This window comes from Streptomyces sp. SAJ15, from assembly GCF_007595705.1.
In the GTDB taxonomy this organism is placed as follows: Bacteria; Actinomycetota; Actinomycetes; order Streptomycetales; family Streptomycetaceae; genus Streptomyces.
The window spans coordinates 114,961-211,052 of record NZ_NISY01000011.1; the positions used below are offsets into that span (position 1 = coordinate 114,961).

The 96,092-nt window shown below is 73.5% G+C and carries 86 protein-coding genes, 1 tRNA gene, 1 other RNA gene and 1 pseudogene (1 of these 89 running past the window's edge); 40 read left to right on the plus strand and 49 right to left on the minus strand.

Annotated features, from left to right (window positions below; all coding sequences use genetic code 11):
* Positions 1–484, minus strand: partial view of a TetR/AcrR family transcriptional regulator gene (locus CD790_RS24740; protein WP_144385541.1) — the 5' portion only. 128 nt of this gene lie to the left of the window's left edge; 484 of the gene's 612 nt are visible here — the first part of the coding sequence; it begins with the start codon at positions 482–484; its stop codon lies off the left edge, out of view.
* Positions 485–620: 136 nt separating this feature from the next.
* Between CD790_RS24740 and CD790_RS24745 the strand changes: the two genes are divergently transcribed.
* On the plus strand, positions 621–812 hold the full coding sequence (locus CD790_RS24745; protein ID WP_144385542.1) for a DUF6243 family protein: 192 nt from the start codon (positions 621–623) through the stop codon (positions 810–812).
* Positions 813–916: 104 nt separating this feature from the next.
* Positions 917–1,744 (plus strand): dimethylargininase, encoded by an 828-nt coding sequence (ddaH, locus tag CD790_RS24750; protein ID WP_399218192.1) that lies wholly within the window; start codon positions 917–919, stop codon positions 1,742–1,744.
* Here ddaH and CD790_RS24755 read toward each other — a convergent pair.
* From CD790_RS24755 to CD790_RS24770, 4 genes are all read right to left on the minus strand, one after another.
* On the minus strand, positions 1,741–2,748 hold the full coding sequence (locus CD790_RS24755) for a small ribosomal subunit Rsm22 family protein (RefSeq protein WP_144385543.1): 1,008 nt from the start codon (positions 2,746–2,748) through the stop codon (positions 1,741–1,743). The genes ddaH and CD790_RS24755 overlap by 4 nt on opposite strands.
* Positions 2,749–2,871: 123 nt before the next feature.
* Positions 2,872–3,948 (minus strand): serine hydrolase, encoded by a 1,077-nt coding sequence (locus CD790_RS24760; protein WP_144385544.1) that lies wholly within the window; start codon positions 3,946–3,948, stop codon positions 2,872–2,874.
* Between the two features lie 116 nt (positions 3,949–4,064).
* The gene (locus CD790_RS24765) at positions 4,065–5,468 is read right to left on the minus strand and encodes a multidrug effflux MFS transporter (RefSeq protein WP_186319213.1); all 1,404 of its coding nucleotides are present in this window, start codon (positions 5,466–5,468) and stop codon (positions 4,065–4,067) included.
* A gap of 138 nt (positions 5,469–5,606) precedes the next feature.
* Positions 5,607–7,247 (minus strand): alkaline phosphatase, encoded by a 1,641-nt coding sequence (locus CD790_RS24770; RefSeq protein WP_144385545.1) that lies wholly within the window; start codon positions 7,245–7,247, stop codon positions 5,607–5,609.
* Positions 7,248–7,599: 352 nt separating this feature from the next.
* Between CD790_RS24770 and CD790_RS24775 the strand changes: the two genes are divergently transcribed.
* The 3 genes from CD790_RS24775 to CD790_RS24785 all read left to right on the plus strand — a co-directional run bounded on the left by CD790_RS24775 (position 7,600) and on the right by CD790_RS24785 (position 11,451).
* Positions 7,600–8,238 carry a hypothetical protein gene (locus CD790_RS24775; protein ID WP_144385546.1) on the plus strand — a complete coding sequence of 213 codons (639 nt, stop codon included), beginning with the start codon at positions 7,600–7,602 and terminating at the stop codon, positions 8,236–8,238.
* 235 nt (positions 8,239–8,473) lie between these two features.
* Positions 8,474–9,844, plus strand: coding sequence for a phosphatase PAP2 family protein (locus CD790_RS24780; RefSeq protein ID WP_186319214.1), 1,371 nt, complete (start codon positions 8,474–8,476; stop codon positions 9,842–9,844).
* 260 nt (positions 9,845–10,104) lie between these two features.
* Complete coding sequence (locus CD790_RS24785) at positions 10,105–11,451, plus strand: phosphatase PAP2 family protein (RefSeq protein ID WP_260867855.1); 1,347 nt, start codon at positions 10,105–10,107, stop codon at positions 11,449–11,451.
* Positions 11,452–11,647: 196 nt separating this feature from the next.
* Here the strand turns inward: CD790_RS24785 and tgmC are convergent, their stop codons facing one another.
* The 5 genes from tgmC to CD790_RS24810 form a co-directional block, all read right to left on the minus strand.
* The gene (gene tgmC, locus CD790_RS24790; RefSeq protein WP_144385548.1) at positions 11,648–12,814 is read right to left on the minus strand and encodes an ATP-grasp peptide maturase system methyltransferase; all 1,167 of its coding nucleotides are present in this window, start codon (positions 12,812–12,814) and stop codon (positions 11,648–11,650) included.
* Positions 12,811–13,776 (minus strand): ATP-grasp ribosomal peptide maturase, encoded by a 966-nt coding sequence (tgmB, locus tag CD790_RS24795; protein WP_186319215.1) that lies wholly within the window; start codon positions 13,774–13,776, stop codon positions 12,811–12,813. Before tgmB ends, tgmC begins: the two co-directional genes overlap by 4 nt.
* Complete coding sequence (gene tgmA, locus CD790_RS24800; protein ID WP_144385625.1) at positions 13,776–14,033, minus strand: putative ATP-grasp-modified RiPP; 258 nt, start codon at positions 14,031–14,033, stop codon at positions 13,776–13,778. Before tgmA ends, tgmB begins: the two co-directional genes overlap by 1 nt.
* Before the next feature lie 370 nt (positions 14,034–14,403).
* Positions 14,404–15,042: a hypothetical protein gene (locus tag CD790_RS34825; RefSeq protein WP_186319216.1), complete on the minus strand. Its 639-nt coding sequence runs from the start codon at positions 15,040–15,042 to the stop codon at positions 14,404–14,406.
* Positions 15,039–15,302 carry a hypothetical protein gene (locus CD790_RS24810; protein WP_144385550.1) on the minus strand — a complete coding sequence of 88 codons (264 nt, stop codon included), beginning with the start codon at positions 15,300–15,302 and terminating at the stop codon, positions 15,039–15,041. Before CD790_RS24810 ends, CD790_RS34825 begins: the two co-directional genes overlap by 4 nt.
* Positions 15,303–15,585: 283 nt before the next feature.
* Between CD790_RS24810 and CD790_RS24815 the strand changes: the two genes are divergently transcribed.
* Both CD790_RS24815 and CD790_RS24820 read left to right on the plus strand, forming a co-directional pair.
* A complete protein-coding gene (locus tag CD790_RS24815) occupies positions 15,586–16,434 on the plus strand; it encodes a helix-turn-helix transcriptional regulator (RefSeq protein ID WP_186319217.1) in 849 nt (282 codons plus the stop codon).
* Positions 16,404–16,610, plus strand: coding sequence for a DUF397 domain-containing protein (locus CD790_RS24820; RefSeq protein WP_144385552.1), 207 nt, complete (start codon positions 16,404–16,406; stop codon positions 16,608–16,610). Before CD790_RS24815 ends, CD790_RS24820 begins: the two co-directional genes overlap by 31 nt.
* 209 nt (positions 16,611–16,819) lie before the next feature.
* Here the strand turns inward: CD790_RS24820 and rnpB are convergent.
* Positions 16,820–17,221: RNase P RNA component class A (gene rnpB, locus CD790_RS24825), an RNA gene on the minus strand.
* Between the two features lie 90 nt (positions 17,222–17,311).
* Between rnpB and CD790_RS24830 the strand changes: the two genes are divergently transcribed.
* Entirely contained in the window at positions 17,312–18,112 is an 801-nt protein-coding gene (locus CD790_RS24830; protein WP_144385553.1) for a MerR family transcriptional regulator, read from the plus strand.
* Positions 18,109–18,795 (plus strand): hypothetical protein, encoded by a 687-nt coding sequence (locus CD790_RS24835; protein WP_144385554.1) that lies wholly within the window; start codon positions 18,109–18,111, stop codon positions 18,793–18,795. The genes CD790_RS24830 and CD790_RS24835 overlap by 4 nt, the downstream gene beginning before the upstream one ends.
* Here CD790_RS24835 and CD790_RS24840 read toward each other — a convergent pair.
* Positions 18,740–20,326, minus strand: a complete 1,587-nt coding sequence (locus CD790_RS24840) for an RNB domain-containing ribonuclease (protein WP_144385555.1) — start codon at positions 20,324–20,326, stop codon at positions 18,740–18,742. The genes CD790_RS24835 and CD790_RS24840 overlap by 56 nt on opposite strands.
* Before the next feature lie 178 nt (positions 20,327–20,504).
* Here CD790_RS24840 and yaaA point away from each other — a divergent pair, with 178 nt between their 5' ends.
* Positions 20,505–21,302 carry a peroxide stress protein YaaA gene (yaaA, locus tag CD790_RS24845; protein ID WP_144385556.1) on the plus strand — a complete coding sequence of 266 codons (798 nt, stop codon included), beginning with the start codon at positions 20,505–20,507 and terminating at the stop codon, positions 21,300–21,302.
* A 386-nt stretch (positions 21,303–21,688) separates the two neighbouring features.
* Here yaaA and CD790_RS24850 read toward each other — a convergent pair whose 3' ends face one another.
* From CD790_RS24850 to CD790_RS24860, 3 genes are read right to left on the minus strand one after another with little or no spacing between them, the layout of a single operon-like run.
* Positions 21,689–22,930: a bifunctional RNase H/acid phosphatase gene (locus CD790_RS24850; RefSeq protein ID WP_144385557.1), complete on the minus strand. Its 1,242-nt coding sequence runs from the start codon at positions 22,928–22,930 to the stop codon at positions 21,689–21,691.
* 14 nt (positions 22,931–22,944) lie between these two features.
* Positions 22,945–23,688: a zinc ribbon domain-containing protein gene (locus CD790_RS24855; protein WP_144385626.1), complete on the minus strand. Its 744-nt coding sequence runs from the start codon at positions 23,686–23,688 to the stop codon at positions 22,945–22,947.
* Positions 23,689–23,704: 16 nt separating this feature from the next.
* On the minus strand, positions 23,705–24,553 hold the full coding sequence (locus CD790_RS24860; protein ID WP_144385558.1) for a Nif3-like dinuclear metal center hexameric protein: 849 nt from the start codon (positions 24,551–24,553) through the stop codon (positions 23,705–23,707).
* 617 nt (positions 24,554–25,170) lie between these two features.
* On the opposite strand from CD790_RS24860, the gene CD790_RS36970 reads away from it, so the two are divergent.
* Together CD790_RS36970 and CD790_RS24870 are read left to right on the plus strand one after the other, a co-directional pair.
* On the plus strand, positions 25,171–27,600 hold the full coding sequence (locus CD790_RS36970; protein ID WP_399218175.1) for a hypothetical protein: 2,430 nt from the start codon (positions 25,171–25,173) through the stop codon (positions 27,598–27,600).
* Between the two features lie 226 nt (positions 27,601–27,826).
* Complete coding sequence (locus tag CD790_RS24870; RefSeq protein ID WP_144385559.1) at positions 27,827–28,051, plus strand: hypothetical protein; 225 nt, start codon at positions 27,827–27,829, stop codon at positions 28,049–28,051.
* Positions 28,052–28,093: 42 nt separating this feature from the next.
* Here CD790_RS24870 and CD790_RS24875 read toward each other — a convergent pair whose 3' ends face one another.
* From CD790_RS24875 to CD790_RS24895, 5 genes are all read right to left on the minus strand, one after another.
* Positions 28,094–29,053, minus strand: coding sequence for a 3-oxoacyl-ACP reductase (locus CD790_RS24875; RefSeq protein WP_260867857.1), 960 nt, complete (start codon positions 29,051–29,053; stop codon positions 28,094–28,096).
* Between the two features lie 63 nt (positions 29,054–29,116).
* Positions 29,117–30,193: a Zn-dependent alcohol dehydrogenase gene (locus CD790_RS24880; protein ID WP_144385560.1), complete on the minus strand. Its 1,077-nt coding sequence runs from the start codon at positions 30,191–30,193 to the stop codon at positions 29,117–29,119.
* A 42-nt stretch (positions 30,194–30,235) separates the two neighbouring features.
* A complete protein-coding gene (locus CD790_RS24885) occupies positions 30,236–31,090 on the minus strand; it encodes a MaoC/PaaZ C-terminal domain-containing protein (protein WP_144385561.1) in 855 nt (284 codons plus the stop codon).
* A 283-nt stretch (positions 31,091–31,373) separates the two neighbouring features.
* On the minus strand, positions 31,374–32,252 hold the full coding sequence (locus CD790_RS24890; protein ID WP_144385562.1) for an SDR family NAD(P)-dependent oxidoreductase: 879 nt from the start codon (positions 32,250–32,252) through the stop codon (positions 31,374–31,376).
* Positions 32,249–33,739, minus strand: a complete 1,491-nt coding sequence (locus CD790_RS24895) for an MFS transporter (RefSeq protein WP_144385563.1) — start codon at positions 33,737–33,739, stop codon at positions 32,249–32,251. The genes CD790_RS24890 and CD790_RS24895 overlap by 4 nt, the downstream gene beginning before the upstream one ends.
* A gap of 252 nt (positions 33,740–33,991) precedes the next feature.
* Between CD790_RS24895 and CD790_RS24900 the strand changes: the two genes are divergently transcribed.
* The 4 genes from CD790_RS24900 to CD790_RS24915 all read left to right on the plus strand — a co-directional run bounded on the left by CD790_RS24900 (position 33,992) and on the right by CD790_RS24915 (position 37,830).
* Positions 33,992–34,672: a class I SAM-dependent methyltransferase gene (locus CD790_RS24900; RefSeq protein ID WP_144385564.1), complete on the plus strand. Its 681-nt coding sequence runs from the start codon at positions 33,992–33,994 to the stop codon at positions 34,670–34,672.
* 37 nt (positions 34,673–34,709) lie between these two features.
* A complete protein-coding gene (locus CD790_RS24905) occupies positions 34,710–35,657 on the plus strand; it encodes an N-acetylmuramoyl-L-alanine amidase (protein WP_144385565.1) in 948 nt (315 codons plus the stop codon).
* 179 nt (positions 35,658–35,836) lie between these two features.
* Positions 35,837–36,655: a DUF5336 domain-containing protein gene (locus CD790_RS24910; RefSeq protein WP_144385566.1), complete on the plus strand. Its 819-nt coding sequence runs from the start codon at positions 35,837–35,839 to the stop codon at positions 36,653–36,655.
* Positions 36,656–36,819: 164 nt separating this feature from the next.
* Positions 36,820–37,830 carry an LLM class F420-dependent oxidoreductase gene (locus tag CD790_RS24915; protein ID WP_144385567.1) on the plus strand — a complete coding sequence of 337 codons (1,011 nt, stop codon included), beginning with the start codon at positions 36,820–36,822 and terminating at the stop codon, positions 37,828–37,830.
* A gap of 21 nt (positions 37,831–37,851) precedes the next feature.
* Here the strand turns inward: CD790_RS24915 and CD790_RS24920 are convergent, their stop codons facing one another.
* The 4 genes from CD790_RS24920 to CD790_RS24935 form a co-directional block, all read right to left on the minus strand.
* The gene (locus CD790_RS24920) at positions 37,852–38,664 is read right to left on the minus strand and encodes a maleylpyruvate isomerase family mycothiol-dependent enzyme (RefSeq protein WP_144385568.1); all 813 of its coding nucleotides are present in this window, start codon (positions 38,662–38,664) and stop codon (positions 37,852–37,854) included.
* Between the two features lie 73 nt (positions 38,665–38,737).
* Positions 38,738–39,832, minus strand: coding sequence for a prenyltransferase (locus tag CD790_RS24925; protein ID WP_144385569.1), 1,095 nt, complete (start codon positions 39,830–39,832; stop codon positions 38,738–38,740).
* A complete protein-coding gene (locus CD790_RS24930; protein ID WP_144385570.1) occupies positions 39,829–40,629 on the minus strand; it encodes a class I SAM-dependent methyltransferase in 801 nt (266 codons plus the stop codon). Before CD790_RS24930 ends, CD790_RS24925 begins: the two co-directional genes overlap by 4 nt.
* Positions 40,630–40,752: 123 nt before the next feature.
* Positions 40,753–42,075, minus strand: coding sequence for a glycosyltransferase family 4 protein (locus tag CD790_RS24935; protein ID WP_144385571.1), 1,323 nt, complete (start codon positions 42,073–42,075; stop codon positions 40,753–40,755).
* A gap of 220 nt (positions 42,076–42,295) precedes the next feature.
* On the opposite strand from CD790_RS24935, the gene CD790_RS24940 reads away from it, so the two are divergent.
* Together CD790_RS24940 and CD790_RS36975 are read left to right on the plus strand one after the other, a co-directional pair.
* The gene (locus CD790_RS24940) at positions 42,296–42,901 is read left to right on the plus strand and encodes a TetR family transcriptional regulator (protein WP_144385572.1); all 606 of its coding nucleotides are present in this window, start codon (positions 42,296–42,298) and stop codon (positions 42,899–42,901) included.
* Between the two features lie 176 nt (positions 42,902–43,077).
* Positions 43,078–43,704 carry a response regulator transcription factor gene (locus tag CD790_RS36975; protein ID WP_144385573.1) on the plus strand — a complete coding sequence of 209 codons (627 nt, stop codon included), beginning with the start codon at positions 43,078–43,080 and terminating at the stop codon, positions 43,702–43,704.
* A gap of 321 nt (positions 43,705–44,025) precedes the next feature.
* Here CD790_RS36975 and CD790_RS36655 read toward each other — a convergent pair.
* From CD790_RS36655 to CD790_RS24980, 6 genes and pseudogenes are all read right to left on the minus strand, one after another.
* Positions 44,026–45,627 (minus strand): annotated as a pseudogene (locus CD790_RS36655) (ATP-binding cassette domain-containing protein); the annotation flags it as partial.
* Positions 45,620–47,701, minus strand: a complete 2,082-nt coding sequence (locus CD790_RS36170) for an ABC transporter ATP-binding protein (protein ID WP_260867859.1) — start codon at positions 47,699–47,701, stop codon at positions 45,620–45,622. The gene CD790_RS36170 and the pseudogene CD790_RS36655, both read right to left, overlap by 8 nt.
* Positions 47,702–47,859: 158 nt before the next feature.
* Complete coding sequence (locus tag CD790_RS24965) at positions 47,860–47,985, minus strand: SapB/AmfS family lanthipeptide (RefSeq protein ID WP_144385574.1); 126 nt, start codon at positions 47,983–47,985, stop codon at positions 47,860–47,862.
* 65 nt (positions 47,986–48,050) lie between these two features.
* Positions 48,051–50,930, minus strand: coding sequence for a class III lanthionine synthetase LanKC (gene lanKC, locus CD790_RS24970; RefSeq protein ID WP_144385575.1), 2,880 nt, complete (start codon positions 50,928–50,930; stop codon positions 48,051–48,053).
* A 212-nt stretch (positions 50,931–51,142) separates the two neighbouring features.
* Complete coding sequence (locus tag CD790_RS24975) at positions 51,143–51,379, minus strand: ferredoxin (RefSeq protein ID WP_144385576.1); 237 nt, start codon at positions 51,377–51,379, stop codon at positions 51,143–51,145.
* A 3-nt stretch (positions 51,380–51,382) separates the two neighbouring features.
* A complete protein-coding gene (locus tag CD790_RS24980; protein ID WP_144385577.1) occupies positions 51,383–53,026 on the minus strand; it encodes an aldehyde dehydrogenase in 1,644 nt (547 codons plus the stop codon).
* A gap of 399 nt (positions 53,027–53,425) precedes the next feature.
* On the opposite strand from CD790_RS24980, the gene CD790_RS24985 reads away from it, so the two are divergent.
* The 5 genes from CD790_RS24985 to CD790_RS25005 all read left to right on the plus strand — a co-directional run bounded on the left by CD790_RS24985 (position 53,426) and on the right by CD790_RS25005 (position 59,553).
* Entirely contained in the window at positions 53,426–54,727 is a 1,302-nt protein-coding gene (locus tag CD790_RS24985) for a prenyltransferase/squalene oxidase repeat-containing protein (protein ID WP_144385578.1), read from the plus strand.
* Entirely contained in the window at positions 54,727–55,527 is an 801-nt protein-coding gene (locus CD790_RS24990) for an SCO2322 family protein (protein ID WP_260867860.1), read from the plus strand. Before CD790_RS24985 ends, CD790_RS24990 begins: the two co-directional genes overlap by 1 nt.
* On the plus strand, positions 55,524–56,813 hold the full coding sequence (locus tag CD790_RS24995) for a CbiQ family ECF transporter T component (protein WP_144385579.1): 1,290 nt from the start codon (positions 55,524–55,526) through the stop codon (positions 56,811–56,813). Before CD790_RS24990 ends, CD790_RS24995 begins: the two co-directional genes overlap by 4 nt.
* Positions 56,810–58,438 carry an ABC transporter ATP-binding protein gene (locus CD790_RS25000; protein ID WP_144385580.1) on the plus strand — a complete coding sequence of 543 codons (1,629 nt, stop codon included), beginning with the start codon at positions 56,810–56,812 and terminating at the stop codon, positions 58,436–58,438. The genes CD790_RS24995 and CD790_RS25000 overlap by 4 nt, the downstream gene beginning before the upstream one ends.
* A 161-nt stretch (positions 58,439–58,599) precedes the next feature.
* The gene (locus CD790_RS25005; protein WP_144385581.1) at positions 58,600–59,553 is read left to right on the plus strand and encodes an ECF transporter S component; all 954 of its coding nucleotides are present in this window, start codon (positions 58,600–58,602) and stop codon (positions 59,551–59,553) included.
* A 16-nt stretch (positions 59,554–59,569) separates the two neighbouring features.
* On the opposite strand, the gene CD790_RS25010 is transcribed toward CD790_RS25005, so the two are convergent.
* Positions 59,570–60,739: a steroid 3-ketoacyl-CoA thiolase gene (locus CD790_RS25010; protein ID WP_144385582.1), complete on the minus strand. Its 1,170-nt coding sequence runs from the start codon at positions 60,737–60,739 to the stop codon at positions 59,570–59,572.
* Between the two features lie 246 nt (positions 60,740–60,985).
* On the opposite strand from CD790_RS25010, the gene CD790_RS25015 reads away from it, so the two are divergent.
* Complete coding sequence (locus CD790_RS25015; RefSeq protein WP_144385583.1) at positions 60,986–62,266, plus strand: cytochrome P450; 1,281 nt, start codon at positions 60,986–60,988, stop codon at positions 62,264–62,266.
* A 58-nt stretch (positions 62,267–62,324) separates the two neighbouring features.
* On the opposite strand, the gene CD790_RS25020 is transcribed toward CD790_RS25015, so the two are convergent.
* Together CD790_RS25020 and CD790_RS25025 are read right to left on the minus strand one after the other, a co-directional pair.
* A complete protein-coding gene (locus tag CD790_RS25020) occupies positions 62,325–64,316 on the minus strand; it encodes a bifunctional glycosyltransferase 87/phosphatase PAP2 family protein (protein ID WP_144385584.1) in 1,992 nt (663 codons plus the stop codon).
* Positions 64,317–64,583: 267 nt separating this feature from the next.
* Positions 64,584–65,471, minus strand: coding sequence for an AraC family ligand binding domain-containing protein (locus CD790_RS25025; RefSeq protein WP_144385585.1), 888 nt, complete (start codon positions 65,469–65,471; stop codon positions 64,584–64,586).
* A 115-nt stretch (positions 65,472–65,586) separates the two neighbouring features.
* Between CD790_RS25025 and CD790_RS25030 the strand changes: the two genes are divergently transcribed.
* From CD790_RS25030 to CD790_RS25040, 3 genes are all read left to right on the plus strand, one after another.
* The gene (locus CD790_RS25030; RefSeq protein WP_144385586.1) at positions 65,587–65,913 is read left to right on the plus strand and encodes an antibiotic biosynthesis monooxygenase; all 327 of its coding nucleotides are present in this window, start codon (positions 65,587–65,589) and stop codon (positions 65,911–65,913) included.
* A 106-nt stretch (positions 65,914–66,019) separates the two neighbouring features.
* Positions 66,020–66,244, plus strand: coding sequence for an antitoxin (locus CD790_RS25035; protein WP_144385587.1), 225 nt, complete (start codon positions 66,020–66,022; stop codon positions 66,242–66,244).
* 134 nt (positions 66,245–66,378) lie between these two features.
* Entirely contained in the window at positions 66,379–66,930 is a 552-nt protein-coding gene (locus CD790_RS25040) for a GNAT family N-acetyltransferase (RefSeq protein WP_144385588.1), read from the plus strand.
* Positions 66,931–67,061: 131 nt separating this feature from the next.
* Here the strand turns inward: CD790_RS25040 and CD790_RS25045 are convergent, their stop codons facing one another.
* Positions 67,062–69,197: an MFS transporter gene (locus CD790_RS25045; protein WP_144385589.1), complete on the minus strand. Its 2,136-nt coding sequence runs from the start codon at positions 69,195–69,197 to the stop codon at positions 67,062–67,064.
* A gap of 267 nt (positions 69,198–69,464) precedes the next feature.
* On the opposite strand from CD790_RS25045, the gene CD790_RS25050 reads away from it, so the two are divergent.
* Positions 69,465–70,133: an HAD-IA family hydrolase gene (locus tag CD790_RS25050; RefSeq protein ID WP_144385590.1), complete on the plus strand. Its 669-nt coding sequence runs from the start codon at positions 69,465–69,467 to the stop codon at positions 70,131–70,133.
* 150 nt (positions 70,134–70,283) lie between these two features.
* On the opposite strand, the gene CD790_RS25055 is transcribed toward CD790_RS25050, so the two are convergent.
* Entirely contained in the window at positions 70,284–70,865 is a 582-nt protein-coding gene (locus CD790_RS25055; RefSeq protein WP_144385591.1) for a TMEM165/GDT1 family protein, read from the minus strand.
* 715 nt (positions 70,866–71,580) lie between these two features.
* On the opposite strand from CD790_RS25055, the gene CD790_RS25060 reads away from it, so the two are divergent.
* The 5 genes from CD790_RS25060 (at position 71,581) to CD790_RS25085 (ending at position 77,299) form a co-directional block, all read left to right on the plus strand.
* On the plus strand, positions 71,581–72,249 hold the full coding sequence (locus tag CD790_RS25060) for an HNH endonuclease family protein (protein ID WP_144385592.1): 669 nt from the start codon (positions 71,581–71,583) through the stop codon (positions 72,247–72,249).
* A 430-nt stretch (positions 72,250–72,679) separates the two neighbouring features.
* The gene (locus CD790_RS25065; protein ID WP_260867861.1) at positions 72,680–74,803 is read left to right on the plus strand and encodes an FAD/NAD(P)-binding domain-containing protein; all 2,124 of its coding nucleotides are present in this window, start codon (positions 72,680–72,682) and stop codon (positions 74,801–74,803) included.
* A 244-nt stretch (positions 74,804–75,047) separates the two neighbouring features.
* Entirely contained in the window at positions 75,048–75,530 is a 483-nt protein-coding gene (locus tag CD790_RS25075) for a DoxX family protein (RefSeq protein ID WP_144385593.1), read from the plus strand.
* A gap of 211 nt (positions 75,531–75,741) precedes the next feature.
* Positions 75,742–76,407, plus strand: a complete 666-nt coding sequence (locus tag CD790_RS25080) for a DedA family protein (protein ID WP_144385594.1) — start codon at positions 75,742–75,744, stop codon at positions 76,405–76,407.
* A 142-nt stretch (positions 76,408–76,549) separates the two neighbouring features.
* Positions 76,550–77,299, plus strand: a complete 750-nt coding sequence (locus tag CD790_RS25085; RefSeq protein ID WP_260867862.1) for a lytic transglycosylase domain-containing protein — start codon at positions 76,550–76,552, stop codon at positions 77,297–77,299.
* Here the strand turns inward: CD790_RS25085 and CD790_RS25090 are convergent.
* The 4 genes from CD790_RS25090 to CD790_RS25105 form a co-directional block, all read right to left on the minus strand.
* Positions 77,296–78,195, minus strand: coding sequence for an alpha/beta fold hydrolase (locus CD790_RS25090; RefSeq protein WP_144385595.1), 900 nt, complete (start codon positions 78,193–78,195; stop codon positions 77,296–77,298). The genes CD790_RS25085 and CD790_RS25090 overlap by 4 nt on opposite strands.
* 265 nt (positions 78,196–78,460) lie before the next feature.
* A complete protein-coding gene (locus CD790_RS25095; RefSeq protein WP_260867863.1) occupies positions 78,461–78,673 on the minus strand; it encodes a hypothetical protein in 213 nt (70 codons plus the stop codon).
* 418 nt (positions 78,674–79,091) lie between these two features.
* Positions 79,092–79,715: a dihydrofolate reductase family protein gene (locus CD790_RS25100; protein ID WP_144385596.1), complete on the minus strand. Its 624-nt coding sequence runs from the start codon at positions 79,713–79,715 to the stop codon at positions 79,092–79,094.
* 181 nt (positions 79,716–79,896) lie between these two features.
* A complete protein-coding gene (locus tag CD790_RS25105) occupies positions 79,897–80,715 on the minus strand; it encodes a putative protein N(5)-glutamine methyltransferase (protein ID WP_260867864.1) in 819 nt (272 codons plus the stop codon).
* Positions 80,716–81,066: 351 nt separating this feature from the next.
* On the opposite strand from CD790_RS25105, the gene CD790_RS25110 reads away from it, so the two are divergent.
* From CD790_RS25110 to CD790_RS25125, 4 genes are all read left to right on the plus strand, one after another.
* Entirely contained in the window at positions 81,067–81,300 is a 234-nt protein-coding gene (locus CD790_RS25110) for a hypothetical protein (RefSeq protein WP_144385598.1), read from the plus strand.
* 196 nt (positions 81,301–81,496) lie between these two features.
* Positions 81,497–82,744, plus strand: coding sequence for a sensor histidine kinase (locus CD790_RS25115; protein ID WP_144385599.1), 1,248 nt, complete (start codon positions 81,497–81,499; stop codon positions 82,742–82,744).
* The gene (locus tag CD790_RS25120; RefSeq protein ID WP_186319218.1) at positions 82,741–83,388 is read left to right on the plus strand and encodes a response regulator transcription factor; all 648 of its coding nucleotides are present in this window, start codon (positions 82,741–82,743) and stop codon (positions 83,386–83,388) included. The genes CD790_RS25115 and CD790_RS25120 overlap by 4 nt, the downstream gene beginning before the upstream one ends.
* Before the next feature lie 30 nt (positions 83,389–83,418).
* Positions 83,419–84,078: an O-methyltransferase gene (locus tag CD790_RS25125; protein ID WP_144385600.1), complete on the plus strand. Its 660-nt coding sequence runs from the start codon at positions 83,419–83,421 to the stop codon at positions 84,076–84,078.
* A 129-nt stretch (positions 84,079–84,207) separates the two neighbouring features.
* Here CD790_RS25125 and CD790_RS25135 read toward each other — a convergent pair whose 3' ends face one another.
* The 3 genes from CD790_RS25135 to CD790_RS25145 form a co-directional block, all read right to left on the minus strand.
* Positions 84,208–84,894: a DUF4383 domain-containing protein gene (locus tag CD790_RS25135; protein ID WP_144385602.1), complete on the minus strand. Its 687-nt coding sequence runs from the start codon at positions 84,892–84,894 to the stop codon at positions 84,208–84,210.
* A 195-nt stretch (positions 84,895–85,089) separates the two neighbouring features.
* Positions 85,090–85,305, minus strand: a complete 216-nt coding sequence (locus CD790_RS25140) for a zinc ribbon domain-containing protein (RefSeq protein WP_144385603.1) — start codon at positions 85,303–85,305, stop codon at positions 85,090–85,092.
* Positions 85,306–85,446: 141 nt separating this feature from the next.
* Positions 85,447–86,784 carry a hypothetical protein gene (locus CD790_RS25145; protein ID WP_399218194.1) on the minus strand — a complete coding sequence of 446 codons (1,338 nt, stop codon included), beginning with the start codon at positions 86,782–86,784 and terminating at the stop codon, positions 85,447–85,449.
* A 293-nt stretch (positions 86,785–87,077) separates the two neighbouring features.
* Here CD790_RS25145 and CD790_RS25150 point away from each other — a divergent pair.
* Together CD790_RS25150 and CD790_RS25155 are read left to right on the plus strand one after the other, a co-directional pair.
* A tRNA-Val gene (locus CD790_RS25150) sits at positions 87,078–87,149 on the plus strand.
* 194 nt (positions 87,150–87,343) lie between these two features.
* Positions 87,344–87,565, plus strand: a complete 222-nt coding sequence (locus CD790_RS25155) for a hypothetical protein (protein WP_144385604.1) — start codon at positions 87,344–87,346, stop codon at positions 87,563–87,565.
* A gap of 563 nt (positions 87,566–88,128) precedes the next feature.
* Here CD790_RS25155 and CD790_RS25160 read toward each other — a convergent pair.
* The 6 genes from CD790_RS25160 to CD790_RS25180 all read right to left on the minus strand — a co-directional run bounded on the left by CD790_RS25160 (position 88,129) and on the right by CD790_RS25180 (position 94,425).
* Entirely contained in the window at positions 88,129–88,449 is a 321-nt protein-coding gene (locus CD790_RS25160) for a MazG-like family protein (protein ID WP_144385605.1), read from the minus strand.
* 132 nt (positions 88,450–88,581) lie between these two features.
* Entirely contained in the window at positions 88,582–89,364 is a 783-nt protein-coding gene (locus tag CD790_RS25165; protein WP_260867865.1) for a phosphotransferase, read from the minus strand.
* Positions 89,365–89,727: 363 nt separating this feature from the next.
* A complete protein-coding gene (locus CD790_RS25170; protein ID WP_144385606.1) occupies positions 89,728–90,591 on the minus strand; it encodes an HAD family hydrolase in 864 nt (287 codons plus the stop codon).
* On the minus strand, positions 90,588–91,775 hold the full coding sequence (locus CD790_RS36980; protein WP_399218189.1) for a cysteine protease StiP family protein: 1,188 nt from the start codon (positions 91,773–91,775) through the stop codon (positions 90,588–90,590). The genes CD790_RS25170 and CD790_RS36980 overlap by 4 nt, the downstream gene beginning before the upstream one ends.
* The gene (locus CD790_RS36985; RefSeq protein ID WP_399218190.1) at positions 91,775–93,196 is read right to left on the minus strand and encodes a phosphoribosyltransferase family protein; all 1,422 of its coding nucleotides are present in this window, start codon (positions 93,194–93,196) and stop codon (positions 91,775–91,777) included. The genes CD790_RS36980 and CD790_RS36985 overlap by 1 nt, the downstream gene beginning before the upstream one ends.
* 41 nt (positions 93,197–93,237) lie before the next feature.
* A complete protein-coding gene (locus CD790_RS25180; protein ID WP_144385607.1) occupies positions 93,238–94,425 on the minus strand; it encodes an HpcH/HpaI aldolase/citrate lyase family protein in 1,188 nt (395 codons plus the stop codon).
* 338 nt (positions 94,426–94,763) lie between these two features.
* On the opposite strand from CD790_RS25180, the gene CD790_RS25185 reads away from it, so the two are divergent.
* The gene (locus CD790_RS25185; RefSeq protein WP_144385608.1) at positions 94,764–95,900 is read left to right on the plus strand and encodes a TerD family protein; all 1,137 of its coding nucleotides are present in this window, start codon (positions 94,764–94,766) and stop codon (positions 95,898–95,900) included.
* Here the strand turns inward: CD790_RS25185 and CD790_RS25190 are convergent.
* Positions 95,897–96,092, minus strand: a 196-nt coding sequence (locus CD790_RS25190) for an integrase core domain-containing protein (protein WP_144385609.1), incomplete at its 5' end; no start/stop codon positions are given. The two genes, CD790_RS25185 and CD790_RS25190, sit on opposite strands and share 4 nt — an antisense overlap.

Genomic DNA, 96,092 nt, shown 5'->3' on the forward strand with positions numbered 1-96,092 from the left:
GGTCGAACGAGGGCTCCGCCTGTCCGGCCTCCTGGGCGGCGCGCAGCCGCTTCACATAGAGCTGGAGCTGCGGCTCCAGGATCCGCTCCACGAACTGGACGGCCAGCTCGGCGTTGATCACGCCCTCGGCGGCCAGCGCGCGGGAGGCCCGCTCGTAGCGGGGGTCGCTCATCTCGTCGACGGTGGCCCGCAGGACCATCTTGAGGTCCGCTTCCAGGTCCCCGGTGTCGGGGATCTCGTAGCTGACGTCCGGGCCGCCCGCGGCCTCCTCGGTGAGCGCGACGAAGGCGTCGAGGAGCACGGCGGCCTTCGAGGGCCACCAGCGGTAGATGGTCTGCTTGCCGACGCCCGCGCGGGCGGCGATCGCCTCGATGGTGAGCTTCGGGTAGCCGACCTCGCCGACGAGTTCGAGGGAGGCGTCGAGGATCGCGCGCCGGGAGCGTTCGCTGCGACGGCTGGCGTCGGGGGCTGTCTTGTTGGCCATGGGTTCAATGTACCAAGCACGAGGCGAGACGTATCGTCTTGACAAGACGATACGTCTCGCTTCACACTCGTCTCGTCGGACGTCGCAAGACGGACCGTCTCATGTGATGACGCACGACCCCGAGGAGATGAGCGGTATGAGCAAGGGCAAAGGAAGCGCGATGCTCGGCGTCGGCGGACCCCGCGCCAACGTCCCCCGTTCGGCGATGCGCGGCGGCCGCCGCGACAGCGTGGGCGGACGGGGCGGCATGGACCCCCTGGCGCAGAAAAGGGAGCTGCTGCGCAAGCTTCAACAAGGCCGGGACGGGGGATCTTTGAGGGAAAGTTAGACCACCCGTACGGTCCATGCGTAGCGGGGCGCGAGGGTGGACGATCTGAGCGCGCACGCAGCCACGTGCGCGCTCGACACCCTCGTGAGGAGCCTCCCTTGTCCTTGCGTACCACCGTGCGCCGCGCCACCGCGCGCCGCTATCTGATGTGCCCGCCCACCTACTTCAAGGTGACCTACTCCATCAACCCCTGGATGGACCCGGCCAAGCCGGTGGACCTCCGCCTCGCCCTCGCCCAGTGGGAGGACCTGCGGGACCGGTACCGGGCCCTGGGCCACACCGTCGAGGAGCTCGAACCCCGCCGCGACCTGCCCGACATGGTTTACGCGGCCAACGGCGCCACCGTCGTCGAGGGCCGGATCCTCGGCGCCCGGTTCGCCCACGCCGAGCGCACCGGCGAGGCCGTGGCGCACCGCGAGTGGTTCCACACCCACGGGTACACGGACGTCCGCGAGCCGGAGCACATCAACGAGGGCGAGGGGGATTTCGCCGTCACCTCCTCCTGGCTGCTGGCCGGCCGGGGCTTCCGCTCCAGCCCGCTCTCCCACCCCGAGGCCCAGGAGTTCTTCGGCCGCCCGGTCATCGGCCTGGACCTGGTCGACCCGCGCTACTACCACCTGGACACGGCGCTCTGCGTGCTCGACGACTCCACCGACACCGAGGTCATGTACTACCCGGGAGCGTTCTCCCCCGGCAGCCGGGCCGTGCTGGAGCGACTCTTCCCCGACGCGCTCATCGCCACCGAGGCGGACGCGGCGGCCCTGGGGCTCAACGCCGTGAGCGACGGCCGGCACGTGCTGCTGCCGCAGGCCGCGGTGGGTCTCTTCGAGCCGCTGCGGCAGCGGGGCTACGAGCCGATCGGCATGGACCTGAGCGAGCTCCTCAAGGGCGGCGGCAGCGTCAAGTGCTGCACCCAGGAGCTCCGCACCTAGTCGCGCGGCTCCGAGGGCGGCCAGGCGTCGCCCCAGTCGGCGTCACGGGCGGCGCGGTACAGCGGACCGTGCCGCTTGGTGACGTTCTCCCGGCGCAGCCCCTCCTCCGCCGTGCACAGCTCCAACAGCACCTGTCCCTTGCGGATCTGGGGCTTGCGCACCACGCGGGACGGCGCCGGCGCCACCGGGAAGCGGGTGGCGGCGACGTAGCTGAACTTCTCGTCCTCGTACGACAGCGAGCCGCCCTTCACCTGCCGGTGCAGCGAGGAGCGGCTCACCCGCGCCGCGAAGTGGCACCAGTCCGAGCCGGGCACGATCGGGCAGGCGGCGCTGTGCGGACAGGGCGCGGCGATGTGGAAGCCGGCGGCGACCAGCCGGTCGCGGGCCTCGATGACGCGGGCGTAGCCGTCGGGGGTGCCCGGCTCGATGATCACCACGGCCTGCGCGGCGGCCGCGACGGCGGCCACCAGGGAGCCGCGATCGGCCTCGGTGAGCTCGTTGAGCACGTAGGAGACCGTGACCAGGTCCGCGGCGTCGACGGCGAGTTGCGCCCCGATGCGGGCGCGGCGCCACTCGACGGACGTCAGCGCCGGGTTCGCCGCGGCGATCTCCCGTCCCAGGGCGAGGGCCGGCTCCGCCCAGTCGAGCACGGTCACCGGCCGTTCGCCGCCCCAGGTCGCGGCCACGGCCCAGGTGGCGGCCCCGGTCCCGCCGCCGACGTCGACATGGCTGCCCGGCGCCCAGTCCGGCACCGCGTCCGCGAACGCGGCCAGCGCCGCGCACACCGCCTCGTACGTCGCCGGCATCCGGTACGCGGCGTACGCGGCCACGTCCGAGCGGTCCCGCAGCACCGGGGCGTCCGTCGGGATCCGCCCCCGGTAGTTCGCGATCAGCCGCTCCACCGCCTGGGCCGCCTGCCGGGGCGGCAGGCCGTCGAGCAGGTGCGCCAGGGTGGCGCGGAGGGTGTCGCCGGTGTGGGCGGCCTCGGAAGCGGATGCGTGCATTCGCACGAGTTTACCCGTCGGGGGGGCCCGACCGAGGGGTCGCCCCCTCACCCCTTCCGGCCCTTCCGGCCCGCACCCGACCCGCTGCTTCCGTGGAGGGGTCGGGCCGTCCGACACGCGACCTCAGCGCCCGTCCGGGCCCGCTCCCGCCCCCACGGCCCGCGCCAGGGCCGTGGCCACCGCCGCGCGCGGCGTGTTCACCGGGGGCCGCCGCCGTGGGTGGACGGTGTTGGCGAGCAACACCACGAACGAGTCGGTCGCCCGGTCCACGACCAGGCTCGTCCCCGTGAAACCCGTGTGGCCCGCCGCGCCCCGGCCCGCCAGCTCTCCCATGAACCACGGCTGGTCGACCTCGAAGCCCAGCCCCGGCGCGGTCAGCATCAGCTCCACGGAGGACGCCGCCAGCACCCGGCGGCCCTCGTACGCCCCGCCGCCCAGCAGCGCCCGGCACAGCCGCGCCAGATCACCGGCGGTGGAGAACAGCCCCGCGTGCCCGGCCACGCCGCCCATCGCATGGGCGTTCTCGTCGTGCACCACCCCGCGCAGCATCCCCCGGTCGAGCTTGGCCCAGGGCCGTCGCTGGTCCTCGGTGGCGGCGATGCGCGGGAGGAGGTCGGCCGGCGGGTTGAAGCGGGTGTCGTCCATGCCCAGCGGTCCGGTGACCAGGTCCCGCACCAGCGCGTCCAGCGGTCGGCCCGTGACGCGCTCCAGCACCCGCTGCAGGATCAGCAGGTTCAGGTCGGAGTAGCCGCGCGCCGCCCCCACCTCGCCCACGGGCTCCTCCGTACGCAGCATCGCCTCCCGCTCCGCCTCGCCCGCGCACGCGTACAGCGGCAGTTCGGGCCGTAGCCCGGAGGTGTGGGTGAGCAACTGCCGCAGGGTGATCCCGTGCCGGGCGGCGGCCGTGAACTCGGGGGCGTACGAGGCGACGCGGCCGTCCAGGTCGAGCGCGCCCCGCTCCACGCACCGCACGGCGACGACCGCGGTGAACAGCTTGGTCAGCGAGGCGAGGTCGAAGAGGGTGTCGGGCCGGGCGGGCACCCGGGCGGCCGGGGGCAGCTCCACGCCCCGGTCGGTCCCCGCGTCGTAGGAGGCGTAGCGCACCGCCCAGCCGAAGCCCTCGTGGGCGAGGGTGGTCCGGGACCGCCCGGCGTAGACGACGGCTCCGGCACACCAGGGCCGCGCTTCGAGGGGCGTCACCTCCTCGGGCGGCGCCCCCTCGGAAGACGCCGCCGCGGGAGGCACCGCCGTGGAAGGCACCCCCACGGGGAGGCTCGCCACCTCGCGGACCAGGTCGTCCAGCGCTGTCGCGCGTGCTAGCCCTGCCGCTCGTAGTCGCTCTGCTGCTGCCACGGGCGGCACAGTGCCACGAAGCACAGCGCGGCCGCGAGTGCGGAGCCCAGCTGGACGGCGGCCATGGGCACGGCGGTGTGCTCGCCGGCGATCCCGACCAGCGGCGAGGCGATCGCGCCGACCAGAAAGGAGGCCGTGCCCAGCAGCGCGGAGGCGGAGCCGGCGGCGTGCCCGGCGCGCTGGAGGGCCTGGGCGTTGGTGTTGGGCAGCACCAGACCCATGGCGGACATGAGCACGAAGAGCGCGCCCGCCACGAGGGCCAGCCCCGGCCGACCGAAGACCCCCGAGACCATCACCAGCAGCGCGCCGGCGGCGAGGGTGATGATGGCGAGTCCGGCCGTCACCACCCGGTCGAGGTTGACCCGGCCGACCAGCACCTTGCCGTTGAGCTGGCCGAAGGCGACGAGGCCGACCGAGTTGAGCCCGAAGAGCAGGCTGAAGGTCTGCGGGGAGGCGCCGTAGATCTCCTGGATGACGAAGGAGGAGCCGGAGATGTACGCGAAGAGCGCGGCGAAGGCGAAGCCGCCCGCGAGCATGTAGCCGGCGAAGACGCGGTCGGCGAGCAGCCCGCGCATGGTGTGCAGGGCCTGGCGGAGCCCGCCGCTGTGCCGCCGCTCGGGCGGAAGCGTCTCGTCCAGCCAGCGCCAGACGACGAAGGAGAGCACGGCGCCGACGACGGTGAGCACGATGAAGATGCCGCGCCAGTCGGTGAAGCGCAGCACCTGACCGCCGATGAGGGGCGCGATGATCGGCGCGGTGCCGGAGATCAGCATCAGGGTGGAGAAGAATCGGGCCATGGCGACGCCGTCGTACAGGTCGCGGACCACGGCGCGGGCGATCACGATCCCGGAGGCCCCGGCGAGCCCCTGCACCAGGCGGAAGCCGACGAGCAGCGGGGCGTTGGTGGCGAAGGCGCAGACGGCGGTGGCCAGGACGTAGATGACCATGCCGATGAGCAGCGGCCGGCGGCGGCCCCACTTGTCGCTCATCGGCCCGACCACCAGCTGGCCGAGCGCCATGCCGGCCAGGCAGGCGGTGAGGGTGAGCTGCACGGTGGCGGCGGGGCTGTGCAGCGCGTCGGTGACCTCGGGCAGTGCCGGGAGGTACATGTCCATGGAGAGCGGAGGGAGCGCGGTGAGGCCGCCGAGCACGAGGGTGGTGAGCAGCCCGGTGCGGCGCTGCGCGAGCGTGTGCGCGGCACCGGCCGGATCGGACGGGGCCGCGGCGCCGCAACGGGGCATGGTGCCGGAGGGAGCCGCGGCGTCGGAGGGGGCCGGGCCTGCGGGCCGGGCCCCCTCCGGAGCGGAGGTCGCATCGGGTGTGTCGGGTATGCCGTCGGGCGTGGTGGAGCGTCCGGTGTCCGCCATGCAGCAGCTCTCCAAGGGTCGTTGAAGCGGACACTATGTTCTCATCCGGTGCCGTCGTATTTACGGATCTTCGCCACGGATCGGACGACTCCGCTCCGGCCGGCCAACGGTGCTGCGGAGCCGCGGGCCCGACGGGGGTCACACGGCTTGGAGCCCCGGGTTGCCCGACTCGGTGATGAAGGAGGCGGCGGTGGTGACCACGCCGCCAGGGGTGGTCACAGGGGAGACCGTCCGGTAGTCGGCGCGGGCCTGGTCCTCGTCGAGGGTGAGGAGGACGTAGCCGCGGCGGCCGTTGTAGAACTTCATGTGCGGGTTGGCGGCCATGAAGGTGGCCCAGTTGGACGGCTTGTCGGCGCCGTTCCTGCCGCTGCTGACGGAGGTGCCGACGATCTCGACGCCGAGGGTGCGGGAGGACGGGTCGCCGAAGTCGCGCTTGATGTCCATGGCGTACGAGACGTGGACGTCGCCGGTGAGGACGATCAGGTTGTCGATGCCGGCCTGCTCGACGCCGTCGAGGATCCGCTGCCGGGATGCCGGGTAGCCGTCCCAGGCGTCCATGCTGAGCTTGGAGCGGGCGGCGGTGGTGTCCTTGCGGCGGCAGAAGGTGACCTGCTGCGGCAGCACGTTCCAGGTGGCGGTGGAGCGCCGGAAGCCGTGCAGCAGCCAGCGCTCCTGGGCGGCGCCGATCATGGTGCGGCTCGGGTCCTCGGACTCGGGGCCCGGGTACTGCCAGCCGTCGCCGTACGCCTGGTCGGACCGGTACTGCCGGGTGTCGAGGATGTCGAACTGGGCGAGCCGCCCGTGGTGGAAGCGGCGGTAGAGCCGCATGTCGGGACCGTCGGGCCGGTGCGGCCGGCGCAGCGGCATGTTCTCCCAGTACGCGCGGTAGGCGGCGGCCCGGCGTAGCAGGAACTCCTCCGGCGGGTTGCCGTTCTCGTCCGTGTCGCCGGCGTAGTTGTTCTCGGTCTCGTGGTCGTCCCAGGTGACGAACCAGGGGAAGGCGGCGTGCGCGGCCTGGAGCTCCGGGTCGGTCTTGTAGAGCGCGTAGCGCAGCCGGTAGTCCTCCAGGGTGAGGGTCTCGCGGTTGAAGATGTCCGGAAGTGTGCGGTCGGTGTACTTGCGGGCGCCGCCGACCGCGTTGACCGCGTACTCGTAGAGGTAGTCGCCGACGTGGAAGACGGCGTCGAGGTCCTCGTCCGCGAGGTGTCCGAGGGCCGTGTAGTAGCCGTCGTGGTACGCCTGGCAGGAGATCAGCCCGAAGCGGCCCTGGTCGACGTGGGCGCGGCGGGCCGGGGCGGTGCGGGTGCGGCCGGCCGGGCTGGTCCAGGAGCCGACGCGGAAGCGGTACCAGTAGTCCCGGCCGGGGGCGAGGCCGTCCGCCTCCACGTGCACGGCGTAGTCGAACGCGGCGTGCGCGGCGGCGGTGCCGCGCCGGGCCACGCGTCTGAACCGGTCGTCGCGGCAGATCTCCCACTCCACCCGCACCACGCCCTCGGCGGGCAGCCCGCCGCGCGGCTCGTACGGGCGCGGGGCCAGCCGCGTCCACAGCAGCACGGAGTCCGGCAGCGGGTCGCCGGAGGCCACCCCGAGGGTGAACGGGTCCTCCGGGAGGCTGTGCGGCGTCAGCTCCGCCGCGTGCGCGCTCGGCAGGTTGGTGCTGAAGGCGAGGGCCGCGGCGGCCGAGGTGACGGTGAGGAACCGGCGGCGTCCCAGACGTGCGGCGGCGGCCCGAAGCTCCGGCTGGTGCGTGGCGCGTGCTGAGCGTGCTGCGTGTGCCATGTGTCCCATGGGGCATTCCTCCGACCTGAGAGGTGTCAGAGGAAATTGGAAGCGTTACGGGCGGCGATGTCCTGACCCGTTCACGACATATATATGTCGTACGAGTGAGATCCACCTCCGCTTCAGGCATTCGGCGTAATTCGCGGGCGGGGTGTTCTCGGCGGGGTTCGTGTGGCAAGGTCATCTTCCCGCCGCCGCAGGAGCGGTGTCGGGATGAGGAAACCTCCTGCCGACGCGCCCGTAGGACGCGCCCGCGGGACGCGCCCGGACGCGCGCCTTACGGTCGAACGTCCGGCGAAACCCCTCCACCCCACGCCCCGCCGAAACACCCTGCCGACCGAAGAGAGCCGACGTGCGTTCTCTCCCCATCACCCTGGGCGCCCGCCTGCTGCCCGTCGCCGCGCTGACCGCCGCCGGCCTGGCCATGACCGCCACCGGCCCCTCGGACGCACACCCCAAACCCGCCGCCGGGTCGGACCCCTCCCCCACCCCGAGCGCCAGCGCACCGGCCCCACGCCACACCGCGCCCCCGCGCGACGCCTGCGCGACGCTCCCCGTCGCCACCGTGAAGGCCCTGGTCCCCGGCGCCAACCCCGCCGGCTCCCTGCTCACCTCCAGCGACACCACCCGCCGCACCGGCTGCTCCTGGCACGCCCTCCACGGCTACGACTACCGCTGGCTCGACGTCACCTACGACATCGCCCCCACCCGCCGTCCCCCCACTCCCGCGACCGAGATCCCCGGCACCCCCGTCCCCGACCTCGGCGACCACGCCACCCTCACCGAACGCGTCACCACCGAAGACGGCCAGCGGACCCGCGAGGCGGTGGTCGTCCTCCACCAGGACAACGCGATGATCACCGTCACCTACAACGGCGGCGACTTCGAAACCGGCGAGGCCGCCGACGCCGACACGATCCGCAAGGGGGCGCTGACGGCGGCCAGGGCGGCGCTGGAGGCGTTGGCGGAGCCGGGATCCGGGGAGGAGTGAGCTGTCCACGGGACGTGGCGCCCCGCCGTCGCACGGGGCGGGGACTGCCTGGACCGCTCCGATAACATGACCCGAACTCATGATGACCGCCCCGATCGCCCACCCTTCGTCAGAAAACCATGCCATCCAGCACGATGAGTGACATATTCCGCCAAAACCTAGCAAATCGGCCAGGCAATTGATATCGCGAATAAACGGCAGAAATACATTCGCCGCGTGGCGTCAACCGCGGGCGATGCTGTGGGCCACGGCCGGCGTGGTAACCCTTGGATTCCTCATCGCGCTGGAGATCGCCGCACGCCACTACGGCCTACCGGGGCCGATGGCCAACCAGGCGAAAGAGGTGATATTCGCCCCCAAATCGGGGCCGTTGCTGTACGCCAGCATGGCGCTGATGATGGTGGTGCTCACCTGGCGGGAACGGTTCATCGCCTTGGGTGTCGCGATCGGCATCGACATCGCCTTCTTCCTGGTGCGGTGGGCGGTCGACGCCAAGATGATGTTCGGCAACGGCGCGCTGTGGGTGATGTTGGGCTGCGCGGTCATCGCCGTCACGCGCCGCACCGGCCGGGAACGCGCCCTGCTGCTGAAGGGCGTCGGGCTGGGCCTGCTGCTGGTGGCCGGCCGCAAGACCGGCGACACCTGGCTGCTCATCACCTCGAAGACCCGCCCGATGGTGCTCGACCAGTACGTGGCGACCGCCGATCAGGCGCTGGGCAACCCGTCGTGGGTGGTGGGCCGAATCGTCCAGGCCACCGATCCGATCGGCACCCACCTTCTCGACTGGGTCTACATTCAGCTCGCGGTGGCCGCGGTCGTCGTCACGATGTACCAACTGCGCCACGTGGCGGTCGAGCGTCGCTTCCCGAGCCATCACCTGGTGCGCACCTTCCTGGTGATCGGCCTCGTCGGGCCGGCCATCTACATGATCTTCCCGGTGGTCGGACCGATCTTCGCCTACGGCACCGGCGCCTTCGGCACCGGTGGCGAACCCTGGGCGATAGCCAACCTGTGGCCGGACACGCTGCCGACGATCGACACCCCGCAGCCGATGCCGTACGACGAGATCACCCCGCGCAACTGCATGCCCAGCCTGCACACGGCGTGGGCTACCGCGATCTTCATCCACTCCCGCAAGGGCCCACGCGCTCTGCGCTTCGCGGGCACGTTCTGGCTGATCGCCACGCTCGGCGCGACGCTGGGCTTCGGCTACCACTACGGCGTGGATCTCATCGCCGGCGTGGTGTTCACGCTCACGATCGAGGCGGCTCTGCGCTCGATCACCCGCGGCTGGGACCGGTCGGGAATCCAACTGGTCGCCTACGGCACCGCGGTCTTCGCCGCACTCCTGACGTCCTACCGCTATCTGCCGACGCAGATGGCCGACTACCCGTGGCTGTCCGGCCCCCTTCTCCTTCTGGCGATGGCCTCGGTGATCTACGGCTACGTACGGACCGCCAAGAAGTGGGAGCCGAAGGCCGCCGTACCGGCACCGCGGAACGGCGTGGCCCGCGGCGCGAGTGGGTTGCCTCGGGAGACGACCGAGGACCTCTGCCTCACCAAGGCGGCCGGTTCCTCCGAAGGCGCTTCGAACCCGATCGACTGATCACCGGTTCGCGCCTCTTGCGCTGCGCCGCGCGCGGCGGGGCGGGCCGGGGCGAGAACCGGGTCCGCCCGGACCGGGGAGAACCGGGTCTACCCGGACCGGGCTTGGCCGATATCCCGCTCAGGCCGCCCGTTTCGGCTCCGATAGCATGGTCCGACTTTTTGACGATCGCCCTCATCGCCCACCCTTCACCGGAAAATCATGCCATCTAGCACGATCAGCAGAATATCCGACCAAAATCGAGCAAATCGGCTAAAGCATTGATATCGCGAACAGACCGCAGAACCGCGTTCGCCGCGTGGCGTCAACCGCGGGCGATCCTGTGGGCCACGGCCGGTGTGGTAGCCCTCGGATTCCTCATCGCGCTGGAGATCGCCGCGCGCCACTACGGCCAGCAGGGGCCGATCACCAACCAGGCAAAAGAGGTGATATTCACCCCCAAATCAGGGCCGCTGTTGTACGGCAGCATGGCGCTGATGATGGTGGTGCTCACCTGGCGGGAACGGCTCATCGCGACCGGTGTCGCGGTCGGCATCGACATCGTCTTCTCTCTGGTGCGGTGGGCGGTCGACGCCGAGACGCCCGCCGGCTACGGCTACCCCTTCGGCAACGGCGCGCTGTGGGTGATGCTGGGCTGTGCGGTCATCGCCGTCACACGCCGCACCGGCCGGGAACGCGCCCTGCTTCTGAAGGGCGTCGGGCTGGGCCTGCTGCTGGTGGCCGGCCGCAAGACCGGCGACACCTGGCTGCTCATCACGGCGAAGACCCGCCCCACGGTGCTCGACCAGTACGTGGCGACCGCCGATCACGCGCTGGGCAACCCCTCGTGGCTGGCAGGCCGGATCGTCCAGGCCACCGGCCTGCTCGGCGCCCATCTCCTCCACTGGGTCTACATCCAGCTCGCGGTGGCCGCGGTCGTCGTCAGCCTGTACCAACTGCGCCACGTGGCGGTCGAGCGCCGCTTCCCGAGCCATCACCTGGTACGCACCTTCCTGGTGATCGGCCTCCTCGGGCCGGCCATCTACATGATCTTCCCGGTGGTCGGGCCGATCTTCGTCTACGGCTCCGACGGCGGCCAGTGGGCGGTGGCCGACCTGTGGCCGGACACACCTCCGCCGCTCGACGCGCCGCACCACATGCCCTTCAACGAGGTCACCCCACGCAACTGCATGCCCAGCCTGCACACGGCGTGGGCTACCGCGATCTTCATCCACTCCCGCAAGGGCCCACGGATTCTGCGATTCTTCGGCGTGTTCTGGCTGATCACCACGCTCGGCGCGACACTGGGATTCGGCTACCACTACGGCGCGGACATCATCGCCGGTGTGGTCTTCACGCTCACGATCGAGGCGGCTCTGCGCTCGCAAGCACGTGGCTGGGATCGGTCGGGAATCCAGCTGGTCGCTCACGGAGCGACGGTCTTCGTCGCGTTCTTGCTGTCCTATCGCTATATTCCGATGCAGATGGCCGAACTTCCGTGGGTATTCGGACCGCTTCTCATTCTGGCGATGCTTTCGGTGATCTACGCCTACATGCGGACCACCAAGCGGTGGGAGCCGAAGGCCACACCGGCGCCGCAGCCGGAGCCGCAGCCCGAACTGGTGTGAATCGTGTCGCGTCGGGTGGCGGGCTGAGCGCATCCCGAATGCGACCCTCGGCGGGTTCGTGCCCGGTGCCCGACTGACGGCAGGTGGCCGGCCGGACCCGCCGCTCACTACGTCATGTAAAAGGAGGCTCAGGCACCCATCTGGTGCCCGAGCCTCCCCGAATCTCAGCCGCTACCGGTCACCGGCCTCTAGGCACCTAGCTGAGGTGGTGTTCCCATCGCAGTGCCGGGTTGTCGCCGATCCAATACGTATGGGTCCTGGCAGTGATGTGGAGCTTCACGGCGGTGATGTCGGGACTTCCCTCACCCTGCCAAGCGGTGAGAGCCTGCTCGATGTCGTCCCACAGGGCCACGGGCCCACCCTGGCGGACGGTCCAACCGTCTCCGTCAGCGATGAATTCGGCAAAGGACTCGCGCTGCGGGTCGAAGAGGTACAAGAGCCGTGTGCCGTCGCCGCGGACGGCGCGGACGAACTGAGCGCCGGGTGCGGCAAGCTGAGCGAGGAAGGCAGGCATCCACTCCTCAAGCATGAGGGGAGATACCTTTGAGCTTCGCTCACTGTCTGCGTATGCAGTGCGGGCGGAGAGGTCGCCGGCCAGTGGGGCCATAGCTTGAGAACGAGCGTGCATAAAGGAGGAGCGGCCAACGATCCCGCCTTCGGCGGTGCCGTCGTCGCCAACGGTGACCTTCGCAAGGCCGGTGCCATAGGGCCATGCGCCGATTGTGGAGAGCACGACCCCACCAGGTTTGGTCTGACGGATCCAGGTGTGAGGAATCCGGCGGACGGCACAGGTAGCGATCACCCGGTCATACGGAGCGCGGCGCGGATGGCCAAGGAGCCCGTCTCCCGTCACCGTCCACGTCGAGAAACCGGCCGCTTCCAGCGCGGCATCCGCGCGGGCCGCCACATCCTGGTCGACTTCAACCGTCGTCACGTTGTCTTCGCCTAGGCGGTGGCACATCAGGGCCGAGGAATAGCCGGTACCCGTGCCGATCTCCAGCACCTGATGCCCGTCTTCCAAATCCAGTTCCTCGATCATGCCGACCACCATGACCGGGGTGGTTGAGCTCGACGTTGGTACACCGGTCACGAGGTCGGCGGCCCGGTCCGCCGTAAGGTGTCCGTCGAGCTGAGTGGTCAGAGACTGATCGCTGTAGGCGATCGTCGCCCACTCCGCCCGGTCTGCCCCGGCCGCTGTCACCGGCCGCCAGCGCCCGCCGTCCATGGGAAGAAAGACGCCAGGTTCTAGGAACAGCTCACGCGCCACGGACTCGACCGCGGTCCGCCACTTGGGTGACTTGAGGACGCCAGCCGTCTCCAGCCGATCAGCGAGGGCAGATCGTTCGGACGCGGTATCGGTCATGAGTTGTCTCCTTGTAGGAGGTCAGCGAATGCAGCGGACATCTCCAGTCCGGTCTTGTCCTCCAGCCACCCCCACTGGCCGTTGGGGTTCAGCTCCAGCCACCAGTAGTCGCCCGCCCGATCCACGGCAAGGTCGAAGCTTCCGGAGACCAATCCGAGGTGGTCCAGGAAGCCGAGGAGCGCCTTGTTCACGTTGTCGGGCAGGTCTACCACGGTGTAGGAGAGGGCGGAGTAGTCCTTGCGCCAGTCCAACAGGTCGGAGTCGATCCTTACGGCGAACGCTCGCCGGCCGACCACCAGCACTCGTACGTCTGCGGCCTTATCCACGCGGACCTGAAAGAGGTGCGGTGCCACGCGCACACTGTCATCAATCTCGTCGGCGGTGACCGGCTCCGCCCACCCGGTCACCGGGACTCCGTCTCGCTCGTACGGGGTCCACCGCAGCGTCTTGTAGATCACCTGACCGTGGGCAGTGATGAACTCCCGCGCTGCGACAGGATCGTTGGTGACGAGTGTTGGTGGCACCGCGAGGCCGAGCCGCTGCGCGAGGGCGAGTTGAGTGGGCTTGTAGTCGGCGGCGGTGATGCGAAGGGGGTGGTTGACCCACAGCGGCCCCTCAAGGGCATAGAGAGTGCCTCCGAGCCCATAGCGGACCTGCGCCGCAGCGAACCGCGCATCGTCCTCGGCTAAGTGCTGGAACGTGGGCCAGACGGGGCGGCGCCAGTACACCGCCCGCACCTGGGCCAAGTCGGCAGTTCTCGACACGGTACGCACCTGCCCGACCACTGGGGCCGGGCAGGTACCAAACCGAGCCGAGACCGTCAGGCCGCCCTCCCCGATGTCGGCAGGGTTGAACCTGACTACTGGAACGTGGCGCCGGTTGAGTTCGGTGATCACCATGTCAGCAGTGAAGTCATCCGCCTCGGTAGCCACCAGGACTGGCCTGTGCTCGGTCACGGGCATCAGTCCTGCTGACTGTCCTGATCGTGGCCCTGGTCCGGCTGAGAGTCCAGGTTCGTGGTCGTGGGGGTCTCCGTGCCGGCGCTGGTGCCGTGCTTGCCCATCTCAATTACCTGGCCGCCGCGGTCGCGGAACACGCCAAGCTGCGTGTCCGGGTCAACCTCGACTGTGGCGTGCGGCCGGCAAACCGTGGTGGGGTACGGCGCAAGTCGGCTAGCCCCCCACGGTCGGGTGGCGGTGAGCCCAGTAGCAGTGGTGATCACAGTTGACTCCTCAGGATGAGTTCTGCGGATCTGGGTGCCTGCACTACGAGCCGAGTGGCTCGGTTATACCTCGCCTCCCTTCCTTCATGAGACGTGAACTGGTCGATCCCTTGCTAACCCGCCCGGCGGACACGCTCCCCAGCGAGTATCCGCCGGGCGGGGGACTGGTGCGGATGGGCAGGGCGACCGGCTGTGATGGGCTGGTCTTCATGTCGGTCGCTCCTCCCCAACTCGCCAACTGGACAGGTGGTGTGAGGTCCCGCCCCTACCGGTGTCGCCTTCGGGGGATTGACTGGCACACGGTAGGGGCGGGCGCGGGACCTGGTCCCCGCTGAGGTAACCGAGAACAGCGGGGACCAGGAGTCTTCTACGGCCCGAAGATCGAAGCAGGTGGAGACGCCAGGGCAGCCATGTTCAGCCCACCGCGGTGCCCGTTCTGCCCTTCCTCCACGATCGACTGTTCCAAGGGCCTCGCCGACATTGGAGCACTGCGCGGATAGTCCGGAGGAGTTGGCCGGAGCGCCGGTGTGGGCCGCGGCGGGGCCTCAACGGGCCACTCCTCTTTCGTGGGCTGACGGAAGCCGGCGGTGTCCCAGGACGTGCCCTTGCCATTCGGCGGATACAGCGTCACCCGAGCACGTTGCGGACCCGTCCAACCCATCATCAGCCCCACCTTGCCGGTCACCGTGTCCATCACCGGATCACCGACCATGGGCATGGGGGTGATCGGCGCCGAACGGGAGTCTCGGCTCTCAGCCACGTTGATGGCCATGAGCAGCCCCTCAACGAGCCGTTCAGCGAGGAACCGCAGTTCTTCCACGGTCGCCTTCGGCTGCTTGATCAAGTGACGGGCGTGCCCCAGAAGCTGGCTGCACATGAACACGCTCTCGTCTTCCGCTGCGCTGTCGATCGCGTCGGTTATGCGGCTGAGTAGGCCGTCCGGGTCGTCGGTAATCACAATGCCCGTACGGCCGTGTTCGTCGGGGGGAAGCTGTCGGAGAGTCACCACGACACCTCCGTGGACTGGCAGCCCGCGCACTCGTTGACCCCGAGCCTGCCCCGGCCGTCCACGTGCTCACTGGACAGCACGTAGGCGCGGGCCAAGGCAACGTCCGCTCCCTTGACCTTCAACGGCCGCCACACCACGCGCGGCAAGGCGGCCGCACTGGCCGGAGCCTGGGCGACCGGGGCGGGACCGCGCCGTCGCACCGATGTGCGCAGCCTCCCCAGCACCGATTCGAAGATCAGCACGGTACGTTTGTTCACGTCATCAACTCCCAAGCGGTTGGTGGCCACGCCCCCGGACGTTCGCCCGTCGCGGGGGTCTTTACGTATGTGGCCTGAGCTGCGGACGCCCCACCTTGGCCTAAACCTGCCGCCGCCCCTCGTGTGGAGCACCACAGGATGGGCATCACGACACCGAGAATCGAACATGGCGTCAGCTTCGGTTACGGCCTGGGATGTTCCGATGACTAGTATCTGCCCGTAGCTCTACGCTCGACCCCGCCAGGGACTTGATGGATCACAGAGTCAAATGGGGGATACAAACATGCCAGCCCCGAAACCGCTTGACCCACACCAGTCCCGCGCGGCCGAGCTCGGAGCAGCTATCCGCAAGTATCGGACTGCGAAGAGGTGGACTCAGGCCGAGCTCGGCAAAGCGGTGGCGTTATCGAACACGGCCATCTCAAAGTTCGAAAGCGCCGTCAACATCCCCTGCCGTGACACCGCTCGACGCATAGACGACGCCCTTGGCGCGAACGGACATGTTCGCAGGCTCCGAGACCACCTCGATGACAACCCTGACGCAAAGTGGGTCCAGAAGTTCCTTCACGAGCACCTGAACGCTGCGGAGACCCGGCAAATCAGCGGGTTCACGCCCCTTCTGCTTGAGACAGAGGAACACACTCGGCTCGCACTCCAGGCAGGACTACCGCTGTACGGCGGAAACCTAGATGACAAGGTCATCTATCGAGCGAAGTTGCGCCAGGCCCTGCTTCGCCCCAATCCTCCAATGTTCCGCGTGGTGCTGGAAGAAGCTGCGTTACACATTGCAACTGGCAGTAAAAGGGTCATGCGGGACCAGTTGCTCCACCTGATCGAGCGTTCACGTGAACCGAACGTCGACCTTAGGGTGTTGCCGTTCGAAGGTCACGGCGTCTTCAACGAGGTCGGCGACGTGACCATCTGGGATCGACCGAACAGGCCCCCCGTAGCATTCCGACCATCCGGGCGTTCTGGAAAATTCATCACGAAGCGGGAAGCTGTTGCGGATCTCGTGGGCCTCTATGATCACCTCTACCGCATAGCGCTAGACCAAGAGGCATCAAGAACCCTTATCCAGAAGGCTGCTGAGGAGTTGTACCCGTGCGCACGACCCGAATCGACCTGTCCATAGCTGACTGGCGCAAGAGCACCTACAGCACGGGAGGGAATGGCTGCATTGAGATCACTGAGCAGTTTCCCGGCGTCGTGCCTGTCCGTGACAGCAAGAACCCCGAGGGCCCTGCCCTGGTCTTCTCCTCCGACGGCTGGTCGTCCTTCGTCGACGCTGTGAAGCGCGGCGAGCTCTAGACACCTGACCGAGCCTGAACGCGTCAAGTTAGGGCACTGACCTGGACCGGCTCAGCGGCCCAGGCACCGCCACAGGATCGCCACACAGCACCGAGAAACACCCGGAAACGGTCACAAAGAGTGAGCAGTGATTACTCGGCTCCAGGGAGATGAAAGTGGCCCCTGACCAGGCAAAAGACCTGATCAGGGGCCTGCCCCCGAAGGGGCGGCAGACGAGTCGGGCTGTACGCCGGGTTCTGTCATCGGCGGGCCTCGCGGCCCGTCGAGAGACGGCCATCCATCTAGGACCGGTGTTGCCACCGGCCTCGTGCGGTCTACCCGCGGACTCGGGCGAGCAGCCCTCGAACATCCGCGCAGAGCCGCCGCGAAGCGGCTCCTCTTGACCTTGCTCCGGGTGGGGTTTACCGAGCCGCCTGAGTCACCTCAGGCGCTGGTGGTCTCTTACACCACCGTTTCACCCTTACCGAGGACCGAGGTCCCCGGCGGTCTGTTTTCTGTGGCACTGTCCCGCGGGTCACCCCGGGTGGGCGTTACCCACCACCCTGCTCTGTGGAGCCCGGACGTTCCTCGGCGGGACCCGTGGGTCCCGACGCGGCCGTCCGCCCGGCTCGTCTGCCGTGGTGACCATGGTAGACGAGCCGGGGGCGGGGGCCGTACCCGGCGGTTGACCTTGTCGTCGCGTCAATGTGTTCACTGACGGTATGAGGATCGGAGAGCTCGCGGCGCTGGCCGGGGTGAGTACCCGGACCGTGCGCCACTACCACCACCTGGGGCTGCTGCCCGAGCCGCGGCGGCTGGCGAACGGGTATCGGGTCTACGGGTTGCGGGACGCGGTGGCGTTGGCGCGGGTGCGGCGGCTGACCGAGTTGGGGCTGGGCCTGGACGAGGTGCGGGACGTGCTGGCGGACGACGCCGGCCGGGAGCTGCCCGAGGTCCTGGCGGAGCTGGACGCGGACCTGGCGCGGCAGGAGGAGGCGCTCCGGGCCCGCCGGGCGCGGCTGGGCGTGCTGCTGCGGCAGGCCGAGGAGGCGGGCGGGCTGCCCGCCGAGGGGCCGGTCTCGGAGGAGCTGGCCGCGCTGTTCGGCGAGATGGCGCGGGCCTCCGCGGCGCGGCCCGGGCCGGAGCCGGCCATGGCCGCCCAGGAGCGGGAGCTGCTCGCGCTGATCGACTCCACGGCCCCGCCCGAGGCGCGGGCGCGGCTGCACGCGATGCTGGGCGAGGCCGCCGCCGCGCCCGGGGCGATCGAGCGGGCCTACGAGGTGTACGCGCTGCTTGAGGAGCTCGCCGACGCGGAGCCGGATGACCCGCGGGTCGCGGTGGCGGCGCGGGCCGTGTCCGCGTGGATGCCGGACGAGGTGGTGGCCCAGATCAGCGCGAGCTCCGTGACGGCCGCCTCCGCCGGGGAGGACGCCTTCGCTCGCGCGTACTTCGCCGAGTTCGCCCCGGCCCAGGCAGAGGCCATCCGTCAGGCGATGGCGCTCATCGCGGAGCGTGCTCGATGACCTCGGCGAGCACCGTGGCGCGGCGGTTGCTCGCGCACGAGGCCCGGGTGCTGGTGAGCCTCGCGCTGTGGCCCGCACGGCGGCGGCCGGGGGTGCGGGCCCAGGACGCCCCGCTCCCCTACGCCCGCGAGCAGGCCGCCACCCTCTACGCCTTCGTCTTCGTGTGCGTCCTGGAGACGGCCGGCATGTCCGTGCTGCTGGCGCCCTGGCCGGCGGTCCACGGCGTGGTCCTCTTCCTCGACGTCTACACCGTGCTGCTGATACTCGGGGCGCACGCCGCCTGCGTCGTACGGCCGCACGTGGTCGCCCCCGAGGGGCTGCGGCTGCGCCACGGCGCCCGCTTCGACCTGTGGGTGCCGGCCGCGCTGATCACCTCGGTGCGGTACGACAGCCGGTTCCCCCAGGGCCCGTCGGTGCGGGCCGAGGACGGGGTGCTCGATCTGTCGGTGGCCTCACGGACCACGGTCACCGTCGAGCTGAGCGCCCCCGTCACCGCCGTACGGCCGCTCGGGGCGCGGATCGCCGTACGGACACTGCGGTTCCACGCCGAGGATCCCCGAGCGGCGGTGGCCGCCGTACGGAACCTCGTCGCGGCCGGTGTCGGCGCGCCCGCCGGCGAGGCCGCCGCTACGCGGGGACGAAGCGCGCCTTCGCCCGTCCTGGATCGGCTTCCACCAGCCTGACCCGCAGCCGCCGGCCCAGCGGCAGCTCCGGTCCGGCCGGGTCGCCGTCCAGCCGGCCGACGACGGCCGGGTCGTGGAGCTGGACCGTGCCGCGGGTGGGGTCCCGCTCCGCCACGTCGATCACACAGCCGTCGAAGACCTCGCCGACCCGGTCGCGGAGCACCGCCGCCTCGATGAGGTCCACGCACTCGCGCTCGGCCCTGTTGGCACGCGACGCGCCGGCGGCCATCTCGGCGGGGAGGTCGTCGAGGGCGGCGCGGACCCAGTCCGGCACGCTGATGCCGGTCGCGGCCGCCAGGCAGAGTTCGCCGGTGTAGCGGTCGACCAGACGGCGCAGCGGGGCGGTGCAGTGGGCGTAGTCGTCGGCCAGGGCGGCGTGCCGGGCGCGGGCCGGATCGGGCGGGTCGCCGTCGAAGGGGGTGTAGCCGGCGCCGCGCAGCAGGGCCGTGCACGCGTGCAGGAAGGCGGCGTGGTGGGCGGGGACGTCGCGCGGCGCGGGGCGCGCCCCGTTGAGCGGGGACGGCGGGTGGGAGGGGTCCAGGGAGCGGATGACCTGCGCGTACGAGGTGCCGTGCGGCCACTCCACATCCAGCGCGTGCGCCACGCGGCGCAGCCGGCCGACAGCGCCGTCGGGAGCGGCGGGCAGCGTGCGCAGGATGCCGGTCCCGGCGGCCAGCATCAGGTCGGCGGCGGCCATGCCGGTCATGAGGGAGATCTGCGCGTTCCAGCCCTCGACGGGGAGTGGGGAGCGGTAGGCCAGCGTGTAGCCGCCCACCGCGCCGCCGTGCCCCTCGTTGCCCTCCGTCCCGCTTCCGCGCCCGTCGCCGCGCGCGCCCTCGCCGCCGTCCCCGTCCCCGACCGGGACGACCTCCTGCTCCGGGACGGTGAGCGAGATACCGCCGCGGGCCCGTTCCAGCTCCTCCCGCAGCAGCCCCACGTCGCGCAGGAGCGACAGCGGTTCCTCGGCCGCGCCGGCGTCCAGCTCGCGCTGCACCGCCGCGTAGTCCAGCCGGGCCCGGCTGCGCACCAGCGCCCGGCGTACGTCGGTGAAGACCACCTCGCCGAACTCGTCGAGGTCCAGCTGCCAGAGCAGGGCGGGGCGGTCCTGGTCGGGCAGCAGGCTCGCGGCCCCCTCGCTCAGCACCTCGGGGTGGAGCGGGATCCGTCCGTCCGGCAGGTAGACGGTCAGCGCCCGGCGGTGGGCCTCGGTGTCGAGCGCGCCGCCCGGCACGACGAAGGCCGCGACGTCCGCGATCGCGTAGTACACCCGGAAGCCGCCCGTCTGGCGCACCGACAGGTACATCGCCTGGTCCAGGTCGTGCGCGCCGGGCGGGTCGAGGGTGAACAGCGGGACGTCGGTGGCGTCCTCCCGGTCCGGCAGCGGCCGCGGGTGCACCGCCGCGTCCTCGGCCTCGGCGAGCACATGCGGCGGAAAGCCCGCCGGCAGCCCCAGTTCACCGCGCAACGCGCGCAGCGCGGCACGCAGCGGCGCACCGGCCGGCTCGGCCACATGCATGGGTCGGCGGGGCATGGCTCCGAGCGTAGGCGTGGGACCACGCCGCCGCCTCCCGGCGACGCCGGCACCGCCCCGGGTCCCGGCCCCGGGTCCCGGACCCGGGCCCGCCCGCGCCCCCGCAGCGCACTCCGCGACGTCCGCGACCCCGTAGGGTTCCTGGGGGCCGACTTCACCGACACCGAGGAGACACACCGTGCTCGTGCTGCTGCCGCCGTCCGAGGGGAAGGCCGGGGAGGGGTCCGGCAAGCCGCTGGCGCTGGACGCGCTGGCGCTGCCGGGGCTGGCCGAGGCGCGGGCCAGGGTGCTCGACGAGCTGGTGGCGCTGTGCGAGGGCGACGAGGACAAGGCCGCCGAGGTGCTCGGGCTGAGCCGGGGGCTGCGTGGCGAGATCGCCAAGAACGCCGGGTTGCGCACCGCGGGCACCCGCCCGGCCGGGGAGATCTACACGGGGGTGCTCTACGACGCCCTCAGCCTGGCGACGCTGGACGCGGCCGCCCGGCGGCGGGCGGAGCGCTCGCTGCTGGTCTTCTCCGGGCTGTGGGGCGCGGTGCGGATCGGCGACCCCATCCCCTCCTATCGCTGCTCGATGGGGGTCAAACTGCCCGGTCTCGGCGCGCTCGGCGCCTACTGGCGCACCCCGCTGGCCGACGTGCTGCCCGAGGCCGCGGGCGGCGGGCTGGTGCTCGATCTGCGCTCGGCCGCGTACGCGACGGCCTGGCGGCCGAAGGGGGAGGTCGCGGGGCGTACGGCGACGGTGCGGGTCCTCCAGTCGAAGATCGTGGCGGGGGTCGAGAAGCGGTCGGTGGTCAGCCACTTCAACAAGGCGACGAAGGGGCGACTGGTCCGCGAACTGCTGACGTCGGGCACGGCGCCGGCCGGGCCCGCGGAGCTGGTGACCGCGCTGCGCGACCTCGGGTACGCGGTGGAGGCCACCGCCCCGGCGAAGGCCGGCACCGCCTGGTCGCTGGACGTGATCGTGACCGAGCTCTAGCCCCGCGCCCCGCCTCCCGCGTCTCCGTTCTCCGTTCCCGTCCTCCACTCCGTGGTGTGGCCCACCGGTGGGATCACGGCGAGCTCCGCCCCCGGGCTACCTCGCCTGCCGAACGAGGACCGCAGGGGCGGCGGCTGGACGGTGTCGGCGCCACGGCCGGCCTGTACCCGGCGCCGCCCGGTATCCCGCGCCGCGCGCGGGACCTGGCTTACGAGCGGTCGCCACGCCCGCGCGGGAACGAGGCGACCGCGCGGGGCTGAGTCCCGCGCGGCCACCGCGTGCGCGCGCGGCGACCGCGGTCGCATGTGGGCCCGTTCTCGCGCGGTCGCCCGTTCTCGCGCGACCACCGCGCCTCCGCGCGGCCGACGCCGCGCGCGCGTGCGCGGCTAGCGCAGGTGCGAGGTGTCGTTCAACAGTCGCACGCTGGCGTTGCCGTCCGCGTAGTACGCCACCGCCGACAGCGACGCGGCCGACAGCTCCATGCGGAAGAGCGACTCCGGCGGCGCGCCGAGGGCGAGCCGCACCAGCGTCTTGACCGGCGTCACATGCGTGACGAGGAGGACCGTCTTCCCCGCGTACCGCGCGATGAGCTTGTCGCGGGAGAGCGCCACCCGGCGGGAGACCGTCGCGAAGCTCTCGCCGCCGCCGGTCGGGGCGGCCTTGGCCGACGCCAGCCAGGCGTCCAGGTCCGCGGGGTGCCGCTCGCGCACCTCCGCGAAGGTCAGCCCCTCCCAGGCCCCGAAGTCGGTCTCGCGCAGCCCCTCGTCGACGCGCACGTCGAGACCGAGGCGGGCGGCCACCGTATGGGCCGTCTCCTGGCAGCGGCGCAGCGGCGAGGTGACGACGGCCTGAATGGTGCCCCGCGCGGCGAGCGCGGCCGCGACCTGCTCGGCCTGGCGGCGGCCGGCGGGCGACAACTCGGGGTCGGTGCCCTGGGCGCCGCTGCCCGAGAAGCGCTTCTGCGGGGTGAGCGCCGTCTCCCCGTGCCGCAGCAGCACGAAGGTGGTGGGCGCCCCGAGGTCGGCGGACGCGGCCCAGCCCACCGGCGGGGTCTGCGGCCGCTCGGCGGCCAGCGCCGCCTCCGACGTGGGGTCCGCGGCCACGGCGGACGTGGCGGACGCGACGGACGCGCGCGAACCGACCGCGGCGCCCGGCTCGGCGCCCGTCGCCACAGCCGTCGGCGCCGCGGCGCCGCGCTTGGGCTGCCACTGGCCGCCCTTGGCGCCCGCGTCCATGGCCTCGTTGGCGAGCCGGTCCGCCGCCTTGTTCTGCGCGCGCGGGATCCACTCGTAGGACACCTGGGGGGCCGGGAATATCGTCGCCGCCTCGGCGGCCAGCGGCCGCATGTCGGGGTGCTTGATCTTCCAGCGGCCCGACATCTGCTCGACGACGAGCTTCGAGTCCATGCGGACCCGTACCCGCGCGTCCGGCGCGAGGGCGTGGGCGGCGCGCAGGCCGGCGATCAGTCCGCGGTACTCGGCGACGTTGTTGGTGGCGCGGCCGATGTACTCGGCGGCCTCGGCGAGCGTCTCGCCGGTGGCCGCGTCGATCACGACGGCGCCGTAACCCGCGGGCCCCGGGTTGCCCCGGGACCCGCCGTCCGCCTCGACGATCAGTTCACGCGTCACGTTCGACGGCCCCGTCACAGCCCCGACTCGGGAGTGCGGACCAGGATGCGGCTGCAGTTCTCGCAGCGCACCACGGCGTCGGCGGCGGCGGCGCGCACCTCGTTGATCTCCGTGATGTTGAGCTCCAGCCGGCAGCCCTCACAGCGCCGCTGGTAGAGCCGGGCCGCGCCGATGCCGCCCTGCTGGGCGCGCAGCTTGTCGTACAGCTTCAGCAGGTCGGCCGGGATGGACCCGGCGACGACCTCACGCTCCTTGGTGACGGTGGCGACCTCGGCGTCGATCTCCTCCGCCGCCGTGTCCCGCCGCGCGGTCGCGTCGTTCAGCTTCGCCTGCACGGACTCCACACGGCCGGTCAGCTCGGCGACCCGCTCCTGCGCGGCCTCGCGGCGCTCCATGACCTCCAGGACGATGTCCTCCAGGTCGCTCTGGCGCTTGGCCAGCGAGGCGATCTCGTGCTGAAGGCTCTCCAGGTCCTTCGGCGAGGTGATGGCGCCGGAGTCCAGGCGCTGCTGGTCGCGGGCGGCGCGCTGGCGCACCTGGTCCACGTCCTGCTCCGCCTTGGTCTGCTCGCGGGCGGTGTCGCTCTCCTCGGTCTGCGCGGCGACCAGCAGGTCGCGCAGCTGGGTGAGGTCGCCGTTCAGGGTCTCGATCTCGGCGTGCTCCGGCAGGGTCTTGCGCTTGTGGGCGAGCTGCGAGAGCCGGACGTCGAGGGACTGGACGTCGAGAAGGCGGATCTGGTCGGCGGGCGCGGCGTTCAGTGTGGGGCTCCTGTGGTTAGTGAGGGACAGCGGAGGACGCCGCGTGGGCGGTCCAGGGGTCGGTGACCGTACGGGAGACATGGGTGCGCAGCCCCCAGCCGTGTCGGTCGGAGATCTCGTCGAGCTGGGCGGCGGCCTGCTCGGTCCACGGCCACTCGGTGGCCCAGTGCGCGGCGTCGACCAGCCCGAGCGGGCTGCGCTGGCTGGCCTCGGAGGCCGGGTGGTGGCGCAGGTCGGCGGTGAGATAGGCGTCGACGCCGGCCGCGCGCACCTCGTCGAAGAGGCTGTCGCCGGAGCCGCCGCAGACGGCGACCGTGCGGATCACGCGGTCGGGGTCGCCGGCGAAGCGGATCCCCTGCGCGGTGGCGGGCAGCCGGTCGGCGGCGCGCCGGGCGAACTCGGCGAGGGTCTCCGGCGTTTGGAGCTCGCAGATCCGGCCGAGGCCGCGGCGGCCGGCCGGGTCGGCCGAGTCCGGCACCAGCGGCGCGGTGACCCGCAGGTCCAGGGCGCCGGCGAGGGCGTCGGAGACGCCGGGGTCGGCGCGGTCGGCGTTGGTGTGCGCGACGTGCAGCGCGATGTCGTTCTTGATCAGCGTGTGCACGACCCGACCCTTGAAGGTGTCGGCCGCGACCGTCGTGGTGCCGCGCAGATACAGCGGGTGGTGGGTGACGAGCAGATCGGCACCGAGCCGCACCGCCTCGTCGGCGACCTCCTGCACCGGGTCGACGGCGAAGAGCACCCGGCTGACCTGGGCATCCGGGTTGCCGACATCGCCGCACACCGTGCCGACGGCGTCCCATTGCTCCGCCCACTCGGGGGGCCAGAGGGCGTCGAGCGCGGAGAGGACATCAGAGAGTGCGGGCACAGGTCAGAGATTACCTCCCACCTGTGCCCTGTTGTCCCGGAGCCGTCGGTGCCGCTTCTCCGTCCGACCGCGACGCGAGCCGCCGCCGGGACGGCGGGGAGCGGCCACCTGGGCCCGGTGGGCGATCGTCTGCGGTGGCGGTCAGGGGGCGTACGGCAGCGGAGGCCGGGCCCGTATCCGCCCCGCGCCCCGGATCGCGCGGCGCGGACCACGGACCGGGGGCTGGAGACGGCGAACGCGGGCATCCGGGCACGCGGCCCGACGGACCCACGGAGACGGGGACGCGGGGACGCGGGGACGCGCGGAGACCCGGCCGCACGGAGACGCGGCCCGACGGACCTCGCCCCGCGGGCTACGGCCCTCGCGCCGCGGGCTACGGAATGCGGTCCACCGGCTACGAGCCACGGACCGCGCATCACGGGCCCGGCTCCACCGACGCCCGTGTCCGGCTCAACCAGAGACCGAATCACCACAAACGCACCCCCCGCCCAGCACACCCGACTCCACCTCCTCAGCGGAATCAGGCAGTTGCCACCCTTATGTGTGAACGGGCGCAACTCGCACTGTTCGGCTGGAAGTGCGAAAACTACGTTCATCAGGCGGAGGTGACGTACACCATGACGGCCTGTGCCACCGAATCCCAGAGCGCCAGCGCTACGAGCCTGCCGAAGGTCGACGCCACGGCGGCGCGCGGCGCGGAGTCCCGGGAGCGCCCGGCGCCTCGTCCCCGCGCGGACCTCGCCATCGCGGCCGACGGCTCCTACGCGGCGCGGCTGACGCTGAGCGCCGCGACGGGCAGCTGGTACCCCGAGCGCTGGACGCTGGACGGCCCCGAGCCGTACGCCGTGCCGCTGGCCGGGCGGCAACCGGAGGAGCCGGACAGCGAGGTGCAGCCGCTCGCCGACGGGCGGGTGCTGATCCGCCGCCGGGTGGCCGACCGGCACGCGCTGTCGCTGCTCTATCCGACCGGCCCGGGCACCGGTGAGCGACAGGTGGGCTCCGTCGACTGCGCCGAGCTGTCCCTGCTGCCGCCCGCGCCGGGCGGCACGGCCGTCTTCGCGCTCGGTCGCGGCGCGGGCGCCGGGGCGACCACGACCTCGCTGTGGCTGGTATACGGGGCCGACGCCCCGCGCCGCATCGTCGAACTGCCCGGGCGCTGCACGGGCGGCAGCTGGCTGGACCGCGGCGGCCGGCTGCTGGCGCTCGACCGGGAACTCGACGGCCGGACCAAGGCGGTCGCGGTCGACCTACGGCGCGACGGCGAGACCAGTCCGCTGCTCCAGATCACCGAGAGGAGCAACGACCGGCTGCTGCTGGCCGATCCGGACAGCGGACTGCTGCTGGTGCGGTCCGACGCCCCCGGCCAGGAACGGCTGGGCTGGGGGGTGCTGGGCTCCGCGCTGCCGGTGCGGTTCCCGGAGTGCCTGCGGCTGGCCGGGGCGGCGGCCACCCCGTTCGCGGTGCAGCCCGGCCAGGCGCTGGCCCCGGAGGGGTGTGCGGTGGCCTTCCAGATCGACGATCGCGGCGGACCGTCGATCGCCGTGTGGCGCCCCGCCGAGCGGCGGTTGCAGCGGCTGGCGGCGCCGCCCGGCTGGCTGCCGGGCGCCGGCCTGTGGACCCGCGACGGCGAGCTGCGGCTGCCGTACGCGACCGGGCAGGTGCCCTGCGGCCTCGCGCGTGTGCGGCTGCCGTGCGGCGCCTACGGGATGTCCGCGCGGCCGGAGGTCGGGACAGACACCCCGTCCGAAGCCGGGACGGACACGAGCGCCCGGGCGGGCACGAGCGCTGTCGCGGGCGCGGCCGCCACGACGGGCGCGCGGTCCCAGGCCGGCGCGGGTGCCGGTGCCGGGGCGCCGGCGGCCGGGGCGGGGACACACCCCGACGCCGGGGCGGGCGCGGGCAGCGGAACGCCGGCATCCGGCGCGGGCGAGGGCTCGGGCCTGGTCGGCGAAACATCGGGGTCCGGCGCGCGCGGCGAAACGCCGGCATCCGGCGTGGGCGCGGGCAGCGAAACGTCCGGGGCCGGCGCGGGCGCGGACAGCGAAACGTCGGGATCCGGGCTGAACACAGGCCGCGGAACGCCGGTCTCCGGGGTGGGCGTGAAGCCGGGCAGGGGGGCGCGCGTGCTGAGGCGGCGTGGCGAAGCCAGACCCCGCACCCGGCCGGACGCCGAGCCGCCGCACCCCTCCGGACCCGCGCCGGCCACGCCGCGCCCGACGGGGGCAACCGCGGGAGGGGCCATCCCGGCCGGAGCCATCCTGGCGGGAGCCATCCTGGCGGGAGGCCCTGCTGCGTTACCTGCCACTCCAGCAGGAGGCATGCCGGCAGGCGCCCATCCGACGGGAGCCAGCCGGGCAGGGGCAGACCCGACGGGAACCACTCAGGCACGGGGCAACCCGACGGGGACCGCCGCGGCAGGGACAGACCCGACGGGAACGGCCCAGGCAGGGGGGGCCACCCTCACGCGAACCCCCCAGGCGGGGATCAGCCCGGAAGCCACCCCGGCAGGGATCATCCCGACGGGAACCACCCCGGCAGGGCTCACCCCCACACGGACCACCCCCACAGCGACCGCCCCCACAGGGCTCACCTCGACAGGGACCGCCCCGACCTGGGCGGGTGGCGGCGGGGGCGGCGAGGCGCGGCCGGGGGGCTTGCCCGCCGGCCGCCGGGCGGCGCCGGGGTCGGCGGCCGGCTCACCGCTGCCTGGCCCCTCCGTCGACGGCCGGATCACGGTGCGCGGGCTGGTGTGGGAGCGGCGCGGCGGTCCGGAGGCGGCGGGGCGTCCGGTCGGCGCGGGCCCCGCGCCTGGCGCGGCGTCCGTACCGCGGCCGATCTGGGCCCGCCATACGGGCGCGGTCGACGGGGCCGCGGGCGCGTGCGGCCCGTCGCACGCCGCCACGGAAGGCGCGACGGGGAGCGTGGCCGAGGGCTCGACGGGACCCACGATGGCAGGCGTGACAGCGCTCGGAGGGGGCGCGCCCGCGGCCGGCGGCGCGGCACCGCGGCCGGTGCCGCTCCAGCAGGCGCCGATGGCGCGGCCCTGAGCGATCGCCCCCACCACCAACCCGCTTGTCCTACCGGCGAGTCCGGCACCCTCCAGATCGCCGACCTGGCTAAAATCGCCCCGGGGGGCTTACGCGGCCACGTGTTCCGTACACCACCGACGCTCGACGGTGGCGGCTTCACGGAGCGTTCCGGTGGCGCGTGCGGTCGGTCGTGACGGGCCTCTCGTGCACCGCACGAAACCGATTTGACGGGGTGAATTCCCACATGACCGAAGCCCGAAGCGACGCCGTCCAGCCGTACCGGCAGTCCCCTCCGCACGCCTTCCCACAAGCCTTCCCGCAGTCCCCGGACGCCACGGCGCAGAGCGCCTCCATAGCCCCGGTGGGCGGGGGCCGACATCGTGGAGTGCAGGCCGCGTCCGAGGACGCGCAGGCCCCCGGCCACGGCCGGCACCGCAGGCCCACGCCGCCGCAGCAGCAGGCGTCCTGAGCCCGCGGCCGCCACGCCGAGGGCGGCCCGCCCGGTCCCGGGTCAGCCCCGTTTGAGGGAGAGCACCTCGACCGCGGCGAACGACTCGCCCGGCGGCCGCGCCGCGTAGTACGGGGTGAGCAGCCCCGCCAGTTCCTCCGCGGTGAAGGCGCGCTGCTCGGTGTCGAACTTGGCGGCGACCCGGGGCCGGTCCACGATCGCCACCATCCCGCCGTGCACGACGAAGAGCTGCCCGCTGACCTCCGCGGCGGCGGGCGAGGCGAGATAGCCGACGAGCGGTGCGACGTGTTCGGGGGCCAGCGGGTCGAGCGCGTCCCCCGGCGCCCCCGTCGGCCGGGCCGGGACCGCGGCGAAGACGTCCTCGGTCATCCGGGTGCGGGCGCGGGGGCAGATGGCGTTGGCCGTCACGCCGTAGCGGGCGAGGGCGGCGGCGGTGGAGGTGGTCAGGCCGACGACGCCGCCCTTGGCCGCGGCGTAGTTGGGCTGGCCGGCCGAGCCGGCGAGGAACGCCTCGGACGAGGTGTTGACGATCCGGCCGTGGACCGGTCGGCCGTCCGCCGCCTTGGCCCGCTCCCGCCAGTGGGCGGCGGCGAAGCGGATGGTGTTGAAGGCGCCCTTCAGGTGCACGCGGATGACCGCGTCCCACTCGTCCTCGGTCATCGAGAAGACCATCCGGTCGCGGAGGATGCCGGCGTTGTTGACCAGGACGTCGAGGCCGCCGCCGGTGTCGACCGCCAGGTGGACCAGCCCGCGCGCCACCTCGAAGTCGGCCACGTCGCCGAGGTGGGCGGTGGCCCTGCCGCCGGCCGCCCGGATCTCGGCGACGACCTCCTCGGCCGGCCCCGGCTCACCGTGCTCGTTGACGATGACGTGGGCGCCCAGCCGGGCCAGTTCCAGCGCTTCCGCGCGGCCGAGCCCGCGGCCTCCGCCGGTGACGATCGCCGTCTTCCCCTCCAGCGACACCGTGCCCGCCATGGCCGTCGTCGCCGCCCTGTCCGCCATGCCCCGCCCCTTCCGTCTCCGCTCTCCGACCGCCGGACTGCTCGGCTAGAACCCGCCGGCGCCTCAGATCTCGATGCAGGTGCGCAGCGCCGCGCCCGTCCGCATCTGGTCGAGCGCGTCGTTGACCTCCTCCAGCCGCACCCGGTGGGTGATCAGCCCCTCCAGGTCGATGCGGCCCGCCCGCCACAGCGCGATGGCCCGCTCGTAGGAGCGGAGCACGTCGCCGCCCCCGTACAGCGAGGGCAGGATGCGCTTCTCGTCGAAGAACAGCTCGAACATGCTGATCCGTAGGTGGTCGTCGAGCGCGCCCGCGCCGACCACGCACAGGGTGCCGCCGCGGCGGGTCGACTCGTAGGCGGTGCGGGCGGTCGCCGAGGTGCCGACGACCTCGAAGACGTAGTCGAAGCCCTCGCCCGCGGTGACGCGGCCCTTGGCGTCGGCGAGCCCGTCGGGGGCGACCGCCTCGGTGGCGCCGAAGCGGAGCGCCGCCTCTCGGCGGGAGGCGACGGGGTCGACGGCGACGATCCGCGCGGCGCCGGCGACTCTGGCGCCCTGGATGGTGCTGATGCCCACGCCGCCGCAGCCGATGACGGCCACCGAGGAACCGGCCGCCACCCGCGCGGTGTTGAGGGCGGCGCCGAGGCCGGTGGAGACCCCGCAGCCGATCAGGGCGGCGATGTCGAAGGGCACGTCGTCGGGGATGGGCACGGCGCTGCCGGCCCCGACGACGATCTCCTCGGCGAAGGTGCCGGTGCCGGCGAAGCCGAAGACCTCGCCGGCGGGGCGGGTGAAGTTGGGCGTTCCGGCGCCGGCGAAGCCGGCCAGACACAGATGGCTCTGGCCACGCCGGCAGGCCGGGCAGCCGCGGCAGGCGGGCAGCCAGCAGATCAGCACCCGGTCGCCGGGGCCGAGCCCCGTCACGCCGTCGCCGACGTCGAGCACCTCGCCGGCGCCCTCGTGGCCGGGGATGAACGGCGCCGGCTGCGGCAGCACGCCCTTCATCGCGGACACGTCCGAGTGGCACAGCCCGGTGGCCCGCACCCGCAGCCTGACCTTGCCGGGGCCGAGCCCCACCGGCTCCACGTCGTCGAGGACGTCGAGCCTGTCCTGCCCGATCTCGTGCAGTACGGCTGCGCGCACGGTGCGGCTCCCTTCGTACGACCGTCCAGACGGCTTCCGGTATCAGGTGTGTTCGAGGACCGTGTCGGCGAGGACCGGCGCGTCGTCCCGCTCCACGGCGGTCGCCGTCGCCTGGATGCGGGAACCGTCCCGCCAGGCGCGGACGCGCAGCGTCTCCCCGGGGTAGACGACGCCGGAGAAGCGGGTGGCGTACGAGCGGACCCGGGCGACGTCCCCGTCGAGCAGGGTGTCCACCAGGGCCTTGAGCACCACGCCGTAGGAGCACAGGCCGTGCAGGATGGGCCGTTCGAAGCCGGCGCGCGCGGCGAAGTCGGGGTCGGCGTGCAGCGGGTTCCAGTCTCCGGAGAGCCGGTAGAGCAGCGCCTGGTCCTCGCGGAGCGGCCGCAGCAGGGTGTGGTCGGGCTCGCGGTCTGGGGCGTGGAGTCGCGTGGAGGGGCCGCGCTCACCGCCGAAGCCGCCCTCCCCCTTGACGAAGATCTGGGTGTCGCAGGTCCACAGCGGGCCGTCGGCGTCCGCGGTGGCGGTGCGCAGCACGATGACCGCGGCCTTGCCCTTGTCGTGGACGGCCGCGACCTTCGAGGTCTGCGTGGCGTCGCCGCTGATGGGGATGGGCCGGTGCACGGTGAGGGACTGTCCGCCGTGCAGCACGGCGGCGAGGTCGACGTCGATGCCGGGCGCCGCGAGCCCGCCGGCGAGCGCCATGCCGCCGCCCGCGACGGTGGCGAAGCTGGGCAGCACGTGCAGCCGGCTCTCCAGCGTGTAGCGGAGCTCGGCGGGGTCGGTCGCCGGGAGGCCCGCGCCGATGCCGAGGTGGTAGAGCAGGACGTCCTTGTGGTTCCAGATGATCTCGGCGCTGGTGGGCGGGGCCGAGACGGCTTTGACGGCGTCGATGGGCATCGGGTGGGTGCTCCTTGGCCGCGGTGACGGGGGGATCCGGTGCGAAGACCCCGGCCCGCCCGTCCGCACCGTCGGCCGCGCCGGGGTCGTCACTGGTCGGCCGGCCCGCGCGGTGCCTAGAACGCGTTCTAGCCGACGGGGCCATGTATAGCCCATCCCGCCTGGGGTGGGAAGACATCAGCCGCAGACTAACTGACGGCCCGTCAGTTTGGCGGGAGGACGCCGGCCGCTAGAGGTTCCGGCGGAGCCGGGGGCCGGTACGGCCCCGCCCTGACCGGAGCGCTCACGTCCGCAGGTATGAGGCCCCGTTGAGGTCCAGGACGGTGCCCGAGCTCCACTGGGCGGCCGGCGAGGCCAGCCACAGCACGGCCTCGGCGACCTCCTCCGGGCGCGCCACCCGCCCGAACGGGCTCTGCGCCCGGATCGCCGCGCCCTCCGCCCCGGCCAACCGGGGCGCGACCCGATCGGTGTCGATGAACCCCGGCGCCACCGAGGTGACGGCGATGCCGTGCGGGGCCAGGGCGACCGCCAGCGACTGGCCGAGCGCGTGCACCGCCGCCTTCGTCGCCCCGTACGCGGGGTGGTCGGGCTCGCCGCGGAACGCCCCGCGGGAGCCGACGTTGACGATGCGTCCACCGCCGCCCTGGTCGATCATGCACCCGGCGGCCAGCCGGCTGAGCTGGGCGGTGCCGAGGAGGTTGACGGCGACGTGCCGCTGCCAGACGGCCACCCACTCGTCGAACGGAGTGGTGGCGGGCGGGTGCGGACCGCTGTTGACGGCGGCGTTGTTCACCAGCACGTCGATGCCGCCCAGCGCCTCGGCCGCCGCGTCCACCAGTCGCGCCGCCTCCGCGGGGTCCGACACATCGGCGCCCAGCAGGACGTGGCCGGTGCCCTCCAGACTCGCCAGCGTGGCCTCGGCCTCCGCCCGGCGGCTGCCGAAGTGCACCGCGACCCGGTCCCCGTTGGCCGCGAACGCCTGGGCCACCGCCCGACCCACCCCGCGCGAGGCCCCGCTGACCAGCACCCGACGCCCGGTGGCCGGAAAGTCCGGAACATCGGGCAGATCGGAGGCGTCGGGGGCGTCCGGAACAGGGACGCCCGACGGAGCCGAGGCGTCCGCGGGAGCCGCGAGGTCGTCACGGGCACCGGGGTCGGTCATGCGTGTTCTCCCTTCCTGGCCGCCGCGCGGGCGCCCGGCAGCAGTACCGCCATCAGCACCACGCCCGCCACGATGATTCCCGAAGCCACCAGGAACGCCTGCCCGTATCCGGCGGCCAGCGCCCGCGGGTCCGGCGCTCCGCCCCCGCCGTGCGCCCCCGCCGCCCCCTCGGAGCCGATGCGCTCGGCCGCGACCGTGGCCAGCACGGTCAGCCCCAGCGCGCCGCCCAGTTGTCGGGAGGTGTTCACCAGGCCGGCCACCAGTCCGGCCTCGGAGGGCGCGGCGCCCGAGGTCGCGGCCGCGGCGAGCGGCGTCGCCATCAGCCCGGCGCCGAGCGACATGAGGACCCCGGGCCCCAGCACGGTGTCCAGGAAGGTGCCGTCCGCCCCCATCCGGCTCTGCCAGGCGAAGCCCAGGACGGCGAGCGACGCGCCGGCCATCGCGACCGCCTTGCCGTGGAAGCGGGCCATCAACCGCGGGGCCGCCTTGGAGCCGACGACGATGGACAGCGTGTGGGGGAGGAAGGCGAGCCCGGCCTTGACGGGGCCGTAGTGGAGCACGTTCTGGAGGTAGAGCGACAGGAAGTACCACATCGCGAACATGCCGGCACCGCAGATCACCATCACCGCGTTGGCCGCCGCTACCGCCCGCAGCCGGAACAGCCCGAGCGGCATCAGCGGCGCCTTCGTACGGGCCTCGACCGCCACGAAGGCCCCGATGACCACGAGCCCCGTCAGCAGCGGCACCAGCGAAGCGGCCGCGCTCCAGCCGTGCGACTCGGTCCGCGCGATGCCGTAGGCGAGCGTGCCGACCCCACCGGTCACCAACACCGCGCCCGGCACGTCCAGATGGCGCGCGGCCTCCCCGCGGCCCTCGGTCAGCCACACCGCGGCCGCGACCAGCACCAGCACCCCGACGGGCACGTTGACCAGCAGCACCCAGCGCCAGGACAGGTACTCGGTCAGCAGCCCGCCGACCAGGGCGCCCGCCGCACCGCCGCCGGCGCCCACCGCCGACCAGGTGCCGATGGCACGGGTGCGCGCCGCCCCGTCGGCGAAGGCGGTGGTGAGGATGGTGAGCGTGGCCGGGGAGAGCACCGCCGCCCCCACGCCCTGTGCGGCGCGCGCCGCCACCAGTTGCCAGGGCTGCTGGGCGAGGCCGCCCGCCAGGCTGGCCGCGAGGAAGAGCCCGAGTCCGGTGAGGAACGCCCGCTTGCGGCCGAAGATGTCGGCCACGCGCCCGCCCAGCAGCAGGAAGCCGGCGAAGGTGAGGGCGTAGGCGTTGACCACCCACTGCAGGCCGGTCTCGCCCAGCCCCAGGTCGGCGCGGATCGACGGCAGCGCCACATTGACGACCGAGACGTCGAGCACCACCAGGAACTGCCCCGCACACGCCGCGAGCAGCACCGCCCACATCGGCCGGGGGCGGCGGGAGGTGGCGGCGGCAGCGGCATCGGTGGGGGTCGATATCGGCGGCATGGCCGCCATGCTGACAGCCGATCGGCCGCGCCGGCAGGGAAATCCGACGCACCAGGGGCGCACGGGGTCCCAGGACTCGCGACCGAGGACCCGGCCGGGCCCGGCGGGAGCGGCCGGGGCGGCCGGGGGCGTCGAGGTGAGGCCGGCGGGGCTCGCGGGGCGCCCGTAGGGCAGCATGGGCGCGAGCCGCGCGCGCCCCAGCGCACGGCCCGAGCGCGAGCCGTAGGCACGCTCGTACGCACCGCCAGGAGGACGCGACAGATGGCCGGCACGCCCACTCCCACGACCGAGGGCCTCGTGACCGAGGGCCCCGCGCCCGCGATACTCGCCGCGTTCGAGGCGGCGAAGGGGTTCATGCCCGTCGACGAGGGTCTCGCCCTGTACGCCGCCGCCACCACCGCCGCGGGGCTCGGGCTGCCGCTGCTGGAGGTGGGAACGTACTGCGGCCGCTCCACGATCTTGCTGGCCGACGCCGCCCGCGCGGCGGGCACCGTGACGGTCACCGTCGACCACCACCGCGGCTCCGAGGAGCAGCAGCCCGGCTGGGAGTACCACGACCCGACGGTCGTGGACCCCGAGGTCGGCCGCATGGACACGCTGCCCGCCTTCCGCCGCACGCTGCACGCGGCCGGCCTGGAGGAGCACGTGATCGCCGTGGTGGGTCGCTCCCCCCAGGTCGCGGCGGTCTGGAACACCCCCGTCGGGCTCGTCTTCATCGACGGCGGCCACACCGACGAGCACGCCACCGGCGACTACGAGGGCTGGGCCCCGCATGTGGCACCCGGCGGGCTGCTGGTCATCCACGACGTCTTCCCCGACCCGGCCGACGGCGGCCAGGCCCCGTACCGCGTCTACCGCCGCGCCCTGGAGTCCGGCGCCTTCACCGAGGTCTCGGTGGCGCGCTCGCTGCGAGTGTTGCGCCGTACCGGCACGGGCATCTGATACGACTTCGGGGCGGCGGCCCGGTTACGATCGCGGCGTGTCCCACGGCAGCTCTCCCCCCACATCCGGCCGCCGCCCGCGCGGCACCCTGCTGACCCTGCTCGCCCTGGCCGCGCTGGCGCCGGCCGCCCTCGCGGGCTGCGTCGGCGACGGTGACCGTGACGGCCGAGGCGGCGCCGCTCACGGCAGCGGCTCCGGCAAGGGCAGCGGTACGGGCAGCGGCGAGCCCGACGGCGGACCCGCGTCTTCCGCATCGTCTCCCCCGCGAATGAACCCGTCCGGAAGCCCGGATAACAACAAAGACAATCGCGGCAGCCTCAAAGGCAAAGTGATCGTGATCGATCCCGGCCACAATCCCCACAACCGCGAACACCCTTCCGAGATCGCCCGACTCGTGGATATCGGTACCAAGAAGAAGGAATGCGACACCACGGGCACGGCGACGAACTCCGGTTACCCCGAAGCCTCGTTCACCCTCGATGTCGCGCGCCGCGCCCGCGCCCTGTTGGAAGAGCGCGGAGCGAAGGTGGAATTCACGCAGGACGGCGACCGGCGGTACGGCCCGTGCGTCGACGAACGGGCCCGGATCGGAAACCGGGCCGGAGCGGACGCCGTCGTCTCCGTCCACGCGGACGGCGCGGGCGCGGGCCAACGCGGATTCCACGTCATCGCCCCCGCGTCGGTGCGCGGCGGCGCCGCCGACACCTCCGCGATCGTCGGCCCCTCCCGCGAACTGGCCGAAGCCGTCATCGACCGCTTCACCGCCGCCACCCGCACCGAGCCGGCCAACTACCTCGGCGGCGGAACCGGGTTGACGATCCGCGACGATCTCGGGGGCCTGAATCTGTCAACCGTCCCCAAGGTGTTCATTGAGTGTGGCAATATGCGCGACTCGAAGGACGCGGCACGCCTGACCGACCCGAAGTGGCGCGCACGCGCGGCACAAGGGATCGCGGAGGGCATTACGGACTTCCTGCGGGGGTAAGTCGGCCACGGTCCGGAACGGCTCCGGAACAGGACCGTAACGGGGAGATACCGACCGCGCGACCCGACAGTTCCCGCCGTTAGATTCACCCGTACGATGGGGAACCCACCCCCGAGCCTTCGCGCACGCGTCCGGCGACAGCGACACGACTACTGACGAGATCGACAAAGGACCATACGTTGAACATCCGCTCTCTCACTAGGGGCGACGGCGTGGTGATCGGAGCAGCGGTGTTGCTGTTCATCGCCTCGTTCCTGGACTTCTACAAGGTCGACAACGACTTCGGCGGTTCGAAGGACTGGAACGGATGGAGCGGCGACTGGTTCCCCGTGCTGCCAGGCATCTTCCTGATGGGTGTCATCGCGGCTGCCCTGATCCTCGCCTCCCGTTTCCAGCCCTCGGCCCAGAACGTGCTGGGCCTCTCGCTTGAGCAGTGGGGCATGGCCTTCTCGGTGTCCGCCGCCTGGTCCGCCCTGTGGACCATCGCCGGCGGCCCGGACGGCGTCGACGCCGGCGCCGGCCAGATCCTCGGCCTGATCGCCGCCCTGGTGCTGGCCGCCGGCGCGCTGCTCACCCAGCGCGTCCCCGCCCTCAAGGCCCCGCTGATGGGCGCCGCGGGCCCGCAGGCCCCGACCCCGTTCGGCGGCGGCGCGCCGCAGGCCGGCTACGGCTACCCGGGCCCGCAGACCGGTGGCGGTGCCGCTCCGTTCGGCCAGCAGCAGCCGTTCGGTGCCCAGGCGGGTCAGCCCGCCGCGGGCGCCGGCGCCCCGCAGCCGGCCCCGGCGGCCGGCGGTGCCTCGGACTTCACGCCGTTCTGGTTCGCGGTTCCGGTGGCCCGTCCGCTGTACGCCGAGGACGGCTCGTCCAACACCATCGCCGAGCTCGCCCCCGGCACCTGGTACCTCGCGGTGGAGCAGCGCGGTCAGGCGCTCGTCGCCCAGACCCAGGACGGCCGCCGCGGCGTCCTCCAGGACACCTCCGGCATCCAGCGCGGCTAGCCCCCGCACCTCTGTCGCCAGCGACACGGCCCCCCGTCCTTCTGGGACGGGGGGCCGTTCCCCTTCCGGCGGCCCCGCGCCCCGGCCCGCACCGGGGCATTGCCGCGGCCGCGGCGACCCCGTACGGTCGTTCAGCTGACGTACCGTCACCCAAGGGGGCCCGCATGCGGCTCGGTCTGGCACTCGGCTACTGGTCCCGCACCCCCGCCCCCGGCCACCTCGCCCTCGCCCGGCAGGCGGAGACCTACGGCTACCACTCCGTCTGGACCGCCGAGTCCTGGGGTTCGGACGCCTTCACCCCACTCGCCTGGATCGCCGCGCACACCACCCGCATCCGACTGGGCACCGCCGTCGCGCAGATGGCCGCGCGCACGCCCACGGCCACCGCGATGCACGCGCTCACCCTGGACCACCTCTCCGGGGGGCGGCTGACGCTCGGGCTGGGGCTGTCCGGGCCACAGGTGGTGGAGGGCTGGTACGGGCGGCCGTTCCCGGCGAGTCCGCTCACCGCCACCCGCGAGTACGTGGACGTCGTACGACAGGTGCTGCGGCGGGCGGAGCCGGTGCGGCTGGCGGGGCGGTTCCACTCGCATCCGTACACCGGCGACGACGCCACCGGCCTCGGCCGGCCGCTCAAGTCGATCACCCACCCGCTCCGGGCCGACCTGCCCGTGCTGCTCGGCGCCGAGGGCCCCAGGAACATCGCGCAGACCGTGCGCATCGCCGACGGCTGGCTGCCGCTGTACTGGTCGCCGCTGCGCACGGCGATGTACGAGGAGCCGCTCGCCGCCGCTCCGGAGGGCTTCGTGGTGGCGCCGATCGCGCAGGCGCGGGTGTGTGACGACGTCTCCGAGGGGCTGCGGCCGGTCAAGGCGATGCTGGCCTTCTACATCGGCGGCATGGGCCACGCCCGCCACAACTTCCACGCCGACCTGATGGCCCGGATGGGCTTCGAGGAGGCGGCGCGACGGGTCCAGAAGCTGTTCGCCGAGGGGCACCGCGCCGAGGCGGTCGCGGCGGTGCCGGACGCCTTCGCGGACGAGATCTCGCTGGTCGGCCCGCGGGAGCGGGTCGCCGAGCGGCTGGAGCTGTGGCGGGCGGGCCCGGTGACGGATCTGCTGCTCACCGCCCCGGACCCGCTCACGCTGCGCGTCCTCGCCGAGCTCAACTCCTAGCGGGCCGCGCCCACCGCCCGACTAGCCGAACGTCGCGTGCTCCAGCCAGAAGTCCAGCACCGCGGCGTCGCCCAGCACCTCCACCCGGTCGCCGTCCACCGGCAGTCGGCGGTAGAAGGCCAGCAGCAGGTCCGTCATGGGGGCGCGCAGGGCGACGCTCGCCTTTCCGTGGGCGCGCCGCCAGGCGAAGCCCTCCTCGTCGAGCTCGATCAGCCACTCGGCCTCCGCCTCCGGGGCGGTGTCGGTGGCGTGCAGATGGAGGGAGCGGCCGGGGCCGCGCAGCTTGGCGAGGCCCGGGAAGACCGCGCGGAGGTTGGGCTGGCGGAGGACGTCCAGCCACTCGTCTACGGCGTCCGCCGCCACCTCCGGGGCCACGGTGTACTCCGCGCCGGCCGCGATGGCCCCGTCGGCCCGGTGGACCACCGTCTCGTGCGCCATGCGGCGGGCCCAGAAGCCGACGGTCTGGTCCTCCGCCCAGGTCCACACCGGGATCTTCGCACCGGCCGCGCGCAGCGTCTCGGCGAGCGCGGTGGCGCCCTTGGCCAGCCAGGCGTCCAGGGCCGCGAGGTCGTCGCCCCGCGGGGCGTCGTCGGGGACCTGATCCGGCGGCAGATAGGCGGTGGCGCGGGTGCGGACGATCGCCTCGGCCCAGCGGTGGGCGCTGCCGACGTGCCGCAGCAGGTCGGCGATCGACCAGTCGGGGCAGGTCGGGCAGGTCACGGACGGGTCGGCGCCGGTGACGGCGGCGCGCAACAGGTCGGTCTGGGCGATGATCTCGGTGCAGCAGCGGTCGTGGTCGAGGCGGTCGAAGCGGTGTACTCCCTGGTCGGTCATGGCCTCAGCCTAGAGGGCGGCACCGGATCCCTCCGGGCCGCCCTCGCCGACATCTGACGCCTCGTCGTCCGCGCTAACAGCAGCCGGCGTCCAGCCCGTTGGGCAGGCGTTCGCCGCCGAAGACCGCGGTGGTCGCCTCGTCGCCGCCGAGCGCGGCCACGGCCAGCAGCAGCGATCCGGCGGTCCAGGTGGTGCGTTCCTCGGGCCAGACGGCCTGGTCGTCGAAGACGTACCCCGTCCAGTACATGCCGTCGTCGGCGCGCAGGTGCGGCTGGATCCACTGGAGGATCTCCACGGCGCGGTCCGACTCGCCCATCACCCAGAGCGCGAGGGCCAGTTCGCAGCTCTCGCCGCCGGTGACCCAGGGGTTGGGGACGACACAGCGCACGCCCAGCCCGGGGACGACGAAGCGGTCCCAGCCGGACTCGATGCGCTCCTTGGCGGCGGCGCCGGTCACCGCCCCGCCGAGCACCGGGTAGTACCAGTCCATGGAGTAGCGGTCCTTGGCGAGGAACCGCTCCGGGTGGTGGCGTATGGCGTGCGCGAGCCGGCCGGCCGCGACCTCCCAGTCGGGCTGGGGTTCCTCGCGGTGTTCGGCGATGGCCAGGGCGCAGCGCAGCGCCTGGTAGATCGAGGAGTTGCCGGTGAGCAGCGCGTCGGCGACCTCCGTGCCGTCCGGGTCGCGCCGCCAGCCGATCTGGCCGCCGGGCTGCTGGAGGAGGAGTACGCACTCGATGGCGGCCAGCACGGTGGGCCACATGCTGTCCAGGAAGGCGTCGTCGCCCGTGGAGAGGTAGTGGTGCCACACGCCGACGGCGACGTACGCGCAGAAGTTGGTCTCGACGCCGCGGTCGGTGGGGCCGGCCGCGTCCACGCCGTCCGGCAGGTCGGGGTAGGCGGCGTACCAGGAGCCGTCCGGGTTCTGGTGCCGGGCGAGCCAGCGGTAGGCGGCTCGGGCACGCTCGTGTTCGCCGGCCGCGTCCAGGGCCATGGCCGCTTCGACGTGGTCCCACGGGTCGAGGTGGTGGCCGCGGAACCACGGTATGGCGCCGTCCTCGCGCTGGGCGGCGGCGATACCGGCGACGGTCTCCGCGGCCTGCTCGGCCGTGAGGACTCCGGACAGCACGAGACGTTCGGTGCGGCCGGGGCCGCGGCTGAATGCCGTCACGCGCCCGCCTCCGCGTCCGCCGCGGCGGTGTCGACGACACCGGCGGTGCTGGCGGCTCCGGTGGCGTGGTCGGCTTCGGCGGCCGCCCGCGGCTTGGTCGCGTACGCCACGAAGCTCTTGCCGACGAGCGGGTTGAGGGCCCGCTCGGCGAGCCGGGTGGCCAGCGGCTTCTTCATGATGTCCCAGACCAGCAGCTTGTGGTACGCGCGGACCGGCAGGGCCTTGTCGTTGTCCACGCCGAAGGCGCACTTGAGCCACCAGTAGGGGCTGTGCAGGGCGTGCGCGTGGTGGGTGCCGTACGGCCGCAGCCCGGCCTCGCGCATCTTGCCGAGCAGCTCGTCCGCCCGGTAGATGCGGATATGGCCGCCCTCGACCTCGTGGTACGCGTCCGAGAGCGCCCAGCAGACCTTCTCCGGTCCGTAGCGGGGCACGGTGATCGCGATCCGTCCGCCGGGCTTGAGCACCCGCACCATCTCGGCCAGCACTCCCTTGTCGTCGGGGATGTGCTCCATGACCTCGGAGATGATCACGACGTCGAAGCTGTCGTCCGGGAACGGCAGGGCGAGCGCGTCGCCCTCCATGGCGGTGGCGGTCGCGCCGGCCGGGGCCTCGCCGGCCTCCTTCATGGCGGCGAACCACTTGGCGACCTCACGGATCTCGTCGCCGTTGCGGTCGAGCGCGACGACGCGCGCGCCGCGCCGGTAGCACTCGAAGGCATGCCGTCCGGCGCCGCAGCCCAGGTCGAGGACGCGGTCGCCTGGGGCGAGCGGGAAGCGGGAGAAGTCGACGGTCAGCACGGGGTCTGCCTTCTGGGTCGGTGGGCGGCCGGCGAGGTCATGGGATCACGAGGGTGATGGGGCGGTGGCGGCGGGGTGGCCGTCCGGCGGCCACGCGCGGGCGACCGCCACGCCGCCCCGGGGCTAGGTGGGTTGGCCTTGGCGTGGGCGGCCGAGCGAGCCGGCCGCGGCCGGGCCCCGGCGCGCGGCGCCCCTCTGGGCCGCGATGGCCTCGCGGTACCGCTCCGCGGTGCCGATCGCCGCCTGCTCCCAGGTGAACCGCCGCAGCACCCGCTCGCGGCCCGCGCCCCCGAGCCGGCGGCGCAGTTCGGCGTCGCCGAGCAGCCGGGTGAGCGCGGTGGCGAGCGCCCCGGCGTCGCCGGGCGGCACCGCCAGGCAGGTCTCGCCGTCGGGTCCGGCGACCTCGGGGATGGCCCCGCCGGTGGTCGCGACCAGCGGGGTGCCGGTGGCCATGGCCTCGGCGGCGGGCAGCGAGAAGCCCTCGTAGAGGGAGGGGACGCAGGCGATCTGGGCGCTGCGCACCAGGTCGACCAGTTCGGCGTCGCTGATGCCCTTGACGAAGCGCACGGCGCCGTCGAGCCCGTAGGTCGCCATCGCGGTGGCCACCGGGCCCTCCTGGGGCTGCTTGCCGACCACCACGAGGTGGGCGTCGGGGTGCTCGGTGCGGACCTTGGCGAGCGCCTCGACGAGGTGGACCAGCCCCTTGAGGGGCACGTCCGCGCTGGAGGTGGTGACGATCCGGCCGGGGACCTCGGCGACGGCGGGGTCCGGGGAGAAGAGTCGGGTGTCGGCGCCTATGGGCACGACGTGGACGCGGTCCGGGCGCACCCCGAGGTCGTCGACGATCTCCCGGCGGGAGGAGCCGGAGACGGTGAGCACGGAGGGCAGCCGGCCCGCGACGCGCTTCTGCATCCGGGTGAAGCCGTACCAACGGCGCACGGACAGCCGGCGCTTCCAGTCGGCGGCCGCGTCCAGCTCCAGCCGCCGGTCGACGGTGATGGGGTGGTGCACGGTGGTGACCAGCGGGAAACCGATTCTGTCCAGGCCGAGCAGGCCGTAGCCCAGGGTCTGGTTGTCGTGCACGACGTCGAACTGGCCGCGGCGGGAGGCGAGGTGGCGGCGGACGCGGAGGCTGAACGTGAGCGGCTCCGGGAAGCCGCCGGTCCACATGGTGCCGACCTCCAGGGCGTCGATCCAGTCGCGGAACTCCTCGCGCCGCGGGGTGCGGAACGGGTCCGGCTGGCGGTAGAGGTCGAGACTGGGCAGCTCGGTGAGGGTGACCCCGTCGTCCAGGACCGGGTAGGGCTGGGCGCCGATGACCTCGACGCGGTGGCCCAGCCGGGCCAGCTCGCGCGACAGGTGGCGCACGTAGACGCCCTGGCCGCCGCAGAACGGGTTTCCCTTATAGGTGAGCAGCGCGATGCGCAGCGGGCTGTCGCTGGTCACTCGCGGCCCCCTTCTCGGTGCAGTTCAGCGGGAGCGTAGCCGCAAGCCGGAGGCTAGAACAAGTTTCACCTTGGTCACGGGCGGCGGGCGCGGGCAAGGGCGGCCGGGACGGCCCGAGGGCCGGTGGTCCGGTGCGGTTTCGGGTACGCAGACAGACCGCGCACCTGCCATCATGCACGGTGTCCGCAGCCTGCAGACGGAACGCACCGAAGTAGGACAGATGACCGCAGAAGCCAAGCCAGCCCCCCTGCAGCTGACCGAACGGCAAGAGGCGCGCCGTCGCCGGATCCTGCACGCCAGCGCGCAGTTGGCCAGCCGCGGCGGGTTCGACGCGGTGCAGATGCGCGAGGTGGCGGAGCTGTCCAGCGTGGCTCTCGGCACCCTCTACCGGTACTTCCCCTCCAAGGTCCATCTGCTCGTCGCCACCATGCAGGACCAGTTGCAGCAGTTGCACGAGACGCTGCGCAAGCGCCCGCCCACGGAGGTGGAGCCGTCCGCGCGGGTGGCACGGACGCTGATGCGGGCGTTCCGCGCGTTGCAGCGCGAGCCGCATCTGGCGGACGCGATGGTGCGGGCGTTGACCTTCGCCGACCGGTCGGTGAGCCCGGAGGTGGACGCCGTCTCGCGGCTCACCACCGCGATCATCCTGGACGCCATGCGACTGGCCGGCCCGCCGACCGCCGAGCAGCTCTCCGCGGTCCGCGTCATCGAGCACACCTGGCACTCGGCGCTGATCACCTGGCTGTCGGGGCGGGCCTCCATCGCCCAGGTCAAGATCGACATCGAGACGGTCTGTCGACTCATCGACCTTCCCGCCCCACACTGACCGCAGCACGGGGGCGCACGGGGCGCGCTACACGACCGTTTACGCGCCGCCAAGGCTTGAATGCGCCCCCGCGCCCCGCTATGGCTCGATTTTCGCGTCCATGACACGGCCCGGACCGGTATCCATGAACGGGCCCTCGGCACACACCGGTCGCCGCGGGCCGGGAGGGGCAGAGAGTGATCCGGGTACTTCTTGTGCACGACTCGCGTCTGCTGCGATCCGCGCTGGCAGCGCTGATCGCGGCCGAACCGGATATCGAGGTGATCGAAACACCCTGGGACCAGGCGGACGGCCGGGCGCGACTGCTGAAGCCGCATGTGTGCGTCGTCGACACGGACTGCACCGGCGTGGTGGGGGCCGCGCTGGTGGAGGGTCTGGGCCGGCTGGCGGGCCGCACCGGGCGCCGCGTCGAGGAGGAGGGGCGGCCCCTACTGGTTTTGGCCAACCCGAAACGGCCGGGTCCGCTGCGGCGCGCCTACGAGGCGCGCGCCCTCGGCTTCGTCAACAAGGACGCTCCGCCGGGCCGGTTGCTGGACGGCATCCGCCATGTCGCCAAGGGGGAACGTTACGTCGACGACTCCCTCGGCTTCGGCTTTCTCCAGGCCGCCGAGATCCCGCTGACCCAGCGCGAACTGAGCGTGCTGTCACTGGCCGCCGGTGGCGCCTCCATCGCCGAGATCGCGAACAGCCTGCACCTGTCCAACGGGACCGTGCGCAACTACATGGCCGCCATCACCCGCAAGACCGGGGCGCGCAACCGCGTCGACGCGATCCGCATCTCGCGGGGCGCCGGCTGGGTGTAGTCCCCCACTCCAGTCCCCGGCCAGATCCCGGTAGAGCGCCGAGCGCTCCAGCAGCTCCGCGTGGCGTCCGCAGTCCGTCCGTCGGCCGTCCAGCACCAGGATCCGGTCGGCGCGGCGGGCCGAGGCGGCCCGGTGGGCGATGACGACCAGAGTGGTGCGGGTGGGACGCTCGGAATCCGGGGCGCCGTGGGGACCGGGCGGGACCGGCCGCCGGGCGAAGGCCCGCTCCACCCGGGCCTCCGCCGCCGGGTCCAGATGACAGGTGGCCTCGTCCAGCAGGACCACCGGCGCGCACGAGAGATACGCCCGGGCCAGCGCGATCAGCTGGCGCTCGCCCGCGGAGAGGGCGGCCGGGTCGAGGACCGCCTCCGACCCGCCCAGCCGCTCCGCGAGCCCGTCCAGGCCCACCGCCGCCGCCGCGGCCGCCAGCTCCGCCTCCGGCACCGGGTCGGGGCGCAGATAGCGCAGGTTGTCGCCGAGGGTGCCGGAGAAGACGTACGCCTCCTGCGGGATCAGCACCCGCAGCCCGGTCGCGCGGGTCGTGGCGTCGCCCCGCACCGGCAGCCCGCACACCCGGATCTCCCCGCCGCGCGGCTCCAGCACGCCGGCGATCAGACCCGCCAGCGTGGACTTGCCGATGCCGCTCGGCCCGACCACGGCCAGGTGCCCGCCGGCCGGGACGGTGAGGTCCAGCCCCGCCACCACGGGGGCGGCCGACTCGCCGTACGCGAAGGAGACCGCGCGGAGCTCGACGGCGGGGGGCGCCTCGGCGGAAGCGGCGGGGGGTTCGGCGGCAGACCGCGGGGGGCGCCCGTGGCCTGCCGGCTCCCGCGGTCCGGACAGTCGTCGCAGCACCACGGCCAGTCGGGAGCCGCCGGTGCCCAGGGCGTGCATGAGGCTCTGCAGGGCGGGCAGCAGCGACTGCGTGAGGTAGACGAACGCGCCCACCAGGGCGCCCGCGGTCACCCCGTGGTCGAGCAGCCACGGGCCGGCCACCAGGAGCAGTACGACCGGCAGCCGACCGCCGACCGCGACGGCGACGACCCGCAGCACCCCCCAGCGGGCCAGGGCGCGCGCCGCGCGGGCCTCGCTCTCGATGTGCGCGTCGACCCGCGCCGCGATCCGCTCCTCGGCCCCCGCGGCGGTGATGTCGCGCAGCCCGGCGGCGACGCCGCCCAGGGACTCGGCGATGGTCTCGTCCGCCACCAGGAACGCCTCCTGGCGGCGGGCCAGCGGTCGCAGGGTCGCCACGAAGAGCCCGAGGCCGAGCAGCAGCGGCGGGAGGACGACCAGCAACAGCGCCGGGGCGAGCGAGCAGAGACCGATCAGGGCGCCGGCCGCGGTGAAGACGAAGGCACGCGAGACCATCACCAGACCGGCGAAGGTGTCGCGGGCGATCTCCACCTGGTGGGTGAGGCGCGATACGGCGGCGTCGCCGGTGCCGGGCGCGCCGTCCCGCGCGGACTCCCGCAGCGCCCGCTCGACGACGCGGCGCACCAGCGCGTCGCGCAGCGGCTCGACGAGCGCGGCCACCGCGCGGTAGACGCGCCCGGTGCCGTAGGCGCCGACGACGACGGCGAGCGCCGCGACGGCCAGCCAGCCGAGACCGACGCCCCGCTCGCCCGCCAGGAAGCCGTCGTCCAGGGCCCGCGCGAGGGCGTAGCCGGTCAGGAACGTCTGCCCGGCCTCCAGCACCGACCAGGCCGCCAGCCGGGCGAGCACGGCGCGCTCGCGGCGCAGATGGCGCCGCACCTCGACGGCGCGACCGGCGGGGGGCGCGGCGTGGCGCCCGGCGGGGCGACCGGCGGTGCGCCATGTGCCGCGCCGGGCGGGGCGCCTTGTGCCGCCCCCGGCGCGGCGCCTTGCTCCGCGCCCGGCGGGGCGACGCCCGGCGTGGGTCTCCGCGCGGCGGGGCTCAGCCATCGCGGTCCTCGGTGAACACCGCGCGGTAGGACGGGTCTCGCCACAGCTCGGCGTGCGGGGCCACGGCTCGCAGCCGCCCGCCGTCCAGCCAGGCCACCAGGTCGGCGCGGGCGGCCGTCGCGGCGCGGTGGGCGACGACCAGCCGGGTGCGTCGGGTGGCCGGGTCCGACAGGGCGCGGACGACGCGGCGCTCGGTGACGGTGTCCAGGCTGGAGGTCGCGTCGTCCAGGACGAGGACCCGTCCGTCGTGCGCGAACGCGCGGGCCAGGCCCAGTCGTTGCGCCTCGCCACCGGAGAGCGGGGCGGCCGCGCACGGGGTGGCGTAGCCGCCCGGCAGCAGCCGGATGAACTCGTCGGCGCAGGCCGCGCGGGCGGCCGCGGCGACCCGCGCGGGCGGGGGCTCGTCCAGCCCCAGGGCGATGGTGTCGCCCAGGGTGTCGCCCAACAGCGCCGGGCGTTCGAAGGCGTAGCCGACGGCACGGCGCAGCACGTCGTGGCGGAGCTCCGGCAGGGGCACCCCGTCGAGCAGCACGCGGCCGCGGTCGGGGTCGGCCAGCCGACCGGCCAGGGCCGCCAGCACCGACTTGCCGCTGCCGGAACGGCCCACGACGGCCACCGAACTCCCACCGGGCACCCACAGGTCGACGTCATGGAGGACGACGCGACCACCGCGCACGGCCCCGACCCCGCGCATCTCCAACGTCCCCGGCGGGTGCGCCCAGGACGGGCGCCACGCGGCGTGCCCGGCCTGGGGCGTGGGCGGCCGCGGCGGCGGGAGCGGAAGGTGCCTCGCCTGCGGCCCTCCGGGCTCGGGCGACAGCGGCGCGGGCTCCGCGGGGTACCCGGGCGGTGAGTCCGGCGAGGCCGGGGGCGTAGGGCCGGGCTGAGGGGCGAGCGGCCGCGACGGCCGGTACGGAAAGCGCCGCCCCGACGGCCACCCGGGCGGTGCGGGGTTCGGCGGGCCCACCGGACCCGGCGCGTGGTGGGTGGGGAGGAGGCGGGTGCCGTAGGCCGTGGTGGGCACGGCGAGGACGTCGCCGAGCCGGCGGGCGGCGGCGCGGCTGCGGACCAGGCCGTTGAGGTGGCCGACGAGGGCGCCGAAGCCGGTGGCCAGGACGGCGTAGCGGGAGGCGGCCAGCAGGCCGCCGACGGTCAGTTCGCCGGCCACCAGCCGGATTCCGGCGACGGCGAGCACGGCGATCTGCAACAGCGGTACCAGGGCGGCGGCCTGTGCCGTGGAGCGGCCCTGCACCCGCCACATGCGGTGGCCCTGGTGGGCCAGTTCGGGCAACGGCTGGAGGATCCGGGCCCGCTCCCGCTCCGCGGTTCCGGCGGCGGCGATGGTGCGGGCGCCGCGCAGCGCCTCCGTCAGCCGGGCCGCGATCTCGCCCTGACTGTGCTGGTAGCGGGCCACGCTGTCCGTGGTGTGCCGGACGAACGACTTCAGCAGTACGGCGAGCAGGGGCAGACCGAGCAGGAAGGCCACGGCGAGCCACGGATCGATCAGGGCGAGGGCGACCAGGCCGCCGACGGGGGTGATCACGGCGGCGAGGGCGGCGGCCAGCGCCGCGGGGGCGGTGCCGGCGTGAGCGGCGTTGCCGACGAGTCGGGCCACGACGTCACCGGGGGCGAGCCCGTCCGGGCGGGGGCCGGTGGCCAGGGTGTGGCGCAGCAGCCGGCCGCGCACCCAGGCGGTGGAGCGGGCGTTGGTGGTGCCGGTGAGCAGCCCGTCGAGGGCGTCCAGGACCACGATCAGTCCGGTCAGCGCGGCGCACACGGCGATCCAGTGCCGCGTCCGTGCCGCGTCGGGGTCGCCCAGCAGAAGGTCGAGGGTGTGGCCGAGGACCGCGGGCACGGCGAGCGCGGCGGCGGCCGAGGAGGTGGTGAGCAGACAGATGGTGGCCGCTCGGGCGGCGTTGTGCCGCAGTGTGCCCCGCAGCAGGCGGTCGGCGGCGCGGGCGGCGGAGGCCCCGGCGTCCGCGGGCGCGGCGTCGGCGGGTGGGCGGGTACCGATGTGGTGGCCGGTCCGGCCGGCGTGGGAGCGGGCGGAGCGCGTGCGGGGGGCGGCGGCCATGCGCGGTGGTCCTCGCGTCCGTGGGTCCTGGTGTCGACGTCGCACCCGGTTCGTCGGCGGGCGGGTGGCGACCGCCGGCGTCCGGGAGGGGCGGCGACGGGGGTGCGGCCCCGGGTGGCGTGACTTCACCCGGGGCCGCGGCACAGAGGCCCGTCAGATCACAGGCAGAGCAGGAAGCTGTTAGAGCTGTGCTTGTCGCAGGCCAGCAGGCTCAGGCTGCTCTGGTCGCCGCCGCTGTGGTCGGACTGGGGGGTCTCCAGGCTCTGCAGGTCGAGAAGGGCCATGGTGGTCGTGTCCTTTCGTGGTTTCTTCCGTGGGGACGGGAGGCTCGGGTTCGAGCTCCTCGCACTTACTCGGTTTCGACCCCTGGATGGGGCCGGCTCTGGGGCCGCCGCAGCGGCGGGAGGAAGGGCAGTCCGACCGGCTCGGTGTGCCGTGCCGCGCCGAGCGCGAGCAGGCAGCCCGCGGTTCCGGTGCCCAGGTCCATGGAGAGGCGCATCATCTGGTCGCCGGGGAAGGCGAGGTGGCCCTGGTACGGCATGCCGTACCAGGCCAGTCGCTCCGCCTGGGCGGCGAGGTGCGCGGGCTCGGTGCCGGGGGTGGTGGTGCGGCTGAGGTGCAGCACCATTCCGGCACGGCCGTTGAACAGGCCCGGCTGGGCGTAGTAGCGCAGTCGAGCGGCGGGCGTGATCGCGGCGCGGGCCGCCTCCAGGCGTTCGTCGGCGCGATGGGCCAGGTAGCTGTCGAGCACCATGCCGATGCCGACGCTGCCGCCACCGAGGTAGGGCATGGTGCGCACGCCCTCGTCGACGAGGAGGGTGCCGTGGCGGTCCGGCACGCAGCGGTCCAGGTCGCGGCGGAGTGCGGCGGCCGCGAGGTCGAGCAGGGCGGGGTCGCGGTCGTGCTCGTAGCGCCGCAGGAAGAGCAGGGCCGGGCCGCTGGCGCCGTATAACAGTCCGGCCCGCCCCTTGGCGCCGCCGCGCCGTGCGCCCGCGCCGTCCCGGGCGTCGGCGTCGGGCTCGTCGGCGGTGAACCGGTCGGCGAGCAGCCGGGTGGCCTCCGCGGCCCGGTCGGCCAGGGCGCTCTCGCCGGTGGCGCGGGCCAGGTGGTCGAAGGCGAGGCCGAGCCCGGCGACGCCGCCGTGCAGATCGGGGGTGAGCCGCTGCCACTTCTCGGCGAGGACGCGGTCGACGAGTTCCAGGGCACGCTCGGTGTGGCCGAGCCGTTCCAGGACGTGGGCGACGCCGGCCAGTCCGTCGTAGAAGCCGAGCGGGGTGCCGAGCGGCGGCGGGGCGGTGTGCGCGAGCAGCCACTCCTCGCCCGCCTCGTAGCGCCCGGCGCCGGTGCGGTCGAGGGCGTAGAGGACGCCCGCCGCGCCGTGTGCCACACCCAGGCCACCCCCGTCGCCGAACTGCGCGACGTCGCCGGGGAACAGCCGGTCGTCCCGCTCCGGGCTGGCCGAGGCGCGGATGGCGCGCGCCATCGAGTCCCGGCTGAGCGGCCAGTCGGCGGGGTCGACGGGGAGATACGGCTCCGGTGCGGGGGCCGCCGCCACGGTGCCGCGGGACGCGGCGCCCACGGCGCCGGACGTACCACCTGGCGCGGCGCCCGCGGCGCCGGACATGCCACCTGACGTGCCGATGGCGGAGCCGGACGTGCCGTCGGACACGGCCCCGGCGCTCCCGGGCGCCTCCGTCGGCGGTGCCGTGGCCGTACGGGTCACGGCTTCCGTACGCGCACGGGGCTCGGCGGCCGGGACCGCGTCTCCCGGCTCATGGCCGGTGATCACCCGGACCGCCTCGTCGAGGAAGGCTCGGTCCACCGGGAACTGCGTGGCGGCGACCTCGGCCAGGTGGGCCGCCTTGGCACGGTCCACCACCAGCAGCGAGGTCATCGGGACGAAGAGCGCGAGCCGGAGACAGGCCAGCGCGTAGCGGTCGACCTCGAAGCCGGTGCGGTCCGCGGGGGCGATGAAGCCGGGGTGGGCGATGACCTGGCGCCGGTTCTCGCCGATGTGCGCGGCGGCCTCGAAGTCCAGCAGGGTCACGGACCGTTCGCCGGGCGCGACCATGATGTTGAACATGTGCAGGTCGTTGAAGACCACGCCCCGGCCGTGCACGGCGGCGACGGCCTCCTCCACGGCGTCGTGGATGGTCATCGCCCAGCGCGTGTAGTCGGCGACGGCCTCGGGCTCCGGGTCGATGGCGAGCAGCGGATGGCGGCGCGCGAAGAAGGAGTTGAGGGTCTGACCGGGCAGGTGGTCCATCACCAGGAAGCGGTGGTCGCCCAGGGTGAACCAGTCCCGGACCTCGGGCGCGACGCCCAGCCCGGACAGCCGCTCCAGCGCCGTCCTCTCGCGCTCCAGCCGGGCCACGGCGTCCGCCCCGTCGGAGGCCAGCCCGGCGTGCGGCCGCGCCTCCTTGAGGACCACCCGCTCCCCGGTCCGGGTGTCGCGGCCCTCGTAGACGCCGCCGCCGTTGGAGAAGTGCAGCGCCCGCTCGATGCGGTACGGCAGGTCGCCCACGGTGGTGGCGTTGCGGGCGGCCAGATGCGGTTCGAGGAAGTCCGGAAGCGTCACCCACTCGGGGACGTGGAAGGTCGGGTCCCTGCGGTCGGGGACCAGCCGGCCCGAGGCGTCCTCGATGGCCGGGACCAGCGCGCCGCCACCCGCGCCGTCCACGCAGTAGCGGTGCGCGAAGCCGCCGTAGCGGACGTACAGCGGGCCCTGGTGCCACCTCAGGTCGGTGAGGATGTACGGCCCGGGCTCGCCGTCGAGCAGCTCCCCCAGCTCCCGGAGAACGGTGTGGAGTTCCCCCTCGTCCGCCGGATAGAGGGTGGCGAACTTCCCACTCGAACCGCGCCCCGCGTATTTCGAGTTCCGCAGGTGCAGCGCATGGCGGGTGGGGACGAATTTGAAGGGGATTTCCCGGGGGACGCAATAGTCCCAGACCTTGGCGGCGGTCTTCTCCGCGTTCTCCAGACAGGCCGAGACATGGATCTTCCAGCCCTGGAGCGGCCGACCGGGGCGCGGCGCGCCCTCCGCCGTCACCGGATTGACGTGAAACCAGTCTCCGGAGACGGAGGTCTTCCAACCGTCGGGCACGGGGCGCTGGGCGGCCTCGTAGAAACCGCTGCTCTCCGCGGCTCCGGGGCGGCCGCCGGACAGACGGTCGGGGGTCTCGTAGAAATACCTGTCCGCAAGACAGAAGACCTCGTACCGCTTGTCCATATCGTTCCCCCTCGGCTGCTCCGGGAAATGAGATTTCCATGAACACCGGAAGGGGAACAGTCACATCCGTCACGAAGGAACCATGCGGTACGCATGAGTAACACTTGGGGCGCGACAGAGGCACCGCGGAAGGGGGGCACACGGCACACACGGGAAGTCCCGTGAAATCGCGCAACTGTACCAAGAATCTTTGGCCAATATCTCACGTTCCGCTATTCGGCGGGTGGGAATACCGGCTCTCCGCCGTCGCCGAGACGCAGCACGATGGCCTCCACGGGGCACCCCTCGGCCGCCGCCAGCACCGCGTCCGACGCCTCGACCTCGGGGGTCACGGGGCGGGAGCGGCGCGTGGCGCCGTCCAGCCGGAAGGCGTGCGGGGCGGTGCTCACACACAGACCCGAACCGACGCAGAGCCCGTGGTCCACGGCCGCCCGCCAGCGGTCCGCCATCCCTCAGCCCGTCCGTCCGCCGGCGCCGCCGCCCGCGCGGGCCCGGTCACCGCCGTCACCGACGCCGCTCGCGTCACCCGCGTCACCCGCCGCACTCGAGTCGACCGCGCCGCCGAGGTCCTCCGGCAGTCGCACGCCGCCGTCCTGGGGCAGGTGGATGGTCTTGAGCTCCATGTAGTCGGCGAACCCCTCGGGGCCGAACTCCCGCCCGAGACCGGACTTCTTGTAGCCGCCGAAGGGGCCGAGCATGTCGAGGCTGAAGGTGTTCACCGAGAAGGTGCCGGTGCGGATGCGTCGGGCGATCTCGACACCGTGCTCCACGTCCGCCGTCCAGACGCTGCCGGAGAGCCCGTAGTCGGAGTCCTCGGCGATCCGCACCGCGTCCCCCTCGCCCTCGTACGGCAGCAGACAGATCACCGGGCCGAAGATCTCCTCACGGGCGATCCGCAGGGCGCTGCCGACCTCCCCGAACAGCGTCGGCTCGACGTACCAGCCGGTCTCCGGCGTCGCCGGGCGCCCGCCGCCGGCCAGCACCTTGGCGCCCTCCCGCTGCCCGCTGGCGATGTAGTCGAGCGAGCGTCGTTGCTGGCGCCGCGTCACCAGCGGGCCGACCTGGGTGGCGGGGTCCAGCGGGTCCCCGACGACCAGCGCGGAGGCCGCGGCCGCGAGCCGCTCGGCGATCTCGTCGTAGTGGCCGCGCGGCGCCAGCACCCGCGTCAGGGCCACACAGGACTGACCGTTGTTCATCCACGCGTTGGGCACGATGTTCCCGAGGGCGGCGTCGAGGTCGGCGTCCGGCAGGATGATCGCCGCCGACTTCCCGCCCAGCTCCAGGGTGACGCGCGTCAGCTGCCGCGCGGCCAGCTCCATGACCCGCCGCCCCGCGGGGATCGAGCCGGTGAAGGAGACCTTGTCCACCCCCGGGTGCCCGACCAGGTACTCCCCGGTCTCGCTCCCCGCCGGCAGGACCGACAGCACACCGGGCGGCAGCCCGGCCTCGGCGGCGATCTCGGCCAGGATGTACGAGTCGAGCGGGGCCTCCGGCGCGGGCTTGAGGATCACCGGGCAGCCGGCCAGCAGCGCGGGGGCGAGCTTGGAGGCGGCCACGAACTGCGGGGCGTTCCAGGGGATCACCGCCGCGACCACCCCGACCGGCTCCCGCCGCACCAGCAGCGGTCCCAGGATCCCGGCCCGCGGCTCCTCGTACCGGAACTCCCGGGCCACCCGAAGCGCGGCCTCCCACACCATGAGGGAACCCAGCGCCTGCCCCAGCACGCTCCAGGAGTACGGGCTGCCGTTCTGCGCGCTGATCGTCCGGGCGATCTCCTCGTGGCGGGCGGCGAAGGCGTCCTTGATCCGACCGACGACCTCGATCCGCTCCCGGGGCGGGGTCCGCGGCCACGGCCCGTCGTCGAACGCGGCGCGCGCGGCCGCGACCGCGCGGTCCACGTCCTCCGGGGAGGCGTGCGGCACCCGCCCGATGACCTGCTCCGAGTGCGGCGAGACGACCTCGATCGCGCTCGTCCCGGCGGGGTCGACCAGCTCACCGCCGATCCAGAGCCGCCGGTGCTCGATCAGATCGCGAGCGTCGAGCACCTCGTGTGCGTCGCGTGCGTCGTGTGCGTCGTGCGCGCTGGGGTCGCTCATGGCCGCCGCCTCCCGGATGGGCCAGAATCTGACGCTGCATCAGAATCGATAGCAGCTCCCGTCGGAGGGGGCAATGGCCGCGCGGGCGCCCGCGCGAGCCGATCGGAGGGGCCGGACGAGGCCCGGACGGACGGGAGCGCCGAGCCCGGGGCGGGGGGAAGGAGGCGACTTGAGCCGACGCCCGGGGCGGGGGATCGGGGCGATGGCCGGGCTCGGGGCGATGGCCTGGCCGAAAGCCGCCAGGGCGCTCAGCCCGAGGCGCGGCGCAGGGCTCGCGCGCGGGCGGAGCGGGGGCCACTGCCCGCCGGCCCGGCATGGGGCGCCGGTTAGAGTTGCGAGGCTGAGCCCGGCGCCGCCGTCCAGCCCCGCAGTGACCATCCACCGAGAGGCATCGTCCCGATGAACGTACGCCGCAGCGCCGCGGCCCTGGCCGTCTCCGCCGTGCTGGGCGCGGCCGCCGCCCCCGCGGCGTTCGCCGACAGCCCGAAGCCCGCGCCGAAGGAGTCCTCGCTCCCGCGGGGCCTCTACGGGACCACGGACCCGACCTTCGACGGCGTGTGGCGGCAGTCCCTGGCCCTGATGGCGCAGCACGCGGTCGGCGTCACGCCGGCCGACGCGGCCGTCGACTGGCTGGCCGGGCAGCAGTGCGCCGACGGTGGCTTCCCCGCCTTCCGCCATGAGACGGCGACCCCGTGCGACGCCAAGAAGGGCGAGTTCACCGACGCCACCGCGGCCGCCGTGCAGGCGCTGGCCGCGGTCGGTGGGCGCGGCGCCGTGGTCGAGAAGGGCGTCGGCTGGCTCAAGAAGAACCAGAACGCGGACGGCGGCTGGGGCATGAACCCGGGTGGCCCCAGCGACGCCAACTCCACCTCCGCCGCGATCGGCGCCCTGGCCTCCGTCGGCCAGGACCCGGCCAGGACGGTGTCGAAGAAGGGCGGCAAGTCGCCGTACGCCGCGCTGCTCGCGCTCCAACTGGGCTGCGAGGCCAAGGCCGGCGAGCGTGGCGCCTTCGCCTATCTGCCCGGCAAGGGCGCCCTGCGTCCGAACGACCTGGCCACCGCCGCGGGCGCGCTCGCCGCCGAGGGCGAGGGCTTCGTCGTGAAGCCGGCCGGCAAGGGCGACAAGGCGGAGGACGAGCCCGTCGAGCCGCTGGACTGCCAGGGCGCCGACCAGGGCGTCAAGGACGACGAGGACGGCGCGCGGGAGCCGGGCGACGCCGCGGAGGCCGCGTCCGCGTACCTCGCCGCCACCCTGGAGAAGAACGGCGACCACCTGCCGTCCAGCATGCCGGGCCAGGAGAAGCAGGCCGACTTCGGCGGCACCGCCGACGCGGTCGTGGCGCTCTCCGCGGGCGAGCACCGCACGGCGGCCGCGGGCCCCATGCGTTGGCTGGAGAACAAGGACAACGGCGCGGTCGCCTGGGCGAAGGACAAGCCGGGCGCGCTCGCCAAGCTGATCCTGGCCGCCCACGCCGCCGGCGTCGACCCCCGCGACTTCGGCGGCACCGACCTGGTGCGCCAGCTGAACGCCACCGGCCTCAAGCCGGCGGCGGACGGTGACCACTCCGACGCCACGCGGGACGGCGAGGAGAAGAAGGACGACGAGGGCGGCATCAGCCTGTGGTGGGTCGTGGGCATCGGTCTGGTCGCCGGCGTCGGCATCGGCTTCCTGCTCAGCGGCCGGAAGAAGCAGCAGTTCTGATGGCGGCCACGGCCCGACGGTCCGCCGTGTGTGCCGCCCGACGGTCCGCCGCGCCCGCCGCCCGGCCGGCGGACCCCACCCCCGTACCGCCCCGCCGCGTCCGGGGCGCGGGTCCCGGCCGCCGTCGGGCCGCGCCGGGGGCCGTCCGGCTCGGCGCGCTCCTCGGCGCTCCGCTCGCGCTGCTGCTGCTCGTGGTCGGCGTGGCGGCTCCCGCCCATGCTCAGGGGTACCGCTACTGGTCCTTCTGGCAGCGGGAGGGCGGTTCCTGGACGTACGCCACGGAGGGGCCGTCGACCGCGCGGCCCGGCGACGGTGACACCGTGGGCTTCCGGTTCGCCGTGAGCGAGGACTCCGGCGACGCCACCCGTCCGCGAGGCACCGCCGACTTCGACGCGATCTGCGCGGACACGCCCGCGAAGGCGGGCGGCAAGCGGGTCGCGATCGTCCTGGACTTCGGCACCGCCGCCGACGCGCCGGGCGGCGAGACCCCGCCCCGGGCCCGGACGGAGTGCGCCCGGGTCGACGGCTCGGCGAGCGCCGCCGAGGCGCTGGCCGCCGTCGCCAAGCCGCTGCGCTACGACTCCTCGGCGATGCTGTGCGGCATCGCCGGCTACCCGGCCAGGGGCTGCGGCGAACTGGCCGAAGCCGGCGCCGGTGCCAAAGCCGAGAGCTCCGGCGCCTCGAAGCGCGCGTCGGAGGACCGGGACGAGGGCCCGTCCGCCGGCCTGATCGGCGGCGTCGCCGCCGTCGTCGCCCTCGGCGCCGCCGCCCTCTGGCAGGCCCGTCGCCGCCGCGCATGACCGACGAGACCACCTCCGGTTCCCGCCGCGGGGCCGCGTCCGCGCCCCTCGCCGGGCCGGCGACCCGTCCGACGCTCCCCCGCCCCCGTCGCGTGCTCGCGCGCCGGGAGACCACCGGCGCACGCCGCGAAGCGCTGCACGCCGGGGCCTGGTGGCTGTGGGCGCTGGGGCTGGCGACCGCGGCCTCACGGACGACCAATCCGCTGCTGCTCGGGCTGCTGGTCGCGGTCGCCGGGTATGTGGTGGCCGTGCGGCGGACGGACGCGCCGTGGGCCCGGTCGTACGCGGCGTTCCTGCGGCTGGGCCTGGTCGTGCTGGCGATCCGGCTGGGGTTCGCGGTCTTCCTGGGATCGCCGATCCCGGGAACCCGGGTCCTGTTCACCCTGCCCGAGGTGCCGCTCCCGGAGTGGGCCCAGGGCGTGCGGCTCGGTGGCCGGGTGACGGCGGAGGGGCTGCTCTTCGCGCTGTACGACGGGCTGAAGCTGGCCACCCTGCTGATCTGCGTCGGCGCCGCGAACGCGCTCGCCAACCCGGCCCGGCTGCTGAAGTCCCTCCCCGGCGCGCTCTACGAGGCGGGCGTGGCCGTGGTCGTGGCGCTGACCTTCGCGCCGAACCTCGTCTCCGACGTGCGGCGGCTGCGCGCCACGCGCCGGCTGCGCGGCCGCCCCACCCGTGGCGTGAAGGCGCTGCTCCAGGTGGGGCTGCCGGTGCTGGAGGGGGCGTTGGAGCGCTCGGTGGCGCTGGCCGCGGCGATGGACGCGCGCGGCTACGGCCGCACGGCCCAGGTGCCGCCCGTCGTGCGGCACACCACCACCGCCCTCACCCTCGGCGGCCTGCTCGGCGTCTGCGCCGGCAGCTACGGGCTGCTGGCCGCGGAGGGCGCCGGCTACGGGCTGCCGCTGCTGCTGACCGGGCTCGGCGCCGCGCTCGGCGGGCTGTGGCTGGGCCGCCGGCGCACGGTCCGCACCCGCTACCGCCCCGACCCCTGGGGCTCCCGGGCCTGGCTGGTCTCCGGGTCGGGGGCGGCCGTGGCGCTCCTGATGATCTGGGCGTCCTCGTACGCGCCCGAGGCGCTGCACCCGCCCGCGGTCCCGCTCACCGCACCCACCCTCCCCCTGTGGCCCGCGCTGTCGGTGCTGCTGGGGCTGGCCCCGGCCTTCGCGGCCCCGCCGCCCCCACCGCGCACGGGCGGCGCGCACCCCACGTCCGTACGCGCCCGGAAGCCGTCCGTACGCACCCGAAAGGCCGACCGCGGGGAGGCCGACCCGAAGGAGACCACGCCGTGATCCGCTTCGAGGACGTCTCGGTCACCTACGCCGACGCCCCCGTCCCCGCCCTCCAGGGGGTGGACCTGACCGTCCCCGAGGGGGAGCTGTGTCTGCTGGTGGGACCGTCGGGGGTGGGCAAGTCGACCCTGCTGGGCGCCGTCTCCGGACTCGTGCCGCACTTCACCGGCGGCACCCTGCGCGGCCGGGTCACCGTGGCGGGCCGCGACACCCGCGACCACCGCCCGCGCGAGCTCGCCGACGTGGTGGGCACCGTGGGTCAGGACCCCCTGGCTCACTTCGTCACCGACACCGTCGAGGACGAGCTGGCGTACGGCATGGAGTCGTTGGGGCTGCCCGCGGACACCATGCGCCGCCGGGTCGAGGAGACCCTGGACCTGCTCGGCCTCACCGAGCTGCGCGACCGGCCCATCGCCACGCTCTCCGGCGGACAGCGGCAGCGGGTGGCCATCGGTTCCGTACTCACCACCCACCCGCGCGTCCTGGTGCTGGACGAGCCGACCTCGGCGCTGGACCCGGCGGCGGCCGAGGAGGTGCTGGCCGTCCTCCAGCGGCTGGTGCACGACCTGGGCACCACCGTCCTGATGGCCGAGCACCGGCTGGAGCGGGTGGTGCAGTACGCGGACCGGGTGATCCTGCTGCCCGGCGCCGGTCGGCCGCCGGTGGTCGGCGACCCGGCGGAGCTGATGGCGGTCTCCCCGGTGCACCCGCCCGTCGTCGCGCTCGGCCGGCTCGCCGGCTGGACCCCGCCACCGCTGTCGGTACGGGACGCCCGCCGCAAGGCCGCCGCGCTGCGCGAGCGGCTCACGGACCGGGAGCCGACCGCCGTCCCCGAGCCCGCCCCGGCCGCGCCCGTCGGCGTGGCCTCCGGGCTGTCGGTGCGGCGCGGCGGCGTCGAGCGGCTGCACGGGGTGGAGCTGTCCGTCCGCCCCGGCGAGACGGTCGCGCTCATGGGCCGCAACGGCGCCGGCAAGTCGACGCTGCTGGGCACGCTCGTCGGGCTGCACGAGCCGGCCGCCGGCTCGGTCCGGGCCGCCGGCGCCGAACCGCACCGCACCGCGCCGGCCCGGCTGCTGCGCCACGTCGGGCTGGTGCCGCAGGAGCCGCGCGACCTGCTGTACGCGGACACGGTGGCCGCCGAGTGCGCGGCCGCCGACGCCGACGCGGGCGCGGCGCCCGGAAGTTGCCGGGCCCTGGTCGCCCGGCTGCTGCCCGAGGTGCTGGACGCGACCCACCCGCGCGACCTCTCCGAGGGCCAGCGGCTGGCCCTGGCGCTGGCCGTGGTGCTCACCGCCCGTCCCCCGCTGCTGCTGCTCGACGAGCCCACGCGCGGCCTCGACTACGCGGCCAAGGCCCGACTGGCCGAGGTGCTGCGCGCGCTGGCGGCGGACGGCCACGCCATCGTGCTGGCCACGCACGACGTCGAACTCGCCGCCGAGCTCGCCCACCGGGTCGTCATCCTGGCCGACGGCGAGGTGGTCGCCGACGGCCCCACCGCCGAGGTCGTGGTCTCCTCCCCCGCCTTCGCGCCCCAGGTGGCGAAGGTGTTGGCCCCACTGCCCTGGCTGACGGTCGGCCAGGTGCGGGAGGCGCTGGCGGAGGGGGACGAGGGGGGCGACGCATGAGCGGATCCCAGGACCGCCCGTCCCAGGATCGCGTGTCCCCGGATCGCGTGTCCCAGGCTCGCGTGTCCCAGGATCGCGTGTCCCGGGACCGCCAGTCTTCCCAGGATCGCGTGTCCCAGGACCGCCCGTCTTCCCAAGATCGCCAGTCTTGCCAGGATCGCGTGTCCCGGGACCGCCCGTCCCGGGGCCGTGCGACCGTCGACCGGCAGGCGCGGGCCGTACGGCTCGGGCCGCGTTCGATCGTCGCGCTCGGGCTGATCTCGGCGATCGGAGTGGTCGCCTTCGGCTGGCCGCTGCTGGCCGCGCCGGACTCCGGTCTCGCGCACTCCGCCGACGCCCCCTGGCTGTTCGCGGCGCTGCTGCCGCTGCTGCTGGCCGTGGTGGTGGCGACGATCTCCGACACCGGGCTGGACGCCAAGGCGGTGGCGATGCTCGGGGTGCTGGCGGCGGCGGGGGCCGCCCTGCGGCCGTTGGGCGGCGGCACGGCGGGCATCGAGCCGATGTTCTTCCTGATGGTGCTCTCCGGGCGGGTGCTGGGCCCGGGCTTCGGCTTCGTGCTGGGGGCGCTGTCGATGTTCGCCTCGGCGCTGCTGACCGGCGGCGTGGGGCCCTGGATGCCGTTCCAGATGCTGTCCATGGGCTGGGTGGCCATGGGCGCGGGTCTGCTGCCCGGCCCGCACCGGCTGCGCGGGCGCGGGGAGCTGGCCCTGCTGGCGGCGTACGGGGCGGTCGCCTCGGTCCTCTACGGCACCGTGATGAACCTCCAGGGCTGGCCGTATCTCAACGCCCTGGCGTCCGGTGTCTCCTTCGTCCCCGGCGACCCGCTCCCCGACAACCTGGCCCGCTTCGTCGCGTACTGCCTGGCCACCTCGCTCGGCTGGGACCTGCCGCGGGCGATCGTCACCGCGGTCCTCACCCTCACCCTGGGCGGCACCATCCTCAAGGCGCTGCGCCGGGCGACCCGCCGGGCGGCCTTCGAGGCACCGGTGGCCTTCGAGGCGCCGACCGGGTCCGCGGCACCGACCGGGAGCGCGCCGTCGGCCGAGGCCGCGGCACCGGTCGCACCCGCGAGCCCGACGACGTCCGACCCCGACGCGCGGCGCGGGCCGGAGTGATCCGCACCGCGGCGGCTCACAGCCGCTGGATGATGGTCCCCGCCGCCAGCGCCCCGCCCGCGCACATCGTGATGAGGGCGAACTCCTTGTCGGCCCGCTCCAGCTCGTGCAGCGCGGTGGTGATCAGCCGCGCGCCGGTCGCGCCGACGGGGTGACCGAGACCGATCGCACCGCCGTTGACGTTCACCTTCTCCAGGTCCTGGCCGAAGACGCTCGCCCAGGAGAGCGTCACCGACGCGAACGCCTCGTTCACCTCGACCAGGTCGATGTCCTTGAGCGTCATCCCGGCCTTGCCGAGGACCGCGTGCGTGGCGTCGATCGGGCCGTCGAGGTGGTAGTGCGGATCGGCGCCGACGAGGGCCTGGGCGACGATACGGGCCCGGGGGCGCAGCCTGAGCGCGCGGGCCATCCGCCTGGAGGCCCACATCACCGCGCAGGCGCCGTCGGAGATCTGGGAGGAGTTGCCCGCGGTGTGCACGGCCGTGGGCATGACCGGCTTCAGTCGGGCGAGCGCCTCCATGCTGGTGTCGCGCAGCCCCTCGTCGCGGTCGACCAGTCGCCACATGCCCTGCCCCGCGGCCTGTTCCTCCTCGGTGGTGGGCACCTGCACGGCGAAGGTCTCCCGCTTGAACCGCTCCTCCGCCCAGGCGGCCGCCGCCCGCCGCTGCGAGAGCAGGCCGAGGGAGTCCACGTCCTCGCGGGTCAGCCCGCGCCGGCGGGCGATGCGCTCGGCCGCCTCGAACTGGTTGGGCAGGTCGACGTTCCACTCGTCCGGATGGGGCCGGCCGGGTCCGTGCTTGGAGCCGCTGCCCAGCGGCACCCGCGACATCGCCTCCACCCCGCAGGCGATGCCGATGTCGATGACACCGCTGCTGATCATGTTGGCGACCAGGTGGTTGGCCTGCTGTGAGGAGCCGCACTGGCTGTCGACCGTGGTGGCGGCCGTCTCGTACGGCAGCCCCATGGCGAGCCAGGCGGTGCGCGCGGGGTTCATGGACTGCTCCCCGGCGTGGGTGACGGTGCCGCCGACGATCTGTTCCACGCAGTCGGGCTGGATGCCGACGCGGGCGAGCAGTTCCCGGTAGGTCTCGCCGAGCAGATAGGCGGGGTGGAGGTTGGCGAGCGCGCCGCCGCGCTTGCCGATCGGGGTGCGCACGGCTTCGACGATGACGGGTTCGGCGGCCATGACTGGTCCTCTCCTCGCGTCCTCACACCTCGAATTAGTACGCGTTCTAGTTCTGCGTCCAGCATGCTGAGGCAGACCCCCCGGGGGCAAGGGTCGTGCAGCACCCGCATACCACCGGTAACCCCACGCCCTCCGCCCTCCACCCCCCGACGACCGCGCGGGCCTCGCCACTTGCCACTTGTGGAACCGGTCACTACCTTCTGGACACTTCCGCACTTCTGATTGACCGTCAGATCCGGAGTGGCCATGACCTGTCCCGCGAGCCCAGAAGGCATCCCGAAGGGCGCCCCCGCAGGCACCCCGGACGGGATACCCGACGGCTTCGACTTCACCGACCCCGACCTCTACCAGCACCGCGTGCCGCTCCCGGAGTTCGCCCGGCTCCGGCAGGTCGCCCCGGTGTGGTGGAACCCCCAGCCGCACGGCGTCGCCGGATTCGACGACGACGGCTACTGGGTCGTCACCCGGCACGCCGACGTCAAGGAGGTGTCCACCCGACCCGAGCTGTTCTCGTCCCATGTCAACACCGCGATCATCCGCTTCAACGAGCACATCCGGCGCGACCAGATCGACGCCCAGAAGCTGATCATGCTCAACATGGATCCGCCCGAGCACACCCGGGTCCGGCAGATCGTCCAGCGCGGCTTCACCCCACGCGCCATCCGGGCGCTGGAGGACGCGCTGCGCGACCGCGCCACCCGCATCGTGGCCGGCGCCAAGGCGGCCGGCAGCGGCGACTTCGTCACCGACATCGCCTGCGAACTGCCGCTCCAGGCCATCGCCGAGCTGATCGGCGTCCCCCAGCAGGACCGCGCCCGCATCTTCGACTGGTCCAACAAGATGGTGGCGTACGACGATCCGGAGCTGGCCATCACCGAGGAGATCGGCACCGAGGCGGCCATGGAGCTGATCTCCTACTCCATGAACCTGGCCGCCGACCGCAAGGCGTGCCCCGCGAAGGACATCGTCAGCCGGCTGGTCGCCGCCGAGGACGAGGGCAACCTGGGCGCTGACGAGTTCGGCTTCTTCGTGCTGCTGCTCGCCGTCGCGGGCAACGAGACCACCCGCAACGCCATCAGCCACGGCATGCACGCCTTCCTCACCCACCCCGAGCAGTGGGAGCTGTTCAAGCGCGAGCGCCCGACCACCGCCGCCGACGAGATCGTGCGGTGGGCCACCCCCGTGGTCTCCTTCCAGCGCACCGCCACCCGGGACACCGAGCTCGGCGGTCGGCGGATCACCCGGGGCCAGCGCGTCGGCCTGTTCTACTCCTCCGCCAACCACGACCCGGAGGTCTTCGAACGTCCCGAGGTCTTCGACATCACCCGCGACCCCAACCCGCACCTCGGCTTCGGCGGCGGCGGGCCGCACTTCTGCCTCGGCCGCAGCCTCGCGGAGCTGGAGATCCGGCTGATCTTCAACGCCATCGCGGACGCCATCCCGGACATCCGGCTCGCCGGCGCGCCCCGCCGGCTCCGTTCGGCCTGGCTCAACGGCATCAAGGAACTGCGGGTCGGCTACGCCTGATCGGGCACCACGCCGGCTGCTGGAGGGACGCGGCGATCCGCACCGGGGCGGGCGGGCCTCAGCCCGTCCGCCCCGACCCGGACGTCGCAGCCGTATCGGTCGCGTCGGCCACCTCGCCCACCTCGGCTCGGGTCACCGTGGTGACGTGCGCGTCGGCCGAGGGCATCCGGGCGGCGCCGGTCAGGGCGTACTGGAGGGCGAACCCGGACGACACCACGACCGCGCCGCCGACCGCGTCCAGCAGATAGTGGTTGGCGGTGCCCACGACCACGACGGTGGTCAACACCGGGTACATCAGACCCACCAGCTTGATCCACAGCTTCGGCGCCACCATCGCGATCACCACACCGCTCCACAGCGACCAGCCCACATGCAGCGACGGTATGGCCGCGTACTGGTTGGACAGCTTGGTGAGCGCGCCGAAGTCCGGGTTGGCCAGGTCCTGCGGACCGTGCGTGGTGTCGATGAAGCCGAGGCCCGGCATCAACCGCGGCGGAGCCAGCGGGTAGAGCCAGAAGCCGATCAGCGCGAAGAGCGTGGCGAAGCCCAGCGGGGCGCGCGCCCATCGGTAGGCCACGGGGCGCACGAGGTACAGCCAGGCCAGCAGCGTCAGCGGCACGAAGAAGTGCAGCTTGGCGTAGTACCAGCCCATGCCGTCCCGCAGCCACGGCGCGTCGGCCACGATCTGGTTGAACCAGTGCTCGATGTCGATGCGCAGCCGGCTCTCGAGGGCGAAGATCTGACGGCCGTGCTCCTCGGCGAGCGAGCGCCGGTCGGGCGCGCTGCCGCGGATGTAGGAGTAGACGAAGTAGCCGACGCGGATGAGCATCAGCTCGAGCAGCAGGTTGGGCCGGGTCAGTGGGCGCCGGTAGAAGCGCAGCAGCGGTACGCACCGGAGGCGGCTCCGCTCGCGCTCGGCGGTCGGCGTCTCGACCGGGGCGTCCCAGTACGGCGAGGTGCGGGTCAGGAACGGCAGCACCAGCGCGGCGGCCAGCGCGGCCAGCAGCGGTCCGTTGTTCGCGATATGGCCCAGGGGGTCGATGTCGGGCATCAGCGCGGTGGGACTGAGCGTCATCACCAGCACCACCGACACCGGCCAGACCGGTCGGTCCGAGCGCCGCCCGCCCACTCGGCCGACGGCGGCGAGCAGGATCCACAGCTGCTGGTGCTGCCAGGAGGTGGGCGAGACGGCCAGCGCCACACAGCCGGTGATCGCCGCGGAGAGCAGCAGTTGCCCGTCCTCGGCGTAGCACACCGCGCGGCGCAGGCCGAGCACCACCACGCCCCCCGCGAGCACGGCCAGCAGCGTCAGCTCGACCGGGCCCTCCAGCCCGGTGCGCAGCAGCAGGCCGTGGAGTGACTGGTTGGTCGGCCCGTCGGCGGCGCCGCCGAGCCCGGCGCCGCCGATGTGGTGCACCCAGTACGTCCACGAGTCCCGCGGCATCGCGGCCCAGGCCAGCGCCGTACAGACGGCGAAGGTGCCGCCCGCGAGGCCGGCCGCGCGCCGACGCCCGGTGAGCCACTGGACGACGGCGAAGAGCAGCAGCGCGGGTTGGAGCGCGGAGGCGAGCCCGACCAGCAGCCCGGACTGCCGGTCCGAGGTGCGCGGCAGGAGCGCGAGCAGCACCAACAGCACCGGGATGACGCTGGTCTGGCCGAGCGTGAAGGTGTCGCGGACCGGCAGCGACAGCGCGGTCACGCTGATGGCCACCGGTGCGGCGAGCAGCTTGGCGGACCGGGAGACCGGCCCCGGCAGCGAGCGGGCGACGACCAGGCCGAGGGCGACCACCAGCAGCAGGGTGCCCAGGGTCCAGGCGACGCCGAGGCTCTGCTCGGCGGCGCGGGCGAACGGCTTGAGGGCGAGGCCGGAGAAGGGGGTGCCGGTGAACGCCGAGCCGTCGTACAGCGAGCCGCTGACATGCGGCACGCCGTCCTCACCGATCCAGGTCTCCAGGACGGTGAGGCGCTCGTCGGGGGGCAGCCGCAGCACCACGGCGGCCTGCCGCGCGGCCAGCAGGCCGGCCAGGAGCCACAACGCCCCCAGCGCCATGCCGGTTCGGGACCACCGTGACCCGAGTCCACCGGGGTCCCGCCCCGTGCCCGGGGGGTTCCCCGGTTCGCTGCGTTCCAGGTTGGCCACGCGCCGCCGCTCCCCCACTCGCTGGTACCGGTACCGGGTGTGTGAGTCGCCGAGCCCGCTGCTCAGACGCGGAACACCCGTGCTTCGCCCGATGACTTCCGGAAAGTTGTCCGAATCATCCGGACTTGCGGTTAATCCAGCGTAGGACACAGAGGAGCGACTTCCGTGTCGTTTTCCTCAGCTATGCGCGGTTCGGGCGACGATTCCGGTCGCCCGTTGGAAGACGCCCGGCGTCACGCCGTAGGAGCGGACGAACCACCGGTGGAGGTGGCTCTGGTCCACGAAGCCGGCCTCGCCGGCCGCCTCCGCGGCGGTCCGACCGGCCGCCAGCAACCGCCGCGCCCGGCGCAGCCGCAGCTGGCGTTGGAAGTCGCTGGGCGCCAGGCCGTACTCCGCGCGGAAGGCGCGGTACAGCGCGAAACGGCTGCAACCGGCGGCCTCCGCGAGCGCCTGCGCCGGCACCTCCTCGGCGTACGTCTCCTCCAGCACCGCCCGCGCGCGCCGCGCCGCGACCGCCTGGCCGGCCGAGGAGCCGGGGGCACGGACCCGAGCGGCACGGGTCGCGCCGTGCCGCACCATGGCGGTGACCGCGGCGGTCAGCCGCTCGTCCCGCACCAGCGGGCCGGCCGCCGGGCCGGCGAGCAGCGCGGTGTGCAGCCGCGACACGGCGGCGCCCAGCCGCGGGTCGGCGCTGACCGGCCGGTCGAACAGCGGCAGCGCGACAGGACGGTCGGCGTCCCCGCCCAGGTCCGCCAGCAGCTCCCGCACCACGGCGGGCCCCAGATACACGATCCGGTACTGGTAGCCCAACTCCGCGGCGGCCTCACCGTCGTGCGGGTCGTCCGGGTTGAAGGCCATGACCATGCCCGCCCCGCTGGTGCACACCGCGCCCCGGCAGCGGAACCGCTGGGCGCCGACCTCCGTCACCGCGAAGGAGTACGCGTCGTGGCTGTGCCGGTGGAACCGATGGCTGAAGAAGTGCGCGTGCATGGCCTCCACGGGCCGCTCCGGGTCCCGCCAGTACCGCGCCCAGCCGTCGCGGCCGTCTCCGCTGTGCACCCCCATCGCCCCATTGTCGCCTGCCTCTTTGTTCCCACTCGCTCCCCTGTCCCCCTCTCCCGGGGCGCGCCGGGGCGAGGGGCGCGGTGGCCGGGCCGGGCGGGTGCGGGAGGATGGGGCCATGAGCATCGTGAAGATCAACGTGCTGACCGTGCCCGCCGAGCAGCGGGAGCTGCTGGAGCAGCGTTTCGCCGCGCGTGCGGGGTCCGTGGAGAGCTCCGACGGCTTCGAGTGGTTCGAACTGCTGCGCCCGGTCGAGGGCACCGACGAGTACCTCGTCTACACCCGCTGGCGCGACGAGGAGTCGTACAAGGCGTGGATGGAGGGTTCGATGCGTCAGGCCCACCAGGGCGGCGGCGAGGGGGCCCCGAAGCAGCGTCCGGCGGCCACCGGCTCCACCCTGTGGTCCTTCGAGGTCGTCCAGCAGGCCGCTCCGAAGCAGGACTGACCCGGCGGCGGCCGCCGCCCCCCGTTCGGGCTAGTCCCTTTGGCCGTGCTCTCCGCTCTGCCCAACGCTGGAAGTAGCGTCAGCCCGAGCGAGAAGAGTGATTTCCATGAGCTTCAAGGACACCATGAGGCATCTCAAGGAGCGGCTGAAGGGGCACGAGGACAAGGTCGACCGTGGCATGGACAGGGGCGCCGAGCAGGCCGACCGGCGCACCGGTGGGAAGTACACCGAACACATCGAGCGCGGCTCCCAGCAGGCCAAGGACGCCCTGCTGTCGCCGGAGGAGAAGCGGCGGCAGGACCGTCCGGGCGGTGACAGCCCGGGGATCTGATTCCCGGCCGTCCCCGGACGGCGGCGGATTTCTCCGCCCACGGCCGGCGGGGGCCGGGTGGCTGACGAAACAGCCATCCGGCCCCCGCCGTCCCGTGCGGCCCGGTGCGGAGCCCAGTCAGGAGCGAACACCGCATGACCTCCCCCTGGACCGTCTCTCCCCGGCCGCCCGGCGCCCCCGAGGCGGCCGCGCTGTTGCGCGAGTACCTGATCGACGTCGCCGACCGCTGGTACCTGCGCCACCACGGGCGGGCCGCGACCGCCGAGGAGATGGCCGGGCACCTGGCCGAGATGGTCGACGACGACCTCGCCCCACCGCGCGGGGTGTTGCTGGTGGGCCGGCACGACGACGAGCCGGGCGGGTGCGTGGGGCTGCGGCTGCTGGACGGCGACCGGGCCGAACTCACCCGGATGTTCATCCGGTCCGCCAAGCGCGGGTCGGGCGGCGCCGGGCTGCTGCTCGGGGCCGCCGAGCGGGCCGCCGTCGGGCTGGGCGCCCGGCGCCTCGTCCTGAACACCAGGCTGGACCTGGTCGAGGCCCGCGCGCTGTACGCGCGGCACGGCTTCCAGGAGACCGCGCGTTACGCGGGCGACGAGGATCCGTACGCCGAGTGCTGGTACGCCAAGGACCTGGCCCGTCCGCACCCTCATAGCGCCAGGGACCCGGCCCGGTCCGCACCCTCATAGCGCCGCGCACCCGGCCGGGGGCACACCGCCATAGCGCCAGGGACCCGGCCCCGTCCGCACCCTCGTAGCGCCGCGGGACCGGCCGGGGGGCGCCGTCGGCGGCGGGCGCTCGGGCGGGACGCCGGGCCCGCTCAGCCGCCGCCCCCGGCTCCGGGGCGCAGCCCGGGCGGGGGGCTGCGCGGCGGCCCGTGCGGGCGCTCGTGGTCGCGGTGGACGGTTTCGCCGTCGTGCGGCTGCTCGGCGTCGCTGCCGCACAGCTCCCGGTTCAGCTCCCGTACGAGCTCCAGCAGGTCCGCGGGGCGGTCCGGCGTCCACCAGTCGCCGAGGAGTTCCGCCAGGGACTCCTCGCGCGCCGCGAAGAGCCGCCGGGCCACCTCCCGGCCCTCGTCGGTGAGGAAGAGCGAGAGCCCGCGGCGGTCCGCGAGCCCGCGCGACTCGACCTCGCGGACCGCCTCGGTGATGACGCTCAGCGGCAGTTGGGTGCGGTCGGCGAGCACATGCGGCTCGGTCGTGCCGTAGCGCTGGATGCGCAGCAGCAGCCAGCTGCTGGCGGGATGGAGGTCGAGCCCGGCGCGCTCGGTGATGCGCTCGTAGACGTGCCGGCGCCCTTCGCGGCTGCCGAGCACCGACAGCGCGCGGGCGCACTCCTCGCGGGAGGAGCGCTGGACCGGGTTGCTGGAGAGCACCTCGCTGGTGTCGGGGGCGGTGACGCTGCCGCGCAGCGGCTCCTCCTTCAGGAAGCAGGCCAGCGCGCAGGCGACGAGCACGATCGGGACCGCGTAGAGGAAGACATCCGTGATGGAGACGGAGTACGCGTGCAGCACCGCGGCCTGGTCGGCGGGCGGCAGCAGGCGGAGGGCGTGCGGGTCGGCGCTCAGCTCGCCGGGGTCGACGCCGGGCGGCAGCGGCCTGCCGGCCAGGGCGTCGGCGATCCGCGGCCCCAGCCGGCTCGCGAAGATCGTGCCGAAGATGGAGACGCCGAAGGAGGCGCCGATGGAGCGGAAGAAGGTGGCGCCGGAGGTGGCGACGCCGAGGTCCTCGTACCCCACCGCGTTCTGCACGATGAGCACCAGCACCTGCATCACCAGGCCCAGGCCGCAGCCGAAGACGAAGAGGTAGCCGCTGGTCTGGGCGACCGAACTGGCCTCGTCGAGCTGGTGCATGAGGAGCAGCCCGAGCGCGGTCAGCGCGGTGCCGGCGATGGGGAAGAACTTGTAGCGCCCGGTGCGGCTGACGATCTGGCCGGAGGAGATGGAGGCCAGCAGCATGCCCAGCACCATCGGCAGCAGGTGCAGCCCGGAGACGGTCGGCGAGACGCCCTGGACGACCTGGAGGAAGGTCGGCAGGAAGGTCATGCTGCCGAACATCGCGAAGCCGACGACGAAGCCGATGACCGAGCAGAGCGTGAAGGTGCGGCTGCGGAAGAGCCGCGGCGGCAGCACCGGCTCCGCCGCCCGCCGCTCGACCAGGACGAACGCCACCAACAGCACCGCTCCCAGCAGCGCCAGGCCGATGACCTGCCAGGAGTCCCAGCCGAAGGTGACGCCGCCGAGGGAGGTCAGCAGCACCAGCGCGGCGGCGACCGCGGCGATGAGGAAGGTGCCGAGGTAGTCGATGGTGTGCGCGGTGCGGCGGGCCGGGATGTGCAGCACGGCGGCGATCACGGCGAGCGCGACGACGCCGACGGGGAGGTTGACGTAGAAGACCCAGCGCCAGCTGAGGTGGTCCACGAAGACCCCGCCGAGCAGCGGTCCGAGCACGCTGGTGCCGCCGAAGACGGCGCCGAACAGCCCCTGGTAGCGGCCGCGTTCACGCGGGGGGACGAGGTCGCCGACGATCGCCATCGACAGCACGATCAGCCCGCCGCCGCCCAGGCCCTGGAGCGCGCGGAAGGCGATCAGTTGCGACATGTCCTGCGCGAGCCCGCACAGCGCGGAGCCCACCAGGAAGATCACGATGGCGAGTTGGAAGAGCCTCTTGCGTCCGTACTGGTCGCCGAGCTTGCCCCACAGCGGGGTGGCGGCCGTCGACGCCAGCAGATAGGCGGTCACGACCCACGAGAGGTGGTCCAGGCCGCCCAGGTCGCTGACGATCGTCGGCAGGGCCGTGGCGACGATGGTCTGGTCGAGCGCGGCCAGCAGCATGCCCAGCAGCAGCGCGCCGATGGCGACCAGCACCGTGCTCCGCGGCTGCCCGGTGCCGGGGACGGCGGTCCGGGCCGCCGGGGGCGGCGGGCCCGGCGCGGTTCCGCTCACCTCGTCGGCCATGGCGCCTCCTCCGAACGGGTAGCCATCCCTCCCATACTCACCCGTATGCCGTATTACGTCCCGCCGAGCGGGCGACCTCGGCGGACGTGCGACCGGAAGTCCGGACCCCACTGGCGCAACCCCCCTCTCGTTTTGTATCGTGAGGGAACAAAGTGGTTCCGCCCGCAAACCCTGACCGGCGGGCGGAGCCGCTTGTCTTCCTTCGCCGCGCCCCCTCGTGCCGCCCGGTGCCCTCCCGCCCCGCTCGGCGCCGTCTGGAGTTCGCTCATGTCGCCGGCCACCATCGCCACGCTCACCGCCCGCGCCGTCCTGCTGGACATGGACGGCACCCTGGTCAACTCCGACGCGGTGGTGGAGCGCTGCTGGCGACGATGGGCGGCCGAGCAGGGTCTCGACGGGGACAGCGTGATCAAGGTCGTGCACGGCCGACAGGGCCACGCCACGATGGCGGTCCTGCTGCCCGAGCGGCCGATGGAACAGAACCTCGCCGACAACCGACGGATGCTGGAGTGGGAGACCGCGGACGTCGACGGCGTCGTGCCCATCCCCGGCGCCCCCGCCTTCATGGCCTCGCTCGCCGATCTGCCGCACGCCCTGGTGACCTCCGCCGACCGCGGCCTGTCCACGGCCCGGATGACCGCCGCCGGGCTGCCCATGCCCGCCGTGCGCGTCACCGCCGAGAGCGTCGGGGCCAGCAAGCCGGACCCGGAGGGCTTCCTCAAGGGCGCCGCCGAGCTGGGCTTCGCCCCCGCCGACTGCGTCGTCTTCGAGGACTCCGAGGTCGGCATAGCCGCGGGCAAGGCCGCCGGCATGCGGGTCGTCGGCGTCGGCCCCCGCGCCGCCGCCCACGCGCCGGACGTCCATGTGCGCGACCTGGAGCGGATCCGGGTCGAGGCGCTCGCGGACGGCACGCTCCGGCTGCACGTCGCGGCGTAGCGCCACGGCCCACGCGGTCGGCCCGCGAAACGACCCGCGGACGGCCGACGCGCCGCCCGTCCGCGGCGCACCGGCCGGCGTCAGCGGCGCACCGGCCGACACAGCGGCCCGCGTCAGCCCGCGACGGCCACGCGACGGCCCGCCAGCGCGTCAGCCCGTGACGGCCTCGTAGAGGCTCAGGCCGGCCAGTGCCAGCATCACCATCGCCGCGATCTTCGTGATCAGCTTCAGCGGCACGTACCGCATCAACGTGCGGCCGCCGACGATGCCCAGACCGGCCACCGCCCACAGGGCGAGCACCGCGCCCAGGCCGACCGAGATCGGGTCGTCGTAGCGGGCGGCGAGGTTGGCGGTCATGATCTGGGTGAGATCGCCGAACTCGGCGACCAGGATCAGCATGAAACCGGCGCCCGAGACCTTCCAGAAGGACTGGTCCGCGGGCTTCTTGATCTCTTCTTCCCCGTCGTCCTTCTTGAAGAGCAGCATGGCCGCGCCGGCGAGGAAGAGCGCGCCCACGACCGCCTGCACCACCCGGTGTGGGAGCAGCGACAGCACGCTGCCGGCGGCGATGGCGAGGGCGACGTGCACGGTGAAGGCGGCGGCGACGCCGACGAAGACGTACGACGCGCGGTAGCGGGTGCCGAGCATCAACCCCGCGAGGGCGGTCTTGTCGGGGAGCTCGGCGAGGAAGACGACGCCGAAGACGACTGCGGCGACGGTGATGCTGAACACGGGGTGGATACCTCGTTCGTTAGGGCCGCACCGAAAGGGGCCCTTGGGGAGGGGTCGCTTCGGCACGGCAGCGTCTGACACTGCGGCCGAAGGTCTCGCTGGCATACGACGCGTCCACCCGCGGTCGTGGGTCACGACCGCTCGGGCACCGCCGTGGATCACGGCCGCGTCCTACGCTCCGGGCGCCGGCCCACCGCGAGGGCGGGCAGTATGTCGACGGTCCGGCGGAGAGCTACTCCCCTTCTGCTCCGGTCAAGGATACGGCAGCGGCCGCGTGGGGCGGCCGACCGCGTGCCGCCGACTCCCGCGCCGCCGCGCGACCGCGGGCCGGCACGGCCCCTGGAGGCGTGCTCACGCCCGGCCCCGGCGGGCGCGGCTGTGAGGGCCCTCGACGGCGCGGGCCCCGGCGGGCGGGCCCGCGAGGGCCCTCGGCGTCCGTGACGAGACCCACACTCCGCCTCGGACGAACGTCGGCGACGGCGCGCCCGCGGTCACCGGTCGGGCGCCGCCCGGCCCGGACCGACCGCGGGCGACCCCGGGGCGGGACGGCCCGCCCACCGCTCCTACCACAGCGAACGTCCGCCACACCACCCTTGCCTTTGACATGCCCGCGTCGGCAGTCTGTAACCTGACGCCCTTTCATCGGCAACCCGGCGTCGCCACCATGACCGGGCACCTCCGGCCATGAATCCCCCCACTTCCGAGGGAGTTCAGCATGTCCCGACTGCGCAGTGCCATGGCGCGTCGTCGTCTCTACGCGCGTCATGTCGCCACGGCCGCCGGCCTCACGGCCGTGGTCTCCACGCTCGTACTGAGCGGACCGTCCGCCCAGGCCGCGCCGCCCGCCCCGCCGAGCGCCGCCACGGCCCGTACCTACCTGGCCGCGCTCACCGTGCGCGCGGAGGGTTCCCTGGACGGCTACAGCCGCTCCAAGTTCCCGCACTGGAGCACCCAGCAGGGCGCCTGCAACACCCGCGAGGTGGTCCTCAAGCGCGACGGCAGCGACGTCGAGCAGGACTCCCGCTGCGCCGCCGTCAAGGGCCGCTGGTTCTCGCCGTACGACGGCGCCACCTGGACCGACGCCGCGGACATCGACATCGACCACGTCGTGCCGCTCGCCGAGGCGTGGCGCTCCGGCGCCAACACCTGGACCACCGCGCAGCGCCAGGGCTTCGCCAACGACCTGACGCGCTCGCAGCTCATCGCCGTGACCGACCGCGTGAACCAGGCCAAGGGCGACAAGGACCCGGCCAAGTGGCTGCCGTCGGTCACCTCGTACCGCTGCGAGTACGCCCGCATGTGGGTCGGCGTGAAGCACGACTACAAGCTGTCCGTCGACTCCGCCGAGAAGTCGGCCCTGGCCTCCCTCCTCAACGGCTGCTGACGAACCGCCGCCGACCGGCCACCGGAGGATCCGCCGCGCGGCGGATCCTCCGCGCCCTCCCCCGCGTTCCGTGCCGCACGGCCCCACGGAGCGACGGAGGAGGGCCGGATGGCCGGGCCGCCGGGGAGCCCGGCCCGGGGCACCGTCACCGTCCGGCGGCGAGCGAGGAAGGAACGCGCGACCCGTCCGCGGGCCGGCCCCCGAGGGCCGTCGGGCAGTGATCCCTCCCACACCCGGGCCGGATGTTTCGCCGAGGGTCTGGACTCTCCGGGCACGCCGGGCATGATGGGGCGCGCCCGTCCCGTGACAACCGGTCACCACCGATGACCGGGTTGTTCCGTGTGCCCGTCCGCGTACGGCCGTGTGCTCGCGTCCGCCGACGCGAGCGCCTCGTCCGTCCGCCCCTCAGCTGCCCCCGGGAGACGTCACCTTGGCCGGAGCCCGCCCCGCGCCCGGAGTTCAGCACGAGATCGCCGTCGTCGGTTCCGGCCCCAGGGGCACCAGCGTGCTGGAGCGCATATGCGCCTCCGCCCCCGCGCTGGCGCCCGGTGTCCGGCTGACCGTGCATCTGATCGACCCCGCCCCACCCGGCCCCGGCCAGGTCTGGCGCACCGCGCAGTCCGCCGAGCTGCTGATGAACACCGTGGCCTCGCAGGTGACCCTCTTCACCGACGCCAGCGTCGAGTGCGCCGGTCCGATCCGCCCCGGCCCCAGCCTGTACGAGTGGTGCGCGGCGCGGGGGTCGGCGCTCGGCCCCGACGACTACCCGCCCCGGGCGCTGTACGGCCGCTATCTGGAATGGGTCTTCGCGGAGGTGGTGCGCACCGCGCCGGAGGGGCTGACGGTCGTCACCCACGCGGCACGCGCCGTACGGCTGGAGGAACGGTCGGACGGCGCGCAGGCGCTCACCCTGGACGACGGGCGGCGGCTGACCGGCCTGTCGGCGGTCGTCCTGGCGCAGGGCCATCTGCCCACCGCCTCCGACGCCGAGCAGCGGCGGCTCGCCGGTTACGCCGCGGCCCACGGGCTGCGCCACCTGCCGCCCGGGAATCCGGCCGACCTCGACCTGTCCGCCGTGGCCCCCGGCGAGACGGTGCTGCTGCGCGGCCTGGGGCTCAACTTCTTCGACCACATGGCGCTGCTGACGACCGGTCGCGGTGGGCGCTTCGCCACGGGCGCCGACGGCACGCTGGTCTACCGCGCCTCGGGCCGCGAACCCCGGCTGTACGCGGGCTCCCGGCGCGGCATCCCGTACCACGCCCGCGGCGACAACGCGAAGGGCGCCTGCGGGCGGCACCGGCCCGTCCTGCTCACCCCGGAGGTGATCGCCCTCTTCCGGAAGCGGGCGACGGCCGGTGACGCGCCGGACTTCCGGGCCGAGATCTGGCCGCTGGTCGCCAAGGAGGTCGAGACCGTCTACTACGAGGCGCTGCTCGCCGCCCGCGCCCGTCGTTCCGCCGCCAGCGCGTCCGCGACCTCCGCCGGCGGCCCGGCGGGCGCACCCGGTACGCCCGGCGCCGGATTCCGTGGGCGCTTTCTGGCGACCCCGCCCGGCGGCCCCGAGGAGGCGGCGGTGCTCGACGCGTACGGGATCGGCGCGGGCGAACGATGGTCCTGGGAGGAGCTGGCGCGGCCGTACGGGCGGCGGAGGTTCGCCGGGCCCACGGAGTTCCGCGACTGGCTGTTGGACCATCTGCGCCGGGATGTGGCGCAGGCCCGGCTGGGCAATGTGGCGGGGCCGGTGAAGGCCGCCCTGGACGTGCTGCGGGACCTGCGGAACGAACTGCGGCAGATCGTCGACCACGGCGGGCTGCCGGGGCCGTCCCGGCGGGCCGATCTGGACCGCTGGTACACGCCCCTCAACGCCTTTCTCTCCATCGGGCCGCCGCGCCGCCGGATAGAGGAGTTGGTCGCGCTGATCGAGGCGGGGGTGGTGGAGGTCCTCGGCCCGGAGCTGGAGATCGACACCGGCGGGCCCGACGAGCGCCCCGGCTTCCTGGCCCGCTCGGCCCGGGTGCCGGGCGCCCCCGTACGGGCGACGACCCTGATCGAGGCGCGACTGCCGGAGCCGGACCTACGGCGCACGGCGGACGAGTTGCTGGCGGACCTGCTGCGGACGGGCGGCTGCCGCCCGCACCGGGTGCCGGGCCGCGCCCGGGACCTCGATGTCGCCCCGGACCTCGACCGGGAGCTGAACCTCCACGACGACCCGCCTGGCGGCGCCCCGTCCCGCCATGACCCGTCGGGCCGGGAGCCGAACCTTCGGGACGTGCCCGGCGGCGCCGAGGGCTACGAGACCGGTGGGCTCGACGTCACGCCCAGCCCGTACCACCTGATCGACGCCGCCGGCCGCCCGCACCCGCGTCGCTTCGCCCTCGGGGTGCCGACGGAGGGCGTGCACTGGGTGACGGCGGCGGGCGCCCGACCCGGGGTGAACTCGGTGACGCTGGCGGACGCCGACGCGGTGGCGCGGGCCGTGTTGCGTGTCACCCTCACGGAACCCGGGTCCGCTACCACTGAGGCGGGCGAGACCGCGAGGGGCGGGACCGCTTGATGCCATGCCGGTCCCGTCGGACCGCGGACGGGGCTCTGCCACACGGGTCGTCGTGGCCGGAACCGGCGAGTCCAGGGCCGCCGGAAGCCGGGCACCGGCCACCATCTGCACGGATATCACCCAGCGCATAGCTCGTCGCCCGATGTAAGAATGGCATGAACTTGAACTTGCAACAAAATATGAGGCGACCCTAACCTGGCAACCTCGCGCTTCCCGTCCCCGACCTGAAACGAGGGCACGTCCCATGTCTTCCCCTTCGAACCCGTTCCAGCCGCTCACCGAGCGCCTGGACGCCACCCGGCCGTACGTGCTGTCGCTGTTCCGGATCGTCGTCGGCCTGCTCTTCTTCTGCCACGGCGCCGCCTCGCTGCTCGGCTGGTTCGGCGGGGCCATGGGCACCGGCAAAACCATCGACGCCGGTACCTGGCCCGGCTGGTACGCCGCGGTGATCCAGCTCGTCGGCGGCGGCCTGGTCATGATCGGCCTGGGCACCCGCAGCGCGGCGTTCATCTCCTCCGGCTCGATGGCCTACGCCTACTTCGTCGAGCACCAGCCGGAGAAGCTCTGGCCCATCCAGAACCAGGGCGAGGCGTCCGCCATGTTCTGCTGGGCGCTGCTGCTCCTGGTCTTCACCGGCCCCGGCCCGCTGGCCGTGGACCGACTCCTGGGCAACTCCCGCGCGGCGACCGCCGGTAACGAGGCGCAGCGCCAGCCGTCCCGGGTGTGAAACACGCCTGAATCATCCCCGAACGCCCCTCAGATGAGGCGTGGATCACGTCATGCGGGACGAGAACGTCCCGCATGACGTGATTCGAACAACATCATCACCCCCTGCTCGGTATTCTCTTCAGTCACAGGCGTACGCTGTACGGCTGTAAAGGCCGCTCCTGCCGCTCTCGCTGCGACATCGCGGCGGGGGAACGGGACCGGGAGAGACGTTGTTGGAGCATGTGGGGTCATTGATCAATACCCCATGGATTTACGCCGTGATCGGGCTCTCGGTTGTTCTGGACGTCTTCCTTCCCGTGCTGCCCAGCGGCGTCCTCGTGATCACCGCCGCCACGGCGGTCGCCGGCACCACCGCCGATGTGGTCGGCGCGGCCAGCGCCCGGGCGGCCGGCAGCGTCTTTCCCGAGATGCTGGGCCTCGTGGTGTGCGCCGCCACCGCCTCCGTCGTCGGCGACATGGTCGCCTTCCGACTGGCCTCGCGCGGCAGCGATCGCCTCGACCGGGCCATCGCGCGCTCGCGCAGACTCACCCGCGCCCAGGAGAAGTTGGGCTCCGCCCTGGTGCGGGGCGGCGGCCCGCTCATGGTGGTGGCGCGCTTCGCCCCCGCCGGTCGCTCGGTGGTCAGCCTGAGCGCCGGGGCCGCGCACTACCGGGTCGGACAGTTCCTGCCCTGGTCCGCGGTGGCCGGCGTGGCCTGGGCCGCCTACAGCGTCACCCTCGGCTACTTCGGCGGCCATTGGCTGGGCGCCACCTGGCTGGGCACCGCGGTGTCGGTGTCCGCCCTGTTCCTGGCCGGCGCGGGTGCGGCGTTCCTCGTGAAGCGGCCGGGCGTCGGAGACCAGGCGCGGCAGGCAGCCCAGCACGGAGCCTCGTAGGACCTGCCATGGCGCGGGAGCGACGACCGACTACGGGGCGAACAGGGCGATTTCAGATAAACAGGATCTCCGGCTACGGTCCCACCATGCGGACTTTCACCTCGACTCCCAGCCTGCAGTCCAGCCGCCCCCTGGCGGCCCGGTGAGCGGGCGGGGCCGGCGCACCGCCGTCATCGCGGGCGGCGGCACGCTGGTGCTGACCGCCGCGGCGGGCGTCGTCGTGTGGAAGACCTTCTTCTCCGGTCCCGGACTACCGACCATCCCGGACGAGTACCGGCCGATGATCGAGTCGGCCGCGCGCACCTGCCCGCAGCTGAGCGTGCCGCTGCTGGCCGCGCAGATCGACGCGGAGAGCGGCTGGCGGGAGGACGCGGACTCCGGGCACGCCCAGGGCATCTCGCAGTTCGCGCCGGTCACCTGGTCCGAGTGGGGCCGGGACGGGGACGGCGACGGCAAGGCCGACATCTGGAAGCCGGCCGACGCCATCCCCTCCCAGGCCCGGTACATGTGCCATCTGTACAAGGTGGTCGAGGACGTGGCCGGCGATCCGACCGAGCTGGCCCTGGCGGCGTACAACGCCGGCCCCAACGCGGTGCTCAAGGCGCGTGGCATACCGCGGATCGACGAGACCGAGGGCTATGTCGACCGGATCGTGAACACCCTGCTCCCGGACTACCGGAAGAGCGAGGCGGAGCGGGCGTCCGACGCCCCGTCCGAGCCCGCCTCCGACGCTCCGTCGAGCCCCGGTTCCGGGCCCGCGTCCGCCCCGGCCTCCGGCCCCGCCGCCGATCCGGCCGCCGGGCCCGCCTCCCCTCCGACGGCCTCCCCTCCGACGGTCCCCGGTCCGACGGACGGCCCCGCCGCCGGGCCCGCCGCCGGCACCGTGAGCTAACGCGGCTCCGCCGCGCCCGCCACGCCGTCGACCGGGGTGGCCGCGGTCGGCCCCACCGCCGTCACGGCGTCCGCGGCATCGGCGGCGTCGATCGCGTCCGCGGTCAGGAAGTCCTCGATCGCGCGCACCAGTTCCAGGGGCGTCTCGTCTGCGGGGTAGTGTCCGGCGCACGGCAGCTCCACCAGTTCGGCGTCTATGTACCAGCGCAGCCATGTCCGCCGCATCACCTCCGCCGTGAGCGCCGGGTCATAGGCTCCGACCACCACGCGCACCGGGACGGTGACGCCCTCTATCTCGGAGTGGAAGTCCTCCCGCGCCCAGGAGTCCAGCCAGGCCCGGAACGCCTTCGCGTCGCTGTTGTCCAGCGAGTGTCGGACCATCAGGTCCAGCCAGGCGTCCGGATGGCGGCTACCGGTGGTCAGATCGATGATCGCCCTGCGGTTCTCCGGGCGCTCGGCGGCGCCGACGAACAGCTCCCACTGGTCGTCGTCGAAGGGCACTCCGGACGCGGGCACCGGCGCCACCCCCACCAGCCGCCGCACCCGCTGCGGCGCGGCGGCCACCACGCGCTGGGCGACCGCGGCGCCCATGGAGTGGCCCAGGAGGGAGAACCGGTCCCACCCGAGGTGGTCGGCGAGCGCCAGCAGGTCCTGGCCCGCCTCCCGGGTGGTGTACGCGCCCGCCATGTCGCGCGCTTCGCCGTAGCCGCGCAGGTCGGGCAGGACGTAGGTGAAGGCCCGCCGGTCCACGTGCGGCAGCACCGCGGCGTACGCGGCGCGATCCGAGAACCAGCCGTGCACGGCGATGACCGGATGCGGTCCGTCGCCGACGACCTCATAGGGCGGCACGACGCCTGGTTCGGCGGGTGGTACGACGGGTGGAACATGGGCTCCCATGGCGCCTCCGGTCCCAGTCGGGTACGGGCACGCCGGCCGCGCCCGCGCCGACAACGTTCGTCGCGACCGACGGGTACGGCAAGGCGATTGCGCATATGCGCCACGCCCGTGACGGCATCGCCCGCCATGGGCGCGTTCCGTACGCGACATCCGCTACGTCGGGTCGCGGCCGTTACGGGCGCTCCCCCATCGGGTGACGGGGCTACGAGGTGACCGGTGTGACCCGGGCGACCGGACGCGACCTGGCGCCCGGTCACAGCGTGCGTCAGGCGGCCGCCGTGAGGGCCATCTCGCGCCGCACCGCCCGCAGGTAGAGCCCGAGCAGCCGCGTGTACTCCACCCGCTCCTCGGGCAGGAGCGGCCTGGCCCGGCGCGCCCGCAGGAAGGCGCGTATCTCCTCATTGGCATGCTCGGCGTCGGAGCACACGGCCTCGGCGGCCGGGCGCACGGCATCGGGAGCCAGGGATGACGGGAACATGGGACAAGGCTAAGGGCAGGCTCTGACAACGAAAGCCCACCCTCGGTCGAGGGTGGCCACATCGATGCGGTGGGGCCGCCCGCCCCGGTTACGCGGGCGACACACCCGCCCCGACCGCCGCCCCCGGCGGCCGTCCGCGCGAAGGTCGGTCCACCGCCACGGCGCCCGTCGGACGGCCTCGGCCACCTCACCCCTCGGCCCCGCTACGAACAGCCGTTCCCGTGACGGTGACAGACCCATATGCCGGAGGTACGCGCCGCCACCCGGCCCGTGGCGGAGGGCGCCACGCCGGCGCGGCCGCGGTCGGCCGCGTACACAGCGCGTCGCCCGGGGGAGCCCGCCGGGAGCCCGCCGGGGGCGCGCAGTTCGGCCGGATCATTGCGCTCGCCCCCGTGCCGCCGCGGCGGACGCCCCGCGGCTACTGCTCGTCCAGCTCGAAGGTCCCGAAGGTGGGCCGCCCGGCGAGCTCGTAGCTCAGTACGGCGACCCCGGCGCCGGTCGTCCGGGAGTCCGTCAGCCGCAGCGCGCTGGGCACCGCCCCGTCCTCGAACAGCCGCCTCCCCGTCCCCAGCACCACCGGATACACCCACAGCCGGAACTCGTCGATGAGATCGTGCGCCATCAGGGACCGCGCCAGCGTCCCGCTCCCGTGGATCTGCAACTCCCCCTCGTGCCGCTCCTTCAGCTCCGCCACCGCCCGCGCCGCGTCCCCCTCCAGCAGCGTGGAGTTCTGCCACTCCACCCGGTCGAGAGTGGTGGACGCGACGTACTTGGGCAGGCCGTTGAGCCGCGAGGCGACGGGGTCCGCCGGGTCGGTCACCTGCGGCCAGTACGCCGCGAAGATCTCGTACGTACGCCGCCCCAGCAGGAACCCCGTCGCCGTCTCGAACCGCTCCGCCACGATCCGCATCATGTCCTCGTCGGCGTAGGGCACGAGCCAGCCCCCGTACTCGAAGCCTCCGCTGGTGTCCTCGTCGGGCCCACCGGGCGCCTGTACCACCCCGTCGAGCGACAGGAATTCCGTCAGTGACACCGTGGCCATGGCCGTGGCTCCTTCTGGTCGTCGTCAGTGCTGCACCAGGTCAGACTCCAGCGGAGGGCGAAACTCATCGCGGACGCGACACGCGGGAGGCCGGCGGCGTGTCCCCCGGGCGCCGCAGGCACGCCACACGGAAGGGGCGCCACCGGAGCCGACCGCCGGGCGGTGGCGCGCCGAAGGGCTTCTACCGCTCGGTGGAGGGACTCGCCCCGAGATCGGTCGTCGGGCCTTCACGGCGTCCGATGACGACGGTGGCGTCCAGGTCCTCACAGTCGACCACCCGCGGCACCAGGCCGTTCCGGGCGAACTCCGCCATCGTCCGCGGTGCCTGCCGCTCGCTCGTCTCCACCAGCAGATACCCGCCGGGGACCAGCCACCGCCGCGCTTCCGCCGTCACCCGCCGCTGCACGTCGAGCCCGTCCTCGCCCCCGTCCAGGGACACCCGGGCCTCGTATATCCGCGCCTCCGGCGGCAACAGCTCTATCGCCTCCGTCGGAACATACGGCGCGTTGGCCACCAGCACGTCCACCCGTCCCGCCAGTGCCCCCGGCAGTGCGTCGAAGAGGTCACCCTCGTAGACCCGGCCGAGCCCAGCGAGGTTCCGCCGCGCACACCGCACCGCCGCGGGGTCGATGTCGGCGGCGTACAGCTCCACGGGCCGCGCCCCGGGGTGCGAGGCCAGCGCCGCCCCCACCGCCCCGGACCCGCAGCACAGGTCCACGACCACGGCGCCCTCGGTGCGGCCGGCCAGTCGGGCCGCCTGACGCGCCAGGAACTCGGTCCGCCGGCGCGGGACGAACACCCCCGGATCCACCGCTATCCGGAGCCCGCAGAACTCCGCCCAGCCGAGGACGTGTTCCAGCGGCCGGCCGGCGACGCGCCGGTCCACCATGGCGTCGAGCTCGGCGGGTGAGGCCGCCGCGGAGAGGAGCAACTCCGCCTCGTCCTCGGCGAAGACACAGCCGGCGGCCCGCAGCCTGTCGACGACGGTGGAGCGGAGCACGGAGAGAACGGAGGAGAAAACAGAATCTGAAGAGAGGGTCACGGAAACCTTTCGGATCACCGAAGGGCGCCCTCCCGGTCACCTATACCGGTGCGACCGTACGGCCGCGAGTCGAGAGCACCCCGCCTGACACTGCGTTAATGGGTCTCACCTCCTGGGCCGTTCCTACGGGGAAGGCCACAGTACCCCACGTCGCACGCCATGTCCCCGACGGGCCCGGCGCGCGCTCGTTCCGGCGCCCGCCCTCGGGCCTCCACGCGCCCTCCGCGACGCGCGTACGCGCCCCAACCGGCCGCGGCGGCCGCGCGTCTCCTCGGCAGGGTGCCAAGGACCCTGACCAAGGAGGGGATTGTGGCTCACGATCACGACACAGGCCGGCTCAGCCGCCGCCGCCTCATCGGCGGGACCCTCGCCGTCGGCACCACCGCGCTCGGCGCGGCCGCGTTGGTCTCCGCCGCCCCCGCCGTGGCCGGCAGCAGCGCGGGCTTCCGCTGGTGCAACCGCTGCCAGGGCATGTGGTTCTGGGCCGCTCCCACTGTCCGGCGGCCACCGGCCCGGCCCCCTGGCACGACGGGGCGTATGTGAGGACCGGCTCGGGGTGGCGCTACGAGAACTATCTCCCCCGGATGAAGTGACCGGGCTGAAGTGACCGCTGAAGTGGCCCGGCTGACGTGAGCGGGCGGGACCAGAGGGCCGCCGGCCTGGTGGGCCCGCGCCACAGCCGCAACCTGCGGAAAACCGCAGTGTGGGAGGGGTACGGAAGCCGTTAGCGTTGCGTGCCATGCGGGGGTGGGTGCGACGGCACGGATGGATCGGGCGAGGATGGCGACTGACGGCCGGGCTCACGATCGGTGTCGGCACCGCCGTCGTGGGGCTGGTGTTCTGCGCGCTGGCGGGCCTGGCCCTGCTGTGCGTGACCGCGTGGCCGCGCGCCCGGCAGCGGGTGCTACGGCCGGTGGCGGCGAGGGCGCGGCAGCTGACCGAGTTGGAGCGCTGGCGGCTGGACCGGTTCCTGAACCACCGCTCCGCGGCTGACTACTCGAACCGCCAGGCCCTGCGGTACGTGGCGGCGCGCTCGGCGCTGGGTCTGCTCGGCGGCCTGGTGTTGATGTCGGTGGTGTCCGGCGTCTTCTACGGCTCCCTGCTGATCTGGGGCTGGTTCATCATGGCGGCCCACAAGTGGCTGACGCTCTCCTTCTCCTCGCTCGGCGGCCTGTTCCTGCTCTTCCTCTCCCTCCAGGGGATGGTGGGCGTGGCCGCTCTGGAGCGCAGGCTGGTCCATCACCTGCTGGGGCCCAGCCAGCAGGAGGCGCTGCAACGCCGGATCGAGGAGCTGGCCACCAGCCGGGCCGGGGTGGTGGACGCCGTGCACGACGAGCGGCGCCGCATCGAACGGGACCTGCACGACGGCGTGCAGCAGCGGCTGGTGGCGCTCGGCATGCTGCTCGGCCGGGCCCGCCGCAGCCAGGACGAGGAGAAGGTGCGCACCCTGCTGGCCCAGGCTCACGAGGAGAGCCGCCAGGCCCTGACCGACCTGCGCGAGGTGGCCTGGCGCGTCTATCCGATCGCCCTGGACGACGCCGGGTTGCGAGCGGCGCTGGAGACGGTGGCGGAGCGGTCGGTCATCCCGGTGCGGCTCGACTACGACCTGCCGGCGGAGCCGAGCACGGCGGTCCGCACGGTGGCGTACTTCGTGGTGTCCGAGGCGGTGACGAACGCGATCAAGCACTCGGGGGCGGCGCGGATCACCGTCGCGCTGAGCGCGGGAGCCGGTCCCGGGTTCGCCGGCGGGCCGCTGCTGGTCCGCGTCACCGACGACGGGATCGGCGGCGCCGACCCCACGGGCAGCGGTCTGCTGGGCCTGGCCCGCCGGGTCGCCGCGCTCGACGGCACGTTGCGGGTGCTGAGCCCGCGCGGCGGGCCGACCACCGTGACGGCGGAGCTGCCGTGCGCGTTCCACGACCTCCCGGACCCCTGGGGCGACTCCTTGCGCGAGGCCACGAGAGAGAGCATGAGTGAGACCCGATGAGACTGATCCTGGCCGATGACTCGACCCTGCTGCGCGAGGGCCTGGTGCGGCTGCTCGCCGAGGAGGGGCACCAGGTGGTGGCCGCGGTCGGCGACGCGACCGCGCTGCTGGCGGAGGTGGCCCGACACCCGGACGTCGACGCCGTCGTGGTGGACGTCCGGATGCCTCCCACCCACACCGACGAGGGGCTGCGCGCCGCGCTGGAGATCAGGGCCACGCATCCGGGGGTGGGCGTGCTGGTGCTCTCGCAGTACGTGGAGAAGCGCTACGCCACCGAGCTGCTGACGGGGGCCGGCGAGGGCATCGGCTATCTCCTCAAGGACCGGGTGGTGCAGGTCGACGAGTTCCTCGACGCCCTGGAGCGGGTCGCCGCCGGCCGGACCGCCTTCGACCCGGAGGTGGTGCGGCAACTCCTGGTGCGCAGCACGCACACCGACCCGCTGGGCCGGCTCACCCCGCGCGAACGGGACGTCCTGGACGCCATGGCGCAGGGGCACACCAACGCCGCGATCGCCGAGCGGCTGCACGTGTCGCGGAGCGCGGTGGAGAAGCACATAGCCGCGATCTTCGAGAAGCTCGAACTGCAGGGGAGTTCGGGCTACTCTCGGCGGGTGCTGGCGGTACTGCGTTACCTGGGGAGCTGACCGCTCACCACCGAGCTCAGGGGATGTGTGATGACCGAGTCCAAGTGGGTGCCGATCACGGACGAGCTGTACCGGTACGTGCTGGCGCACAACCCGCCGTTGGACCCCGTCCAGCGTGAGCTCGTCGACGCCACCCGCGCCCGGCTCCCCGAGGTCGCCGTCAAGCTGTCCGCCGAGGAGCAGGGCCCGCTGCTGGCCTTCCTGGTCCGGCTGACCGGCGCCCGCCACATCGTCGAGGTCGGCACCTTCACCGGCTTCTCCGCCCTGTGCATGGCCCAGGCGTTGCCGGCGGACGGCACGCTGATCACCTGTGACATCTCCGAGGAGTGGACGGCGTACGGCCGTGAGGCGTGGGCGAAGGCGGGCGTCGCGGACCGCGTCGACCTGCGCGTCGCGCCCGCCCTGGACACCCTGCGCGCGCTGCCCGAGGAGCCGCACATCGACCTGGTCTACCTGGACGCGGACAAGGTCAACTACGTCGCGTACTGGGAGGAGTTGGTCCCGCGGATGCGCCCCGGCGGGCTGATCGTCGCGGACAACACCCTCTTCAGCGGCCGGGTCGTCGACCCGGAGGCGACGGGCGACCCCGCGGCGATCCGCGCGTTCAACGACCATGTGGCGGCGGACGCGCGGATGGACGCGGTGCTGCTGACGGTGGCGGACGGGGTGACGCTGGCGCGCAGGCGCTAGCGTCCGCGTGCGCCGGGCCGACCCCCGGCCTGTCACGGCGGCTGGACGGGCTCGCGCCGTACCGACCCACGGCCTGCCACCGGCGCGGCCTGCCACGGCGGCGGCTGGACGGGCCGCTGCCCGGAGGGGCTACCGCCGGGCCGGGCGCCGCGGGGCGACCTCCCACCGGGCCAGCTTCTGCTCGTAGGTGTCGTTCCGGGTGGTCTCGTTGAGCTCCTCGCGCAGGACGGCCGCGCGGGAGAGGGCGTCCACGCGGTCCTCACGCTCGGCCTGCCTGGGGTGGCGGTTGCGCCAGTACGGGTTGTCGTGCGGAAGGCTGCCGCTCACCCGCCCGTACATGCCGAACCACATCAGCATCAGCCCGACGATGAAGCTGAAGATCACGTTCTGGATGCGGAACGCGAGGAAGTTGTAGTCGGTGGCGAGCAGGGCGAGGTTGACGAACCCGCTCAGGATGAAGGCGAAGCCGACGACGATGTTCAGGGTCGAGGCGAAGTTGCCGCCGATGATCATCCCGACGAACAGCAGCAGGCCGATGACGATGGAGAGCACGCTCAGCGCGCCGTTGGTGTTCAGCCCGGCGACGGTGTCACCGCGGGTGTCGAAGAACCCGACCTTGTCGAGCAGCCCGAAGACGCCGAAGGCGATCAGCACCAGCCCGGTGAGCGCGGAGCCGACCCGGTAGACCTTGCTGAGCCTGTGGTCGACGGGCAGATGCTCCTGAAGCTTGGTGCGCACCCCGACCCGTTCGGGCCAGTTGCGCGCGGTGCCCCCGGGGTGGGTGCCGCCGGGAAGGGTGTGGCCTGCGGTAGCCATGTCCGGCCTCCTTATGCGATTGCGTCGCGATGCGGTTGCGTCGCGCGTTGCGGAGGTGACTGAAACGGACCTTTTTCAAGGATCCGCCTAGGCTGCGCGTGCCTCAACCGGAGCGGACGAAACCGCGGGACGGCGGATTCCTGGAAGACCGGGGCCTACCGGAGGGTGGTCGGAAGGGGCCGTCCGGAGGGGCGGTCAGCCGCAGCACCCGCCTCCGCAGCACCCACCGCCACCCCCGCCTCCGGAGGCGGGGCGCGGCGCGGCGGTGCCGCCGACGGCGACGGCGGAGAGCAGCTTGACGGTGTCGTCGTGGCCCTCGGGGCAGGCCGCGGGGGCGGAGGACTCGGCCATCGGCCGGTTCAGCTCAAAGGTCGTCCCGCAGGCGCGGCAGCGGTACTCGTAGCGAGGCATGAGAGGCAGCATAACGAGGGGAGTCGCAGGTCAACAGGTACGCGGGCGGGCGGGGGCGGCCGGGCCCCCGGATCACAGGGACACGGCGTGGCGTGGCCACCGAAGATTCCCCGGGCCCCGAGGGGCCAGGCCCCGCGGGGATCACCGCCGGCTGTTCTGTCCGGCGTTCGGTCCGGCGTTCTGTGCCCCACGCTCGGTGCGGATGTCCTGGACCACCCGGCCGACGGCCTGTCGTAGGTCCTCCAGCTCGGTGAGGAAGTGCCACCAGTCGGGGTGGCGGCCCTCCAGGCCGGCGACGGCGCGGTCGAGCCGCTCCACGGCGGCGTCGAGGGGCCGGGCGTGCCGCGGCTCGGGGGTGGAACGGCCGTCCATGGCGAGCCGCTGGGCGTCGCGGATGGTGAAGCGGGTGCGTTCGATCTCCTCCTGCGGGTCGTAGGAGACCCGATCCAGGCGACGCAGCCGGTCCCCGGCGGCGGAGACGGCCTCGTCGGTGGTGTTGAGGAGGGCCCGTACGGTGGCGAGCCGGGCGGTGGCGTCGGCCCACTGCTGGGCGTCGCGGGCGGCCTGAGCCTCCTTGAGCTTCTGCTGGGCGAGCGCGACATCGCGGACGGCCTGCTCGGGAACGGGCTGGAGGTCCTGCCAGCAGGCGGCGCTGTACCGCCGGCGCAGCTCGCTGAGCACGGGTTCGACGCCGGCGGCTCGGGTGCTGATGGCTTCGGCGCGGGTACGGAGGGAGACCAGCCGCCGGTCCGTCTCCGCCGCCCGCTCGGGCAGCCGCTCGGCCTCCCCGCGCACCGCCTCCGCGCGGCGCAGCACGTCGTCCGCGCGCCGGATGGTCTCCTGTACGCCGTGCTGGCCGGCGCCCTGGTTGAGCTTGGTCAGCTCGGGCGAGAGGGCCGCCAACCGGGCGGCGAGGTCGTCGGCGCGCAGCCCGGAGGCGCGTACGGCGTCCAAGGCCTGGGTGGCGGAGAGCAGCGCCTGGCGGGCCCGCTGCACCGCGGGCGCGAGCTGGGCCAGCCGGCTCTCGGCCTGGCGCAGCAGCGGCCCGAGCCCCTCCCCGAACCGCTCCAGCTCGGCCCGGACCCGGTCCAGCTCCTCCTTGGCCCGCGCCAGCTCCGTCCGCGCCCGGGCGGCGGTGCCGCCGTCCAGGTCGTCCCGGTCGAGGTCGTGGGCGTCGACGGCGGTGATGTAGGCGTGACTGACCTCGTCGACGCGCCTCCCGAAGGCGGCGAAGTCCTCGATCACCTTGCGCGCGGCGGGTGAGTCGTCGACGGCGTTGATGGTCTCGATGGAGATCCGGAGCTCCCGCTGCGCGGTGTCCAGCTCGTAGAACGCGGCCGCGGCGGCGTCCTTGGCCGCCTGCGCCTCGGCCCGCTGCCCCTCCCCGCGCCCCCCGAACCACCGCCGGGCCCCGCCCCCGGGAAAGGCCCCCGGCAGCGCCGCGACGGCCACGGCCAGCAGGGGCAACGGCAACAGCACCACGCCGGCGACCTCCCGCACCGCACTCCGGCCCCCGGGACGGCGCACGGACCGCCCCGTCCACAGCGCCCGCACGGCCCGCACGAGTGTCCCCGTCACCACCCTCTACCGACCTCTCCCGCTAGATCGCCAAGATCGCCCCAGACCCGGCTGCCATTCTCCCACCGCCCCGAACAAACCAGCGGCCCGACGGCCCGACCACCAGGGCGGCCCCCGCCCCGGTGGCCCATCAGCGCACGCTGGCCGGATTGCGAAGTCTGGGTGGCGGCAATGTACTCTGTCTCTTCGTCCCAGGGCGCATAGCTCAGCGGTAGAGCGCTGCTCTTACAAAGCAGATGTCGGCGGTTCAAATCCGTCTGTGCCCACCCTCGCCGAACACGGCAAAGGCCCAGGTCAACCGGTGTGAAACCAGTTACCTGGGCCTTGATCTTTTTCGGCTCGGGGAACTGCGCCGAGGCCCCGTGCCACTTACGTCCCAGAACGGCCTTCGGGCTGTCCGTACCGGGTCTGTGCCGGCGGCCACAGCGAACGGGACGCACGTAGGCGCATACTGAGGACAATGACTAAGCCTGCTGCACCGAAGCGTCATTTGCCCACCAGCCCCTTCAAGGCCCCGGTCACACCGGTTCCCAAGGACTTCGCTCTGGGCGACCAGGTCACACATGACATGTACGGCCTCGGCCGGGTGATCGGCATCGAGGAGGGAATCGCGGCGCTCGTGGATTTCGGCTCGGCGCCAATGCGGATCTTGAGCCCGTACGCCAAGATGACCAAGCTGTAGACCACTGTGCCCGATCACGGCACGCCAGGCCCCTTCAGGGACCTGCAACGAAAGGGAGACCTCTCATCGATCTGACGTCGCTGTTTTCCGCTCTGGAAGGGCAACCCCGCTGTTCGGCCGCATCGCCGCCTCCCACGACGAACCCCTTCCAGGCCGCGGAGTTCGGGGAAGACGAAACCTTCCCGCTCGAGGACGCACAGGGGCCCGCCTCAGGCATGCGTACGGTGCGACACGGGGCAGCTTAGCTCCACGGGCGACGGTGGCTTAGCTGCCCGGCGAGGGTCGTCTCCGGTGTTGACGGTGAGGAGTGCGGCCGTCTCATTCAGGCCCGCTCACCGTCATTCAGGCGACAGCGTGTGGTGGGCCCTTCCCGTAGGCACGTCCTGTACGCGGCCAGGCCACCCACCAACACCGTTGGAGGGCCTGGTGTGTGCGCAGCGGTCAGACACCAGTTGCGGCCCTTCCGTGGCTCGTCCTGGGATGCCTGACCGGCAACGGAGCCCCGCACCGAGATCGGTACGGGGCTCTTTCGCTGCCGGATGGGAGCGATCGACGGGTGCGGGTCACGAAGGCATCGTCCGGGCCACGAGGTGTCTGAGGTGGTCGTCGAGCAGTTTCTCGGCGTCCGGGGTACAGGTGGCGAGCGCGACCATGCCCGTGACGATGACGTCGCACAGTTCCTTGTGGACGTCGTCCCAGGTGTGGCTCGGGCCCTTGCGGGGGTTGGCGCCCACAGCGCCGTGCATGGCTTCCACGACCTCGCCGAACTCCTCGCCGATCTTGAGTACGCGCCACAGCTTCGCGTCCCCGGCCGTCGCCGGGTCGGAGTGCTCATCCAGCCAGACGCGCAGCCGCTCCACCCGGCTCCAGGTGGTGTCCTTCATGGGTTTCCTCCTCAGTCGTTTGCTCAGTCGTTTGTGCGGGGTCAAGCACCGCCGGCACGGCCGCGGCCACGCTCGGCATCGGTGACGGCTTCGGTCGGCCTACGGAGGAAGTCGGCTCACGCGGCCCCCGGACTAGCGGAGGAGCGCCGCGAATCGGGCGTTGCTCTCCCTGGCACCGGTCTCGCCGACGGCTGCGGTGAGGGAGCGGCAGTTCGCCCTCACGAAGGCGCGCAGCGCATCGCGGTCCGCGGTCGTCCAGCAGGGGAAGGCGGCGGCCCAGGCGCGGGCCTGGGCGGGCGGGCAGTCGTCCTCCATGAGCCGTACGGCGGTGTGGGCCACGTCCACCCAGGCGGGGCCTCGGGCCGGAGTGGCCCAGTCGATGAGGTAGGCGCGGCCCGCGCCGACGAGGATGTTGTGCGGGTTCGTGTCGGTGTGCAGGAGGGCGTCCCCGAGGAGGAGGTCGAGGTCCGCATGGTCGAGGTGGTCGGCCCAGCGGTCGGCGAAGCGGGGGAGCGCGAGGTGCGGCGGCCGCTCCAGCTCGCCCGCGAGGCGCAGGGCTTCCGCGACCAGCGGGAGGTCGGGCGAGCCGGGCGACAGGTCCGCGTGCCGGCCCTCGACGAACTCGAACCCGAGCACGTCCCAGCCGCCCACCGCCACACGCCACAGCAGGCGCGGGCAGACCGCCGCCACGTACGGGTTGAGGTCGACCTCCCACTGGTGCTGCGCCCCGCCCGCCTGGTCATCGAGGCGAACGCCCTTGATGAAGGTTCTCCCGGCCGGGCTGGTGAGGGAAGCCGCCACGGTGCAGTTGAGACCGTGCGACATGGAGCGTGCCTGGACGACCGGCCCGGTGTGCCATTCGATCGCCTCCTGGACCACAGCCGGTAAGTGATGCCACGTGATACGGGATGTCATGACGTCCTCGCTCCGGGATTCGGGGAAGGGAGCCGGCGAGACCGGCTCCCGTGACGTGCGACGGATCAACCTGACGTCTCTCCGCACTTGCGGCAGCGGCTCTTGCCGCTCCACTGGACCCAGTCGTGGTCACAGTTCGAGAGGATCATTCGGTGCCCTCCTGTCTGTGGTTCGACCCGAAGTGGCTACCCCGTGGCGGTACTCGAACCCCGTCTCGACGGGGTGAACGGGCCGCCGGCTCGAGGCCGACGACGCACCCGCCGCTGCCCCTGCCGCCGTGGGCCGGTGAACGCGAAGCCCCCACGGACGACCCTAGGCCGGTCGAGGGGGCTGGTGGCGTAGCGGACCGTACGTGGCGGGGGGTCAGGCCCTCCCCCGCGACACCGCCCGGATCACCGCCTCGCTGCGCGCCCGCGCCCGGGTCTCCGAGGCGCGTTCGGCGAGGGCGCGGACGATGTCCTCGCCGGCCTGGACGCCGCGGGCGGTCAGGGCCGTGACCTGCTCGGCGGCCCAGCCGGTGTCGGCGAGTTCGCCGTGGCCGGGGCGCCAGCCCTGGTCGGCGGCGAGGAGGAGGTCGGCGTCGAGGAGGGAGTCGCCGGCGGCGAGGACCTCGCCGGTTTCGGCGCGACGGGCGACCTCGGCGATGGCCGCGCTCTTGGTGAGCGGCTTGGGGACGGCGTAGATCTTGCGGCCCTGGAGGGAGACGTTCCAGCCGCGCGGCTCGGCCCAGTCGGTGAGCTCCTTGACGTAGCCCTCGGGCAGGAGTTCGCGCTCCACGACCAGGTACGCGAAGAGGTCCTCGGCCACCCGCTCCTTCAGCAGCCACGCCGGGTCGGCGGTGGCGGTGAGGTGGCCGCGGACCTCCTCCAGCGAGGCGCAGTCGGCGGCCAGCCGGCCCCGTACGGCCCGGTGCCAGTCGACGTCGGGCTCGCCGTCGACCAGCAGGTGGCCGCCGTTGGCGCAGACCGCGTATGCGGGGGCGGGGCCGGGCAGGTGGATGCGGGCGTACTGCTCGCGGGTGCGGGTGGTGGTCGGCACGAAGACGGAGGTGCGAGCCAGCTCCGCGAGCAGGCCGGCGGCGGTCTCCGTCATGTACGACAGCGGCTTGTGCTGGTACAGCTCCACGCAGAGCAGCCGGGGCGCCTCGGCGTCCGGCATCTCCAGGCCGAGCGCGGCCGACGAGTAGATGAGGGTCCGGTCCAGGTCGCTGGCGATGAGCACGGTCATTCCCCCGCCGCCTCTCGCCCGGCCGCGGCGACGGCCTTGCCGTCCGCCCCGGTGGCTCCCCTCGTATAGCGGGGGTGGATCAGGCCGACACACGAGTACGGCAGGCCCTCCACCTCCTCCACCGGCACACCGCGCTGCTCGGCGAGCAGCCGCACATGGTCCAGGTCGGCACCCGCGCCCGGGGCGGCCAGGATCTTCCAGGGCACCCGGCGCAGCAGCACCCGCGTCGTCTCGCCGACACCGGGCTTGACCAGGTTCACGTCGTGGATGCCGTACTCCTCGCTGATCCGCTCCACCGCGGCCCAGCCCTCCCAGGTGGGGGTGCGGTCGGCGGCGGCGAGCTCCTTGACCTCCAGCGCGACGTCGGCGGCCACGTCGTCGAAGCGGGCCGCGACCGTGTCGATGAACAGCCCGGAGACATCCGCCTCGGCCAGCTCGCGGTAGAACTTCGCGCCGTGGAAGTCGCCGGGGCCGACCAGGTCGGCGCGCAGCACGGTGCGTGAGACCAGGCCCGAGACGGTGGAGTTCAGGCACGCGGAGGGGATGAGGAAGTCGTCGCGGGTGCCGTACGTCCGCACGCACCGGCCGGGGTCGGCCAGCACGACCATGCGCGGGTCGAAGCCGTCCAGGCCCTCGGCGGCGAGCTCCGCGACCGCCGCCGCCAGCTCGCGGGTGATCGCGCCCTTGCCGGTCCAGCCGTCGACGAACACCACATCGGCCGGGTCGTGGTGGTCCGCCAGCCAGCGCAGCGCCTCCGTGTCGATGCCCCGGCCGCGCACGATCGAGATCGCGTAGTGCGGCAGGTCCAGGCCGTGCGCGTGCAGCGCCCAGCGGCGCATCAGCACCCCGACCGGGGTGCCCGCGCGGGCCAGCGAGACCAGCACCGGACGCGGGGAGCGCTCGGCGAGCACGGTCTCGGTGACCGTGCCGACCGCGCGGGCGATCCGGGTGGCCGAGGCGTCCAGCGCGGAGCGGAAGAGCGCCTGGTACGCCTCGCTCGGCTGGTACTCCACGGGCAGCGACTCGGCGTAGTGCGCCCCGCCGCTCTGGATCGCCTCCTCCCGCTCCTCGGTGGGCGCCTCCAGGGTGACGTCGGAGAAGTCCTGGAGCAGCCAGCCGACGTCGTCGGGGGCGTAGGAGGAGAAGTCGGGTCCGCGGAGGGGTCCACGGCGCGGTTCTGACATCACTGGGCCTGTCGTTCGGGGACGGTCGGGACTTCAGGGATGTGGGGGGTGTAGGAGGGGACCACGGCGAGCAGCACCTGGTCGGTGTGGGGCGCCAGCCGGTCGAGGAGCCCGCCGGCGGCGTGCAGCTCCGGGGTGTCGGCGGTCGAGTCCACGACGGCCACGACCGCGTCGAAGCGGCGTGCGGGGTCGGCGCCCGGCGCCACGTTGTACGCGTAGCGCTCCCCCGGGCCGTCGGCCGGCGCGTCATGGGCGGGGAAGGTCAGCCGGGTACGGATGGCGTAGCCGGGGTCGTCGACGGCCAGCACCGGTGACCGCGTCGTCGTGGAGTACCGGACGTCGACGCCGTCCGGCAGTACGTCCGCCAGCGCCTCCGCCAGCCGCAGCGGCGCGTACATCAGCTCCTCGAAGCCGAGGACCAGGACCCGGCGGGCCCCGGCCGGCGACGAGTCCGCGGCCGCCTGCGCCGCCGGCGCCGCCGGCAGGGCCTCGGCGATCCGCGCCGCCATCCGCGGCAGCTCGGCCTCCAGCTTCTCTCGGTGCGCGGGCGTGAAGCCGTGCCGACCGCCGTCGGGCAGCCCGACCGGCCAGCCGGGGTCGACCCGGGTGAGTCGTCCCGCGCCGTCCCCGGACTCCGCCGCGCCGGAGGTCTCCGACCCGGCGGGGTCGACGGGCACCTCGTGCGCCGCCACCAGCTCCTGCCCTCGCTCGAGCACGCCGTCCGGCAGCGACACCGTGCCGGACGCCAGGGCGACCAGGTCGACGCGGGCGCCGAGGTCCGCCGCGAACGCGTCCAGCCGGTCGCGGTCCGCCGCCGACCTCATGTCCACGAGGGCCACCACCACATACCGGTCGCGGGGGTAGCGCGCGTGCAGCGCGGCGATCGTGTTGAGCACGGTCCTGCCGGTCGAGAACTCGTCGTCGACCAGGACCAGGGGGCCGCTGCCGGCCAGCAGCTCAGGGTCCTCGGGCAGCAGCAGATGGGAGGTGGCGTGGCTGTGCTCCTCCTCGAAGCCGCCGACCGGTCGGACGCCGGCGACGGGGCGGCGGGTGGAGTGCAGGTAGGGGGCGAGGGCCAGGCCGTCCGCGACACTGTGGCCGAGGCCGGTGGCGGTCTCGGCGTAGCCCAGCACCACGGCGCGGGCGGCGGCCTCGTCGCCGAGCAGCTCGCGGACCCGGCGGCCCAGGGCCAGCCCGGTGCCGTACACGGTCCGCGGGTGCCGCGGCACATGCTTGCCGAGCACGTTGGAGACCAGCAGATGGGCCCGTCGGGGGTTGCGCCGCAGGGCGAGGCCGAGCAGGTCGCGCAACTCGGGGCCGCCGTCCAGGCCGACGCCCAGCCGGTCGGCCACCCACTGGCCGGACCACACCGTGCCGTCGCCGTTTCCGCCGTCGCCGGTCGCCCCGGTCGGTCCCGCCATCCCGGTCACCTCCGCCGTTCCCTTCTCGTCGTCCCCCGCGCTCATACGTCCCGCAGCCCCGCGCTGAGCAGCTCCACGAAGCTCACGTCCTCCCGCGCCACGCCGAACACCTCGGCGCGGAGCATGATCCGCTCCGCCCAGGCGCGGTGCGGCTTCACCTCGTTCATCTTGTTGGTGTACGCGGAACGCAGCACACCGCCCCCGTCGCGTTCGGGTTCGAGGATGTCGCTGGCGTCGCTGAACTCCTCGTGGCTGACCACGGACAGCGCGTGCACGGGCGCCACATGGGAGGGGTGGATGCAGGTCTTGCCCTGGAGTCCGTTGGCGCGGTCGAGCTCGATCTCGCGCAGCAGGCCGTCCATGTCGTGCTCGATGAGGGCCGCGCGCACCTCCTCGGCCCGGCCCAGGAAGGGGCTGCGTCGCAGCTGGGGCTTGAACATGCGCTCGTGGGGTTTGAAGTACTCCCACACCGGGCCGGTCACGGTGAAGCCGGTGCCGTCCGCGCGGCCCAGCACGTTCACCACGTCCGCGATCACCGAGGCGACGAGCTGGACGTCGTACGCGGTCATGTCGGGCGCCCGGCGCAGCCCGTACGCGGAGCAGAAGTCGGTCACGCCCAGGCGCAGCGCCAGCACCCGGTCGCGGTACTTGTCGACGGTGCGGGCGATGCCGCCGAGGGTGTCGGTGCGGGTCTCCAGGTGCAGCAGTTCGGGTGATTCGAGGACCGGCATGGCGAAGAGCCGGCGCCCGTCCAGCGCGTCGACCGTTTCGGGCGTCTCCGCGGATATCAGGGCGTCCAGGAAGGGGACGCCGCGCTCCTCGGTGAACTTCGGCAGTACGAATCCGGACAGCAGCCGCACGGCCGGTCCGAGGCGCCGTACGAGGTCGGCTATCTGCTCCGGGGTCCGCACCCGGATGAACAAAAGGGGCAGAGAATCCGCGGAGTCGCGCGCGGCGAGCTCCGAGAACTGCCGTACCAGGTTCTCCTCGGCCGCCGCCACCTCGCGGTCGTCGATCGAGTCCTCCAGGCACAGGACCATGGACACAACGCCGTGACCTGCTTGTTTGACGATGTCCTCGGCCAGCCGGGGGCGGGTGGCGGGGCTGTAGAGGGTGGCGCCGAGGGCCACGGCGAGGGTGCGCGCCGGGGAGTGCGCGCTGAATTCTCCAGGCTGCCGATGGAACAGCTTGCTCCGCAATCCCTCCGGCAGATGCCTGAAATGTTGCATATATATCCCCGTCCTACCGGTGCCCTCCACCGTCGGTACCGGCCCTGAGCATGGCCGATTATCGTACGTCCAGTGGCGGGTCAAGAGTTCCCCAAGTACGTGAAAATCAAGTAACTCATATGAGTCGCTGGAGTGTCCCGCTCCACCCCCGCCGCTCCACCCCGCCGCGCCGCCCCACGGCCCGCGTCAGCGCCCCGGTGCCGGCCCGCCCCACCACTCCCACCCCGCTGCGTTCGCCCCCGCCCACCCCGCTGCGTTACCCCCGCCCACCCCCCTGTGTTGTCCCCTCCCACCCCCTGCGTTGTCCCCGCCCCCTCGAGGAAGGCAGGATTGCGGCCATGACGCACGCGATGTCGAAGGGATCGAACATCCCACTGGAGGCCACGGCCGTACGGGTCGTCCTGCGCTGGACCCCCGGCCCGGAGGTGCCCGACGTGGACGCCTCCGCGCTGTTGCTGGCCGCCGACGGCCGCGTGCGCTCCGACGACGACTTCGTCTTCTACAACCAGCCCCGGCACCCCTCCGGGCTGGTCCGGCACCTGCCGAAGAAGCGGCTCCCCGAGGGCCTCACGGACACCGTCGAGGCGGATCTGTCGGCCCTGGAGCGGGGCGTGGACCGGGTGGTACTGGCCGCCTCCGCCGACGGCGGCCCCTTCGGCCGCGTCACCGACCTGTGCCTGCGGCTCCACGACGCCGCGGCCCCGGCGGGCGCCGAGCCCCTGGCGGTCTTCGAGGTCACCGCGGAGACCGGCAAGGAGACCGCCATGATCTGCGGCGAGCTCTACCGCCGCGGGGACGCGTGGAAGTTCCGGGCCCTGGGCCAGGGCTATGAGTCCGGGCTGGTCGGGCTCGCCACCGAGTTCGGCATCTCGGTCGACGACGAGGACGCGGGCGCCGGCGCGGGCACCGCTGTGAGGTCGGGTCCGAGCACCGCGACGCCCGCCCCCGACTCCCCGGCGAGCGGCACGACCGCGGGGAGCGATTCCGTGGCGCCCGGTTCCGTGACGCCCGACGCGGCCTCGGCCGCCACGGTGGCCACGCCCGGGCCCCAGCAGGGACAGGTGCCGCACACCTCCCCCACGCCGCCGCCCGTGCCCGTACCGCCGACCGGGGCCACCACCCAGCCCTTCCCGGCCCCCGCGCCGACACCGACCCCGGCGCCCGGCTACGGCGAGGACGCCTGGGGCCCGGCCGCCCCGCAGCCCGCCGCGGCCTCCTCCGGCTACGGCTACCCGCCGGCGCCCCCCGCGCCCCCGGCAGGACCGCCGCCGGCGCAGCCCACCTACGGCTACCCCCAGCAGGCCCCGCCGCCGCCCGCCGCCCCGCCCGGCCAACAGCCCGCGCAGCAGCCCGGCTACGGCTATCCGCAGCCCCCCGCCTACGGCTACCCCCAGCAGGCCCAGCCCACGGCTCCGCCGGTGCCCGACCCGTCCTTCCGGCTGCCGCCGCAGGGGCCGCAGTTCCAGCAGCGCTAGCTGTATTGCCCTGTGAGGTTGGGGACGCGGCTGGCGGGTGGTTGGCCTTTCAGCGCGGTGTGTCCGCGGTGGTGATTGTAGGTGTGCAGCCATTCGCCGAAGGCCGCGCGTCGTTCTTGCTCTGAGTGGTAGGGGCGGGCGTAGGCCCACTCCTCCAGCAGGGTGCGGTTGAAGCGTTCGACCTTGCCGTTG

Excerpts from the sequence above, each read along its gene's own strand:
- CD790_RS24745 (WP_144385542.1), top strand. The coding sequence starts at position 621 with ATGAGCAAGGGCAAAGGAAGCGCGATGCTCGGCGTCGGCGGACCCCGC.
- CD790_RS24755 (WP_144385543.1), bottom strand. The coding sequence starts at position 2,748 with ATGCACGCATCCGCTTCCGAGGCCGCCCACACCGGCGACACCCTCCGC.
- CD790_RS24765 (WP_186319213.1), bottom strand. The coding sequence starts at position 5,468 with ATGGCGGACACCGGACGCTCCACCACGCCCGACGGCATACCCGACACA.
- CD790_RS24770 (WP_144385545.1), bottom strand. The coding sequence starts at position 7,247 with ATGGCACACGCAGCACGCTCAGCACGCGCCACGCACCAGCCGGAGCTT.
- CD790_RS24780 (WP_186319214.1), top strand. The coding sequence starts at position 8,474 with ATGCTGTGGGCCACGGCCGGCGTGGTAACCCTTGGATTCCTCATCGCG.
- tgmC (WP_144385548.1), bottom strand. The coding sequence starts at position 12,814 with ATGACCGATACCGCGTCCGAACGATCTGCCCTCGCTGATCGGCTGGAG.
- tgmB (WP_186319215.1), bottom strand. The coding sequence starts at position 13,776 with ATGCCCGTGACCGAGCACAGGCCAGTCCTGGTGGCTACCGAGGCGGAT.
- CD790_RS24815 (WP_186319217.1), top strand. The coding sequence starts at position 15,586 with ATGCCAGCCCCGAAACCGCTTGACCCACACCAGTCCCGCGCGGCCGAG.
- CD790_RS24830 (WP_144385553.1), top strand. The coding sequence starts at position 17,312 with ATGAGGATCGGAGAGCTCGCGGCGCTGGCCGGGGTGAGTACCCGGACC.
- CD790_RS24835 (WP_144385554.1), top strand. The coding sequence starts at position 18,109 with ATGACCTCGGCGAGCACCGTGGCGCGGCGGTTGCTCGCGCACGAGGCC.
- CD790_RS24840 (WP_144385555.1), bottom strand. The coding sequence starts at position 20,326 with ATGCCCCGCCGACCCATGCATGTGGCCGAGCCGGCCGGTGCGCCGCTG.
- CD790_RS36970 (WP_399218175.1), top strand. The coding sequence starts at position 25,171 with ATGACGGCCTGTGCCACCGAATCCCAGAGCGCCAGCGCTACGAGCCTG.
- CD790_RS24870 (WP_144385559.1), top strand. The coding sequence starts at position 27,827 with ATGACCGAAGCCCGAAGCGACGCCGTCCAGCCGTACCGGCAGTCCCCT.
- CD790_RS24875 (WP_260867857.1), bottom strand. The coding sequence starts at position 29,053 with ATGGCGGACAGGGCGGCGACGACGGCCATGGCGGGCACGGTGTCGCTG.
- CD790_RS24885 (WP_144385561.1), bottom strand. The coding sequence starts at position 31,090 with ATGCCCATCGACGCCGTCAAAGCCGTCTCGGCCCCGCCCACCAGCGCC.
- CD790_RS24890 (WP_144385562.1), bottom strand. The coding sequence starts at position 32,252 with ATGACCGACCCCGGTGCCCGTGACGACCTCGCGGCTCCCGCGGACGCC.
- CD790_RS24895 (WP_144385563.1), bottom strand. The coding sequence starts at position 33,739 with ATGGCGGCCATGCCGCCGATATCGACCCCCACCGATGCCGCTGCCGCC.
- CD790_RS24900 (WP_144385564.1), top strand. The coding sequence starts at position 33,992 with ATGGCCGGCACGCCCACTCCCACGACCGAGGGCCTCGTGACCGAGGGC.
- CD790_RS24915 (WP_144385567.1), top strand. The coding sequence starts at position 36,820 with ATGCGGCTCGGTCTGGCACTCGGCTACTGGTCCCGCACCCCCGCCCCC.
- CD790_RS24920 (WP_144385568.1), bottom strand. The coding sequence starts at position 38,664 with ATGACCGACCAGGGAGTACACCGCTTCGACCGCCTCGACCACGACCGC.
- CD790_RS24940 (WP_144385572.1), top strand. The coding sequence starts at position 42,296 with ATGACCGCAGAAGCCAAGCCAGCCCCCCTGCAGCTGACCGAACGGCAA.
- CD790_RS36170 (WP_260867859.1), bottom strand. The coding sequence starts at position 47,701 with ATGGCCGCCGCCCCCCGCACGCGCTCCGCCCGCTCCCACGCCGGCCGG.
- CD790_RS24965 (WP_144385574.1), bottom strand. The coding sequence starts at position 47,985 with ATGGCCCTTCTCGACCTGCAGAGCCTGGAGACCCCCCAGTCCGACCAC.
- lanKC (WP_144385575.1), bottom strand. The coding sequence starts at position 50,930 with ATGGACAAGCGGTACGAGGTCTTCTGTCTTGCGGACAGGTATTTCTAC.
- CD790_RS24975 (WP_144385576.1), bottom strand. The coding sequence starts at position 51,379 with ATGGCGGACCGCTGGCGGGCGGCCGTGGACCACGGGCTCTGCGTCGGT.
- CD790_RS24980 (WP_144385577.1), bottom strand. The coding sequence starts at position 53,026 with ATGAGCGACCCCAGCGCGCACGACGCACACGACGCACGCGACGCACAC.
- CD790_RS24985 (WP_144385578.1), top strand. The coding sequence starts at position 53,426 with ATGAACGTACGCCGCAGCGCCGCGGCCCTGGCCGTCTCCGCCGTGCTG.
- CD790_RS24990 (WP_260867860.1), top strand. The coding sequence starts at position 54,727 with ATGGCGGCCACGGCCCGACGGTCCGCCGTGTGTGCCGCCCGACGGTCC.
- CD790_RS24995 (WP_144385579.1), top strand. The coding sequence starts at position 55,524 with ATGACCGACGAGACCACCTCCGGTTCCCGCCGCGGGGCCGCGTCCGCG.
- CD790_RS25010 (WP_144385582.1), bottom strand. The coding sequence starts at position 60,739 with ATGGCCGCCGAACCCGTCATCGTCGAAGCCGTGCGCACCCCGATCGGC.
- CD790_RS25015 (WP_144385583.1), top strand. The coding sequence starts at position 60,986 with ATGACCTGTCCCGCGAGCCCAGAAGGCATCCCGAAGGGCGCCCCCGCA.
- CD790_RS25020 (WP_144385584.1), bottom strand. The coding sequence starts at position 64,316 with ATGGCGCTGGGGGCGTTGTGGCTCCTGGCCGGCCTGCTGGCCGCGCGG.
- CD790_RS25025 (WP_144385585.1), bottom strand. The coding sequence starts at position 65,471 with ATGGGGGTGCACAGCGGAGACGGCCGCGACGGCTGGGCGCGGTACTGG.
- CD790_RS25030 (WP_144385586.1), top strand. The coding sequence starts at position 65,587 with ATGAGCATCGTGAAGATCAACGTGCTGACCGTGCCCGCCGAGCAGCGG.
- CD790_RS25035 (WP_144385587.1), top strand. The coding sequence starts at position 66,020 with ATGAGCTTCAAGGACACCATGAGGCATCTCAAGGAGCGGCTGAAGGGG.
- CD790_RS25040 (WP_144385588.1), top strand. The coding sequence starts at position 66,379 with ATGACCTCCCCCTGGACCGTCTCTCCCCGGCCGCCCGGCGCCCCCGAG.
- CD790_RS25045 (WP_144385589.1), bottom strand. The coding sequence starts at position 69,197 with ATGGCCGACGAGGTGAGCGGAACCGCGCCGGGCCCGCCGCCCCCGGCG.
- CD790_RS25050 (WP_144385590.1), top strand. The coding sequence starts at position 69,465 with ATGTCGCCGGCCACCATCGCCACGCTCACCGCCCGCGCCGTCCTGCTG.
- CD790_RS25060 (WP_144385592.1), top strand. The coding sequence starts at position 71,581 with ATGTCCCGACTGCGCAGTGCCATGGCGCGTCGTCGTCTCTACGCGCGT.
- CD790_RS25075 (WP_144385593.1), top strand. The coding sequence starts at position 75,048 with ATGTCTTCCCCTTCGAACCCGTTCCAGCCGCTCACCGAGCGCCTGGAC.
- CD790_RS25090 (WP_144385595.1), bottom strand. The coding sequence starts at position 78,195 with ATGGGAGCCCATGTTCCACCCGTCGTACCACCCGCCGAACCAGGCGTC.
- CD790_RS25095 (WP_260867863.1), bottom strand. The coding sequence starts at position 78,673 with ATGTTCCCGTCATCCCTGGCTCCCGATGCCGTGCGCCCGGCCGCCGAG.
- CD790_RS25100 (WP_144385596.1), bottom strand. The coding sequence starts at position 79,715 with ATGGCCACGGTGTCACTGACGGAATTCCTGTCGCTCGACGGGGTGGTA.
- CD790_RS25115 (WP_144385599.1), top strand. The coding sequence starts at position 81,497 with ATGCGGGGGTGGGTGCGACGGCACGGATGGATCGGGCGAGGATGGCGA.
- CD790_RS25120 (WP_186319218.1), top strand. The coding sequence starts at position 82,741 with ATGAGACTGATCCTGGCCGATGACTCGACCCTGCTGCGCGAGGGCCTG.
- CD790_RS25125 (WP_144385600.1), top strand. The coding sequence starts at position 83,419 with ATGACCGAGTCCAAGTGGGTGCCGATCACGGACGAGCTGTACCGGTAC.
- CD790_RS25135 (WP_144385602.1), bottom strand. The coding sequence starts at position 84,894 with ATGGCTACCGCAGGCCACACCCTTCCCGGCGGCACCCACCCCGGGGGC.
- CD790_RS25140 (WP_144385603.1), bottom strand. The coding sequence starts at position 85,305 with ATGCCTCGCTACGAGTACCGCTGCCGCGCCTGCGGGACGACCTTTGAG.
- CD790_RS25155 (WP_144385604.1), top strand. The coding sequence starts at position 87,344 with ATGACTAAGCCTGCTGCACCGAAGCGTCATTTGCCCACCAGCCCCTTC.
- CD790_RS25160 (WP_144385605.1), bottom strand. The coding sequence starts at position 88,449 with ATGAAGGACACCACCTGGAGCCGGGTGGAGCGGCTGCGCGTCTGGCTG.
- CD790_RS25165 (WP_260867865.1), bottom strand. The coding sequence starts at position 89,364 with ATGACATCCCGTATCACGTGGCATCACTTACCGGCTGTGGTCCAGGAG.
- CD790_RS25170 (WP_144385606.1), bottom strand. The coding sequence starts at position 90,591 with ATGACCGTGCTCATCGCCAGCGACCTGGACCGGACCCTCATCTACTCG.
- CD790_RS36980 (WP_399218189.1), bottom strand. The coding sequence starts at position 91,775 with ATGTCAGAACCGCGCCGTGGACCCCTCCGCGGACCCGACTTCTCCTCC.
- CD790_RS36985 (WP_399218190.1), bottom strand. The coding sequence starts at position 93,196 with ATGGCGGGACCGACCGGGGCGACCGGCGACGGCGGAAACGGCGACGGC.
- CD790_RS25180 (WP_144385607.1), bottom strand. The coding sequence starts at position 94,425 with ATGCAACATTTCAGGCATCTGCCGGAGGGATTGCGGAGCAAGCTGTTC.
- CD790_RS25185 (WP_144385608.1), top strand. The coding sequence starts at position 94,764 with ATGACGCACGCGATGTCGAAGGGATCGAACATCCCACTGGAGGCCACG.